The 110,727-nt window shown below is 64.0% G+C and carries 114 protein-coding genes; 49 read left to right on the plus strand and 65 right to left on the minus strand.

Features of this window, described 5'->3' with window-relative positions:
* The first annotated feature begins 880 nt into the window (after positions 1–880).
* The 5 genes from AC5ZFO_RS29135 (at position 881) to AC5ZFO_RS29155 (ending at position 5,087) form a co-directional block, all read left to right on the plus strand.
* A complete protein-coding gene (locus AC5ZFO_RS29135; RefSeq protein WP_282523081.1) occupies positions 881–1,057 on the plus strand; it encodes a hypothetical protein in 177 nt (58 codons plus the stop codon).
* 606 nt (positions 1,058–1,663) lie between these two features.
* Positions 1,664–2,680, plus strand: coding sequence for a glycosyltransferase family 2 protein (locus AC5ZFO_RS29140; RefSeq protein ID WP_282523080.1), 1,017 nt, complete (start codon positions 1,664–1,666; stop codon positions 2,678–2,680).
* 1,199 nt (positions 2,681–3,879) lie between these two features.
* Positions 3,880–4,116, plus strand: a complete 237-nt coding sequence (locus AC5ZFO_RS29145) for a DUF6894 family protein (RefSeq protein ID WP_282523079.1) — start codon at positions 3,880–3,882, stop codon at positions 4,114–4,116.
* A 350-nt stretch (positions 4,117–4,466) separates the two neighbouring features.
* Positions 4,467–4,658 (plus strand): hypothetical protein, encoded by a 192-nt coding sequence (locus AC5ZFO_RS29150; protein ID WP_282523078.1) that lies wholly within the window; start codon positions 4,467–4,469, stop codon positions 4,656–4,658.
* A gap of 261 nt (positions 4,659–4,919) precedes the next feature.
* On the plus strand, positions 4,920–5,087 hold the full coding sequence (locus tag AC5ZFO_RS29155; RefSeq protein WP_282523077.1) for a hypothetical protein: 168 nt from the start codon (positions 4,920–4,922) through the stop codon (positions 5,085–5,087).
* A gap of 834 nt (positions 5,088–5,921) precedes the next feature.
* Here the strand turns inward: AC5ZFO_RS29155 and AC5ZFO_RS29160 are convergent.
* Positions 5,922–6,173 carry a hypothetical protein gene (locus AC5ZFO_RS29160; protein WP_282523076.1) on the minus strand — a complete coding sequence of 84 codons (252 nt, stop codon included), beginning with the start codon at positions 6,171–6,173 and terminating at the stop codon, positions 5,922–5,924.
* Between the two features lie 404 nt (positions 6,174–6,577).
* Between AC5ZFO_RS29160 and AC5ZFO_RS29165 the strand changes: the two genes are divergently transcribed.
* A complete protein-coding gene (locus AC5ZFO_RS29165) occupies positions 6,578–6,817 on the plus strand; it encodes a DUF6894 family protein (protein WP_282523075.1) in 240 nt (79 codons plus the stop codon).
* A gap of 3 nt (positions 6,818–6,820) precedes the next feature.
* Here the strand turns inward: AC5ZFO_RS29165 and AC5ZFO_RS29170 are convergent, their stop codons facing one another.
* Together AC5ZFO_RS29170 and AC5ZFO_RS29175 are read right to left on the minus strand one after the other, a co-directional pair.
* Positions 6,821–7,075: a hypothetical protein gene (locus AC5ZFO_RS29170; RefSeq protein ID WP_014494095.1), complete on the minus strand. Its 255-nt coding sequence runs from the start codon at positions 7,073–7,075 to the stop codon at positions 6,821–6,823.
* A gap of 103 nt (positions 7,076–7,178) precedes the next feature.
* A complete protein-coding gene (locus AC5ZFO_RS29175; protein ID WP_282523074.1) occupies positions 7,179–7,475 on the minus strand; it encodes a hypothetical protein in 297 nt (98 codons plus the stop codon).
* 362 nt (positions 7,476–7,837) lie between these two features.
* On the opposite strand from AC5ZFO_RS29175, the gene AC5ZFO_RS29180 reads away from it, so the two are divergent.
* The gene (locus AC5ZFO_RS29180) at positions 7,838–8,302 is read left to right on the plus strand and encodes a PaaI family thioesterase (protein WP_282523073.1); all 465 of its coding nucleotides are present in this window, start codon (positions 7,838–7,840) and stop codon (positions 8,300–8,302) included.
* A 114-nt stretch (positions 8,303–8,416) separates the two neighbouring features.
* On the opposite strand, the gene AC5ZFO_RS29185 is transcribed toward AC5ZFO_RS29180, so the two are convergent.
* Complete coding sequence (locus AC5ZFO_RS29185) at positions 8,417–8,710, minus strand: HdeA family protein (protein ID WP_014494092.1); 294 nt, start codon at positions 8,708–8,710, stop codon at positions 8,417–8,419.
* A gap of 179 nt (positions 8,711–8,889) precedes the next feature.
* On the opposite strand from AC5ZFO_RS29185, the gene AC5ZFO_RS29190 reads away from it, so the two are divergent.
* Positions 8,890–9,138, plus strand: a complete 249-nt coding sequence (locus AC5ZFO_RS29190) for a PilZ domain-containing protein (protein ID WP_282523072.1) — start codon at positions 8,890–8,892, stop codon at positions 9,136–9,138.
* Positions 9,139–9,184: 46 nt separating this feature from the next.
* On the opposite strand, the gene AC5ZFO_RS29195 is transcribed toward AC5ZFO_RS29190, so the two are convergent.
* Entirely contained in the window at positions 9,185–11,233 is a 2,049-nt protein-coding gene (locus tag AC5ZFO_RS29195; RefSeq protein ID WP_282523071.1) for a pyrroloquinoline quinone-dependent dehydrogenase, read from the minus strand.
* The gene (locus AC5ZFO_RS29200; protein WP_028152662.1) at positions 11,234–11,458 is read right to left on the minus strand and encodes a hypothetical protein; all 225 of its coding nucleotides are present in this window, start codon (positions 11,456–11,458) and stop codon (positions 11,234–11,236) included.
* Positions 11,459–11,609: 151 nt separating this feature from the next.
* Between AC5ZFO_RS29200 and AC5ZFO_RS29205 the strand changes: the two genes are divergently transcribed.
* Positions 11,610–12,014 carry a hypothetical protein gene (locus AC5ZFO_RS29205; RefSeq protein WP_282523070.1) on the plus strand — a complete coding sequence of 135 codons (405 nt, stop codon included), beginning with the start codon at positions 11,610–11,612 and terminating at the stop codon, positions 12,012–12,014.
* Between the two features lie 114 nt (positions 12,015–12,128).
* Positions 12,129–12,458, plus strand: a complete 330-nt coding sequence (locus AC5ZFO_RS29210) for a hypothetical protein (RefSeq protein ID WP_282523069.1) — start codon at positions 12,129–12,131, stop codon at positions 12,456–12,458.
* Between the two features lie 59 nt (positions 12,459–12,517).
* Here AC5ZFO_RS29210 and AC5ZFO_RS29215 read toward each other — a convergent pair whose 3' ends face one another.
* Together AC5ZFO_RS29215 and AC5ZFO_RS29220 are read right to left on the minus strand one after the other, a co-directional pair.
* Positions 12,518–12,985 carry a DUF6691 family protein gene (locus tag AC5ZFO_RS29215; RefSeq protein WP_282523068.1) on the minus strand — a complete coding sequence of 156 codons (468 nt, stop codon included), beginning with the start codon at positions 12,983–12,985 and terminating at the stop codon, positions 12,518–12,520.
* 5 nt (positions 12,986–12,990) lie between these two features.
* Positions 12,991–13,419 carry a YeeE/YedE family protein gene (locus tag AC5ZFO_RS29220; RefSeq protein WP_282523067.1) on the minus strand — a complete coding sequence of 143 codons (429 nt, stop codon included), beginning with the start codon at positions 13,417–13,419 and terminating at the stop codon, positions 12,991–12,993.
* 161 nt (positions 13,420–13,580) lie between these two features.
* Here AC5ZFO_RS29220 and AC5ZFO_RS29225 point away from each other — a divergent pair, with 161 nt between their 5' ends.
* A complete protein-coding gene (locus AC5ZFO_RS29225; RefSeq protein ID WP_282523066.1) occupies positions 13,581–14,750 on the plus strand; it encodes a GNAT family N-acetyltransferase in 1,170 nt (389 codons plus the stop codon).
* A gap of 7 nt (positions 14,751–14,757) precedes the next feature.
* Here AC5ZFO_RS29225 and AC5ZFO_RS29230 read toward each other — a convergent pair whose 3' ends face one another.
* The 12 genes from AC5ZFO_RS29230 to AC5ZFO_RS29285 all read right to left on the minus strand — a co-directional run bounded on the left by AC5ZFO_RS29230 (position 14,758) and on the right by AC5ZFO_RS29285 (position 25,964).
* Positions 14,758–15,423 (minus strand): DsbA family oxidoreductase, encoded by a 666-nt coding sequence (locus AC5ZFO_RS29230; protein ID WP_282523065.1) that lies wholly within the window; start codon positions 15,421–15,423, stop codon positions 14,758–14,760.
* Positions 15,424–15,500: 77 nt separating this feature from the next.
* Positions 15,501–16,322: a helix-turn-helix domain-containing protein gene (locus AC5ZFO_RS29235; protein WP_282523064.1), complete on the minus strand. Its 822-nt coding sequence runs from the start codon at positions 16,320–16,322 to the stop codon at positions 15,501–15,503.
* A 270-nt stretch (positions 16,323–16,592) separates the two neighbouring features.
* Entirely contained in the window at positions 16,593–17,153 is a 561-nt protein-coding gene (locus AC5ZFO_RS29240; protein ID WP_282523063.1) for an NAD(P)/FAD-dependent oxidoreductase, read from the minus strand.
* Between the two features lie 82 nt (positions 17,154–17,235).
* On the minus strand, positions 17,236–17,481 hold the full coding sequence (locus AC5ZFO_RS29245) for a P-loop NTPase family protein (protein WP_282523062.1): 246 nt from the start codon (positions 17,479–17,481) through the stop codon (positions 17,236–17,238).
* Positions 17,482–18,211: 730 nt separating this feature from the next.
* The gene (locus AC5ZFO_RS29250) at positions 18,212–18,958 is read right to left on the minus strand and encodes an SDR family NAD(P)-dependent oxidoreductase (protein WP_282523061.1); all 747 of its coding nucleotides are present in this window, start codon (positions 18,956–18,958) and stop codon (positions 18,212–18,214) included.
* 51 nt (positions 18,959–19,009) lie between these two features.
* Complete coding sequence (locus AC5ZFO_RS29255; protein ID WP_282523060.1) at positions 19,010–19,972, minus strand: carbohydrate kinase family protein; 963 nt, start codon at positions 19,970–19,972, stop codon at positions 19,010–19,012.
* Positions 19,973–20,004: 32 nt separating this feature from the next.
* Positions 20,005–20,697 (minus strand): class II aldolase/adducin family protein, encoded by a 693-nt coding sequence (locus AC5ZFO_RS29260; RefSeq protein WP_282523059.1) that lies wholly within the window; start codon positions 20,695–20,697, stop codon positions 20,005–20,007.
* Between the two features lie 19 nt (positions 20,698–20,716).
* Positions 20,717–21,376, minus strand: a complete 660-nt coding sequence (locus AC5ZFO_RS29265) for a hotdog family protein (protein ID WP_308777020.1) — start codon at positions 21,374–21,376, stop codon at positions 20,717–20,719.
* A 126-nt stretch (positions 21,377–21,502) separates the two neighbouring features.
* Positions 21,503–22,072: a peroxidase-related enzyme gene (locus AC5ZFO_RS29270; protein ID WP_282523057.1), complete on the minus strand. Its 570-nt coding sequence runs from the start codon at positions 22,070–22,072 to the stop codon at positions 21,503–21,505.
* 15 nt (positions 22,073–22,087) lie between these two features.
* The gene (locus AC5ZFO_RS29275) at positions 22,088–24,400 is read right to left on the minus strand and encodes a molybdopterin-dependent oxidoreductase (protein WP_282523056.1); all 2,313 of its coding nucleotides are present in this window, start codon (positions 24,398–24,400) and stop codon (positions 22,088–22,090) included.
* On the minus strand, positions 24,397–25,155 hold the full coding sequence (locus AC5ZFO_RS29280) for a CoA transferase (protein WP_282523055.1): 759 nt from the start codon (positions 25,153–25,155) through the stop codon (positions 24,397–24,399). Before AC5ZFO_RS29280 ends, AC5ZFO_RS29275 begins: the two co-directional genes overlap by 4 nt.
* Positions 25,155–25,964, minus strand: a complete 810-nt coding sequence (locus AC5ZFO_RS29285; RefSeq protein WP_282523196.1) for a CoA transferase subunit A — start codon at positions 25,962–25,964, stop codon at positions 25,155–25,157. Before AC5ZFO_RS29285 ends, AC5ZFO_RS29280 begins: the two co-directional genes overlap by 1 nt.
* 245 nt (positions 25,965–26,209) lie before the next feature.
* Between AC5ZFO_RS29285 and AC5ZFO_RS29290 the strand changes: the two genes are divergently transcribed.
* The 4 genes from AC5ZFO_RS29290 (at position 26,210) to AC5ZFO_RS29305 (ending at position 31,148) form a co-directional block, all read left to right on the plus strand.
* The gene (locus AC5ZFO_RS29290) at positions 26,210–27,364 is read left to right on the plus strand and encodes an ABC transporter ATP-binding protein (protein WP_282523054.1); all 1,155 of its coding nucleotides are present in this window, start codon (positions 26,210–26,212) and stop codon (positions 27,362–27,364) included.
* Positions 27,361–29,151: an ABC transporter permease subunit gene (locus AC5ZFO_RS29295; RefSeq protein ID WP_282523053.1), complete on the plus strand. Its 1,791-nt coding sequence runs from the start codon at positions 27,361–27,363 to the stop codon at positions 29,149–29,151. The genes AC5ZFO_RS29290 and AC5ZFO_RS29295 overlap by 4 nt, the downstream gene beginning before the upstream one ends.
* Before the next feature lie 32 nt (positions 29,152–29,183).
* Positions 29,184–30,278 carry an extracellular solute-binding protein gene (locus AC5ZFO_RS29300; RefSeq protein WP_282523052.1) on the plus strand — a complete coding sequence of 365 codons (1,095 nt, stop codon included), beginning with the start codon at positions 29,184–29,186 and terminating at the stop codon, positions 30,276–30,278.
* A gap of 120 nt (positions 30,279–30,398) precedes the next feature.
* On the plus strand, positions 30,399–31,148 hold the full coding sequence (locus AC5ZFO_RS29305; protein WP_282523051.1) for an IclR family transcriptional regulator: 750 nt from the start codon (positions 30,399–30,401) through the stop codon (positions 31,146–31,148).
* 457 nt (positions 31,149–31,605) lie between these two features.
* Here the strand turns inward: AC5ZFO_RS29305 and AC5ZFO_RS29310 are convergent, their stop codons facing one another.
* A complete protein-coding gene (locus AC5ZFO_RS29310) occupies positions 31,606–32,418 on the minus strand; it encodes an Arm DNA-binding domain-containing protein (protein WP_496122891.1) in 813 nt (270 codons plus the stop codon).
* Positions 32,419–32,449: 31 nt separating this feature from the next.
* Here AC5ZFO_RS29310 and AC5ZFO_RS29315 point away from each other — a divergent pair, with 31 nt between their 5' ends.
* Positions 32,450–32,680: a hypothetical protein gene (locus AC5ZFO_RS29315; protein ID WP_282523049.1), complete on the plus strand. Its 231-nt coding sequence runs from the start codon at positions 32,450–32,452 to the stop codon at positions 32,678–32,680.
* A gap of 36 nt (positions 32,681–32,716) precedes the next feature.
* Complete coding sequence (locus AC5ZFO_RS29320) at positions 32,717–33,115, plus strand: hypothetical protein (protein ID WP_282523048.1); 399 nt, start codon at positions 32,717–32,719, stop codon at positions 33,113–33,115.
* A gap of 158 nt (positions 33,116–33,273) precedes the next feature.
* Here AC5ZFO_RS29320 and AC5ZFO_RS29325 read toward each other — a convergent pair whose 3' ends face one another.
* Complete coding sequence (locus AC5ZFO_RS29325; RefSeq protein WP_282523195.1) at positions 33,274–33,831, minus strand: SET domain-containing protein; 558 nt, start codon at positions 33,829–33,831, stop codon at positions 33,274–33,276.
* Positions 33,832–33,993: 162 nt separating this feature from the next.
* Between AC5ZFO_RS29325 and AC5ZFO_RS29330 the strand changes: the two genes are divergently transcribed.
* Complete coding sequence (locus AC5ZFO_RS29330; RefSeq protein WP_404979825.1) at positions 33,994–34,596, plus strand: hypothetical protein; 603 nt, start codon at positions 33,994–33,996, stop codon at positions 34,594–34,596.
* Between the two features lie 48 nt (positions 34,597–34,644).
* On the opposite strand, the gene AC5ZFO_RS29335 is transcribed toward AC5ZFO_RS29330, so the two are convergent.
* Positions 34,645–35,250: a DUF6321 domain-containing protein gene (locus AC5ZFO_RS29335; protein WP_282523047.1), complete on the minus strand. Its 606-nt coding sequence runs from the start codon at positions 35,248–35,250 to the stop codon at positions 34,645–34,647.
* A 48-nt stretch (positions 35,251–35,298) separates the two neighbouring features.
* Positions 35,299–36,036 carry a TetR/AcrR family transcriptional regulator gene (locus tag AC5ZFO_RS29340; protein ID WP_496122892.1) on the minus strand — a complete coding sequence of 246 codons (738 nt, stop codon included), beginning with the start codon at positions 36,034–36,036 and terminating at the stop codon, positions 35,299–35,301.
* A 106-nt stretch (positions 36,037–36,142) separates the two neighbouring features.
* Between AC5ZFO_RS29340 and AC5ZFO_RS29345 the strand changes: the two genes are divergently transcribed.
* The 7 genes from AC5ZFO_RS29345 to AC5ZFO_RS29375 all read left to right on the plus strand — a co-directional run bounded on the left by AC5ZFO_RS29345 (position 36,143) and on the right by AC5ZFO_RS29375 (position 41,582).
* Positions 36,143–37,540: a carotenoid oxygenase family protein gene (locus AC5ZFO_RS29345; protein ID WP_282523045.1), complete on the plus strand. Its 1,398-nt coding sequence runs from the start codon at positions 36,143–36,145 to the stop codon at positions 37,538–37,540.
* Positions 37,541–37,613: 73 nt separating this feature from the next.
* The gene (locus tag AC5ZFO_RS29350) at positions 37,614–37,877 is read left to right on the plus strand and encodes a hypothetical protein (protein WP_282523044.1); all 264 of its coding nucleotides are present in this window, start codon (positions 37,614–37,616) and stop codon (positions 37,875–37,877) included.
* A gap of 76 nt (positions 37,878–37,953) precedes the next feature.
* Entirely contained in the window at positions 37,954–38,529 is a 576-nt protein-coding gene (locus AC5ZFO_RS29355; protein ID WP_282523043.1) for a hypothetical protein, read from the plus strand.
* Between the two features lie 12 nt (positions 38,530–38,541).
* Positions 38,542–39,096, plus strand: coding sequence for an inner membrane-spanning protein YciB (locus AC5ZFO_RS29360; RefSeq protein ID WP_014494042.1), 555 nt, complete (start codon positions 38,542–38,544; stop codon positions 39,094–39,096).
* Positions 39,097–39,201: 105 nt separating this feature from the next.
* Positions 39,202–39,498, plus strand: a complete 297-nt coding sequence (locus tag AC5ZFO_RS29365) for a hypothetical protein (RefSeq protein ID WP_071912259.1) — start codon at positions 39,202–39,204, stop codon at positions 39,496–39,498.
* 41 nt (positions 39,499–39,539) lie between these two features.
* A complete protein-coding gene (locus tag AC5ZFO_RS29370; protein WP_306664537.1) occupies positions 39,540–40,433 on the plus strand; it encodes an SH3 domain-containing protein in 894 nt (297 codons plus the stop codon).
* A 129-nt stretch (positions 40,434–40,562) separates the two neighbouring features.
* Positions 40,563–41,582 (plus strand): DUF3616 domain-containing protein, encoded by a 1,020-nt coding sequence (locus AC5ZFO_RS29375; RefSeq protein ID WP_282523041.1) that lies wholly within the window; start codon positions 40,563–40,565, stop codon positions 41,580–41,582.
* A gap of 43 nt (positions 41,583–41,625) precedes the next feature.
* Here the strand turns inward: AC5ZFO_RS29375 and AC5ZFO_RS29380 are convergent, their stop codons facing one another.
* Complete coding sequence (locus AC5ZFO_RS29380) at positions 41,626–43,281, minus strand: fumarate hydratase (RefSeq protein ID WP_282523040.1); 1,656 nt, start codon at positions 43,279–43,281, stop codon at positions 41,626–41,628.
* 245 nt (positions 43,282–43,526) lie between these two features.
* Between AC5ZFO_RS29380 and AC5ZFO_RS29385 the strand changes: the two genes are divergently transcribed.
* The 3 genes from AC5ZFO_RS29385 (at position 43,527) to AC5ZFO_RS29395 (ending at position 45,223) form a co-directional block, all read left to right on the plus strand.
* On the plus strand, positions 43,527–44,000 hold the full coding sequence (locus AC5ZFO_RS29385) for a hypothetical protein (protein WP_166342591.1): 474 nt from the start codon (positions 43,527–43,529) through the stop codon (positions 43,998–44,000).
* A gap of 261 nt (positions 44,001–44,261) precedes the next feature.
* Positions 44,262–44,432: a hypothetical protein gene (locus AC5ZFO_RS29390; protein ID WP_282523039.1), complete on the plus strand. Its 171-nt coding sequence runs from the start codon at positions 44,262–44,264 to the stop codon at positions 44,430–44,432.
* Between the two features lie 116 nt (positions 44,433–44,548).
* Positions 44,549–45,223 carry a methyltransferase family protein gene (locus AC5ZFO_RS29395; protein ID WP_282523038.1) on the plus strand — a complete coding sequence of 225 codons (675 nt, stop codon included), beginning with the start codon at positions 44,549–44,551 and terminating at the stop codon, positions 45,221–45,223.
* A 17-nt stretch (positions 45,224–45,240) separates the two neighbouring features.
* On the opposite strand, the gene AC5ZFO_RS29400 is transcribed toward AC5ZFO_RS29395, so the two are convergent.
* Together AC5ZFO_RS29400 and AC5ZFO_RS29405 are read right to left on the minus strand one after the other, a co-directional pair.
* Entirely contained in the window at positions 45,241–45,948 is a 708-nt protein-coding gene (locus AC5ZFO_RS29400; RefSeq protein WP_282523037.1) for a glutathione S-transferase, read from the minus strand.
* 230 nt (positions 45,949–46,178) lie between these two features.
* Entirely contained in the window at positions 46,179–46,853 is a 675-nt protein-coding gene (locus AC5ZFO_RS29405; protein ID WP_282523036.1) for a lectin, read from the minus strand.
* A gap of 323 nt (positions 46,854–47,176) precedes the next feature.
* Between AC5ZFO_RS29405 and AC5ZFO_RS29410 the strand changes: the two genes are divergently transcribed.
* The 4 genes from AC5ZFO_RS29410 (at position 47,177) to AC5ZFO_RS29425 (ending at position 50,693) form a co-directional block, all read left to right on the plus strand.
* Positions 47,177–48,178 (plus strand): NrtA/SsuA/CpmA family ABC transporter substrate-binding protein, encoded by a 1,002-nt coding sequence (locus AC5ZFO_RS29410; RefSeq protein ID WP_282523035.1) that lies wholly within the window; start codon positions 47,177–47,179, stop codon positions 48,176–48,178.
* 14 nt (positions 48,179–48,192) lie between these two features.
* Positions 48,193–49,017 carry an ABC transporter permease gene (locus tag AC5ZFO_RS29415; RefSeq protein WP_282523034.1) on the plus strand — a complete coding sequence of 275 codons (825 nt, stop codon included), beginning with the start codon at positions 48,193–48,195 and terminating at the stop codon, positions 49,015–49,017.
* A gap of 20 nt (positions 49,018–49,037) precedes the next feature.
* Positions 49,038–49,877, plus strand: a complete 840-nt coding sequence (locus AC5ZFO_RS29420; RefSeq protein ID WP_282523033.1) for an ABC transporter ATP-binding protein — start codon at positions 49,038–49,040, stop codon at positions 49,875–49,877.
* A gap of 90 nt (positions 49,878–49,967) precedes the next feature.
* Positions 49,968–50,693, plus strand: a complete 726-nt coding sequence (locus AC5ZFO_RS29425; RefSeq protein WP_166342597.1) for a Crp/Fnr family transcriptional regulator — start codon at positions 49,968–49,970, stop codon at positions 50,691–50,693.
* Between the two features lie 10 nt (positions 50,694–50,703).
* Here AC5ZFO_RS29425 and atzF read toward each other — a convergent pair whose 3' ends face one another.
* From atzF to flgB, 9 genes are all read right to left on the minus strand, one after another.
* On the minus strand, positions 50,704–52,089 hold the full coding sequence (atzF, locus tag AC5ZFO_RS29430; protein ID WP_282523031.1) for an allophanate hydrolase: 1,386 nt from the start codon (positions 52,087–52,089) through the stop codon (positions 50,704–50,706).
* Positions 52,090–52,257: 168 nt separating this feature from the next.
* Entirely contained in the window at positions 52,258–53,274 is a 1,017-nt protein-coding gene (locus tag AC5ZFO_RS29435) for a Tim44 domain-containing protein (RefSeq protein ID WP_496122893.1), read from the minus strand.
* A 223-nt stretch (positions 53,275–53,497) separates the two neighbouring features.
* Entirely contained in the window at positions 53,498–56,080 is a 2,583-nt protein-coding gene (cckA, locus tag AC5ZFO_RS29440) for a cell cycle histidine kinase CckA (protein ID WP_496122894.1), read from the minus strand.
* Between the two features lie 154 nt (positions 56,081–56,234).
* Positions 56,235–57,314, minus strand: a complete 1,080-nt coding sequence (gene flhB, locus AC5ZFO_RS29445) for a flagellar biosynthesis protein FlhB (RefSeq protein WP_282523028.1) — start codon at positions 57,312–57,314, stop codon at positions 56,235–56,237.
* Between the two features lie 7 nt (positions 57,315–57,321).
* The gene (gene fliR / locus AC5ZFO_RS29450; RefSeq protein ID WP_212095509.1) at positions 57,322–58,092 is read right to left on the minus strand and encodes a flagellar biosynthetic protein FliR; all 771 of its coding nucleotides are present in this window, start codon (positions 58,090–58,092) and stop codon (positions 57,322–57,324) included.
* 17 nt (positions 58,093–58,109) lie between these two features.
* The gene (gene fliQ, locus AC5ZFO_RS29455; RefSeq protein WP_014494021.1) at positions 58,110–58,373 is read right to left on the minus strand and encodes a flagellar biosynthesis protein FliQ; all 264 of its coding nucleotides are present in this window, start codon (positions 58,371–58,373) and stop codon (positions 58,110–58,112) included.
* A 176-nt stretch (positions 58,374–58,549) separates the two neighbouring features.
* Positions 58,550–58,858: a flagellar hook-basal body complex protein FliE gene (gene fliE, locus AC5ZFO_RS29460; protein WP_008142413.1), complete on the minus strand. Its 309-nt coding sequence runs from the start codon at positions 58,856–58,858 to the stop codon at positions 58,550–58,552.
* A gap of 16 nt (positions 58,859–58,874) precedes the next feature.
* On the minus strand, positions 58,875–59,300 hold the full coding sequence (flgC, locus tag AC5ZFO_RS29465) for a flagellar basal body rod protein FlgC (protein WP_014494020.1): 426 nt from the start codon (positions 59,298–59,300) through the stop codon (positions 58,875–58,877).
* Positions 59,301–59,394: 94 nt separating this feature from the next.
* On the minus strand, positions 59,395–59,799 hold the full coding sequence (flgB, locus tag AC5ZFO_RS29470) for a flagellar basal body rod protein FlgB (protein WP_014494019.1): 405 nt from the start codon (positions 59,797–59,799) through the stop codon (positions 59,395–59,397).
* Positions 59,800–60,148: 349 nt separating this feature from the next.
* Between flgB and AC5ZFO_RS29475 the strand changes: the two genes are divergently transcribed.
* Complete coding sequence (locus tag AC5ZFO_RS29475; protein ID WP_496122895.1) at positions 60,149–61,132, plus strand: flagellar biosynthetic protein FliO; 984 nt, start codon at positions 60,149–60,151, stop codon at positions 61,130–61,132.
* On the plus strand, positions 61,129–61,884 hold the full coding sequence (gene fliP, locus AC5ZFO_RS29480; protein WP_063982286.1) for a flagellar type III secretion system pore protein FliP: 756 nt from the start codon (positions 61,129–61,131) through the stop codon (positions 61,882–61,884). Before AC5ZFO_RS29475 ends, fliP begins: the two co-directional genes overlap by 4 nt.
* A 161-nt stretch (positions 61,885–62,045) precedes the next feature.
* Here the strand turns inward: fliP and AC5ZFO_RS29485 are convergent, their stop codons facing one another.
* From AC5ZFO_RS29485 to AC5ZFO_RS29505, 5 genes are all read right to left on the minus strand, one after another.
* Entirely contained in the window at positions 62,046–62,282 is a 237-nt protein-coding gene (locus AC5ZFO_RS29485) for a hypothetical protein (RefSeq protein WP_282523741.1), read from the minus strand.
* Positions 62,283–62,363: 81 nt separating this feature from the next.
* The gene (locus AC5ZFO_RS29490) at positions 62,364–66,110 is read right to left on the minus strand and encodes a tetratricopeptide repeat protein (protein WP_282523740.1); all 3,747 of its coding nucleotides are present in this window, start codon (positions 66,108–66,110) and stop codon (positions 62,364–62,366) included.
* 230 nt (positions 66,111–66,340) lie between these two features.
* Positions 66,341–66,535, minus strand: coding sequence for a hypothetical protein (locus tag AC5ZFO_RS29495; protein WP_496122896.1), 195 nt, complete (start codon positions 66,533–66,535; stop codon positions 66,341–66,343).
* Positions 66,536–66,571: 36 nt separating this feature from the next.
* Complete coding sequence (locus AC5ZFO_RS29500; protein WP_496122897.1) at positions 66,572–67,435, minus strand: tetratricopeptide repeat protein; 864 nt, start codon at positions 67,433–67,435, stop codon at positions 66,572–66,574.
* A 54-nt stretch (positions 67,436–67,489) separates the two neighbouring features.
* Positions 67,490–68,182 carry a FecR family protein gene (locus tag AC5ZFO_RS29505; protein ID WP_282523737.1) on the minus strand — a complete coding sequence of 231 codons (693 nt, stop codon included), beginning with the start codon at positions 68,180–68,182 and terminating at the stop codon, positions 67,490–67,492.
* Positions 68,183–68,552: 370 nt separating this feature from the next.
* On the opposite strand from AC5ZFO_RS29505, the gene AC5ZFO_RS29510 reads away from it, so the two are divergent.
* Positions 68,553–72,620, plus strand: a complete 4,068-nt coding sequence (locus AC5ZFO_RS29510) for a VCBS domain-containing protein (RefSeq protein ID WP_496122898.1) — start codon at positions 68,553–68,555, stop codon at positions 72,618–72,620.
* Positions 72,621–72,642: 22 nt separating this feature from the next.
* On the opposite strand, the gene AC5ZFO_RS29515 is transcribed toward AC5ZFO_RS29510, so the two are convergent.
* The 5 genes from AC5ZFO_RS29515 to fliL form a co-directional block, all read right to left on the minus strand.
* Positions 72,643–72,840: a hypothetical protein gene (locus tag AC5ZFO_RS29515; RefSeq protein WP_282523735.1), complete on the minus strand. Its 198-nt coding sequence runs from the start codon at positions 72,838–72,840 to the stop codon at positions 72,643–72,645.
* A gap of 663 nt (positions 72,841–73,503) precedes the next feature.
* The gene (locus AC5ZFO_RS29520; protein ID WP_014494009.1) at positions 73,504–74,265 is read right to left on the minus strand and encodes a MotE family protein; all 762 of its coding nucleotides are present in this window, start codon (positions 74,263–74,265) and stop codon (positions 73,504–73,506) included.
* 9 nt (positions 74,266–74,274) lie between these two features.
* Positions 74,275–74,721, minus strand: a complete 447-nt coding sequence (locus AC5ZFO_RS29525; protein WP_282523734.1) for a DUF6468 domain-containing protein — start codon at positions 74,719–74,721, stop codon at positions 74,275–74,277.
* Positions 74,718–75,920 carry a flagellar motor switch protein FliM gene (fliM, locus tag AC5ZFO_RS29530; protein ID WP_014494007.1) on the minus strand — a complete coding sequence of 401 codons (1,203 nt, stop codon included), beginning with the start codon at positions 75,918–75,920 and terminating at the stop codon, positions 74,718–74,720. The genes AC5ZFO_RS29525 and fliM overlap by 4 nt, the downstream gene beginning before the upstream one ends.
* A 19-nt stretch (positions 75,921–75,939) precedes the next feature.
* The gene (gene fliL, locus AC5ZFO_RS29535) at positions 75,940–76,440 is read right to left on the minus strand and encodes a flagellar basal body-associated protein FliL (RefSeq protein WP_212095498.1); all 501 of its coding nucleotides are present in this window, start codon (positions 76,438–76,440) and stop codon (positions 75,940–75,942) included.
* Between the two features lie 380 nt (positions 76,441–76,820).
* Between fliL and flgF the strand changes: the two genes are divergently transcribed.
* The 4 genes from flgF to flgH are packed head-to-tail and all read left to right on the plus strand — an operon-like array spanning position 76,821 to position 80,305.
* A complete protein-coding gene (flgF, locus tag AC5ZFO_RS29540) occupies positions 76,821–77,582 on the plus strand; it encodes a flagellar basal-body rod protein FlgF (protein ID WP_071912210.1) in 762 nt (253 codons plus the stop codon).
* A gap of 16 nt (positions 77,583–77,598) precedes the next feature.
* A complete protein-coding gene (gene flgG, locus AC5ZFO_RS29545; protein ID WP_028158324.1) occupies positions 77,599–78,387 on the plus strand; it encodes a flagellar basal-body rod protein FlgG in 789 nt (262 codons plus the stop codon).
* Between the two features lie 10 nt (positions 78,388–78,397).
* Positions 78,398–79,537, plus strand: coding sequence for a flagellar basal body P-ring formation chaperone FlgA (flgA, locus tag AC5ZFO_RS29550; RefSeq protein WP_282523733.1), 1,140 nt, complete (start codon positions 78,398–78,400; stop codon positions 79,535–79,537).
* A gap of 3 nt (positions 79,538–79,540) precedes the next feature.
* Positions 79,541–80,305: a flagellar basal body L-ring protein FlgH gene (gene flgH, locus AC5ZFO_RS29555; RefSeq protein ID WP_282523732.1), complete on the plus strand. Its 765-nt coding sequence runs from the start codon at positions 79,541–79,543 to the stop codon at positions 80,303–80,305.
* A 147-nt stretch (positions 80,306–80,452) separates the two neighbouring features.
* Here flgH and AC5ZFO_RS29560 read toward each other — a convergent pair whose 3' ends face one another.
* The gene (locus AC5ZFO_RS29560; protein WP_496122899.1) at positions 80,453–81,232 is read right to left on the minus strand and encodes a 2-keto-4-pentenoate hydratase; all 780 of its coding nucleotides are present in this window, start codon (positions 81,230–81,232) and stop codon (positions 80,453–80,455) included.
* Between the two features lie 107 nt (positions 81,233–81,339).
* Complete coding sequence (locus AC5ZFO_RS29565) at positions 81,340–82,368, minus strand: SDR family oxidoreductase (protein WP_496122900.1); 1,029 nt, start codon at positions 82,366–82,368, stop codon at positions 81,340–81,342.
* 95 nt (positions 82,369–82,463) lie between these two features.
* Between AC5ZFO_RS29565 and AC5ZFO_RS29570 the strand changes: the two genes are divergently transcribed.
* Positions 82,464–82,862, plus strand: a complete 399-nt coding sequence (locus tag AC5ZFO_RS29570; RefSeq protein WP_496122901.1) for a winged helix-turn-helix transcriptional regulator — start codon at positions 82,464–82,466, stop codon at positions 82,860–82,862.
* Positions 82,863–83,176: 314 nt separating this feature from the next.
* On the opposite strand, the gene dksA is transcribed toward AC5ZFO_RS29570, so the two are convergent.
* Both dksA and AC5ZFO_RS29580 read right to left on the minus strand, forming a co-directional pair.
* Complete coding sequence (dksA, locus tag AC5ZFO_RS29575; protein WP_008554760.1) at positions 83,177–83,542, minus strand: RNA polymerase-binding protein DksA; 366 nt, start codon at positions 83,540–83,542, stop codon at positions 83,177–83,179.
* A 213-nt stretch (positions 83,543–83,755) separates the two neighbouring features.
* Positions 83,756–84,367, minus strand: a complete 612-nt coding sequence (locus AC5ZFO_RS29580; RefSeq protein ID WP_496122902.1) for an NAD(P)-dependent oxidoreductase — start codon at positions 84,365–84,367, stop codon at positions 83,756–83,758.
* Between the two features lie 164 nt (positions 84,368–84,531).
* Between AC5ZFO_RS29580 and AC5ZFO_RS29585 the strand changes: the two genes are divergently transcribed.
* Positions 84,532–84,903: a winged helix-turn-helix transcriptional regulator gene (locus AC5ZFO_RS29585; RefSeq protein WP_496122903.1), complete on the plus strand. Its 372-nt coding sequence runs from the start codon at positions 84,532–84,534 to the stop codon at positions 84,901–84,903.
* Positions 84,904–85,070: 167 nt separating this feature from the next.
* Here the strand turns inward: AC5ZFO_RS29585 and AC5ZFO_RS29590 are convergent, their stop codons facing one another.
* The gene (locus tag AC5ZFO_RS29590) at positions 85,071–85,484 is read right to left on the minus strand and encodes a flagellar assembly protein FliX (protein ID WP_496122933.1); all 414 of its coding nucleotides are present in this window, start codon (positions 85,482–85,484) and stop codon (positions 85,071–85,073) included.
* 270 nt (positions 85,485–85,754) lie between these two features.
* Here AC5ZFO_RS29590 and AC5ZFO_RS29595 point away from each other — a divergent pair, with 270 nt between their 5' ends.
* The 4 genes from AC5ZFO_RS29595 to AC5ZFO_RS29610 all read left to right on the plus strand — a co-directional run bounded on the left by AC5ZFO_RS29595 (position 85,755) and on the right by AC5ZFO_RS29610 (position 88,278).
* The gene (locus AC5ZFO_RS29595; RefSeq protein WP_282523727.1) at positions 85,755–86,879 is read left to right on the plus strand and encodes a flagellar basal body P-ring protein FlgI; all 1,125 of its coding nucleotides are present in this window, start codon (positions 85,755–85,757) and stop codon (positions 86,877–86,879) included.
* Complete coding sequence (gene flgJ, locus AC5ZFO_RS29600; RefSeq protein ID WP_028148518.1) at positions 86,879–87,247, plus strand: flagellar assembly peptidoglycan hydrolase FlgJ; 369 nt, start codon at positions 86,879–86,881, stop codon at positions 87,245–87,247. The genes AC5ZFO_RS29595 and flgJ overlap by 1 nt, the downstream gene beginning before the upstream one ends.
* 11 nt (positions 87,248–87,258) lie before the next feature.
* Positions 87,259–87,756: a hypothetical protein gene (locus AC5ZFO_RS29605; protein ID WP_496122904.1), complete on the plus strand. Its 498-nt coding sequence runs from the start codon at positions 87,259–87,261 to the stop codon at positions 87,754–87,756.
* 159 nt (positions 87,757–87,915) lie between these two features.
* A complete protein-coding gene (locus AC5ZFO_RS29610) occupies positions 87,916–88,278 on the plus strand; it encodes a hypothetical protein (RefSeq protein WP_496122905.1) in 363 nt (120 codons plus the stop codon).
* A gap of 53 nt (positions 88,279–88,331) precedes the next feature.
* Here the strand turns inward: AC5ZFO_RS29610 and flaF are convergent, their stop codons facing one another.
* From flaF to AC5ZFO_RS29625, 3 genes are all read right to left on the minus strand, one after another.
* The gene (gene flaF / locus AC5ZFO_RS29615) at positions 88,332–88,700 is read right to left on the minus strand and encodes a flagellar biosynthesis regulator FlaF (protein WP_282523724.1); all 369 of its coding nucleotides are present in this window, start codon (positions 88,698–88,700) and stop codon (positions 88,332–88,334) included.
* Positions 88,701–88,990: 290 nt separating this feature from the next.
* Positions 88,991–90,598, minus strand: coding sequence for a flagellin N-terminal helical domain-containing protein (locus tag AC5ZFO_RS29620; RefSeq protein ID WP_496122906.1), 1,608 nt, complete (start codon positions 90,596–90,598; stop codon positions 88,991–88,993).
* A gap of 250 nt (positions 90,599–90,848) precedes the next feature.
* Complete coding sequence (locus AC5ZFO_RS29625) at positions 90,849–92,462, minus strand: DUF1522 domain-containing protein (RefSeq protein ID WP_282523722.1); 1,614 nt, start codon at positions 92,460–92,462, stop codon at positions 90,849–90,851.
* A gap of 323 nt (positions 92,463–92,785) precedes the next feature.
* Here AC5ZFO_RS29625 and flbT point away from each other — a divergent pair, with 323 nt between their 5' ends.
* On the plus strand, positions 92,786–93,211 hold the full coding sequence (gene flbT / locus AC5ZFO_RS29630) for a flagellar biosynthesis repressor FlbT (RefSeq protein WP_071912194.1): 426 nt from the start codon (positions 92,786–92,788) through the stop codon (positions 93,209–93,211).
* A 79-nt stretch (positions 93,212–93,290) separates the two neighbouring features.
* Here flbT and AC5ZFO_RS29635 read toward each other — a convergent pair whose 3' ends face one another.
* From AC5ZFO_RS29635 to AC5ZFO_RS29675, 9 genes are all read right to left on the minus strand, one after another.
* Entirely contained in the window at positions 93,291–94,790 is a 1,500-nt protein-coding gene (locus AC5ZFO_RS29635; protein WP_496122907.1) for a pyridoxal phosphate-dependent decarboxylase family protein, read from the minus strand.
* On the minus strand, positions 94,787–96,040 hold the full coding sequence (locus AC5ZFO_RS29640) for an ATP-grasp domain-containing protein (RefSeq protein WP_496122908.1): 1,254 nt from the start codon (positions 96,038–96,040) through the stop codon (positions 94,787–94,789). Before AC5ZFO_RS29640 ends, AC5ZFO_RS29635 begins: the two co-directional genes overlap by 4 nt.
* A gap of 1 nt (position 96,041) precedes the next feature.
* Positions 96,042–97,691 (minus strand): hypothetical protein, encoded by a 1,650-nt coding sequence (locus AC5ZFO_RS29645; protein ID WP_496122909.1) that lies wholly within the window; start codon positions 97,689–97,691, stop codon positions 96,042–96,044.
* Positions 97,681–98,463, minus strand: coding sequence for a hypothetical protein (locus AC5ZFO_RS29650; RefSeq protein WP_496122910.1), 783 nt, complete (start codon positions 98,461–98,463; stop codon positions 97,681–97,683). Before AC5ZFO_RS29650 ends, AC5ZFO_RS29645 begins: the two co-directional genes overlap by 11 nt.
* A gap of 71 nt (positions 98,464–98,534) precedes the next feature.
* The gene (locus AC5ZFO_RS29655) at positions 98,535–100,409 is read right to left on the minus strand and encodes a flagellar protein (RefSeq protein ID WP_496122911.1); all 1,875 of its coding nucleotides are present in this window, start codon (positions 100,407–100,409) and stop codon (positions 98,535–98,537) included.
* Positions 100,410–100,429: 20 nt separating this feature from the next.
* Positions 100,430–102,313, minus strand: coding sequence for a flagellar hook-associated protein FlgK (gene flgK / locus AC5ZFO_RS29660; RefSeq protein WP_496122912.1), 1,884 nt, complete (start codon positions 102,311–102,313; stop codon positions 100,430–100,432).
* 34 nt (positions 102,314–102,347) lie between these two features.
* Positions 102,348–104,627: a flagellar hook-basal body complex protein gene (locus AC5ZFO_RS29665; protein ID WP_282523715.1), complete on the minus strand. Its 2,280-nt coding sequence runs from the start codon at positions 104,625–104,627 to the stop codon at positions 102,348–102,350.
* A gap of 291 nt (positions 104,628–104,918) precedes the next feature.
* Positions 104,919–105,431, minus strand: a complete 513-nt coding sequence (gene msrB / locus AC5ZFO_RS29670; protein WP_496122913.1) for a peptide-methionine (R)-S-oxide reductase MsrB — start codon at positions 105,429–105,431, stop codon at positions 104,919–104,921.
* An 86-nt stretch (positions 105,432–105,517) separates the two neighbouring features.
* Positions 105,518–106,975, minus strand: a complete 1,458-nt coding sequence (locus tag AC5ZFO_RS29675; RefSeq protein ID WP_496122914.1) for an NAD(P)/FAD-dependent oxidoreductase — start codon at positions 106,973–106,975, stop codon at positions 105,518–105,520.
* A gap of 93 nt (positions 106,976–107,068) precedes the next feature.
* Here AC5ZFO_RS29675 and AC5ZFO_RS29680 point away from each other — a divergent pair, with 93 nt between their 5' ends.
* Both AC5ZFO_RS29680 and AC5ZFO_RS29685 read left to right on the plus strand, forming a co-directional pair.
* Positions 107,069–107,605: a SixA phosphatase family protein gene (locus AC5ZFO_RS29680; RefSeq protein WP_496122915.1), complete on the plus strand. Its 537-nt coding sequence runs from the start codon at positions 107,069–107,071 to the stop codon at positions 107,603–107,605.
* Positions 107,606–107,664: 59 nt separating this feature from the next.
* Entirely contained in the window at positions 107,665–108,090 is a 426-nt protein-coding gene (locus tag AC5ZFO_RS29685) for a universal stress protein (RefSeq protein WP_028148535.1), read from the plus strand.
* A 151-nt stretch (positions 108,091–108,241) separates the two neighbouring features.
* Here AC5ZFO_RS29685 and AC5ZFO_RS29690 read toward each other — a convergent pair whose 3' ends face one another.
* Entirely contained in the window at positions 108,242–108,478 is a 237-nt protein-coding gene (locus tag AC5ZFO_RS29690; RefSeq protein ID WP_496122916.1) for a DUF1127 domain-containing protein, read from the minus strand.
* 185 nt (positions 108,479–108,663) lie between these two features.
* Between AC5ZFO_RS29690 and AC5ZFO_RS29695 the strand changes: the two genes are divergently transcribed.
* Positions 108,664–110,007: an aminotransferase-like domain-containing protein gene (locus AC5ZFO_RS29695; protein WP_496122917.1), complete on the plus strand. Its 1,344-nt coding sequence runs from the start codon at positions 108,664–108,666 to the stop codon at positions 110,005–110,007.
* 69 nt (positions 110,008–110,076) lie between these two features.
* Here AC5ZFO_RS29695 and AC5ZFO_RS29700 read toward each other — a convergent pair whose 3' ends face one another.
* Positions 110,077–110,676, minus strand: coding sequence for a YdcF family protein (locus AC5ZFO_RS29700; RefSeq protein WP_496122918.1), 600 nt, complete (start codon positions 110,674–110,676; stop codon positions 110,077–110,079).
* Positions 110,677–110,727: the final 51 nt, after the last annotated feature.

The following is a 110,727-nucleotide window of genomic DNA, read 5'->3' on the forward strand; positions in this document are numbered from 1 at the left end:
CCCGCTACGGCGCTATCTGAGGCGCGCGTCCGGGCGGCTTTGCTCTACCGAGCTACACCACCTCTGGGGGCACGACCCTGAGACGGCCTCTCATGTTACTATGAGCAGGCCCTAATCCGTTTGTGGACACTCTATCGGTAGCGGCTTCGCGCCTGATTTCCGATGGGGGTAGCCAGTGCAGAAATTTTTGACGCAATCTGGGTTTCTGCCCGAGCCGCATTGTTGGCACCGGGCCACACAATCTTCGTAGGTTACCCCCGGTCGTGTTCGCTCAATAAGGGCGGGCTCTTTGGCCTTCTGGGCCAATGCTGGACCGACAGCTAACCCAAGGAGAAGCAGTCCGACTACGTACCGCAATGCGATCCCTCCCTGTTGGAGGGCCAATGCTTATGCTGCGGTGTCATATTGCGTTGATCTGCCTCAATGGAAATTAGGACATCGCCAATTTCAACTTAGGACACCGGGGTCAAATACGGACAGCACCAAAATCCGGGCGCTGTCCTGTTTCCGACCTCAGTGGCCTGGTTTGAGATGTGAGTGGCCGGTGCTGTGTACAATTTTGAACAGAACTCGCCGGCTCGAAGTGCGTTAATGGAGCATCACAGACCGGATCGTGGCTTTTATCTGTGATGAGATCGCCTGTCACAGCGCTCCCGCCTTCCTCTCATGGAAAGGAGCGCGCCATGTTCAACCGGCGGCGTGTCAAACAGCAGATCACTCTTCAAGATCGGCTAGCAGCTTGGTCCAAGAAGGTTCAAGAGCAGGCCGGCAAGCTTCCACCGGGTCCGGCGCGAGAGGCCCTGATTAGAAAGGCGCGGCAAGCCGACGTTGCGAACCATCTGGACGATTGGGCGCGATCTCCCGGCTTGCAGCCGCCGAAATGAAGGACTTCCAGGCTTCAATCGAAAAGCTCCGGAAGGACGCGGCAGAGGCCGCCCTGATCCGCGACCTTGCGACTGACAAGGTCAAGCGCGAAATCTACGATAGACTGAATCTACATTTTAGCAGGCTGGCCGATGAGGTTGAGCAAGCCATAAAGTCCAGCGGAGCAAAGTAAGGCGCCTCAGTTGGCGGCCTCCTTCATTGATGTGGTCCCGGCCTGTTTCCGGCCTCACTGGCCCAAATTGAATTTCGAAGTGGCCTGATTTGGTTTGTCTTGGCGTATGGACTGCGCCATGCAACTCCGTCATTTGGATCAAGCCCAGCGTCGCCAAAGGCAAGCGGCGGCATATCGCCGAGCAGGAAGAGCGCATTGCGGACCTTGCGACGTTGGGTCCGACACAGCGAAGCTCGCAAGCTGCCAGACAACTCCTACGCCTCAGGCGCAGCATATCCAACCTAGTGACTGCACCTGAGAGGGGTGGAACAGTAGGACTACAACCTCATCTATTGATCGGTGAGGCCAAGACACAAACTGCACAGCACAAACTGCACGGACGGCAAACTTTCCACGTCGGCCGCTTCGAAACGTCGCGGCCTGCGGGAACAAATCTCATGCGAATGGACGATGACCACGTCGAGATCGTCTCCTTAGCATTCTAGCATTCACGGCGCCTCGTTCGCTGGGTTCGAGAATGCTCAATGTGTTTGCGAACAGGTTCAAGCCCGAGGCGGGTCTGCCACTTCCAGTTCACGACCGCTTCGATGAGTGAGGTACGACGGAATGGATCAACTGCACGCCGAGCGGTTCGATAGCTCCCACAGTTCAGAAGACCGCCCATTCATTTCGGTGGCAATCCCAACCTTCCGCCGACCGGAGATGGTGCGCCGTGCGATTGAAAGCGTGCTGCAGCAGGAGCACGCCGACTGGGAAATGGTGATCAGCGACGACGAAGGACCAGAAGGCACGACTTGGAGCATCCTGTCCGAGCACGCGCGGAGCGATCGGCGCATTCGCGTCATCGAGAACCACCGCGGCCGGGGCCAGGTCGAGAATACCAACAACGCGATGCTCGCATGTCGCGGCCACTGGATCAAAGTGTTGCACGACGACGATTGGCTCGCGCCAGGATCGCTTGCGACTTTCGCGAGAATGGCGAGGACGTACCCTGCAGCTGCATTCATGACCTCTACGTCCCATCTGGTCCAGGACAGCGGCATAAGGTACCGGCGAGGACACCAGATTTATCTGTATTCGGGCCAGCAGTGCCTGGCGGATCTCTATCTGGCGGGCAAGACCCGACGGCTTGGCATTGTACCGTCGACCCTGCTGATCAACGGCAGGGTCATCCAGACCGGTTGCCTGATGCGAAACTACAAGTCGATCAGTTGGGGCGTGGACCAACTGTTCTTTCTCGATCTCGCCTGCCAGGGCGACATGGTGGCGATCGACGACGGTCTTGTGTTCTACGACACGACCAACCACGCGAGCATCACGGCATTGGGATCGTTCCCTCAGATTGACCAGGAGACCATCGAACTCAAACACCTCGCCTGGAGCCTTCTGGAGGATAAGCGCGGACTTCCCGATCCTGAAACGATGGTGCGTGCATTGCGGGTTGCCCGGCTGCGCACACGGATCCTTCAGCAGCCCCTGGGCGCAACGATCCGCGATGCGCTTCAAATCTTGCGCCCCTCGGTTTTGAAGGCGGCCAATTTGGCGATCCGAGCCTGGGTGCGTGCACCGGGCGTGATTGTAAGCTTACCGGGGCTAGCTCATTGCACGTCGGAATTCTTTTGAGCGCCACCGCTGACCCGGCAGCGTCGCGCCGGCATGCGCCAATCGGATCGCTTGCCCTTCACGCCGCCCCGGTTGGCGGCGCATGCGAAGGCGCAGCAGGGTTTGCCGTGGCCAATCGGTCGCGGGAACTTTTGGCAATGCGGCGGACTTGACGGCCGCTCGCCCGCATAGACATCGGGCGCAGTCCAAATGGACCGCTGGCCAATGGGAAGTGCGACGCCCAGGCCGGCGGCTCCAAGGGACGGCTCGGGCCCCGGGCTCAGTCAGTCGTCCGCTGAGCCCTGAAGCTGATGCAGCTGCCGTTCGGCCTGTCCCCCTGTCAGATTGGCTGCAAACTCTGTTTCAATGATCGCCAGGCCCTTGCGCTCTCGGTCGGAGATCCTCCAACCGATGCCACCCAATGAAAAATCTGCTCTGCGAGAGTGCTCGGTCAGGCAAACGCGCACGTCCCCGTCGCCTGCCAATTGGCAGACGATAGGGAAACCGTGCCGCCCTCGAGATGCATTTGCGCATGTGAATGCGGGTCAGGAAAATTTGGCAATTATGTGCTGAAACGAACAGAGGCGCGGTGAGGGTCGACTAAACTCGGATTCGCTTGGTCTTTGCCAAGGGCCAAGCATCCCCAAGCGGCCCCGGCCCTCACCCCTATCAAGCCCCACCGGCCGGGGCCGTCTTTAGGTACGAGACTGTTTCCCGGCCTGTCGCTTGATTTGTGGCGCAGAACACAACTTGACCGCGAATACCTGTGGTAAGATACGAGGTATTGCAACGCCAAGGGTCGTCAGCGCCCGCGTGGGAACCGTATTAGGGATGAGCTGTTGACCCGTTTCATAGATGGGCTCAATTATGATCGACGCTGCTAAATGCGAAGAACTCGCAAATCATTACAAGGCCCTCTCTCAAGCCTCCGGCGTTTCGGTGGAGAGGGCTTTCCTGTTGAAGAACATCGCCCGGAGCCTAACTGGCGTAGCTAGCCAATTGGATAGGCTGGCCGCCCTTACGAGAGACGAAGCAAGGGTCACGCCGCCACAGCTGTAGCTGGACGCAAAGCCGATCGACATCGGCCGACGGGAGCCGACCAAGCCTCGGGGTCGCCTATTGCCTCTTGGGACAGCACCCGCATTGCAGCCACCGAACTAATTAGGAACCGTCCTCTCGAGGCGGGGTTGGCGCCTGTACTCTCACTGAGAGGCGGCGCCATGGTCCGGTACTTTTTCGATATCCGAGACGACACCGGCCTCTACGCCGACGAAGAGGGATTGGAGTTTCGAACCCAGCGCGAAGCAGAGATCGAGGCGACGCAGACATTGAGCGGCCTCGCGCGCGACCTGGCGGCACACGAGGATCGAACGGACGTTGCCATCGAAGTCCGCACCGACGCCGGGCGGGTGTTCCAAGCCGCCCTCATCTTCGAGCCGCCGACGACGAAGCAATAGGCCGCCACAGCTCGCCACATTGGGCGTGCACGTCGCGACGGAGCAAGGCCGCCTCAGTTGGGCGGCCTCCCCGTCTCACCATGCATCGATTTAGTCCCGGGCGCGCTTTGAAGGGTCCCGCCTGATCGGTCCATTCCCCGGAGCGCTCGCCCAACCCCACCTGGGATAAGCGATCCGCTTCACTTTGCCCCCTCCACTTTGCTCCCTCCACTTTGCCCTGTCTCGGTCCGCGTCGAGGGCAACGGTTCGTCGACATGCCTCGGAACGAACTTGAATGTAACGCTACATTGTGTAACGCTCACATTGGTAGCGCTACTTTTCGTACCGTTCGGACAACCTCAGGAGGCATGATGAAGGCAATCCTCAAGATCGTTCTGGCGCTCTCTGTCCTCGCCGGCTCGGTGCCGGCGCAAGCCCAGATATCAGGTGCCGCGACGGCATCGGGCGCCCCGAAGGTCGGCGCAAAGGTGACGAGGAAGTCTCAGTTGCACGACGGCTGCCATAGCCGGCACGCCCAGATGATTGGCAAGCCCTGTCGTTAGAAGCCCTGTCGTTAGAAGCCCTGCCGTGAGAACCCTTGCCGCTACCGGGCTGGGGATTCAAAGATGATGAGAGGCCGCCTCGGTTGGCGGCCTTTTTGATTTTTGCCGATCCTCCGCATTCGTCACCCTTCGATTGAAGATGACGCGCATCAAAGACGCAGCCGCCGCGCGCCGTCATAATTCCGCAATCCTGCGGCATCGAACCTTTCTGCGGTGTCCGGCTTTCTTCGGGATGTGATCGCAACCATGGGGATCTGGAACATGACGGAAGACACGCACCCCAATGCTGTCCGGCGCACGCTCCTCCTGGAGGCGGCGCACGAGGAGATGGTGAAGTTCGAGCGGAAGGAAAACGAGTTTCGCAAGAAGGACCGCGAAGAGCGCGCCGCCGAACTCCGCCTCCCCCTGGGTGAGATCAAGCTCCACTGAGCCTGCCGACGGGCTCCTGATGATCTGACCAAGGCTGGCGCCGCGATGGGCGGGTAGCCGCCCCTGCGCGCCGTTACGCGCAGCAAATGGCAACCAAATGCCTCAACTAAGCCATTGATCGCACAACGAAATCGCGCCACCCCCTACTGTGCATGGGGTTGTTTTCCATATTTTGAAAGGGCGCGGCGGCGTCCTGGGTGCCCACCCAGGATCGAAGCGCCTGCTTTAGCCCGGTCCGGCCTTGGCTGCCGTCCGCCGGTACGCCTTACAGCAGCGCCAGCAGCACGAGGCCGATCACCAGCACGACGAAGCCAGCCGCCGTCGCGGCGGCGAATGACCGCTCTACGTTATCCATGATGCCACCCCGCTGCCGGCGCACCACGTTTCCCCCATGGCGGCGCCGACGATGCGGAATCTCGCCGAGGGGTGTGGCTCCAGTGGTGCGATCGGGTGGCCAAATTGGGACGTGTGCGAGGCCAGTCTGCGGCCTCGCGACGCGGATTCCGGAGCCGCCGTCAGGCACCCGTAAGCCTGGTCTCCTAGTCTGGCTGCGCCCGGTGGACCAACACCGGGCCTCCATACACAGTCGAGGACCCCGCTCCGCCCCGAGCGGGGTTTTCTGTTTGCGGGCGCAGACGCGCGGCAGGTTGAATGCCGATCGGCCGGCCCTGTCAGGCTGTCGTAAGCTCAACCGGCTAGGGTCGTCTGGCTACGGTGTTGCAGCCCAGCACCTCAGCCTCCAATAACCTTTCACCCGCTTGGCTCTCCCCAAGCGGGTTTTTTCATGCGTGCCGGCCACTTCACCGAGCAGCGGGAAAGTTGGCCGGCGTTGGATCAATGCCGCGAATCGGACAGCCGCGCGCGCCGCAGCGCGTCAGTGCAATCGGGCCGGCTCGATAGTCCTTCGAAACGCCAGAACGTGACGACGCTGGTCTCGCCGCACTCTTCGCAGACGAGCGTCTCGTCACCGAGCATGAAGCGCGCGCGCCTGAAGCTCGATGAGGACGCGGGATGCTGGCAATGGGGACAGGTCAGCGAGAAATTCCGTGCACCCCAGCGCAGCACAAGATGTCTCAGCCAGCTCACACCTTCCCCTTCGTGACATCGCGCTCGAACCGTCATTCACAAGCAGAGCATAGATACATGACACGCAAAAGTGGAAATGTATCGACCACACCTGTGCTCGCATTCGTCCGGCTGTTCCGTGGTTCTCCGACCATGAACAGAGTTCCTCTGCGTGGACGGTTGCACGGCAAGACCGGGTGAATTGCCATGCCTTGCCCGAATTCCGTGCACGGTTTTCGGAGCCCAATTTCGTTTGAAGGCGATCGGGCGCAAGACCGCATGAATGAACCAGCCGGGTTCAGCAGCCACGCGCGCCCGCGAGGTGTGGTCCGTAGCGGCCCGGAATTGATCTGTCCCTGGTTTGGGACTGCACTGCGCGCGCCCATGGCCCGGGAGGCGGGACCATCATGTGACCGGTGCCAGTCATGCCGCGCTACTTTTTTCGAATTCGGAACGGCCGCTATTCCGGCTGCGCGGACCAGGCGACGGAATTTGCCGATCGCGATGCCGCCTGGAAGATGATGACCAGCATCTGCGCCGACATGGCCGCCGGCCTCGCGCGCAAGCTCAACGAAAATTCCGAATGGCACATGGAGCTGTTGGACGAGGCCAAGGAGCCCGTGTTCCGGATCCGCATCGTCGCCGAATCCTTCGAGGAGACTTGACGCCTAGTCGGCGCTGGGCAGCCGCCGCATGGTGAATTCGATCTCGCCGCCCGGCAGTTCGCGCCAGGTCTCGACCGCGCTCATATAGCCGGCCTTGGGGTAGCGGGCGAAGAATGCCTCCGCCCTCGCCCGCGCCGCCGGGCGCGGCAGAGTGAAAGTCTCACGCAAGAAGCCATCGCCGCCGCGCTCGCCCGGCTTGCCGCCCATCTTGCGCCGGCGCGCCATCCGCTCGGCGAGATCCCGCGGACGATCAGCCATGCCGTTCCTCCTCAACGCAATACGCTCTCGAAGATGTAGGAAGCAGGCCGGCCGAAGAGGAGTCCCGGCCGGAGGCATCAACCGCCTCCGATCGGGCCGAAGGTCAATTGGCGGTCGTGCCGGACTTCTTCTTGGGCGCGCTGGTTGCGGCCGACGCCTTCGGCGCAGCCGCCTGCTTCGGCGGGTCGGAACGCATGCCGCCCCAGGGATCGTTGGACGCCTTGGAGTCCGGAATCTTCTTCAGCGTTTCCTTGTAGGCCTTGTCACGCTCGGCCTCCGCGGCCTTTTCCTCCGGGGTCTTGCCCGGGCCTTCCTGCAGCAAATTGAGATTGGGCATTTGCGCGTAGGCCGGTCCCGCCAGCACGGCCAGCAGCACCGCCGCCACAGGGAAAAGCTTCATCATTGACTCCTCGATCATTCCTGAAGGGCGGGTCAACCGCGCCTTGTCGTCCTTGTCAACGGCCCGCTCGGGCCGAATGGCGCGCTAGAGCCGGTCCGATCTGCACGATTTCGGCGCCTGCAGCCAGTCGTCCCAAATCGGGCCGCATCTGGTGCACCCGTCCAGCGCGAGACCTAGCGCTATCAACCCAAACACGAGGACACACCGACGCAACATCGCCCACCCATTCCCAAGCCCGGTATCATATCGGGCCAAGTCAGGCATTTTCAAGCCAACAGAGCCGACGGAAGACCGGGTGACTTTGCCGCGCCGATGCGCGCAGAATGGCCGAAATATCCGGCAACACAGGGGGACCGACAGCAATGCCATCGCAGCCAGAAGCCGAGTTCGGCATCGCTGAGGCCAGACGCATACTCGGCGAGGTTTTTGCGCCCTGGGTCCAGGATCTCAACCTCGCCGTCGAACGCATCGAGCACCTCGCGCCGCCGGACGTGCCGGATTGGCAGCCGGGCGCGCTGCTGCGCATGCCATTCTCGGAGCGGTTGTGCCGCAACGGCGGCGTGGTGTGCGGCCAGGCGCTGATGGCGCTCGCCGATACCGCGATGGTGATCGCGAACCTCGCCGCGAATCGCGGCTATCGTCCGATGACGACGGTCGACCAGACCACGCATTTCATGCGTGCGGTCTCCTCGTCGGACGTGCTGGCTGATGCCCGCGTGGTGCGGCTCGGACGCACCATGAGCTTTGGCCGCGTCACGCTGCTCTCGGCCACCGACAACAAACAGGTGGCGATGGTGTCGAGCGCGTTCGCGATGCTGCCGGGCTGAGCAAAAAAAGACGAGAGCCGCGTGAGCGCAAGGCGCACCGCGGCTCTTCATCACGATCGTGTCGAAGCAACAGACCGAAGCGCGATACATCCGCGCTTCGGTCCGCTTCGAAAATTACTTGCCGAGAATTTCGTCAGCCGCGGTGACGACGCTGACGGTCGGATTCTTTCCGCAATAGGCACCGAACTTCTTGGCGTTCTCGATGAACACCTCGGTGTCGATGATCGCGTTGTCCTCGTCGCCCTTGTACCAGCCGTCCATCCAGGTCAGCACGACCGCGATGTTGTCTTCGCCGCTCTCGAGGAACTGCTTGCAGGTCATGGTCGAGAGGTCCCACTTGACGGCGTGGGCGGGCATCGACGACAGCGAGAGCGCTGCGGCGAACAGAAGCGAAAGCGTGGTCTTCATCAATATTCTCCATCGGCGCGTAACGCCATAAAGGAAGGGGTTGTGAGGAAAGTCGGCGGGAAGTGACTCACCGCTCCAACGTCGTAAACGAAGTCTGAAGCGCTGTGCAAGTAGCGCCAGTATTGAGTTTATTTCAACGTAATTTCTATGCACTACTTCACAATCATCGTTATGGATTAATGCCGATGATCGAGAAACGAGCAGCGCAGCGTTACCGTGTTTTCAAGGGTGGAACGATCACCTTTGAAAGCAGCGGCATCGCCTGCACGGTGCGAAACATGTCGGAAGACGGCGCGGCGATCGACCTCGATTCCCCCGTCATATTGCCGCAATCATTCACGCTCTCGATCGCGCGCGACAATTTCGTAAGGAATTGCCGCACCGTATGGCGCAATGATAGGCGCATCGGCCTCGCTTTCGTACGATAGCGTGCGCGATGTGAACAACCGTTCGCATCGCATCCACAACGCAGCATCATGCTTGCTTTATACGACGTCGACGACGCCAGCGCAGGCTCGCGATGATCAGCACGATGATCGCGAGCACAATTGCTGACGACGACACCCAAAATCGTCCGCCCGGACGATCGATGGTGCGCGACCACAGCGACGGCCCTTCACCCGGCCGCGCCAGGCGAAACGCAACGACGCTGTCGCCGATCGAGGTGCCGACCTCGGAGTGACCGCCGGCGCCGATCGCGACATACTGCTCGCCCTTCCAGAGATAGGTCATGGGGTTGGCGACGCCGGGCACCGGCAGCCGGCCTTGCCACAACTCCCGGCCGCTTCGCGCATCGAAGGCGCGCAGATAGGCGTCCATCGCACCGGTGAAGACGAGACCGCCTGCAGTGACCGCGAGCCCGTTGACGAGCGGCGCGCCCCACGGCAGCGGCACGCCGAGCGGCGCAAGGTCTTCCGTGGTGCCGACCGTCGAACGCCAGAGGATCTTGCCGGCCTTCAGATCGACCGCGACCATCTCGCCCCAAGGCGGCTTGTTGCAGAGCAGCCCGAGCGGCGATTTCACCACCGCACGCGACATTGCAAACGGCGCGCCCTTCTGCTGGCCGAAATCATGGCCGGGCGGCGGATCGAATCCAGCGGCCTCCGCACGCGGGATCAGCTTGATGAGATGAACGGCGCGGCCGGTGTTGGCGTAGAGGATCTGGTTGACCGGGTCGAAGGCTGCGCTACCCCAGTTGACGCCGCCGCCGGTGAAGGGAAACTCCGCCGTGCCTTGCGTCGAGGGCGGGGTGAACAACCCCTCGTTACGAGCCTCCGCGAACTGTCTTTCGCAAGCAGAGCCACCCAGGCCAGGGAGGAGCGAGAGCGCGTCCTCAGTCGAGATTCTTTGCGACGTCAGCGGCGGCACATGCGTCGGGAATGGCTGCGTCGGCGACAGTCGTTCACCTTCCGCGCCGCCTTGCGGCACGACGCGCTCTTCCACCGGCCACACCGGCTTGCCGGTATCGCGGTCGAGCACGAAGACAAATCCCTGCTTGGTCGGCTGAATCACGACATCGCGCTGGCCGTCTCCGGTGTCGATACGCGTGAGCGTCGGCTGCGACGCCAGATCGTAATCCCAGACGTCGTGATGCACGGTCTGGAATGCCCACACGACCTCGCCGGTCTCGATGCGCAGCGCGACCACCGAATTGGCGTGCTCGTTATTGCCCGGCCGCTTGCCACCCCAAAAGTCCGGCGACGGCGAGGACGTCGGCAGGAAAACCAGCCCGCGGGCCGCGTCGACCGACATCGGCGCCCAGACATTGGCATGACCGGCTTCGACACCGTCGCGCTTGAGCGGCTCGAAGGTCCAGCGCGGCTGGCCGCTGCGCGCATCGAACGCCCGCACCACGCCGCTCGGCGCGTCGACGCGGCGGTTGTCGCCGATCGCGGAGCCGACCACGACGACACCGCGGCCGACCGCCGGCGGCGAGGTGATCTGGAATTCGCCGGGCCAGTCCAGCTTCATGCCGATATCGGGCCTGACCTCACCGCCGGTGCCGAAACCCGCGCAGGGAATCCCGGTCTTTGCATCCAGCGCGATCAGGCGGACATCGTTCGTGCCCATGAAGATGCGCGACCGGCAGGCGGCATCTGCAGGCGCCTCATCGTCGATCCAATGGGTCACGCCACGGCAGACATAGCGGTTGGCGGGCCGCTGATTGGTCGCGATCTTCGGATCGAAGCGCCATTTCTGCGCGCCCGTGCCGGGATCGAGCGCAATCACCTCGTTGAAGGGCGAGCAGAAAATCAGGCTGTCCTCGACGAACAATGGCGTCGCCTGGAATTTGGTTCGCCGCATCACCTCGGGCGGCCGCGCCGCGAGATCGCCGGTATGGAATTCGAAGGCCCGAACCAGATTGCCGACATTGTCGGGCGTGACCTCCCGCAATGGCGAGAAGCGTGAGCCGCCGGGATCGCCACCCCAGCTCTCCCAGGCGATGCCTGGCCACGACGAAAACAAGAGGAACACGATGACGGCGGCCGAATGACACAGACGGGTCGCCACCGCCCACCTCATTTATTTGGGCTTCTTGGCAGGTTCAGCCGGACGGGCTCCGCTCCACGGGTCGTACTTCTCCTTGGGCTCCGGAATGCGCTCCAGCGCGGCCTTGTAGGCCTTTTCGTCGACCTTGGGCTTGTTGTCCGACTTCGCTTCGTTCGGCTGGCCTCTGCTGCGGCCCTGCGCCTGCGCCGACGCAGCCGTTAGCGCCAGCACTGCGGCCGCGATGACCAAAATCCTCATTGGTGCAATCCCCCCGTCTGGGGCACAAACTAGCCTGCAATCCCATAATAGCAAATGCCGGAGGGGCCGGGGTTTCAGCAAATCTTGATCGGGCGGGACTTTGCTGGATCGTATTCCTGCCTATCTGTTGGCCCGCGGGGGACCTTCACGGATGTTGCGGATTGTTGCTCATGCGGCGCTGCTGGCCGGCGCGCTGGCGCTCGGTTCTTGCGGCTTTGCCGACAGCCGCGCGCCGGTGCCCGAGTTCATGCGCCTGAAGGAAGCCGAGCAGCCGCCCCCGGAAGCGCCCCCTGACGTCAAGCGCGTGGTCCGCGAGCAGATCAACGTGGTTTTCCTCAACACGTCCTATCCGCGCGAGGTGCACGTCGCCCCGCCCCATCGGGAGGTGCGGGGACCGGGCTGGACCGCTTGCGTCCGCGCGCAGCTCACCTCCGCCACCGGCTCCACGCTCGGCACCCAGATTTACATCGTGACGATCTCAGGCGGAAAAGTGGTCGATCGCCGCCGCGCGGAAGCCGACGACATCTGCGGGACGGAAAGCTACGAGCCGATCTAGGAACAAATCTCTCCGACACGCGCTCCGGTTCCGGGAAAAACCCGTAATTCGACCCGGAACGATCACCGCCTCCCCTTCTTGTTACCACCGAGGGCAGTTTCGGAGGAGGACACGATGAGGACATTCACGATCGCACTGCTGGCTGGCGTCGGCGCCCTCGCTGCGGCGAGCGGCGCGAAGGCCGCCGATATCTATACGACCAGCGAATACACCAGCCCGGATCTCATTCAGCAGGTCCGGATGGTCTGCGACGATGCCGGCAATTGCTATCGCACCCGTGGCGGCTCGCGCGTGATCGTGCGCGACTCCTATAACACCATGCCGCGCGATCGCTATTACGAGCGCCGCACCTATCGCGACTGGGACGATGGTCCGCGCGGCGGCGTCGGAATTCGGGCGCCCGGAGTCAGCGTTGGCGTCGGTGTCGGCGGCGACCGCTGGTAGTCACTGAAGCTGTAACAGGACAGGACCGGACGAGATCCACTCGCCCGGTCCTGTCCATGTCAGGTTTCGAGCGGATCGGCGGGCGTGGCGAAGCGCGTTGACGACGGGAGCTGCGCGATGAAGCGGGCGAGCACCATGCCGGCACACATCGCGGCGACGAAGATGAAAGCGGACGCCGAGCCGAATCCGAGCGCGGTGAGCGCGGGGCCCGGACAAAAGCCTGCGAGCCCCCATCCGATTCCGAAGATGGCGGGTCCGACGATAATTCTCGAATCGATGTCCTTTCGCGTCGGAACGTAGAAGCGGTCAGCGAAAAACGGTCGCGCGAGTTTCAAGACACGGCTGAAGCCGATGAAGGTTACCGCGACCGCACCTGCCATCACGAAGGCGAGGCTCGCATCCCACGTTCCGGCGGGAATGCCGGCGACGTCCAAGAAGTTCAGCACCTTGGCCGGATTCGACATGCCGGAGACGATGAGCCCGATACCGAAGACAAGGCCGATCGCGAATTGAATGAGGATTGCCATCGTCGTCATTCCCAGTGCCGCATCACGAAGACAGTGGCGATGCCCGCCGACATGAAGGAGATGGTCGCGACCAGCGAGCGCAGCGACAGCCGCGACAGGCCGCAGACGCCATGGCCGGACGTGCAGCCGCTGCCCCAGACCGCACCGAAGCCCGTGAGCAATCCGGCGACGACCAGCACCGGCGTTCCCGCCGCAATCGTTTGCACCGGCAGGCTTCCGCTGACGATGCGCACCAGGATGGGCGCGGCGACGAGGCCGACGACGAAAGCGAGCCGGCCGGCGAACTCGCGGTCCTCGTAAGGCGGAAACAGCCGCGCCGCGATGCCGCTGACACCGGCGATCCGTCCCGTCGCCCACATCAGGAGCACGGCGGACAGTCCGATTAACGCGCCACCAAGGAGCGACGCCATCGGCGTGAAAGGTGTGGCGATCATTGTGATCCTCCAGCTCGAGAGCTTCTATCATGGCACGCCGCGGCCTGTCGCCCGAATGCTCAATGAGACGTTAATATTACCATTCGAATTGAAGCGGCGTCCCAACGGAATTTTCCAACCTTTGCGCTAAGCCTGACCTTCTGAACGGGGAACGACGGGACGTGGTCGATATCGCGCATCAGGCAGCGATCAATCCGGCATCGGCAAGGGCTGCCGCGGCAACGCGCGCGCGCGTCCCCCTGACGTCCATCGATCCCGGCCAATGGCGCGCGCTCGCGCAGCGCGTGATCGAGCCGAACGGCTATTACCTGCCGGGCTGGGAGCTCGCCGTGAGCGAGGCCGCACGCGGCCGCACGGACGCCTCGGCGCTGCCCGCCTTCGACGGCTCGTCGGCGCGGCTGATCGGGTTGATGCCGGTGGTCTCGCTCTGGCACGCCCTAAAGATCCCCCTGCCCGCGCTGGTGAGCGCGCATCCCTATGGCACCCTGTGCAGCCCGCTGATCGACCGCGATATGCCGATCGAAGCGGCCACGCGGCTGTTGCAGCAGGCGCGCGAGGCCGGAGCGCATGCGCTCGTGCTGAACGACGTTGCGCTCGACGGCGCGGCGATGAGTTCGCTCAAAGACGTTCTCAATCGCGACGGCCTGAGGCCGCGTATCCTCTCCTCCTACATCCGCGCCAGCCTCGACGCGACGCAGGATGGTGAAACGCTGTTGCATGGCGCGCTCGGCGCCAAGAAGCTCAAGGAGCTGCGTCGCCAGCGCCATCGCCTCGAAGAGCACGGGCCCGTCGCGTTCGAGGTCGCGCGCAAGCCCGACGAGATCGGGCCGGCACTCGAAACATTCCTGCAACTCGAGGCCAGTGGCTGGAAAGGCAAGCGCGGCACCGCGCTGATCCAGCATGCGGGCGATGCGACTTTCATTCGCCGCGCGGTTCCCGCGCTGGCGGAGACCGCGCAGTGCGAAGTCATCACGCTGCGCGCCGGCACGACGCCGGTGGCAGCCGGCATCGTGCTGCGCCACCAGGACCGCGCCTTCTTCTTCAAGCTCGGTATCGACGAACGCTTTGCAAGATATTCGCCGGGCGTGCAGCTCACGCTCGACCTTACCCGCCATCTCTGCGCCGATCCGGCCATCGCCAGCGCGGACTCCACGGCGAGCGCCGACCACCCCATGATCAACCCGATCTGGCGCGGGCGCTTTGCCATCGGCGACGTGCTGATTCCGCTGCGGCGTCACGATCCGGTCGTCGCGCTCATTCACGCGGCGCTGGTTGGCCTCAACGTCGCGCACGACGGCGCGCGACGCCTGGTGCGCCTGCTCCGCAAATAGGCGGAAGCTACTCCGCCGCCTGCGCGTTGATCTCCGCCGAGACCTCGCGGATGGCGCGGGCGAGCAGGTTCGGATCCTGCGCGCCGGAGACAGCGTATTTCTGCGCGAACACATAGGTCGGCACGCCGGAGATGCCCTTCTCGGCGGCCTCCTGCGCGTCGGCCGACACGCGCGCGACGTCCTCGTCGGTGGCGAGGCGCTTGCGCACGTCGTCGGCATCGAGGCCGACATCGGCGGCCGCCTGCACCAGCACGTTCACGTCAGTGAGGTCGCCTCCGTCGCGGAAATACAGCTCCATCAGCCGCTGCTTCATCTCGGGCGCCTTGCCGATCGCCTCGGCCCAGAGGATCAGGCGGTGACAGTCGGTCGTGTTGGGCTGGCGCGCGACCAGTTCGGGCTTGTAGACGAGGCCCTCCTCGCTGGCCGCCGCGACGACGCGGCCGGCAATGCCCTTATAAACTTCGACCGAGCCGAACTTGGTGGTGAGATAGTCCTCGCGGCTGATGCCCTCGCGCGGCACCCACGGATTGAGGAAAAAGGGACGGAAATTAAGTTTGACGGGAACGTCGGGCACGAGCGCGAGCGCGCTCTCGATCCGGTGTTTTCCGATATAGCACCAGGGGCACACCACGTCGGAGACGACATCGATCTGGAGCGGTTTCAACGTGCTCATGAGCGCCTCCTTCGGGCGATGCGGGTTTGACCCAAGATAAGCCGAAGATAAGCCGAACCCGCTCCGAGGCAAGGGCGCTAGGTCATAGCTGCTGCCATCTGCTTCAGCCGCTCGGCGGTGCGCTCGTCGGCCGGGAAGAACGTCTCCAGCGCCAGCTCCGACAGCGTGATGTCCACAGGTGTGCCGAACACCATGGTGGTGGAGAAGAAACTTAGTATCTCTCCGCCATGGCGCAGCTTGAAGGGAATCGCGACATTGTCGCTCGACAGCGGCCCCGAGCGCGCCGGGATGGGGTAGCTCTTGAGGTCGTTATAGAGCTTGATCAACTCGGGATCGGCCGTTGCCTCGCATTGGCGGTGCAGCCGCTCCAGCAAATGCCCGCACCATTCTGCGAGATTGACCGTGCGCGGCGCCAGCGCCTCCGGATGAAAGGCAAGCCGCAGCACGTTGAAGGGCTGGCCGAGCAGCCGCGGCGGGATGCCGTCGAGCAGCGGCGCCACCATGCGGTTGGCGGAGACCAGGTTCCAGTGCCGGTCCACCGCGAGCGCGGGATTGGGCTCATGCGCTTTGAGCACGAGGTCGATCGCCTGGCGGGCTGATTTCAACGCGGGATCCTCCAACGGGCGCTGCTGGAACGCCGGCGCATAGCCGGCGGCGACCAGCAGCACGTTGCGCTCGCGCAAGGGCACCTCGAGACGTTCGGCGAGCCTGAGCACCATGTCGCGCGAGGGCGCGGCGCGACCGGTCTCGACGAAGCTCAGATGCCGCGCGGAAATCTCGGCCTCGCCCGCCAGATCGAGCTGGCTCATGCGGCGGCGCTGCCGCCATTCGCGCAAATGGTCGCCGATATGGACGGGCTGGCTGCGTTCGGCCTGTGCCGTGGATGCGTGTGCGTTCATGGTCAAAAACCTAGCATGCGGATTTCAGCCCTTCCATTACCCGCGAGGTAATGGAAATTGGCACATAACAATCTGAAATTGCTTTGCTTTTTCGCGGCGGGTACGCGCGATACCAACAAAAATACCAACATTTCGGAGTCAACGACTGACGGCGAAAAAATTTCGGATGGCTGATTGGTGATCGACCAGCAAAGCCGCTGACGAGCCCTCAACCCAATCAAATTATCTGTCTAGTGATGTTTGTTGAGCCAATGACGCTCGTGAACAAGTCTAAGCAGACCCCGGCTGCTCTGGGCCCGGCTCCGCCTTTGCGAGTGCCGCCGCTGAAAGCACACGGTAGGGGACGCCGTAATCGGCACGAAACCTCTCCGCAACGGCTGCTTCCTGGTCCATTCCGCGCTCAGTTCTATGCAAGACGCGAAATCCGTCGCGACGAACCAGGCTCTCTGCTCCTGCAGCGGCAATGAGGGGAGCGTGTGCCTCTGCAGCTCGAGCGACGAGAGCTGAATGAACCTCCACCGCTTGTCTGTAGCGCGATCCACCGGAGTGCCACCAGTAACTCAGAAGCGGACCAACGTGCGGCCCGAGGTGCCGCAAGCGCCAGTGCACGTCGTTCGTGTTGCCCAGGATGATCTTCCAAAGCGAGCGCAAGTCTCGCGGCATCGCGAACGGCTCAACCGCCTCGCTCTGAATGATTCCTGCGTTGCCAAAACTTGTTGCCCGCCCCGGCGCTTGCCGGTCGATAAGGGCGACCGACCAACCGCGTCTCTGCAGCATGAGAGCGGCTGAAACGCCTGCCATGCCGGCACCAAGCACGAGTGCGTCGGTCATCGGTGGTCCTTCGTACTCTTGCGACTAACTCAATTCGGCCTGAGCAGGTCGCAGACTAGTCAACGCGCCAGGCAATGCAGGATCAGCTGGACATCAGCTTGTCAAAGACCGGTACCGGGTCATCAACCTCGACAAGTCGCTGACCTGTGATGACCCAGATTCGCGTCGCCACGGCTCGGACAAACGCTCGATCATGGCTGACCAAAAGACAAGCCGCGCCATGCTCGACCAACTCGCTTTCCAGCGAGTCCTGCCCGTTGATATCGAGATGATTGGTTGGCTCATCCAAAAGGTAAAAGTTTGGCTGGAGCAAGCGCAGAAGAAGCATTGCGAGCCGCGCTCGCTGCCCCCCGAAAGGCGAGGTATGGGCGCAGTTTGGGCGTCTATGCCGACGCCGGCGCCCGCGAGCAGGGAGCGCGCCTGGTGATCCGGGAGATTGCTCAGGCTCTTGAACGCCTCCTGCGGGGTCTTGAACATCTCGAGCTGTGATAGCGCCTGATTTGAATATCCCAACTTGAGGCTCGTCGCGACACGGATATCCGGATCGGACCCCGCAACAGCCGCCCGCAACCGCTCGATCAGCCTCGTCTTGCCCGTACCGTTTGCTCCTAGGAGCGCAACCCGATCCCCGTTCTCGATCCATTTCGTACCGGTACGGAACAACGGCCTCCCATCCGGTGTGACGATGGCAGTGTCCTTGATCCGTCGATCGCCCTACATCAGATGGATGACGGCACGATCGACAAATCCAGCTCTCCCTCCGTCTCCGGTAATTTTATCCGCAAAACGGGAATATTTCCCGGACAAGGTTGAAGACTTTTCGGCGAGCGCCAGTTCTGTAGAGAACGTCCGGTTCCGCACCGCCGGCTCCGCGACCCGCGTCGGCACGCGGCTCAAATTATCGCTTCAAAGCCCGAATATGGTTTTACACGGAGACATCCAGGGTCGACGCGGCCTCAGCCGCAATGGGCTTCGATTCGCATGCAAGCGTTGCGAATGGTCCGCCAAGGGTCGCTATAGCGCATAGATGGTGCGCTCCTCCCGAGACTATCTGGTTTCTAGCTGTAGAAGATACCTCCGTCCACGTTGAGGGCTTGGCCGGTCACAAACGCAGAATCATCCGATGCAAAAAACGCCACGGGACCTACGACATCTTCCGGCTGCCCCAGCCGATGCAGGTCCGTGACCTTCTCGAAATAGGCGACCCTCTCCGGATCCCGGAGATTGTTGAGCCCCATCTCCGTCACGATGATGCCCGGACATACGGCATTGACGGTAATGCCGTGGCCTCCGAACTCCATTGACGAAACCCGCGTAAAGCCGACTACGGCCGACTTGGATGCAGCGTAGTGCGACTGCCCTGGACCGCCCGTTCGGGCGGCGAGCGAAGCGATGTTCACGATTCGCCCATACCTGCGCTCCTTCATATGCGCGACGACTGCCTGGGTCATTTGGAACACGCCGCGCGTGTTGACGGCGAACGTCTGGTCCCAGGTGTCGGGCGTCAGTTCGTCGATGGTCGCCAGCCTGAGTATCCCCGCATTGTTGACGAGGACGTCGATATGCCCGAGACCTTGCGCGGCTTCGGCCACCGCCCGTCTGCAGTCGCCGATATCGCTGACGTCGCCCAGCACCGGGATGCAGCGGCCGCCAAGCTCCCTGATCTCCGCGACAGTTTCCACAAGGACCTTCTCCTGAGCAGCGATGTCGGTCAGCGCGAGATCGTAGCCGCGCCTGGCAAGGCCAATGGCAATCGCGCGACCAATTCCGCGGCTCGCTCCCGTCACGATTGCATGTCGGGCCATATTGCGTTCTCCCCTGTTGTTTGGATGACGTCTTTTGATTGTGTGGAACGATTACGCGCGAACAGGCTTCCTGACCGGGAGCGTGTTCATGGCAGTGACCGTGTCTTCGAACGATACGAGATTGGCGCCCGAACCCAAACCCGTCGCGACGATCGCGGCGGTCGCGGTCGCAAGCTTCGCACAGTCGAGCAAGTCCCAGTTGCGGACCAGCCCGGCGATGAAGCCTCCGGTGTAGGAATCACCGCATCCCGACGTATCGCGCACCGCGACCTCGAAAGCCGGCAACGTAAATTGACGTCCGTCGCGTGTCATCACGAACGATCCATCGGCCCCAAGAGAGATGGCGCAGGCTCCCGCCCCCTTGTCGATGAAGAACCGCGCACACGCTGCGGGATCGTCGGTTCCGACCATGGCATTGGTCTCGTCGATGCTCGGCATGAAGAAGTCCACATAGGGCAGCAGCGGCTCGACCAGCGCACGCGTTTCACGCCGCGCCTGGATGAGATCGAGCGTCGTCGTGCAACCGGCCGCCTTTGCGTCCCGCAGCAACGCGACGGAAGGCGCTCCGTCCATGGCGAGTAAAGATCCAACTCCGCCGAGATGCAGAATTCTGCTCCGACAGGCGGCCTTTTGCGTTTCGGGTGCGATCCGCCAGCGGGCGGACGCTCCCCTTGCATGCATGACCGGACGCGAGCCGTCGGGCCGGATCGGTAAGATCGTGGCCGACGTCGGACTGTCGGCCATTCGTTCCATCACGGAAGTATCGATGCCTTCGCGTTGCATCGCGCTCAGCATCCAGTCAGCCTTCTCGTCGGAGCCGACCGCGCCCACCGCGAGCGCTTTCAGACCGAGACGCGCACAGGGGACGACCGTTCCGCCGGCGGTTCCGGCGACCGCGAGCCGAATTTCTTCGATCAGCAGCCTGCCGCCACCGGGCGGAATTTCGGTAACCGGCACCCCCAATATATCCAGAATGTACGTACCGCAGACGCTGACGTCGTGAGTGTAAGCCATGAGTTCTCGCAGGACAGTGGTTTGACCGGGATCTAGCTTGACCGCTGGGGACTCTTGGGCGCGCCGTTGCTATCGCGCAGGCCGTACTGCCCCCATCGCCTCAAGATGCTGTCGATCTCCTCGTCCGGCAGGAGCGGAGGAGAGCCGAGTTGAAGACAACCGTGGTACTGCTTGGCGAGCACTTCGACCTCCACCGCGAGCCACATGGCCTTGCGCAGGTTGGGACCTACGGCGATCAGTCCGTGATGCGCGAGCAGGCAGGCGCGCCGAAAGCGAAGCGCGTTCAGGGCCGACTGCGAAAGCTCAGCCGTGCCGTATTGAGCATAGGGTGCACACGGGATGTCGTTACCGCCGGCCGCGGCGATCATGTAGTGAATGGCGGGGATCGCGCGATTCATGATCGCGATGACCGTGCAGAAGATCGGGTGCGCGTGAACGACAGCGCCGACCTCCTGCTTCGATTTCAGGATGTCGAGATGAAAGCGCCATTCTGTTGACGGAACATTACCGGCCGACGCGGTCCATGACCCGTCCCATTTCATGGCCACGATGTCCTCCGGCTTCATACGGTCGTATGGAAGACCGGACGGCGTGAGCAGGATGCCGTCGTCGGTCCGGACGCTGATGTTTCCGGACGTTCCCTGGTTGATGCCTTGCGCTGCCATCTCGCGACAAGCGTCGATGATGGACTGACGAAGTTCGAGGTCCGCTTCGCGGCTGGTCATACGCTGCTCCCACTCACGTTCATGCCATTGCTCCGAGCTGAACCTGCCGATCGACCAGCAGCCACGTGGTTCGTGCGACCGCCAACACCTCCTGATCCGAACTCAGCAACGCGCTCTCCGCAAAGAGCTTGCGACCTTCCCGCCCGGTCGACCAGGCCGCCACCACGCAACGATCCCCGGGACGCGGCCGGCTATCGATCCGTGCAGCCATGCGACCGAGCAGAGCCGTTTCGTTACCGTTCAATCCGAGGTGACGGGCGCCCACGCTACAATAGCCGGTCGGACAGTCGAGAGCGGCCCAGACGAATTCGGACGCGACATGGCCATCTCCGCCGGAAAGATTGCGATGAGGCACCCAGGACGCCGCGAATACGGCCGGCTTCCCCGAGGTCGTCGCCACCTCCAGCGGACCTGCGAAGATCCGAAGACCATCGCCATGGGCACGCGCAGGGCCGCAAACAAAGCATGTCGGGAGGTTGTGGGTCTGCTCGTCGTAGGGTGTTCTGCCGACCGCCGCTTCGGCCGCCTCGTAGCTCACCCCGGGAACATCCGGCACATCAATGCTCGCGACCCGCGCTGTCGCAAGCAGCCTATCGTTCTCGCGTAGTTCGACGTCGCCGTCAGTTCCCGTCAGGATGTCGAGCGGCAGCTCCAGCGGCGATGGCGCGCGCAAGGTCACTTCGACGTCTCCGGCAACGTGCTTTGCGAGACATCCGCAGACATACCCTCCGTTGCCCGAATTAGGCGGGCCCCGGAAGCGACTGTCTATGACAAGCGACACCATTGGATTCTTTGCCCGAAGCGTTCAGCGTCCCATCGCATAGAACTCGTCGTTCGGACGCATGCTGGTGACGTTGGCGAGGCGGTTCGACATGCCGAAGAATGCAGCGATGGCCGCAATGTCCCAGACGTCCTCCTCCGTGAAACCGTGCTCCTTCAGATCCTGGACGTCGGAGTCGTCCACCTCATAGGCTTGTGCCGAGACCTTCATCGCGAAATCGAGCATCGCTCTTTGCCGCGCGGTGATGTCCGCCTTGCGGTAGTTGACGGCCACCTGGTCCGCGATCAGCGGATTCTTCGCCCGCACGCGCAGGATGGCGCCGTGCGCGACGACGCAGTACTGGCATTGATTGGCGCTGCTGGTGGCCACCACGATCATCTCGCGCTCGGCCTTGGTGATCAAGCCGGGCTTGTCCATGAGGGCGTCGTGATAGGCGAAGAACGCCCGAAACTCGTCCGGACGATGCGCGAGCGTCAGGAAAACGTTGGGTACGAAACCGGACTTTTCCTGGACCGCAGCTATCCGCGAGCGAATATCCTCCGGGAGCGTTGCGATGTCGGGGACAGGAAAGCGGCTGACGGCGGGCGCAGACATGTTCTGAAGCTCCTGTTAGATTGCCGCGAGTGCGACGAGCGTTTCTTGATATGCTTCGAACGCATCGCGCCGATCGCGGGCATACGGCTCCACCCTCACAAGGCAGGTGTGCGCCGAACAGCCCTGGCCGAATTGAGACGTTCCGATGTCGAGCGTGAGCACGTTCGGATTGCCGGCGATCTCCAGTCCGCTATTGCCGGTCGGCGTGAACCATGCACCGGTCGGGAGCACCAGCACGCCTTGACGGACCCTGTCGGTGACCTCTGCGGTCGCGAGGCATTCTCCCCGGCCGTTCCAGATGCGTATCGTCTGGCCGTCCTCGACGCAGAGAGCGGCTGCGTCTTCCGGATGAACGCGTGCCTGTTCACGGCCATTGCGCTTCATGGCTCGGCTCGATGCACCCGTTTCGAGCTGGCTGTGAAGACGACCAACCGGTTGGTGCGAGATGAGGTGCATTTGCGTCCGGTCGGCAACGTTGCCAAGCCATTCGGCCGGTTCGATCCACGCGGGATGCGAGCGGCAGTCGGCGTAGTCAAGCTTGGCCAAGGTCTCGCTGCCAAGCACGATCTTTCCGCTTTCGGTCTTGAGCGCATACTCTTCCGGTTTATCGCGGAAGTCGGCCAGGAACGTATGCTCGGCCTGGACCGGGCAGCGGGCGTAGCCCGCTTCCCAGAAAGCATCGAAATCCGGCATCTCGAAGCCGAAGCGCTCCGATGCATCGCGGCGGCAGCCTTCGTAGAGATGCCGGAGCCAGCCCATCTCGTCGCGACCTTCGTTGAAGCGATCGGCCACCCCGAGTTTCCCGGCAATCTCATTGAATATCTCGAAGTCCGAACGGGCTTCACCCAAGGGCTCGATCGCCTGCTTCATCGCCAGGATGAAGTCTGAGCGCTTGTTGCCGGCAAGATCGTTCCGCTCGATCGACGTGCTCGCCGGCAGCACGATGTCGGCCCGCTGAGCGGTCGCGGTGAACATCGGGTCCTGTACGACGATGGTTTCCGGCCTCGTCCAGGCTTCGGACAAGCGATTGAGGTCCTGATGATGATGATAGGGATTGCCGCCCGCCCAATAGACCAGCCTCGTATCCGGATAGGAGCGGATCGCTCCTTCGTAGCTGAATGGCCTGCCGGGATTGAGCAGCATGTCGCTGATCCGGGCCACCGGAATGAAGCTATCTATCGGCCTCGTGAGCTGCGAGACACCCGGAGACTTGCTGACGTTGAACGGGGACCCCACGCCCCCAAGGGAAGCGTAGCCGTAGCCCACCCCGCCGCCGGGCAATCCGATCTGACCAACGATCGATGCGAGTCCGAGCGCAGCCCAGAACGGTTGTTCTCCGTGATGGGCCCGTTGCAGGCTCCAGCTCACGGTCAGCATGCTCCGCGTGTCGACCAGGCGCCCCGCAAGAGCGGCAATCTTGGCCGCCTCGAGTCCGCAGATGCCCGCGGCCCACGCAGCGTCCTTGCGTGCGTCGTCCGTCTCGCCTTCGAGATAGCGAAGGAGGCGATCCGCACCGCTGGTACAGCGCGCGAGGAAGTCCCTGTCGTGCCGGCCTGCCTTCACGATCTCGCCCGCAAGGCCGAGCATCAGCGCAGTGTCGGTGTTCGGGCGGATCGGCCACCACTCCGCGTTGACCCAGTCGGGCAGATCGTCCTTCAGCGGCGAGACATGAATGACCTTGACGCCGCGCTCGACCATCTGTCGGAGATAGGTTTCAAGCCGGTGGCTGCCGATTCCTCCGGCCTCGTTTTGCGCGGTTCGAGGCGACATGGCACCGAACACCACCAGCGTCTCGGTGTGCTGCGCGATGGTGTCGAGCGTGTTGGCTCGGCCGCCGCACGCGTCATCGCTACCCAGGGTGTGCCGCAAGATCACGGGACCTGCCGCGATGGAATATGTGTCGACATGTCTCGTGAAGCCGCCAACCAAGTTGAGCATGCGCTTCAGAAGCGATGAGGCATGGTGCAGGCGGCCCGAGTTTGTCCAACCATAGGAGCCCGCGAATATCGACGCATTGCCGAAGGTGCCGGCCACGCGGCGCACTTCTTCCGCAACCAGCGTCGTTGCCTCGTCCCAGCTGACTGGCACGAACTTTTCCCGCCCGCGTCCCCGGCGATCGCTCTTCTCGCGCTTGTCCAGCCAGCCGGAACGGACCATCGGTCGCAGCACGCGGCGCTCCGGATTCGCCCATTCGGTGATCGAATGGATGATCGGGGAAGGCGCCGGATCGTGCTCGAACGGCTCCACGCCGACAATATGCTGCCCCTCGACGAGGATCGTATACGCACCCCAATGGCTGCAATGCGGTACCCGCTTGATCCTGCTCATGCGTCAACCGTCCCAAGATCGCGCCGCATCTGGGCGGCGAATTCGGGATAGGTCTCGGCGAGCTCGTCGAACACCCGGCCGCGGAGCAGCTCCAGCGTCGATCGATCCGGCAGCGCGGTCTGCCGCGGCTCGGCGTCATGGGCGAACCGAAAGCCGGTCGCTTCCTTGATCTCCGCAAGATCGTGCCCGGGATGAACGCTCTCCAGCTCGAACCCCGGTCGCGTCTTGTCGAACCGAAACAGTCCCTTGCCGGTCAGGAGCGCGATAGGGCCGCCACTCCGGAATACTCCGTCCTCGCTGACACCGGGGGCACTGATGAAGTCCACCTTCTCGACGAAGACGCGCGGCGTATGCTCCTCCCGGAACAGGATGACGCGCGGCACAACGAAATAGAGATAAGCCGACCCGAACGAGCCTGGCCAGCGCACGCTCGAACGCGGATAATCACCGGCGCCGACGAGGTTCACGTTGCCGAAGCCGTCGATCTGGCCGCCACCGAGGAAGAACGCATCGATCCGGCCTTGACCCGCGCAATCGAACAGTTCCGCCGAACCGTTGGTGAAGAAATTGTGCTCGACAGAACCGAGGATCGAGATGCGCGGGCCGATGGCACCGCCCGCTTCCTTCACCGCACGCAGGAGCATCGCGCCGGCGGCGGGAATCGGAGAGGACGCCCCCACGGCGACATGCCTGACACCGTCGAGCAGCCGCGCGATCGTGCAAATCAGCACTTCGCGAGGGAGAACATCGGCCATCACGCGGGCTCCATCTGGGCCTGGGCCATATAGGCGGAGAAGCCGTCGGCTGTTCGCGCGGCTTTCGCATAGCGTGCGATCTCCGCGCTGTCGGCTGGATACTCGCCCCACAGACCATAGGGCCACGCCCCCTTGGGAGCGCGCGCGACCGCCGTGACATAGAGTGCCGGCAGCACGCCGGCTGCGCTGGCCTCATCCGCGAGCAGGTTCTTCTCGACGACTCGCTCCGCCGTGACGAGAACGGTGCGCGAGGCGTAAGCCATTGCGGCAAGCTCGCGGCGCCGCCCGATCCAGACGTTGCCGAAGCGATCAGCCGCCGGCACGTGGAAGATCGTGACGTCGGGCTGGATGGCCGGAATCAGCACGATCGGATCACCTCCGTCCACCAGCGGATTGTCGATGACGCGCCAATCGTCGCGATGACGGAGCAGATCCGTTCCGATCAGCCCCCGAAGCGGCATGAAGGGACTGCCCTTCTGCGCCGCCATCAGGCCGGCATGGATGGCAGGACACGTCGCGTCTATCAGTCGAACCGCGCCTTCCTTGACGGCGGCGTTGAACCGGGGCGCTCCACCCGCTTCGCCCAATGAGACGGCGCTGGTCTCCACCGACCGGACCAGGCCCGCACCGATAAGCTGGTCGACTTGCAATCCGCCGGTCGGCACGCAGACGAGATCGAGATGGCCCGCGCCCTGCTCGATGATCGCCCGCGTCATGGCCATGGAGACGCCGGCGTAGTCGACCGGCAGCGCGACCCGCATGCCCGGCTCGATGTGCTTCGCCAATACGCGAGGCTCGCTCAACACCATCATCCTCCCAATGCGTTCTATATTGTAGAACGCTATTCTAAATTTATGTTAGGCGGATTTGGATGGCACTGTCAATCTGGCTTCGCCGGCGAGACCTTTATTTGCAGAGGTTCACGCTTGCGCAACCGATCGTAGCGGCGCGCCATTGCGCCGCGATCGGTCAACTCGACTTGACAAGACGGCGCGCCGCGCCAACAATAATTGGAATAACGTTCTACAATATAGAACATTTGGGAGGGAGAGAGATGGGTGAGCCCGCGGCTCTGCGCGCAACGCGCTCCGGCGATGCCAGCGTTCGGACGTCGCCGACCGGGCGCCTCCGGGAACGTGACGCCATCGGTTCGAGCATCGCCGTCCGCGAAGCGGTGAAAAGATACGGCAGCTTCCACGCCGTCGACCGGATCAGCATCGACGTCGAGCCAGGCGAATTCATCACGCTTCTTGGCCCGTCCGGCAGCGGAAAGACGACGCTGCTCAACCTCGTGGCCGGATTCCAGAGCCTCGACAGCGGCGAAATCCTCGTCGACGGAAAGCCGGTTCACAACGTGCCCACGCACAAACGCGGCTTCGGCATGGTCTTCCAGAGCTACGCGCTCTTTCCGAACATGACGGTGAGCCAGAACGTCGCTTTTCCGCTTCGCATGGCGGGCGTCGATCGAGCGACTGCGGAGCGACGTGTCGCCGAAACGCTGGAAATCATGCGGCTGACGGAGCACGCGACGAAATCTCCTTCCCAGATGTCGGGTGGGCAGCAGCAGCGCGTCGCGATCGCCCGCGCCATCGTCAGGAGGCCCAAGGTGGTGCTGATGGACGAACCGCTCAGCGCTCTGGACAGGCGATTGCGCGAGTCGATCCAGATCGAGATTCGTGACCTTCACCAGACCATCGGCAGCACGATCCTGTTCGTCACGCATGACCAAGGCGAAGCCCTGACCATGAGCGACCGCATTGCGGTGCTCAACGCCGGCAGGATCGTTCAAATCGGCCGTCCGCTGGACATCTATCGACATCCGACCGATCGCTTCGTCGCCTCGTTCGTCGGCGAGAGCAATCTGATCGAGGCGGAGATTCTGCAGAAGCGTGGATCGACGCTGACGATGAAGAACCGAGCGGGATACGTGTTCAGCGCCGAAAGCCGGGACACGATCGATGTCGGACGCGCGACCGTGCTCGTGCGTCCGGAACGCATTGCCGTGTCGAACGAACCGACTGCGAATTCCACGCCCGTCAGCGTCACGTCCGCGATCTTCCTCGGTGAAATCCTGCGGATCGAGGCGCAAGTGGAAGGCGGAGAACCGCTCCTGATCCGATGTACCGACATGGCCGATCGCCCCCTGCCAGCCGTCGGAGATCGTCTCCACGTGAGTTGGGGCGCCGCGGACTGCTGGGTGCTTTCATGACCTCGGCCTCGATCGGCGTCCATGCGAGCCGGCTTGCGGACCTTGATCTCGTTAGAAGGTTGAAGGATCCGGCGTTTCTGCTCCTGCCCGCGATTGCGTTTCTGGCATTCATCTATCTCCTCCCGCTGATCGATCTCATCCGTATCAGCCTGAGCGGGCCGTCGTGGTCGTCGTATTTTGCGCGGGTGTTCGCTATACCGCTCTATTGGGATTCGCTCGTCCGCACGATGCAGATCTCGGTCACGGTCGCAGGCCTGTGCTTGCTGTTCGGATATCCGACCGCACTGCTCATTCACCGCAGTCGCGGCATTACCCAGGTCATGATCGCGACCGCGATCGTGCTGCCCTACTTCATAGCCATCCTGATCCGGACCTACGCCTGGATGGTCCTGCTCGGACGCAACGGACCGGTCAACAAGCTGCTGGTTTCCCTCGGCATATTGAGCGAGCCCGTGCAGCTTCTCTTCAATCGCGGCACGGTGCTTCTCGGCATGACGGCGGTGCTTCTGCCGCTCATGGTGCTCACGATCTATTCCAGCGTGGCGCGCCTGGATCAAAGCCTGACCCGCGCGGCGCTGGCGAGCGGTGCCGGGCCCATTGCGGCATTCTGGCGCGTGTTGCTTCCGCTGACCTTGCCCGGCATGGGCGCCGGCTTCCTGCTGGTCTTTGTCGCGGCGATCGGCTTCTTCATTACACCGACCTTGCTTGGAGGGCCCGGTGACCAGATGTTCGCCATGCATATCACCCAACAGGCGGACTCGGTCACGTCGGAGGGATTCCTCCAGGCATTGGGCGTTGTGCTGCTGACGATTACGTTGGCAGTGGTCGCGGTGGCCGGACGCTTCCTCGGCTTCGAGTTCATTTGGGGCGGTCGCAAGCTGACGGAGGCAGCGCCAATAGCGACTGACCGTCACGTTGCAGATGTCGGCCGTCGCAGTTTCGGCGCCTCGCTCGCCGACCTGATCGGTTGGCCGCTACTGAGGCTATTCGGGCGTCTGCCCGCGAGTTGCGGAACCTGGACTATTCGTCTCATGGGCGGCCTGGTCATCGCCACTCTCATTCTGCCGATCATCGTGGTGATGATCATTTCCTTCAGCAGCGCAAGCTATCTGACATTCCCGCCGCCGGGCTTTTCACTCCGCTGGTATGAGCAGTTCTTCTCCGATTCCAACTGGATGCGGGCGTTCTGGACGTCATTGATCGTCGCGGCGATGTCGGCCGGTATTGCGATCACGCTTGGCGCGTCGGCGGCCCTCGGTATCGTCAGGAGCACGATTCGCGGCAAATCCGCCATCATGCTGCTTCTCGTGAGCCCGATCATCGTTCCCCCGGTCGTGCTTGGCCTGTCGCTCTACAGCCTGTTCCTGCGCTTCGATCTCGTCGGCTCCGTCTTTGGCCTCGCCGCTGCGCATGCGATCGGCGGCCTTCCCATCGTCGTGGTCATCCTGTCCGCTTCGCTTCAAGGCGTCGACACCAGGCTTGAACAGGCGGCCGCCGTGCACGGCGCATCGTCCTTGACGGTGTTCCGGCTGGTGACGCTCCCGGCCATCATGCCGGGGCTGGCTGCAGCGACGTTCTTCGCCTTCCTGCACTCGTTCGACGAGCTGGTGCTGACGCTGTTCCTGTCGAGCGCGCAGTTGAAGACACTCCCGCTCATGCTGTGGGGCGACATCAATTATCGGCTCAATCCGGTGCTGGCCGTGGTCTCGACGCTGGAGGTGCTGCTGGTGGTCGCAGGGCTCGTCCTTGCGCGCCCCGTTCTCGCTACGTCACGAAAAGCGGCATGACACAGATCAATTTCAGATGGAGGAAAGAGAAAATGCTGGGAATGAAACGCTTACGATTATCGGCTTCCGTACTGGCCTCGGCCCTGTTCGTCGCGATGGGTACGGGTCTCGCCGAGGCGCAGAGCAACGTCGTGATCATGCAGGATCCGGGCGGCGGATACGGCGATGCATTGCGCAAGGTCATGTACGACCCGTTCGAGAAGGAGACCGGCATCAAGGTCGTGACCGTCCAGGAGGCCCGCAGCGGTCCGCGCATCAAGGCTCAGGCCGAAGCCGGAAAGGCGCAATGGGACCTGACGTTCATCTTCGACCAGGAGACGAAGCTCCTGGGCGACTGCTGCCTGGCCGATATCGACTATTCCAAGCTTTCCGACGCGGCGAAGCAGACGCTGGCGGCAATGCCGGACAACCTGAAGCGCAAGAAGGGCGTCGCATTGCAAGTGATCGGCGTCGGCCTCGTCTACAACAAGGATAAGTACAAGGGGGAAAATGTACCGACAAGCTGGGCCGACTTCTGGGACGTGAAGAAATTCCCAGGGCGGCGCTGCATGCCCGCCTGGCCTCGTTTCGTGTTCGAAGCGGCGCTGATGGCTGACGGAGTGGAGAAAAGCAAGCTCTACCCGATCGACATGGAGCGGGCGCTGAAGAAGGTCAAGGAGATCAAGCCCCATATTGCAAAATGGTGGACGACGGCCGCACAGCCGCCACAGCTCCTGCTCGACGGCGAGGCCGACATGTGCATGGCTTACACCGGCTCGATGAGCAAGCTCGCACTGGAAGGCGCCCCGATTGACCTGACCTTCAATCAGGGCTTCGTCTACTATGACTTCTTCTCGATCCCCAAGGGAGCACCGAACTACGACAACGCGCTGAAACTGCTTTCCTGGCGGCTTGACGCCAAGCGCGCGGCGCAGCTCACCTCGACCTTCCCGGTCGCCCTTCCTTCCCCGGTTGTCTTCGAGGCGGCGACCGACAAGAAGCTCGCCCGCTACTGGGCAAACAATCCGGACAACATCTCGAAAGCGATCGAGTGGAGCCCGGACTATTGGGGCGCAACTTCGCCGGCGGGAAACTCCACCAACGAAGAGTACGGGCAGGAGAAGCTCAACGCATTGCTGGCCCAATAGGCAGCTGATTGGCAGGTGGCCCCGTTTCTGAAAGGATTCGGGGTTGCCCCTTCCGCGGGCTATGGCCGATCGCCCGGCCATGCTAGATCCGGTGAAAGATCATTCTATTTTGGTTGTTGGATGGATAAGGCTTTCACCAAGGGACTGCGTCTCCTGGAAACACTTGCTTTGAGCGAGCAACCTCGTGGGGTCACGGACCTCGCGAAGGAGCTGAAGCTCACGAAAAGCAATGTGCATCGGCTGCTGATGACGTTGCAGACCCAAGGGTATGTACGCCAAATACCCCCGCACAGCACGTATGAGCTCACGACCAAGATCTGGGCTCTCGGCAGCCATGTCATCCATCGGATGGATCTCATCAACGTCGCTCGGCCGGCGATGACCAAACTTGCCGAGATAACCGGCGAAACCATTCATCTTTCTGTCCTCGAGGATATCGACGTCGTCTACGTCGACAAGATCGAAAGCGCTCACCATATCCGCGCCCATACGAGCGTGGGCATGCGCGCGCCCGCCTTCACCATGGCGACGGGAAAGGCGATGCTCGCACATATGCCGGACGACTATCTGGAACGATTTCGGCCGCATCTCAGGCGCTACACCGACGCGACGCGAACGACGATCAAGGAGCTCCGCGAAGACATCGAGCTCGCACGCACGCAGGGCTACTCCTCCGTGCTGCATGGCGAATGGCGCGAGGGCATAGCGGCCTGCGCCTGCGCGATCCTTGGACGGTCCGGCGAACTCGTTGGAGCGATCGGCATGTCCGGGCCCGACACACGCATCAAACGCAAACAGATCAAGGAGTACTCGGTTCACGTGATGGAGGCAGCCCGGACGATCGGCTCCGCCCTTGGCTATTCCCGATAGGCCCGCCGCCCGCACCGATCATCGGCGCCTCCACCCTTCTGGTCGATCTCGGCGCCTTCGATGTCGACGCCAAGGGTAAAGATAGTAGAGGATCGCAATCTAGCGAACAGAATCGCGCAAATGGCGGAGAGAGTGGGAGTCAAATCCACGATTTTCGATCATTCCACCTCGAGCAATTGAGAGTGCTCGTTAGCACTCGCCCGCCTCTTCCCCTCGAAATCAGATCCTACACATGCGCTTCATGGCTGCTCACATTGGCTGTGGTGAGATTTCTCTTGATCTCCCTTTGCACACATCGTGCACACGCCGCCTTCTGCCCGACTGAAAAACTTAAACTCTCGCTTCAGTCCATCACTGGACCAGCTTGGCCGACCGAAACAGGGGCGGCTTGATCAACGTTCAAAGGATCCGCGAAAGGTCAGTCACTGGAAAATGATCCTCAAGTTCTTATCCGATTTCACTGGTTCACAATGATCCTCGGCTCTTTCAGCTGCCCTGCAATGCTCGAAGCGTTCTTTGCCTTCACTAGACTGACGAGCGAGCGCCATGAGAACCCTCTTCCTGCGGCCCGGCGAGCAGCCCAGCACTGAGGGGATCCTTCAGCCTGCATCGCCCGAAAGAAGGCAAGCACATCAGGGCGCTTGATGTCCTTCCGGTAGAATCTGCCGAAACGCTTCCTCAAACAACCGGCCCATCTTTCTAGCAGAGCGATGGTCTCGGGATTGCGCACGGTGACCAGCCTGCCGCGCTTGATCTTCTCGGTGTTCTTCTCCGCTAGCCAGTCTTCGATCCACGCGCCGAACGGGCGCTCAACTGCTTGGCGATGCCGTTCGAATTGCTTTTCGATCGAGGGATCGACCGGGGGGTCTTGAGCGAGCAGGGCTTTTGCGGCGTCGCACTTCTGGCAGGCGGTCGCGAGCGAGACGGTGCCGTCGTTGCCGTTGCCGTAAGGCCCGATCGAGTAGGTCTTCTGCCTGCCGCGAAATCGATAAGCCATCCGCCAAAGCCTGGAGCCGGCCTTGCCCGGTCTATTCAGATCCGGCGTGATCAGGAGATAGAGACCACCGCCAGTCGCGTCGGAAATCTTCGTGGCACTCCGGGCCCCGTTCTCAAGCTTCGGTCGAGCGGCGCGGCACTCAACGTCGGTCCTGATCTGCCTGGGGTTGGCGTGTTTGGTTGCGCGCACCTCGCGAACAGCATCGAACACCTTAGGACAGTCGCGAACGGGCGTATTTTTTACCCGCGAGGTAATCGAATTGGTCCCCGCCATGGCGCATCTTCGGTGGCAACAGGAGATGACCATGATCGCGCTGCTGCTCTACCGGACCGTCGCAGACCACCTTGTTCCCTGGGCCGTGACGCTCGCGACCCGCGTGCTGGCACGCAGCCTCAACATGCCCGAGCCGCTGGTGCATTCGACCGGCGACTATGTCGTCGCGCAGGTCACAGCCTTCGAGCACGGCGTCGGCAAGAGCCTCTGCCCGTTCCGCATCGCCCGCCTGTTCCGCGCCTGGTGGCGCGGACGGCACTGAGTTCACCCCAAGCCCAACCCAACCATGGAGACCACGATGATCGACGCATCCACCTTCCTGCGCCGCGCACTTCTCGCCGACGCCATCTTCAGCGGCGTCGCCGCCCTCGGCTTCACCTTCGGTGCCGGCGTATTCGCATCGCTGTTCAACCTGCCTGAAGCGCTGCTGCGCGAGACCGGCCTGTTCCTGATCGTCTACACCGCGCTGGTCGGCTGGCTTGCCTCGCGTGCCTCCGTGGCGAGGCCGCTCGTGCTGCTGGTCGTGGTCGGCAACGCGGCCTGGACGGTCGGCAGCATCGCGCTGCTGTTCTCGGGTGCGGTGTCGCCGAACATCAGCGGCGAGCTCATGGTCGTCGCGCAGGCGATTGCGACCGGCGTGTTTGCCGAGCTGCAATATGTGGGATTGCGGAAGAGCGGGAGTGTGGTGGCGGCGTGAGGTTCGGCTCGACCGGCACACCGCGTCCAGTCGTCGCCCGGCCTGGCCGGGCGACCCAGCATTCCAGAGACAGTAGACGTATGCGGATGGGCTGCGGCGTACTGGATGCCCCGGTCAAGGCCGGGGCATGACAGCGGAGATGGGGGCTCGACCTCGCGCTATGCCCGCGCGCGACCGTTCTTCTTGCCAACGGCATGGCCGTTAAGCTTCTTCTTGCCGGCCTTCGCGCTCGCCTTCTTGGCCTTGGCTTCCGTGCGCGCCTTCACCTTGGTGCGTTCGGCGCGGGCCTCGGCACGCAGCTTCTTGCGCTTTGTCTCGCAGGAAGGGCATTTGCAGCCGATCGGCTTCAGATAGGCTTTGAAGTAGTCGGTGCCGTAATCGTAGTTGATCTCGTCGCCCGGCTCGATGTTCCTGATGGCGCGGATGAAGACCTTGCGCTCGCGCGGACGGACGTCGGACTCGGCGTTCGGGCGGCAGGAATGGTTGATGTAGCGGGCGAGGTTTTTGCGTACCGAGCCGTCGATGGTCCAACGGCCGTTCAGCTCGAACAGGTACTTGTTCTCGATGTCGTCATGCGCGGGGATCCGCGAGTCCAGGATCGGTCCGAAATAGCGGATGATCCGGGTGCCCTTTTTGATCGGCATGGTGGCAAAGAGGCCGAGTCCGGTCTTGGAACGGCCGACACGGTAGGATTTGCTGGAAGCGATGGCTGGCATGATCGAGAGAAATGAGGACGCGAACGAGGCCCGATGCCTCAAGCGAAGCCGCCCTTCTAGAACGATTCCGCGCCGCTGTCAGGTACATCCCGCCCCTGTTTGAACCTTGCCCACAATGAAGACGTCTGATGGAGCGAGTTCCCTCTGCATCAAGGCGTCGTCATGAGGCGTATCGCGTTCCTTTGTCTGACCCTGCTGCTGACTTGCCTGAGCGCGGGTCACGTCGCCGCCCAATCCATGGGCAGCACCTATTCCTCCACAGCGCCAAAAGACTGCCGCCAGATCGGCAAGCCCAGCGAGCTCGACGGCAGCACACGGGTCTGCCCGGGAAAAAACGGCCTGATCGTGCTGATCGCCGAGGATGATCTGCGCGAAATCGTCTCGGTCGGCCGCAATCGCAAGGCCGCAGCGGAGGAACCGGCGGCAAAAGTCTGGTTCGCGCCGTTCAATTCATCGGAGGCCACCGTCGAATGGCGTAGCGCGGGCACGAAGCCGTTTGCCATGATCCAGCGCTGGCACATCGCCGATAGCACCGATCCCGACAAGCAGGGACGGCCGAACACCAAGGCCATGCTCGTCGTGACGCGGCTGCCGCCGGGGCCGGTCTGCCACGTCGCCTATGTCGATGCCATCGCCAACCCCACCGCCAATGAGCTCGCGCGCAAGGCGGCCGACGATTTCGCCCGCAGCTTCACCTGCGGCAAGGACGTAGTGAAGATTGTCGGCACGCGTGGACGCGCGGTCGAACTCGCGACGATTCGCTAGACCTTGGCGCTAGACCTTGGCACTCGGTCTTGGCGCCAGGTTTTGGCGCTAAACCTTCGCCTTGGCGCGCCGGTAGCGCGCCAGAAGCCGCTCGCCCTTCGCGGCAATGCGCCGTGCCGCCGCCACCGTCTTCGGCACGGGCTCGCCCCAGGCATGCGCCGACAACGCGTGCCGGGTCGGTCGTCCGTTGGCATCGACGAGCGGCGGCAATTTCGCGCGGCCATAGAAGCGCACGGCCCAGCTTCCCTTGCGGCGCATCTCCTGCGGCGTCATCTCCGATTCTTTCCTGGTGACGCCGGGCCGCAAGTGAGCCCCCTGCTTGCGCGCAAAAGCCTTACGGCCCGCCGCGGTCAGGCCGCCGCGTGGATCCTTTTCCCGTGCCGATGCAGTGCGCTTGCGCGAGGATTTTGCCGTCTTCTTCTCCGCACGCTTGCGGATTTTCTTTGCGGATCTCTTTTTCGCCGACTTCCTTGCCTTCGAAGTCTTCTTGGCTGCCATGCGCATGTTGTCCACGAGGTTGGGATAGCGGCGCCCGGCCCGGCGGGCGCGCGCCTTCGCCGCCGATTTCTGCGCGGGCGTGAGCTGCTTTGACGCCTTGCCCGCGCGTTTACGCGGGTTGGCGCGTTTCCAGGGTGCGCGGGGTGTTCTTGCCATGCGGCGTCAACGCCCAACGATGGCAAGGGTTGCTCTCGCGCCTGATGATCAGGGGCCGGGCAATTTCCCCGTGATGGGCGCCGTCAGCATCGCCTCGAGCAACTGCTCGGCCGTCGTCCCCTCGGGCAGCCGCCCCAAAATGTCTTCGAGACGGCCGTCGAGCAGCAGCATGGTGAAGCCGTGCACCAACGACCAGGCGCGTGCGATCGCGGCGCCCTGGTTCAGCGTCAGCGAATCTTCGCTGATCTGCTCCTGGCGCATCATGCCGATGGCATTGGCAAGGCCGGCGAAGGAGGCTTCGGCCGCCTCGTGCAGCGAGGGCCTGGAATAGTCGAGCCGTTCGGTGCGGAACATGATGCCGTACATGCCCGGATGGGCCTGCGCATAGGCGACATAGGCCTTCGGCCGCGCCAGCGCGCGCTCCAGCGGCGTGGTGGCGGCGTCGCAGGACGAGGCCATCGCCGCGTTGAACTGGCGGAAGCCGACGGCCGCGAGCTCGCTGAGCAGGCCGGTGAGATCGCCGAAATGATGGGTCGGCGCAGCGTGCGAGACGCCCGCCTCCCGCGCCACCGCGCGCAAGGTCAGGCCGGACAGCCCGTCGCGCTCCAACACCCGTTCAGCGGCCTGGAGCAGCGCCTCGCGCAGAGCGCCGTGATGATACGGTGTCTCCGTCTTCGCTACTGCCGGACGGCGTGCGGAACGCGCCTGCGCGCTCGCGGCCGACGATGTCTTGCTCGGGCTACGCGGCTTGCGCGCAGTTTCGCTGTTGGTGTCGCTTTTGGCCATTTGCAAGCTATATGACGCAATATTGACAGTGTAAAGATTTCACTTGACGAATCCGGCGATCGGCATTATTCGATCTTTACGATGTAAAGATAAGGAGGGATACGCCGTGCAGCACGACGCCGTCATCGAGCGCCGCAACAATATCGCGCCGATTCCATTCGAGGCCGACGCGCCTTTCCTGAAAATCGTCGGGGAATTGCCGCGCGATCTGAATGGCGTGCTCTATCGCAACGGTCCCAATCCGCAGTTCGATGCGCCCGATGCGCACTGGTTCGTCGGCGACGGCATGCTGCACGCCTTCCACCTCGAAAACGGCCGCGCCAGCTACCGCAACCGCTGGGTCCGCACGCCGAAATGGCTGGCCGAGCACGATGCTGGCCGCGCCCTGTTCGGCGGCTTCGGCCGCAAGCTGCCGGATGCCCCGCAAAACCTCACCGACGGCGGCGTCGCCAACACCAACATCATCTTCCACGCCGGCAAGCTCTTGGCGCTCGAAGAAGCGCATCTGCCGACCGAGATCGAGCCGGGCACGCTGGCAACGCGCGGCTATCACAATTATCAGGGTCGCGTCGCCGGCAGCTTCACGGCGCATCCGAAGGTCGACCCGGTCACCGGCGAACTCGTGTTCTTCGGCTACAACGCCGCGGGTCCGCTGACGCCTGCCCTCTCCTACGGATCGATCGAGGTAACAGGCAAGGCGACGCGCTTCGAACGTTTCGAGGCGCCCTATGCCAGCATGGTGCACGACTTCATCGTCACCGAGAACCACGTGCTGTTTCCGATCCTCCCGATCACCGGCAGCATGGAGCGCGCGATGAGCGGACGGCCGCCTTATGCCTGGGAGCCGGACAAGGGCGCCTACGTCGGCGTGATGAAGCGCAACGGCACGGCCAAGGACATCGTCTGGTTCCGCGGTGAAGCCTGCTACGTCTTCCACATCATGAATGCGTGGGAAGACGGCAACCGCATCGTCGCCGACGTCATGCAGTTCGAGGAAGCGCCGCTGTTTCCACATCCCGATGGCCGGCCGACGGATCCGGAGAAATCACGCGCCCGCCATTGCCGCTGGACGTTCGATCTCTCAGGGAAGACCGATCGCTTTCAGCAGACCTACCTCGACGATCTCACGGGCGAATTCCCCCGCATCGACGACCGCCGCGCCGGATTGAAAAGCCATCACGGCTGGTACGCCTGCGCCAATCCGCGGCTGCCGATGTTCGGCGCGCTTTCGGGCGTCGTCCATGTCGACGGCAACGGCAGACGGCTCGGTCACTATCTGCTGCCGGCCGGCGATATCATCTCCGAGCCGGTGTTCGTCGAACGCGCGACGGATGCAGCGGAAGGCGACGGCTGGCTGTTGGCGGTGGTCTGGCGCGCGCGGGAGAACCGCAGCGACCTCGCCGTGTTCAACGCCACCGATGTCGAAGCCGGCCCCGTTGCGCTGGTGCAGCTCGGCCACCGCGTGCCCGACGGCTTTCACGGCAATTGGGTGGGCGCGCAGTAACTCCGGTCATTCCGGGGCGCGACGACGTCGCGAGCCCGGAATGACATCGCGGATATCACCAAAGAGGCCTCGCATGCACATGCCCTCGATCACCGCAGATTGCCTTGCCGTCCTCGCCCTGGCCTGCGCCGCGCTCGCACTCCGGGCGATCCGGCCGCGACGGAGCGGCCATGTCATGTTGAACGGCGGCATCTTGCTCTCGGTCGGCCTCCTGCTCGCCGCCGCGCTGCCGCTTCTGTCACGCCTGCCCTGGGCGGAATTCGCCGACGAGGCGTCCGACCAAGCCATTGCAGCACTTCATTATTTGGAAGTTACTTACGTTATTTTGACACTGTAAAGATTTCGCTTGACCCGGCATCGCTCCTGATTTATTGATCTTTACATCGTAAAGATTAGCCAGATCGAGGCGGCTCATGGCGATTTTCCTGATCCTCGCGCCCTACGGCGCCTACACTTTCCTGATGCTGGTGACCTCAGCCACGATCAGCGTGTTCGCAGCGTCTGCAATCTGCCTCGCCACCATCACGGTCGATGTCGCGCGCGGCCGCTCCGTGAAGATCCTGGCGATGGGCTCGGCGATCATATTCGCCGCAATCGGTCTCTACCTCGCGCTGATCGACCCGAAGCTCGGCACGCTGGGCGTCAAGCTGTCGGTCGACATCGGCATCTTCGTCATCTCGCTCGGCTCGATGCTGGTCCGCCACCCGTTCACGCTGCAATATGCGGTTGAAACGGTCCCGGCCGAGACGGCGGCGATGCCCGGCTTCCTCACCGCCAATTACGTCATTACCGGCGCCTGGACCGCCGCCGCACTGTTGATGATGGCCGCCAACATCGCACTGCTCTACGTCCCCGGCCTGCCGCTCTGGTCGGGCCTTGCGGTCGCCTTCGCCGCCCGCAACAGCGCGATCTACTTCACAAAATGGTATCCCGAGTATCGCCAGATCAAGTACGGTGCGCCGGCCAGCGCAATGCCCAACACCCGCTGAACAGGACAGACGATGAAGGACGTATTCGCCCGCCTCGCCTCCGACTTCCTCTCCGCCATCGTTTTCCTGGTCATCTACCTCATCACCGACAACGTCGTCCTGGCAACGTCGGTGGCGATTGCCGGAGCGATCGCGCAGGTGATCTACGCGCGCGTGAAGGGGCAGCAGCTCAATTACATGACCTATGCGAGCCTCGCGCTCGTCGTCGTGCTGGGCACCGTCACCCTGCTGACCAATGATCCCCGCTTCATGCTGGCAAAGCCCTCGATCGCGCATTTCGCCATCGGCGCCATCATGCTCAAACGTGGCTGGATGCTGCGCTACATGCCGCCGATCGTCGTCGAGACCGTTCCGGAATATGTGACGGCCGCGGGCTATGCCTGGGCGTTGCTGATGTTCGTGATCGGCGCCGGCATGATCGCGGTCGCCTCCACCGGCGATCTGAAGCTATGGGCGTTCTACATCACGGTGGTCGCAGGCGGCGCCAAGATCCTCGCCTTTGCCGTGCAGTATGTCGTGCTTCGCCTCATTGTCACCAGCCGGCGCCGTGCCGCCGCCCGCGCCTAAATGCCTCCAAGGGAGGGTTAGGCAGCTGCTGCGAGTTGCGCTATACGCTCGGCCAGGGACGGGCCGCGGATCGTCGCTGCCCGCCGGGATTTATGGGAGACACGAATGGCCGTGGACGGCAACTGGACTCTGACCATGACGACGCCCATGGGCGAGCGCAAGGCCACGCTGACCTTGCTGAACTCCGGCGGCACACTGACCGGAACGCAGGGCGCCGACGGCAATTCGGCCGAGATCTTCGACGGCACCATCAGCGGCGACGCCGTCAACTGGAAAGTCTCGATCACCAATCCGATGCCGCTGACGCTCGAGTTCATCGGAACGGTCTCTGGCGACAGCATGAGCGGCGAGATGGGCATCGGCCCGATGGGCAGTTTTCCGTTCACGGGTGCGCGCGCATAAACACGTTGCGAACCGCGCGCGTGCTCCGTCTCATCGCGGCAATGATCCTGTGTGTCGCGACACAAGTGGCGCGCGCGGATGACACCGAACCGGCGTGGCGCGCGAGCGCGCTCGCCATGGTGCCGGCGGGCTATGTCGCCGGCACGGCCTACCGGACCGAAGGATCGACCGGCTACCTCGCCGTCTATCCGGCCTCGTCGAACGATCCGAAGACACCGGCAAGCGTGTTCGCTGCGCGCCAGGCCCTCGTCGTCACGCTGACATCGGATGCGACGCGCGCGGGCTCGGCCGAATTGAAGCCGCGCAGCGGGCCGGATCCTGACAACGACGATACCGATTTCGCAAAGCTCCACACCGGTCTCGCCGCCAGGCGCGCCACGCTTCCCGACGGCACGGAGCCCTGCGATCTCGGCGCCTGGTCCATCGACAAGGATCCTGATGGCCTCAACGTGCGCGCCGAGCCTTCGGCAAAAGCGCGCGTGCTCGGCACGCTGCCGCCGCCCTATCGGCTCAAGCTTGGCGGCGCCGAGAACACGCCCGATGGCGGCTGGCTCACCGAATTCCGCATCATCGGCTTCAAGGACGGCTGGTTTCTGATCGAAGGCGCCAAGCCGCCGGGCAAGGATTACGAAGACGAGAAGAGATATCCGCGCAGCGCGCCAAAACCCTATGCGGGGCGCGGCTGGGTCGCGTCCAACAAGGTCGGCGCGTCCTATGCCAACGGCGCCACGCGCATGGGCGGCCTGTTTCAGGCGCCCTTCGTCGATGCCAAATGGATGCCCGCCCAGCGCGAGCTCGGCGGCCCAATCGACACCGACGGCGGCCCAAAGCGCCTGCTCGCCTGCAGCGGCCTCTGGGGCCTCGTCGAGAGCCAGGACGGCATCCACGGCTGGTGGCGCTCGCTGTGCTCCAACCAGGTCACGAATTGCAGCTGACGGTCTGCGGTCATTGGCCACGGGGCCAAGGCGCTCGGGTCGTTGACCACAGCCGGCTTCGCGAGCAGGATACAGCATACAACTAAAGATTTTTATTGATCTCAACACACTTTCAGAAGGGGAATTTGCATGCGCTCCCTCCCCGCTCACAATCGCATCCACCTGTTCCTGGCCACCACCGTCGCCGCACTTGCCGGAGTAGCGCCGGTGAGTGCCGATATGCTCGAGCCGCAGTCGCCGGCGTGGCAACTGAGCGAGCCGTTCAAGAAGAGCGCGGATGCGCGCACCAACATCAGCGGAGCGGCGTGCGCGACCACGTCCCCGCCCCTCAAATCCTGCCTCGTCGTCAACGACGAAAAGAAATACGCGCAGTTCTTTGCGATCGAAGGCACGACGATCAATCCCGGCAAGGTGATCCGCCTGCTGAGCGATCAGGCCAGCGGCGATCCGGATGCCGAGGGCGCCGCTTACGATGACGGTTATTTCTACGTGGTCGGATCGCACGGCCGCAAACGTCATCATCCCGACGACAGCAATCCGACGAGCTATCACGTCTTTCGCTTTCCCGTCGACAAGGTCACGGGCAAGCCGACCTTCCCGATCTCCGAGGACGAGGTGATCGGCGTCGAAGCATCCGTGACGCGCCTGCGCGGTGCAATCAAGGACGCACTGCCGGCGGATTACGACAAGCCCCTGGGCGACAACGGCGCCAACATCGAGGCCATCGCGGTCAAAGGGGACCTGATGTATCTTGGTTTCCGTGGTCCTTCCAAAGACGGCAATGCTTATATTCTCAAGGTCGACGCAAAGGCCGTCTTCACCGAGAACATGCCGCTCAAGGCCACGCTCATCGACCCTCTGCTGCCGCTTGGTACAACGACCGGTATCAGGGACATCGCCGCCGTGTCAGGCGGCTTGCTTCTCCTGACCGGGCCGGTCAACGAACAGCAGATCGCGCCCGCCGTCGTGTTCTACGATACCAGCAGCGGCAAGCTTGGAACGAGCCACACGCTCAACGTCGCCGACAGCACCGCCAAGGCAGAGACCCTGCTGGTGCTCAGCGACATCAGCGGCGAGCCATGGCGCGTGCTCGTGATGTTCGATGGGCCCGAAAACGGCGCGCCGACGCAGTATCTGGTGCCGCGCTAAAGCGCACCATCAGCGACGGGCCGCCGTTCGACTGCTCGGAGCGCTAACCGAGGTTCAGCTCCTTGAAGAAGTCGTTCCCCTTGTCATCGATGATGATGAACGCTGGGAAGTCGACGACTTCGATGCGCCAGATTGCTTCCATGCCGAGCTCGGGATATTCGAGCACCTCGACCTTCTTGATGCAGTGCTCGGCGAGGTTCGCCGCCGCACCGCCGATCGAGCCGAGATAGAAGCCGCCATACTTCTTGCAGGCCTCGCGCACGGCAGGCGCGCGGTTGCCCTTGGCCACCATCACCATCGAACCGCCGGCGGCCTGGAACTGGTCGACGAAGGAATCCATGCGGCCCGCGGTGGTCGGGCCGAACGCGCCGGAGGCGTAGCCCTCCGGCGTCTTGGCGGGACCGGCGTAATAGACCGGGTGGTTCTTGAAATAGTCCGGCAGCGGCTCGCCCCTCTCGAGGCGCTCGCGCAGCTTGGCGTGTGCGCTATCGCGCGCGACGATCATGGTGCCGGTCATCGAGACCCGCGTCTTGGTCGGGTACTTCGAGAACGTCGCCAGGATATCCTTCATCGGCTGGTTGAGGTCGATCTTGACGACCTCGCCGCCGAGCGACTGCTCGACCTGCGGCAGATATTGCGCCGGGTTGTGCTCGAGTTCCTCGAGATAGACACCGTCTTTGGTGATCTTGCCGAGCACTTGGCGGTCGGCCGAGCAGGATACGCCGAGCCCGATCGGCAGCGAGGCGCCGTGGCGCGGCATGCGGATCACGCGCACGTCGTGGCAGAAATACTTTCCGCCGAACTGCGCACCGACGCCGAGCGACTGCGTCATCTTGTGGATTTCCTGCTCCATCTCGACGTCGCGGAAGGCGTTGCCGTCGGGCGAGCCGTGGGTCGGTAGCGCGTCGAGATAGCGGGCGGAGGCGAGCTTCACCGTCTTCATGCACAGCTCGGCCGAGGTGCCGCCGATCACGATGGCGAGGTGATAGGGCGGGCACGCCGCAGTGCCCAGCGTCAGAATCTTCTCCTTCAGGAAGGCGAGCAGCCGGTCCTTGGTCAGCACCGAGGGCGTGGCCTGGAACAGGAAGCTTTTATTGGCGGAGCCGCCACCCTTCGCCATGAACATGAACTTGTAGGCGTCGTCGCCCTCGGCGTAGATCTCGCACTGCGCCGGCATGTTGTTGGCGGTGTTCTTCTCCTCGTACATCGACAAGGGTGCGACCTGCGAGTAGCGCAGATTGCGGCGCAGATACGCATCGCGCGCGCCTTCCGACAGCGCCGCCTCGTCGTCACCGTCGGTGATGACGTTGCAGCCCTTCTTGCCCATGATGATCGCGGTGCCGGTGTCCTGGCACATCGGCAGCACGCCGCCGGCCGCGATGTTGGCATTCTTCAGGAAGTCCAGCGCAACGAACTTGTCGTTCGGGCTCGCCTCGCCGTCCTCCAGGATCGCACGGAGCTGCTTCAGGTGGCCGGGGCGCAGATAGTGGTTGATGTCGCCGAAGGCCGCCTCCGACAGCGCCCGCAGCGCCTCGCGCGACACCACCAGCATGTCCTTCCCCAGGACCTTCTCGACCCTGATACCCTCGGCCGTGATCTTCTTGTAGGGCGTCTCGTCCTTGCCCAGCGGGAACAGCGGGGTGTGCTTGTAGGGCGGAACGGGCTTTGCGGGATCGGGGATGGCGGTGGGAGCGTTCATGGGCAAATCTCGGGGTTTTGGAGCCCTCGCGGGCCTCTAAGCGTAGAAGCGTTCTAAGCTTTTTTGCCGCGAATGGAAGGCGTTCTGGCGCGGCCGGGGCATCCCGATTCGGCGTCGCCACGGCCCTTTCTCGGTTGCCATCGGCCGGACGCAAGGTGTGGATGGTCGTCCCGGCAAGCCTGGGTGCACCCCTTGCGCTCGGCGCGCGACGAAGGTTGAATGCGCGGCCTAAGGGGCTTTTCATCATGATTTTCAAACTGAACGTCCGCGGCGCGATCCTGGTCGCCGCCGCCATCACCGGCCTTGTGACCCTCGCCTCGCCTGCCCGCGCGGATCGCTGCGACGACAGCGCCAAGGAGCTGGCGAACCAGGTCGAGCGCCTGAAGGTGAATTTCCGGGCCGCCAACATCGTCTACCTCTCGCACCCCGCAGCCAAGGAGCTATCCGTGGGTTGCCGCGGCGACAGATATTCCATCGAGCTCTATGCCAAGGGCGATCGCAAGCCGACACCGGAGTTCTTTTCACTGGTGGGGTCGATGGCGGCGATTGTCTTCACCGTCACGAAGGACGACACCACGACGGGCGCGACACGCTGCCTGAAGCGGATGGGACTGTTGCGCGGCGACAAGGTCGTCATGCGCTACCGGCGGCTCAACATGGAATGCACCCGCACCAAGACGGATGCGTCCATCGCGATCACGCGCGGCAAGGACGAATAGGCGGCACTCGCTCTCTCCACACGCTCCGTCATTGCGAGCGCAGCGAAGCAATCCAGAATCCCTCCGCGGTGACAGTCCTGGATTTCTTCGCTGCGCTCGCAATGACGAGGAGAGGTTCGTCCGCTCCCTCGTACAGCGCAAGGAGGCACAGAAAAGGCACATCCCACCGCACCAACTTCCTCGCATTTTAACGATTGGCTTGACGGAAGCTTCGCTCCTCGCAGCGCAAGGTCGATTGTTTCCATGTGTGAGGATTTGTGGATGAGCGTCTCGACCGTTACGCCGCCGCCGATCGCGATCGTGGTGCCGAGCTACGACACGACCAAGCAGCAGGACGACCAGAAGACCAAGGACAACGACCCGACCTACAAGCCGCCGCCGCCCGCGCCGCTGCCGCCGGGTCAGGGCACGCGGATCGATCAGCTCGCCTGATCAGGGTCGGTCAAAGATGAAACGCCCGATCCGGTCGATCGGGCTTTTCGCGTGTCCGGCCGCATCTTCGCCGGATAGCGGGACCAATATCGTGCGCGGCAGACCGGGACCTGCGCATGATCGCAAAACTACTGTTGCAGAACACGATCACCACCGCCGGCATGGGTGCGCTGCTCTTCGCCTGCGCCGGGACGATGCACTGGCCTTCGGCCTGGGTGTTCCTCGCCACCTGCGCCCTGCTCGGCCCGCTCTGCGGCTGGTGGCTTTATCGGGTCGATCCGGCGCTGCTCGCCGAACGCCTGCGGCCGGTCCTGCAAAAGGATCAGCCTGCCGCCGACAAAACCTTCATGATCGTCTTCGTCATTGCGATGCTGGCCTGGCTGGCCGCGATGGGGCTCGACCGGCGCACGCAATCCTCCGACATGCCGGTTGCGTTGCAGGCGCTAGGTCTCGTGCTGTTCGTCCTCTCGACGCTGTTCATCCTGTGGGTGTTCCGCGAGAACTCGTTCGCCGCGCCCGTGGTGAAGCTCCAGGCCGACCGCGCACAACGCGTGGTCTCGACGGGGCCTTACGCGCATGTGCGCCACCCCATGTACAGCGGCATGATCCTGTTCTTCGCCGGCGTGCCGCTGCTGCTGGGCTCGTGGTGGGGCCTCGTGATGGCGCCGGTCATCGTCGTTTTGTTTGCTGTCCGCATCGACATCGAGGAGCGCACGCTGCGCGAGGGCCTGCCGGGCTATTCCAGCTATATGACGCGCGTGCGCTATCGCCTGCTGCCCGGCGTGTGGTGAGCCGCTATCCGGACCGGCTAATTGTCCAATTCCTTGTAGCGGCGGAAGATGCCCAGCTCGTTGAAGGGGATCCGGCGTTCGCTCGCAAGATAGGCCTTGATGTTCGGCCGCGCGGCGATGCGGTCATGCAGGCCGACGAGGCCCGGGATATTTCCCTCGAACGCCTTCATGCGCTTGGGGAAGGCGTAGCGCAGCCCATCGACGATCTGGAACAGCGAGAGATCGGCGTAAGTCAGCCTGCGACCGGTGACATAGGCGCCGCCATTGCCGGCGAGAAGCTCTTCGAAATAGCCGAGATATTTCGGCACGCGCTCGTCCCAAAACTCCGCCGTGCGCTTCTTCGCCGGCACCTTCTGATCTTCATAGTACATCGAAGGCCCGAGCGGGTGATGGGTGTCGTGGATCTCGGTCACGAGGTCGGTGATGGTGAGCTGAAGCTGGTGCACCCAAAGCTTGCCCGCTTCCGTCTTCGGCGCGAGCCCATGACGGGCGCCGAGATAGAGCAGGATGTTGGCGGTCTGGCCGATGACGAGCTTGCCCGCTTTCAGGAACGGCGGCGCGAAGGGCGGCGTGCCGCCATGCGCGTCCATCATCTTCATCATCGCAGCTGTTCCGCGCGCCCCCCGCGCGACGTCGACGTAAGCCGCCCCCGCCTCCTCCAGCGCCAGCCGCACATATTCGCCGCGGCCCTGGATCTCGGGCCAGTAATAGAGCTCGTATTTCATGGGAGAGGTCCGTGAGCGTGGAAGCGGTCGGACCAATGTAACATGCGGCCGAAGGTTCCGTGAGAGCGAGACGGAACGGCGGCACCACATTCTCCGTCATTGCGAACGGCTTGTCCGCCGAAGCTCGAAGAGCGAAGGCGGAAGCGAAGCAATCCAGACTGCTTCCGCGGAGAAAGTCTGGATTGCTTTGTCGCTTCGCTCCTCGCAATGACGGAAGATAGAGCCTCGCCTCAATTCGCCGCGAAACAATACAGCAGGCCGTCGCCGCCGGTGCTCTTCAGATCGGCCTGCGAGCAGCCGCCGTCGGGACCGCGCGAGGGGTGAGAGCTGTTCCAGGACTTTGACGGCTCGTCGTCGCGCAGGCCCTTACGATCGACATGGCCGACGACCGCCGCGCCCTGCGTGCTCGACGTCCAGTTCCTGCAGGTCTTGTCGTCACCCGCGGCAAAAGCGGTGCCGTCCGGTTGCGATCCCGTGAGGATATCGTGCCGGTTCGGCGTGTCGCCGGCGCCGTTGATGACCTCGCCCTTCTCGCTGAGCGCGGTCTGCTTGGTGAGATTATTGGCCGCGCCGTGCAGGTCGGCAACGTCCTTAGCAATCACCGCACCCTTGGCATTCTGCCACGGTCCCTTGCCAATGCGGTCCTTGGCATTGACGGCGGGCTTGCCGTCGGCGGCCTGCGCCGAGAGATAGGCGCGCCAGGTCTTGCCGCCGGCGCCGCCGGCCTGCGCCAGCTTCTGGCACTGCGCATCGGCTCCCTCCAGGCCGCCAAGATCGGCGCCCTTGCCCGGGCCGCTCGAGGTCACGAAGAACGTCATGTCGGCTGACTGCGCCCGCACCGATGGACTTGCGAAGACCGCCAGCGCAACGCCTGCTGGCACGATGACCTTGGCAATAATGCTCATCCTATCCTCCCGATTGTTCCTGCGATTGCGCCTGGCTGGACGGTCTTTGATCCGCTGACATGAACCCGTCACGACAGACATTATTCCAGCGGCCATCCGCCGCACGCGCATCACCTCGAGCGGAGGCGCACGACCGGTCGCCCCGAGCGCCATGTCGATTAATTGCTTCCAGAGACCGTAGCGCCGGGCGAGCATACCAACGTGGGGCCGATCCTCAAGAGATCGCCCAGGAGAGGACGCGGGAGTCTGCTGCGGGGCCGTTCAGGGCGGCATCCGCGATCACATCGGGGCTGCCGCCGGGCGCGGCGCGAGGGGAGATCGTCATGCACTGGAACACCGTCCGCCCAATTGCGGCAATTGCCGGCTATGCCGCGCTTTGCTGCCTCGCCATCAGTCCGGGCTGCGCCGCGGCCGCGGAATTGCTCAAAGCCCGGCTTGCGCAAAACCTCGCGCCGATCTCCGGCCTTGCGATCATCGCCAAATCGAAGGGGATTTTCGGAAAGCACGGACTGGACATCACGGTCTCGAACTTCACGTCCGGCAAGCAATGCCTGGACACCGTGATCGGGGGCGGCGCCGACATCGCGACAACGGCGGAGGCGCCGGTTACCGCTTCGGCGATGGCAAACCAGCCCATCGCCTTTGTCGCCGGCATGGAATATTCCGACCTCAAGACGGTCGTCGCGGCCAAGGCCGGCGTCAAGACCAAGGCAGACCTGCGCGGCAAGCGAATCGGATTCACTGCCGGCACCGGCAGCGAGGTCTACACGGCGACGTTGCTGAAGTCGGCGGGATTGGCTCCCAAGGATGTCACCCTCGTCAATCTGCGGCCGCAGGAGATGCTGCCGGCGCTTGCAGCCGGAAGCATCGACGCGATCGACACCTGGGAACCCCACATCGCCAACGCCAAGAAGGCCCTGGGCGAAGCCGCCGCTGAACTCGATACAAAGGGCACCTACTCCGAAACGTTCAACATCGTTGTCATGAGGACCTATCTGGATGCCAACCCGGCGCTGGTTGAGAAGTTCATCGCCGCGCTGATCGACGCCGAGGTCTGGATGAAGGCACACCAGGATGAAGCGATCACGGTCGTGGCGGACGCGGTCGGCATGAAGCGGGACGAACTCGCTGCGATCTGGGCCGACTATGTTTACCGGGTGCGCCTCGACGATAGGCTGATCGAGATTCTCAAGACCCACTCCGCATGGCGCCTCGAGAGCGGCAACCATCCTCCGGGAGCGGCGATGCCCGACTTCAGCAAGGTCGTCGTCGCCGAGCCACTGAAGAAGGTCGACCCCGCACGCGTCACCCTCTCGTGGAAATAGGCACACGCACAGCCATGCAGGAGGGCACTTCAGCACGACAAGAGATTGCTCTCCGCACCGACGGTCGCGGTCGGCGGCCGGATTCAGCTCGTCTTCGCCGCCTCAATATTCTGGTCGGGGCGCTTTCGCTTCCCCTGTTCATCGGCCTCTGGGAACTGGTCTCCCGTTCCGGGGCCGTCAACATGGTGCTGTTTCCGCCGCCGACGGTGGTTGCTGCAGCGGTCCTCGAGTGGATACGAAGCGGACAGTTCCTTGGCGATCTGCTGGCCAGCCTCTTTCGCGTCACCACGGGGTTCATCGTAGGCGGCCTGCTCGGCATCCTGCTCGGTATCCTCACCGGCCAATTCCCTGTTGTTTCGAGCTTGCTGTCCCCGCTATTCCATATCCTGCGGCCAATTCCGCCGATTGCTTTCGTGCCGATCGTCATCCTCTGGTTCGGCCTGTCGGAGGCGGGAAAACTGTTCCTCGTCGTATGGGGCGTGTTCTTCACGGTTTGGCTTTCGACCCACATCGGCGTGCAGAAGGTCGACCGCGGCCTGATTCGGGCGGCGTTGATGCTCGGCACGCCCCGGCGGCAGATGCTCCAGGAGATCGTGCTGCTGGGTGCGCTTCCCTACATCGTGGTCGGGTTGCGCACCGCCGTCAGTATCTCCTTTTACACGCTTGTCGCCGCCGAACTCGCAGGCGCTTTCGCCGGCATTGTCTACAGGATCGAGATTGCGCAGCAGAATTTGCAAACCGGCCAGGTCATGGGCGGGCTCGCAGCGCTCGGGTTGATTTCGTTCGCTGCCGACCGGCTGTTTTCGGCTCTTGCGGAACGTACTGTCTGGTGGCGTTGATGTCGGGAGCTCGATCGATCATGAAACTGGCTCTGGCAAGTGCGCCAGCCTCCGTCGAATCGGCGCGGAAACAACCGGCCATTCAAGTCTCAAACCTGAGCATCGTTTTTGACACCCGCCGCGGGCAGACCATCGCGGTGGATCGCGTGTCCTTCGACGTGGCACCTGGCGAGTTCATTTGCATCGTTGGGCCCTCCGGCTGTGGCAAGTCGACGGTGCTCAATACGATCGCCGGACTGGAAGTGCCGTTTGAAGGCGACATCCTGGTAGAGGGCTCGCGTGTCTACAGCCCGCGACCCGATGTCGGCATGGTGTTCCAGCAGCCGCATCTTTTCCCCTGGAAGTCTGTCCGCAGGAACATCGCCCACGGCCCCAGGATGCTTGGGAAGTCGAGGACAGAAGCGAATGCCATCGCCGACGATCTGATCGCGATGGTCGGTCTCAAGCGTTTCGCCGACGCCTATCCGAACACGCTGTCCGGGGGCATGCAACAGCGCGTGGCGATCGCGCGAGCCTTGGCCAATCAGCCCCGCGTGCTGCTGATGGACGAGCCCTTCGGGGCCCTCGACGCGCAGACCCGGGCGGTGATGCAAGACAATCTGCTGGAGCTGCGCGACCGGATCAAGGCGACGATCGTGTTCGTCACGCATGATATCGATGAAGCCATCGTGCTGGCCGACCGTGTTCTCATCATGAGCGCGGGACCCGGCCGCATCCTGCGCGAAGTCGCGGTCAAGCTGCCGCGCCCGCGGTCGAATTCTGTCATGGTCGAACCAACCTATCTTTCCCTCAAGAAGGATTGTCTCGACGTCATCCGCGCAGAAGGGTTGCGGGCGTTCAATCAGTCGGACGCGAGCTGATCGCCCAGAACTTGGAAATCGAGAGGCAGCCCGCAGCGCGCTGGCATGGTTCTTGAATAATCGATGCCGGGTCTCACAGGGGAGCCGGCGATGCACAGGGCGAATAGCGCGATAGCGGCAGGCGTGATGCTGGCCGAGTCGGACAATCTCGTCAGGCCGCTGCCCGGCTTGCTGGACGGTCTCAACCGGGCTGATTGCAATCGGTTGCGTGCGATCGGACGCGAGAAGGCCCTGGAAGCCGGCCAACTGGTTTGGTCTCAGGGCGACACACAGGCTGGGATCTACCTGATCAGCGAGGGACGCATACGCAGCTACTATGCGGCGCCGTCGGGGCGTGAGGTCACGCTCGCCTACTGGTTTCCCGGCAACTTCGTCGGTGGCCCCGATATATTCGGAACGGGCCCGCACATGTGGTCATCGGTTGCGGCCGAACCCAGCCTGTTGACGTTCATGCCGGGACTGGCGCTGCGGCGGCTTGCGCTGGAATCGCCGGCGATCGCCGTCGCCTTGCTGGATGCCCTGGCCTTCAAGGCGCGATGCTATTCGGCGATGGCCCAGATGCTCGGGACGCGCTCGGTGACGGAACGGCTACATAGCCTGTTGATCTTCCTGTCGCATGTCTACGGCGTGAAGCGCGACGGCGAGATCGTCATCGGGATGCCGTTTACCCACGGCGATCTCGCCAATCTCATCGGATCCACCCGCCAATGGGTGACAGTACAGCTCGCACGGCTCCAGGAGGAAGGCGTGATCAGGTACGACAGATCCGTGATTTCGATCCTGGATCTTTCGACGCTCGAGCAAGAGATGGAATAATATCCGTCCGTCAGCCACCAGACTTCAATTCGAACGCCGCTCGGCCTGCACTGACCTCGAACCGCCGCGCCAGTCCGATCAGCGCGCGATCATGCCAGGCCGGCGCCAGCAGGGTCACGCCCATGGGCATGCCGTTCGGCAATGTCGCGTTCGGAACCGCCACGCCGCACAGATCGAGCAGATTGGCAAAGTACGAGTAGTAGCCGAGGCGATTGTTGAGGGTGATCGGATCGCGATCCATCTCCTCCAGCGTGAACGGCCGCGGTGCGGTCGGGACCACCAGCGCATCGATACCCGCAAAGATCGCCTCGGCGTCGCGGCGAAGCCGGTGCAGCCGGTGAATGGCACCAAACGTGTCGATCGCCGAATACCCAGCGGCTGAGCCCAGCACGGTCCTCGTGACATCAAGCAGGGAGCCGGAATCGATGTCCATGAGCGAAGCGATGGCCGAGTGCCGCTCCGCGACCCAGGGTCCGCTGAACATCAACTCCCCGGCCTGGCGGAACGGCGCGAAGTCCACCTCGATCGCCGTTCCCCCGATCTGCGTGAAACGCTCGCAGGCGCGCTCATAGAGCTCGCCGCATTCCGGCATGCCGAAGCATTCGAGATCGGCGGACGCGATGCGGCCGAAGCGGAAGGATGGCACCGTCCCTGTGGCGAAAGAAAAGGCCCTGGGCAAGCGGCTGTAGGGATCTTCGAAATCGAACCCTTCGATGATTTCGATGATCGCCTCGCCGTCGCTGACAGTGTTGCAGAACACCGAAACGCAATCGATCGTCGGGCAATTCGGCACCAGCCCGCGTGATGACACCAGCCCAACGGTCGGCTTGATTCCGACGATGTTGTTGAAGCCGGCAGGTATGCGGCCGGACCCGCCGGTATCGGTGCCGAGCGCGAACGCGACGTGCCCGGCCGCCACGGCGACCGCGGACCCGGAACTGGAGCCGCCCGCAATATAGCGCGCATCGGCAACCGACGCGCAGGGGCCATAGGGCGAACGTGCACCGGACAGGCCTGTGGCGAACTGATCGAGATTGGTCTTTCCGAGACAAATTGCGCCGGCCGCGGTGAGGCGTTCGACGCTGTGCGCGGAATGCCAGGGCGTGTAGCTAAATGCCGGGCATGCGGCCGTGGTCGGCATTCCCTCGACATCGATATTGTCCTTCACACCAAAGGGAATGCCGAGCAGTGGAAGATTTTCGCCTGTCCGCGCGCGCGCCACGAGCTTCCGGCATGCTTCGAGCGCCTCCTCCCGCGGGCGGAGATAGATCCAGCAATTGCGGTCTCGCTCGGCCTCGATCCGGTCATACGCCGTTTCGATCGCCTCCAGCGGCAGGGACGAATTCCTGGCAATGGTTTCGTGATTTGTCCTGGAGCGCGCGACAGACTGGCTCACCGAATATCTCCCTCTCGAACCGGCAGGCGCGAAATTGCGGGAGCTCTGCGCGGGCAACAAGCAATTAAGTGCTTCGCGCAATTGGTCGGCCGTATCAGGATATCAGCGGCTCAAAGAAAAAGGGCGCCGTGCCGAAGCACGACGCCCTTGTCTTTAACCTGCGTGCGATCAGTTGGTCTGCTGGATCGCCGACAATTCCCAGCCGTTGCCTGGACGGCGGGCGAAGGTCCAGATCTCGGTCGCCTCGCCCGGCTGCTCGCTGCCGGCGACAACCGCACCGCTGTTGCGGTCCAGCGTCTTGTCGGTGAGGGCGAAGCGCAGCGCCACCGTGGCGTATTCGGTCTCGCCTTCGCGCCAGGCCTCCGCGAGGTCGCCCTGCAACAGCTTGACGTTGGTCACCTTGTTGACAACGTTGCGCGCGCGGTTCTGGCCAAGGTCCTGCTCGAAATAGGAGACCATTTCCGGCGTCGCGAGCGTGTGCAGCTTGGCCACGTCCTCGTTCGACCAGGCGGCCTGGACATCGCCGAGCAGGCGCTCGAACGCCTCATAGTCGTCAGGCTTGATCTCGAGCGGTGCGTTGTTGGCGCCGAAGCCGAAGCCACCAAGTCCACCGCCGAGGCTGCCGCCACCGAGGCCGCTGCGATAGTTCGTCTGCGGTCCCGGACCGCTACCTGCATCAGCATTGGCGTAGACCGCCTGCTGCGTATGGCGGCGCTGCCACCACGACATCGCCAGCCGCACCACCAACACCACGAGCGCGATCTGGATGATCAGGCCAATGATTGACGACAGGCCGCCGAGGCCACCGAACAGGCCGCCGCCGAACAGCATGCCGAGCAGGCCGGCGCCGAGGAAGCCGGCCGCAAGGCCGCCCATGAAGCCACCGGCGCGGCCGAACAGGCCGCCACGCGCGGGTGCGGCGGCAGCCGAATTCATGCCGGCACCCGGCTGGGTATAGGTGCGGTTGAACTGCGAGGTCGAGCCCGGCGCGGTCGTGGTCGAAGGCGGCGCCGAATAGGTGCGCGAACCGCGCGAACCCGACGACATGCCACCACCGACGCGGGCGTCGGCGGACGAAATCACCAGCGCAGTCGGCAGCGCAAGCGCCAGCATGACGGCGAGGGTCTTGAAGAGAGTGAGGGAGCGTTGCGAGAAAGTCATGTGCGTTTCCCAAATCCCCGGCATGGGGACGTGCTCCTAAGATGGGCAGACTTCCCGAAAAGTGAAGCCGGTTTCGGAACTTATGGCTGCGGCCCTCAGTCGCGGGGATGTGGCAAAAGCCCATATTTGGCGGGGGTTTGGCCGGGGAGCCGGAGGAACAGCGGTCGCGGGTTACCGGCGGGCTTACGAGGCGAATTCCGCTTTTCCCCGTCATTGCAATGACGGAGAACGTGACGAGCGCGCGCCGTCACCCCGCCTTTGCCATCGTCTCCTTCACGGCTGCCACGAGCTGGCTGAGCGTGAACGGCTTTGGCAGGAAGTCGAATTGCTGGCCTTCGGGCAGGCTCTTCTCGAAGGCATCCTCGGCGTAGCCGGAGACGAAGATGAACTTGATGTCGGGATTCTTCTCGCGCATCGCCTTCAGCAGCGTCGGGCCGTCCATCTCAGGCATCACGACGTCGGAGACGACGAGATCGATCGCACCGCTCTGCTCCTCCAGGACCTCCATGGCCTCGACGCCGTTCTCGGCCTCGACCACGGTGTAGCCGCGCGAGCGCAGGCCGCGTGCGTTCAGCGCGCGCAGGCCCTCTTCGTCCTCGACGAGAAGGATGGTGCCCTGTCCGGTAAGATCGGTGCGCGGCTTGGCCTCCGCCGCCGCAGGTGCGGTCTCCTTCGCGGCGCCATTGGCCGCGCCGACCACTGCTGCGGGCTGCTCCTGCACCTCGGGCTCGGCGTGATGGCGCGGCAGGAAGATATGGAACGAAGTCCCCTGCCCCGGTTCCGAGTCCACGTAAATGAAGCCACCGGTCTGCTTGACGATGCCGTAGACGGTGGAAAGCCCGAGGCCGGTGCCCTTGCCCACTTCCTTGGTCGAGAAAAACGGCTCGAAAATCTTGTCGCGGATATCGGCGGGGATGCCGGTGCCGGTGTCGGCGACCTCGATCCGCACATAGTCCGCGGGCGGCATGCCCTTGTAGGCAAGCTTGGCTGCTTCCTCAGCGGTGACGTTGGCGGTGCGGATGATCAGCTTGCCGCCATCGGGCATGGCGTCGCGCGCGTTCACCGCGAGGTTGACGATCACCTGCTCGAACTGGGAGACGTCGACCTTCACCGGCCAGAGATCGCGGCCGTGGATGGTCTCCTGCTTGACCTTCTCACCGATCAGCCGTCGCAGCAGCATGGCGAGATCGGAGAGCGCATCGCCGAGGTCGAGCACCTGCGGCCGCAGCGTCTGCCGCCGTGAGAACGCCAGCAACTGCCGCACCAGCGTCGCGGCGCGCGTCGCGTTCTGCTTGATCTGCATGATGTCCTGGAACGACGGATCGGTCGGCTTGTGCGCGTTCAGCAGGAAGTCGTTCGCCATCATGATGGCGGAGAGCACGTTGTTGAAGTCGTGGGCGATGCCGCCGGCGAGCTGGCCGACCGTCTCCATCTTCTGCGACTGGTTGATCTGGTTCTCCAGCGCGCGCCGCTCGGTGGTCTCGAGCATGTGCACGATGGCGGCTTCGGCGTCGTTCTCGGCGGCATCGACCGGCGTGACGAAGAACTGGCCCCAGCGCTCCTTGGTTCCTTCGAGCGCCACCTCGACCGGCGCGACGTCGGCCTGGCCCTCCGCGGCCTGGTTGATGGCCGTGATCAAGAGGTTCCGGTCGCGCGAATTGACCGCGCGGAAGATCGACTTGCTGGCGCTGTCGAGCCCGAGAGCCTGCCCGAGCTTGGCGTAGCGCGCGTTGGCGCGCACGACGTTGCCACCGCGGTCGACGGTCGCGATCGCCATCGGCGTATGGTCGAAGAAGCGCATGAAGCGCACTTCGGCGGCGCGGTCGGGGTCGCTGCGCTCGTCGCGGGCACGGCTGATGACGAGCGTGCGCGACGGCCCCGGTGCACCGTCGGCGCCGAAGGCGAGCTTGTGATAGAGCCGCACCGGCATGGTCTTGCCGGTGCGCATGCGCAGGTCGATGTCGAAGACTTCCGTCTTCACCTCGCCCGGCACCGCCACGATCGCGGTAAGCAGCGAGGCGCCATCGCCGGAGACGATGTCGGTGAGCTTCAGCCCGCCCGAGCCGATCTCGGCGAGGTCGTAGTCGAGCCAGTTGGCCAGCGTCGCGTTGACATAGGCGAGCTCGCCGGCCGGATTGACCGAGAAGAAGCCGCAGGGCGCGTGATCGAGATATTCGATCGCGTGCTGGAGTTCCTGGAACACGTCCTCCTGGCGCTCGCGGTCGCGGGTGATGTCGGCGATCGACCACACCGCGTATTTCGCCTCGCGCTTCCCGGTGCCGAGCGGGCGCACCCGCATGCGCAGCCAGCGGCCCTGGCTGCCGTCATGGCCCGAGATGCGCACCTCTTCCTGCTGCCGTTTTCCTTCGCGCGCGGCCTTGAGCAGGCGGAACACGGCTTCGGAGACGTCGGGGTTGCCGATGAAGACGCGCTCCACGGGCCGCACCTCCTGCGGTCCGCTTGCGCCGGTGAGCGTCAGATAGGCGGCGTTGGAATAGACCACGTGGCCGCGGGGATCGGTCACGGCCAGGCCGTCGAAGGCGTGGTCGGCAATGCGCCCCATCACGGGATCGTCGAGACTGCGGTCGACGAAGCGGATGATGCCGGCGGCGAAGGCGAACAGGTTGAACAGGCCGACCATCGCCAGCACGGCGAGGATGCCGAGGATATAGGGCTGGGCCTGCGCGCGCCCGAGCGTCATCAGCCCGACGGCGACGGCGACGAGGCCGGCGGCCACCAGTAGCACGAGCGCAATGCTGCCCGAGCGCGGCGACGGCTCGTGCGCCGCAACGGGCTCGCGTGTGAGGTCGTGGTCGGTCTCGGCAGTCATTTCAAGCTGGCACAGCCTGTCGGCAGAGAATCAACGCGCTACGGGGCGCGTGGGGTCCTCCCTGCCTGAATCGGACCCGCAGGCGCAAGGGCAGCAAGGGCGAAAGGTACGCTGATTCCCAGATTACGGCCATTTCCGGTACTTTTCGGGTATTTTATCCGCGTCCGGCACCGAATCCGTGCTTCAGCCGCATGACGTAACCGATGACCTCGGCGACCGCATGGTAGTGCTCGGTCGGGATTTCCTGGTCGATTTCGACGGTGGCATAGAGCGCGCGGGCGAGCGGCACGTTCTCGACGATCGGGATGTCGTGCTCTCGGGCGATCTCCCGGATCTTGAAGGCGAGGTTGTCGACGCCCTTGGCGACGCAGATCGGCGCAGACATTCCGCGCTCGTAGGACAGCGCAATCGAATAGTGGGTCGGGTTGGTGATGATCACGGAGGCCTTGGGAACCGCCGCCATCATGCGCTTCTTGGAGCGCTGCTGGCGCAATTGCCGGAGCTTGCCCTTGATGTGCGGGTCGCCTTCGGACTGCTTGAACTCTTCCTTGATCTCCTGGAGCGACATCTTCTGCCGCTGGAACCAGCTGCGATACTGGAAGAAATAGTCGCCAATGGCGATGATCGCGAGCGCCGCGACCACTGCGCCGAGCAGATGAATGGTCAGGCTGGTGCTGGCGCCCAGCATGGCGGCCGGATCGAGCCTGACCATCGCCTCCATGCGATGGCGCTCCGGCCACAGGACCACGGTCATGACCGCGCCGAGCACGATCAGCTTGCCGAGCCCCTTGAGGAAGTTCGCGGCCGCCTGCTTGCCGAAGATGCGCTTGAAGCCCTCGGCCGGCGACAGCTTGCTGAATTTGGGTTTGAGGGATTCGGCCGACCAGACCAGGCGATGCTGGAGCACGTTACCGGCAATCGCCGCCAGCACCAGCATCAGCAGGGGCACGCCGATCGCTGCGAGCACGGCGACCTCGATCTGCTGCATCAGCGCGAGCAGAGCCCTGCCGTCGGTCTTGATCATCCAGGAGTTGGCGAGCAGGTTGCGCATCGGCGTCACCAGCCCGCTGCCCACCGAGCCCGAGAAGGTGGAGACCACGAGCGTGCCGCCCGCGATCATGAACCAGGTGTTGATCTCCTGGCTCTTGGCGACGTCGCCGCGTTCGAGCGCCTCTTCGAGGCGCTTTTGTGTCGGGTCTTCTGTTTGACTGTCGGGATCGTTGTCGTCTGCCATCGATCACCTATCTGAGCGGCATCATCTGGTGCATCACACCGATGAAATAGTCGAGATACGTGCCCATCATCGCGGTGAGCACCACGGCGAGCACCAGGAAGCCCGCGAAGATCGACAGCGGCACGCCGACGAAATAGACCTGCATCTGCGGCATCAGCCGCGCCAGCACGCCGAGCCCGATGTTGAAGACGAGGCCGAACACCAGAAACGGTCCGGAAAGTTGCAAGCCCAGGCTGAACGCGGCGGCAAAGGCGCGCGTCGCCAGCGAAGCGACGTCGCCGCTCGATACGGTCTCTCCCGGCGCGAAGATCGTGTAGCTGTCGTTCAGCGCGGCGATCACCAGGTGATGGCTGTCGGTGGCAAACAGCAGCGTCACCCCGAGCATGGTCAGGAAATTGCCGACCAGCACGCCCTGCTGTCCCTGCGTCGGATCGACCGAAGTGACGAACCCGAGCCCCATCTGCTGCGCAATCACGGCGCCCGCGACCTGAAGCGCCGACAACGTCACGCGCGCGGTCGCCCCCAGCACGATGCCGATCACGATCTCATGCAGCATCATGACCAGCAGCGGCGCGATCGAGCCCATGTCGACGTGGTAGGCGTTGCGATGCAGCGGCAGGATGATCAGCGTGAGCAGCAGCGCGATCGCCAGCTTGATCCGCGTCGGAATGTTGGTCTCGCCCAGCCCCGGCAACAGCATCACCATCGCACCGACCCGGGCGAAGGCGAGCATGAAGGAAGCGGCGAGCGCCGGCAGCAGCGAGACGTCGATGCGCATGTCGGGCGCATTGTGCCTCAGCCGCCGATGATTCGCGACGAGATCCGCATCATGTGGGAATGGAGTGCGTCAGCCATGAACGGCAGCGCCAGCAGCATCGTGGCGAAGATGGCCAGGATCTTCGGCACGTAGATCAGCGTCTGTTCCTGGATCTGCGTCAGCGCCTGGAACAGCGACACGACGACGCCGACAACGAGGCCGACCACCATCAGCGGCGACGACACGATCACGATGGTCCAGATCGCATCACGCGCGACGTCGAGGGTTTCAGGTCCGGTCATGTGCAGAATTCCTTGTTCATTTCTCGCCTCCTCACCCCTGTTCCGAGCGAAGCAAAGGCTTATCCCCGTCTTTGCGAGCGCGCAGCGAAGCAATCCAGACTGTCGCCAGCAAAAAAGATTCTGGATTGCTTCGCTTCGCTCGCAATGACGATTGGGGCGAGCGCGAGCGCCAAAAATCAGATCGGCATCTTCATGATGTCTTCATATGCCGCGATCACGCGGTCGCGGACCGAGACCAGCGTCGACACCGCGACGTCGGTGTCGGCGACCGCCGTTACTACGTCCATCACGTTGGCCTTGCCGGCGGCCATCGCCACCGTCTGCGCGTCGGACTTGCGGCCGGACTCCATGACGCTGCCGACAGCGTCTTTCAGCAGCGACGCGAAAGACTGCCCGCTCGCTTCGCTGCCCTTGCCGGCGCCGCTGTTCTCCAGCACGCGGGCGAGGTTGGCATAAGCATTGGCTGCGATTGTCGGTGATGCCATGGCTCAAATGTCCTGTTCAGCTCTTGAGGATGTCGAGCGTGCGCTGGATCATCCGGCGCGTCGCACTGATGATGTTGAGATTGGCCTCGTAGGACCGCTGCGCGTCGCGCATGTCGGTCATCTCGACCACCGAGTTCACGTTGGGATATTTGACGTTGCCGGTCGCATCAGCCGCCGGATTGTTCGGCTCGTATTTGGTGCGAAAGTTCGACTGGTCCGGCTTGATCCTGCCGAGGGTGACGACCTGCGCGTCGAGCGTGCGGTCGAGCGCGGAGGAGAAGGTCGGCACCTTGCGCCGGTAGGGATCGCCGCCTGATGTCTGCGAGGTCGAATCCGCGTTCGCGATGTTTTCGGAGATCACCCGCATGCGCCCGGCCTGCGCGCGCAGGCCGGAGGTCGCGATCGCCATCGAGCGGGCAAAGTCGCTGCTGTCATTCGCCATGATGCGCTTCCCTTAGCTCTTGAGCATGATCTCCGCGCAAACGCTCCGCGTTTGTCGCGAGGGAAAACCGCCGCACACTTTTCCGGATCATGCTCTAGCCCTTGCCGATCGCGGTCTTGAGCAGACGCAGACTCTTGGAATACAGCGAGGTCACCGCCGCATAGTCCATCTGGTTGCTGGCGGCCTTCATCATCTCTTCCTCGAGATTGACGGCGTTGCCCGCGGGACGGGTCTCGAAACCTGCATTCCTGTTCTGGTCGAACGCCGAGGCAGCACCTGACGGCGTCATGTGGGAGCCGCTGGTGCGGGTGAGCGCCAGGGGGCCCATCGAGCCGGTGACCGCCCCCGCCTTGTCGAGCTTCGGCTCGACCAGGTCGCGCGGCCGGAATTTGGGCGTGTCGGAATTGGAGACGTTCTCGGATAGGACGCGCTGGCGTTCCTGGTGCCACTGCATCTTGGTGCGAAGCGCCGACAGCTCCGGGAGGTCGTTGATGGACATCGTTGCGGCTCCTTCCGCCTCTCGGACCAAAGGCCCGAAGCTAGGCAGAATTTGCCGCGTGTATGGTTAACAGGTGGTTAAAGATGGCGTCGATGCATGTCCCTTGACGGAACACCACTTTGCGCCCCCGTGATTCTACGCATCCAAAAGTGGCATTAACCCAACCGTTTGGCGGGCCTTGCACAGGCCAAGAAGTCGTTTTGGATCGGGCGATTCATAGGTTATTAAGAGCTGGGGACGGCAAAACTTGCCGTGGGACGTTAAGAAATCGCAGTTTGGGGCATCCCACGCCGATGGTCGGCGCGTCTGACCATGGGCACGAGAAAAGCGCCATTTGTCGGGGACAAGTATGCAAGGCAGCCCAATCACCTTCATCGTGGCGTTCATCGTCGTTCTGGCGTTGATCGGCGTCGCCGCATGGTTGGTTCGCCGATTCGCCAGCAGCCGGCTCGGTGCCAACACCCAGCGCGGCCGGATGCCCCGGCTTGCCGTGATCGATGCCGCCGCGGTCGATGGCCGGCGCCGCCTGGTGCTGGTCCGGCGCGACAATGTCGAGCATCTCCTGATGATTGGCGGTCCCACCGACATCGTCGTCGAGCCCAATATCGTGCGCGCCGCGCCCGGCCGCGACCAGCTTCCGCAACGTTCCAATGCCGCCGAGCCGCCGCGCCTTGCCCCGATGCCCGATACCAGCAGCTGGACCGACGAAGCTCCGCGGCCCGAACTGCTCGATCATCCCGAACCGCAAATGCCCGAGCCGCCGCCGCCGCGGCCGCGTCCCTCCTTCGCCGACGAGGTCCGCCGGCCCGCTCCCGCACTGGCCGAGCGCCGCAACGAACCGCCACTGGCCGGCTTTCCGCCCGAGCCGATTCTGCCGCCGCGCCCCGAGCGCGAGGCACGCCCCGAGCCGGTTCCGCCGCGCATCGCCCGCAGCGAGCCTCCGCTGATGCCCCGTCCTCCGCGGCAGAGCGAGCCGGTGAAAGTGCCGCCGGTGCGCGCCGAGCGCGCGGCCGCGCCGCCGCCTCCTCCGCCCGCGCCGCAGGCTCCGCCCGTTCCGCCGCCGGCCCCCGCTCCTGCCGCGCCCTCGAACGCCGAGCAGAATCTCGCCGAGATGGCTCAGCGTCTCGAAGCCGCGCTGCGCCGCCCCGCCGGCGAGACGGTCGCGCCTCCGGTTGCGCCGGAGCCGCCCGCGCCACCCCCGCCCCGCGCCGCACGCAGCGAGCCGCCGGCCCCCCCGGCTCCGCCCGCAAAGCCGGCCGCGGAGAAGACCAGCTTTGAAAATCTCGAAGACGAGATGGCCTCGCTGCTCGGCCGTCCGAAGCCGTCTTCGTGAGGCTGCCGGCCCTCCCGCGTAGAGTTGTTTTTCTTTCTGTCCTGATCGCCGCGGCTTCGCTCGCGATGCCTGCGCATGCGCAGGACATCAGCATCAATCTCGGCGGTCAGGGGGGCGGCGTTACCGAGCGCGCGATCCAGCTCATCGCGCTGCTCACGGTGCTGTCGATCGCGCCGTCGATCCTGATCATGATGACGTCATTCACGCGCATCGTGGTCGTCTTGTCGCTGCTGCGCACCGCGATGGGTACGGCGACCGCGCCGCCGAACTCGGTAATCATCGCGCTCGCGATGTTCCTCACCTTCTTCGTGATGGGACCTGTCCTGCAGAAGTCCTACGACGAGGGCATCCGCCCGCTCGTCGCCAACCAGCTTGGCGTCGAGGACGCACTCCAGCGCGCTTCCGTCCCCTTGCGCGGCTTCATGCAGAAGAACGTGCGCGAGAAGGACCTCAAGCTGTTCCTGGATCTCTCGGGCGAACCACCGCCGGCCACGCCGGACGACCTCGCACTGCGCATCCTCGTTCCCGCCTTCATGATCTCCGAGCTGAAGCGCGCCTTCGAGATCGGCTTCCTGCTGTTTCTCCCGTTCCTGATCATCGACCTCGTCGTCGCCTCCGTGCTGATGTCGATGGGCATGATGATGCTGCCGCCCGCAACGATCTCGCTGCCGTTCAAGCTGATCTTCTTCGTGCTGGTCGATGGCTGGTCGCTGGTGGCGGGAAGCCTGGTGCAGAGTTACGGGGGCGGATAACTGCGGCTCCATCCGCCGTCATGCCTCGGCTTGTCCGGGGCATCCAGTACGCCGCGGCCTTTCGATTTCATCACTGCGGTCTCTGGAATACTGGATCGCCCGATCAAGTCGGGCGATGACACCGAGAACGTGGCGTACAGTGAGACGGCGTCGACAGCGCCCTACCCCTCCACGTCATACTGCTTGCTGAGGTGATCGCCGATCTGCACCAGCATGGCGACGCTTTCGGGGAAGCCCGGCTTATCCGTCGCGGCCTGGTCGGCATCGGCGCGGAATTCCCAGCTGTCGCCGTCGCGGACGATCGAGATGACGAGGTCATCCGGACCATCGGCATGGACCTTCAATTCGGCCCGCGCCATGGCGATGAGTTCGGCTTCGGTCTTGGCAGGCTTGCTCATATCGACGCTCTCCCGGCGTGAAGACGCGCAGGTTGCCGCTTCAACGGGCACCTGTCGAGAGGCCTCGTGGTAGCAGGGTTCCTACCGCGTCATCTTGATCTGCCGCACGACGGGGATCGTGGGCAGCGAGCCGGTGTGGTCGGCCTCGTCCTTGGCTTGCGGCGAGGCCGGCGCGCGGGCGGTTGCGTCGGGGAAGCGCTGCTTCATCTCGCGCAGGAAGCCGTCGAGCGTGTCGACGCTGGCAGCAAGCTTGGCGATCTCGGCGAATTCGGCGCTGGAGGACGCTGCCGGCTTGCTCGCGATGTCGAAGGCGACCCGGTCCGCACTCTCGCTCATCAGCGGCGCATATTTCTCGCGGAAGCGCGACAGGCCGATCGAATCGTCGGCGAGCGCATAGCCGACGGCGGCACGGATGATGTCGCTCTTCTCCACCGCGTTGAGCGGCTTGAAGTCGCGGAAGCGCTCGCCGTAATAGAGCTCGATCTGCTCGGCGGATTCGCGCCAGCGCCGCGCCGCCCAGAAGATGTCGGAGCGCAGGCGGAGCACCTCGCGCCCGGAAACGTTGGAGACGATGTCGAGCGCGAGATCGTGGCGGCCGACGTCGCTCTGTGCGCGCGCCTCCAGCAGCAGCCGCTGCTGCCGCAGCTCGCCGGAGAGATCGCTGATGCGGCTCGCGCGCAGCGCCGAGATCGCCATGTCGGGCTTGCGGTTGGCGAGGTAGATCATGGACAGGCGCGCGGCGACCTGGGCGCGGGCTGCGCCTTCGAGGCGATGGTCGACCTGATACTGCAACAGCTCGGCGGCCTGGTCGAGCAGGTCGATCGAGGCGAGACGGTCGGCGAGACGGCGGATCAGCTCGTCGCCGCGGCGGCCGATCGGCGTCAGCTCGCGGAACTCGTAGAACATCCCGAGCGCTTCGACCGGCGGCAGCTCGTCGCCCTTGGGGCCCAGGAAGATCTGCGTGAATAGGTCGGAGGCGAGGTCCTGCGCCTGACGCGAGGCCTCGGCGTTCGGCTGGAGCCTTGTCGCGGTGCGCGCCGCCCTGAGCGCGTCCCGGTAGCGCCCGTTCTCGGCATAGATCTGGGACAGCATCTGGAGCGTCTTGACCTCGATCGAGTCGCCCCGCCAGGTCATCGACAGCGTCTCGAGCTCGCGCAGCGCGTCTTCCTTGCTGATCTCGTCGCGCTTCTGCCGCAGCGCCACTTCGAGCTGCTTGGCCTCGGCCGCCGCCTGACGATCGTTCGAGGCGACCGCGAATTTGTAGTCGTCGAGCGCGTCCTTGTCGTGGCCGAGCGCCTCGGCGAGCCGGCCGCGCAGCACAGCGAAGCCAGGCGCCGCCTCGGGCGATATGCCGACCACCTCGATCTCGCTGCGGCGCTTGGAGGCGCCGGCATAATCCTTCACCTCGAGCGAGGCGCGCATTGCCTCCATCGTCACGATGCGCTGGATGTCGATCGGCAGCGAGGCGATGGCAAATTCGACGTTCTTGAACTTCTCGCGCGCATCCGCCCACTTGCCCTGGCGCGCATAGGCGAGCGCCTTCCACAGCTGGGAATCGTGGCTGTTACCGATCACGGGATTAGCGAGGTCCTTCAAGCCCTGCGCTGGCCGGCCGATCAAGATGTTCGCGATCGCATGCATGATCAGCGCGCCGCTCTCCTCCTTGTTGAGGGGATCGGCCAGCATCAGGTCGGTCACCGACTTGGCTTCGTGGTACATGGCGCGCGACATGTAGAACTGGGCGAGATCGAGCCGCGGCAGCGAGCGCTGCGCCGGCTCGACGGCCGAGATCGCCGTGATCAGGCTACCCTGGCGCGTCCAGAAATCCTCCGACTGGCCCTTGCGCCAGCCTTCCGGACTGAAGACCGGCCGCACCGCGGTCGGCGCCCGCTCGGCGGAGATATCGACCGGCGACAGCGTCAGTCCGCCCTTCTTGCCGAGAATGACCTTGTCGGATCCGACCTCGACGCCGACCTCGTCGGAGTTCGGCCGGATCGCGATGCCGTGCGCGGATTCCAGCAGCGAGAGATCGACGAGATCCTGCCGCTTGATGAAGCCGCGCACCGGCCGCTGCCCGGTGACGACATAGAGCGTGTCGCCGGCGTCGGGATCGGTCAGCTTGTGCAACAGGCCCGGATTGGCGAACGGGATCGCGATATTGGCGAGCGCGGGGTCGGTGATGTTGCGCGACATCATCAGCGGTAGCGGCGTCGCCTGGATCTTGTCGGCGAGCGTCAGGAGCCAATTGGTCTCCTTGCCGATCTCCTCGCTCGTCAGCGAGTAGACCAGCGGCCGGGTGAGACGGATGCGGACGGCCTGCCCCTTATCGAGCGGCATGCGGCTGACCTCGCCGATCATCGCACCGCCCCGGCTGCGGATCGCCTCGACGTCGATCGGCTTCGGCGTATCGAACACCAGCCACACCGTATCGCCGCGGCGGAACGCCGCCGCAGGCGTTGCCACCTGAAGCGGGAAGATCACGCGCAAGCCATCGCTGTCGCGGCGGACATCGACGCTGGCCACGGTGGGCTGCGGCGCGGCCGGCGCCTCGGCAGGTGCGGCCTTGATGCTGTCCTTGACCGGCTCTTTCGCAGCCTCCTTCACGATCTCCTTGGGCGCTTCGGACACCGCGGGCTTGACGGGCGCGACCACAGCTTCCGTTGTCGGCGCGGCGGGCTTCGACACGTCCTTGGGCGGTTCCGCAGCATGCGGTGCTTCGGCCGCGGGAGCCGGCGCAGGCTTCGGTGCGTCGACCGGCGGCATCGCCGCCGGAGCTTCCGGCTTCACCTCGGGCTTCGCTTCGATCTTGGCTTCGATCTTGGCTTCGCGCGCGATCGTCTCGGACGTCGGCGGCGCGATCTCGCGATGGACCTCCTTCGGCTTCTCGGCCGCCGGCTTTTCCGGAGCCGGTCCATGGCTTTGGGCCACAGGCTTCGCCTGCGCGATCACCGCCTCAGCCGTCGCGGCGGTCTTGCCCTTGTCGGGTTGGAAGGAGATGTCGACGACGTAATTCTTCTCGTCGCGGAAGGAGTGCACGTCCGAATCGCCGATCAGCGCGATCTCGACGCTGGTCTGGTCGATGTCGGACTTCTGCTTGATCGAGGCGACGTTCGGAGGCGCGGCGACGACGGCGTCCGCCAGATCGAAATTGAGTCCGGCATTGAACGCGAGCGTCAGCTTCTGCTCGTTGAGCACGGAGGACACGCCGACGCCGTCGGGCATCTCGAACACGAAGCGCACGAAAGTCGGCTGCACTGAGGCGCGCACGCGGATCTGCGGACGCTTCTTGGTCTCGGCTGCGGCGCGCTGGGCGCGCAAGGCACGTTCCGCGACACGCGCACGCTCGGCCAGTTCCTTGACCACGTCCATGGGCAGGCTTGGCGGCGGCCCCTTCCAGCCCTCCGGCAAGAGATCGATGAAGGTGCGCTCGCCGGCATTCATGGTGTTGACGGTGACACGCCGCGCCAGTGACAGGCGGATGGCGCTGCCGTCGGGATCGCGGCGGGCAGAATTGACGTAGTCGGGCGCACCTTCCGGAACGCGATCGACGGGAACGTCGACCGCCCGGTCGAAGCGAATGATGAGAATGGAGCCGGCCGTCGTCACCTCGGAGGGAACGTCCTCGCCCAGCTTGATCACCAGACGGGCAAAGCCGCCACCGGCCGAGAAAGTCGCCTCGCCCCGGACCACATCGGCGGCGCGGGCGGGCGCACCGAGGCCGATCAGCAGGCAGGCCGCCAGCACGGGTGCCTTGCGGACATGGCGCGACAGCCCTCGCGCCAAAGCGCGGGCTCGCGACATAAATCCAGCGGCAGCCTTCTGCGCCATTGGCGGCGTTTCTTCCAATTCGGCGGTCCATGCCAGCACTGGCGCCGGCGCGTGCCGTCGACTGTAGGTTTTGCCAATTAAGGACTTGTTAATGCTGTAATGACGAATTCACCCGGCACAGTGCGTCGCGACGCCTGCTTGCGGGCTCAGGCATTCGTGCTTCGAAATCTGGAGAGCAAGTGGTTAAGGAGGTGTTAACACCCCTTCGGTCGCCCCGTCAGGAATGCCAATCAACCCCCTCGATTGGCCGGCAAGGCATTCACCTTGCCTCGCGCTTCGCGAATTGACTGCAAGGTCAATCGCTTTTCCGAGATTCGGCTCTCGATGTACTCACGCTCGAGATCGGTCAGCGGTGTGTTCAACAACCGCTGATAGCGGCGAATGCTATCGTCGTGAGCTTGAATGAGCGCGAACCTTGCATCCATATTCACCTCCGATTCGTTCCGCCTCACCGGGCCAACTCAGTCGTAATCGACGCCATAACGCGCGAACTCGTCGCCGATGTTCTTCTGAATTGTCTTCGCAGTCGAAATGTCAGATTTTCCGCCGGTCGCATCGCCTTGCTTCAGCTTGGCAAGCCCGCGGCCAAAGAGCGCGCTCGCCAGTTCCGGGGCGGCTCGCAGGGCAGAATTGTAGTCATCGATCGCCGCACCGAACTCACCCATCTTCAGGTGGATCAGCCCACGCGAGTCGTACACGGCGGCGCTGGTCGATCCCGATTGAAGCGCTCTGTCGCAATCCTCCAGCGCTTCTCGCGAGGCACCAAGAACCGCCCGGGTCCAACATCGTCCGCTCCATGCCGCCCGCGAGGCGGGCTGGAGACGGATTGCCTCGTCGTAATCATGCGCCGCGCGCTGGTGGTCGTTTTTCTTCAGGTAGGCTCCGGCGCGGTTGATGAAGGCAGCGCCATAGCCGGGATCGAGCTTGATCGCATCATCAAAGGCTTCGATCGCGAGCTCATATTCGCGTCTCCTCAAGTGAGCCACGCCGCGGTTGTTGAAGGCCTTTGCGTATGTCGGATTGAGTGCGATCGACTGATCGAAATCGCTGATGGCGCTGTCGTAGTCGCCCTTTGCAGTGTAGGCGTTGCCGCGATTGTTGTACGCGATTGCCAGAGCCGCCGTCGAGTCTGGACGCGCCTGTATGAAAGTCGTGCAGGCACCGATCCGGGCATCGAGCGAGGTGGTACCCGTCCCGTTGCACAGTTCGATATTGCTGAGATAGCTGTCCTTCACCCTGGAGCTTTGGGCCACGACCGGCAAGCCGACCAACATCAGGACGACAAGCGCCAGTCCGCCTTCGGCAACGGAGGATCCTGGTTTCATGTCAGGCTCCCGATCTTCTGAGATCTGGCGATTGCACCGGGTCGGACCAATTCTCTAGCAGCCGCGGCAGATGTTCAGATTGAGCCTTTTCTCGGCCCTTTGCTCGGGTTGGCGTGTCCCCGCAGCACCGGGCTTCTTCGTATATTTGTCCTTGCCCTCTTCGATCAGAGTGGAAAACCTGGTGGTTCCGTCGTCCGAGATTTCGACGTGAGGTGTGGTGCCTCGAATGCCCATCGTCGCGACCGGCGTTTCGATCTTCATGTCTCCGGTCTTCGCAACCTGGCCGGCAACAAAAACGAACGTTCCCTTGGTCAGGTTGAAGGCTGTCGAATTGGACTTTCCACCCGGCTCGTAGACGTATTCGTCCAATGTCATGCGGGCGTTGCTCGACAAGTTGAACGAAGTTCCATCGACGAAGTTGATGCCGACCCGACTGTCGGCACCGGTTCGAACCACATCGCCCAAATAGACGGGATCACCGATCTTCGTCTGGATGGATTCGCCCCCGACGTTTGCCTGGACAATGGCGGCGCCCGCATGCTCGATGATGACCGAGCCATCGGCTGCCACAACTTTCCCGATTGGCTTTGACGACGAGTCCAGCACGGCGCGCCGCGGAGAATCATCCTGCGCCTGAACCGGGCGGGGTGACGAAGCGGCCAGCGCAAGGACGAGACCTGCCACGAGAACAATCGTTGCACGAGTGCCCATGGCTTCCTCCTTTTCGAAGAAATGATCCTCGAGCATCCGAACGGCTCCGACAGCGCCGGCGAAAGCCATCGGGGATAATGGCAGACCAGCCGCAGCAAGCCACGACAGCCAAAATGGTTATTCCGGGGTAATCCGAATGGCTGATCGCCGTGTCCAAAAGAGTCACTATCCGCGCCAGGCAATTTCAAACAGCTTTTGGCGCTGAAAGCGGTGCCTTCGGGCGAAACGACAGCAATTCTGCCGTGATCAGCCTGGGCGGAATTCTCGGAAACGACGACTTTTAGCGGGCATGGCTGAGGTTGCCGGCACAAAATTGTTCCCGATCGCGTGACGCGGCAAGCCGGCCAAGATGCAGCGGCATAGGGCGACGCCTGAGGCCGACCGCTCGGGCAATCGAGGTTGAAAAATGGCCGTCACGTCCACTGGAGAGCACGGGGACGAGCGCGAAGCCGCTGCGGGCCTGCATCGCCGCGTGAAGACGGCGAAGAGCAGTCCTTCTGATGTACCCGCTATTCAATCTCATGAGCGAGCCTCTGCCGGCCGTTTCGGGATGCTGTCGCTCACGGCATTGCTCTTCTCGATGATCAAAGAGGTCAGGGCCGCAGACCCGAACGCAACGTTCCTGGACGACGATACGATTACATACAAGGACTTTGCACACGGCACGTTCGAGCTCACGACCAAGGAACCAATCCCGCGGAACATCATCGTCGAGGACCCCGGACAAACCGTCGTGCTGAGCAAGGTCGGCTCAGGGCTTGCCGTGAATCAGCTCGACAACAGCCCCACGCGCATGGAGGAGCTGCGGGTGGCCCAGCAGGAGGCGCTCGAAAATTTCTCGAAGGGATTTGGCAAGAACGGGTCCGGCACCCCTCCGTTCGTCGAATCTCTGCCGCTGGAGCCGATCAATTTCATCGCGCCCGCGGGGCCGAACGCGCTGCCACCGTTGCAGCCGATCATCGTCACGGTGCCAGACATCATCACGCCCGTGCGGACGGCGCCGATCTTGAATGTGCAGGCGGGCCCGCTTGAACTCGACACGGTCGCGTTCGACGTCTTCACCGCAACAACGGGAACGTTCAGCGCCAGCAGCTCCAGCGCCGCGCTGACTTTCGGCATCAGCGGAGGCGCTACGGGCGCTACCGCGCTGCAGGGAGCGATTTACGACGTATCGAAGACCAGCTCTTTTGGCACGCTTTATCTGAACAGCACGACTGGCGCCTATGCCTTCGTTCCCGACAGTGGCGCGATCAATGCGCTGAAGACGCCGACCACCGATAGCTTTGTGATCACCGTGTCCGACGGGTCGCTTTCGGCTCAACAGACCTTCACGATCAACATCAACGGGGCCGACGACGCGGCGATCATCTCCGGCACGACGACCGGCTCGTCAGTCGAATTCGGCGGCGTCGCCAATGCCGCATTCGCCCCCCCTCTCACGACCGGTCTCACGACCGGCAAGCTTTCGGATGTCGACGTCGACGATCCCGCCAACACTTTCACGGCCGTCAAATCGCCGACGCACAGTGCACACGGCTACGGCAGTTTCACGATGACCGCCGATGGCGTCTGGAGCTACACGCTCGATCAATCCAACAGCGCAGTACAGGCTTTGAACGTCGGCCAGACGCTGACCGACACCTTCACGGTGACCAGCATCGGCGGGACCCCGCAGTTGATTACCATCACGATCAACGGCTCCAACGATGCTGCCGTCATTTCCGGGACGACGACCGGCACCGTGACGGAAGCCGCATGTTGGAAGCCCGGAACTCCAATCGTGACCGGCAAGCTTGCAGATGCGGACGTCGACAATACTCCCGACAGCTTCACGCCGGTGACCTCGCCGAGGGCGAGCGACCACGGTTACGGCTGCTTCCGGATGACCGCTGACGGCGTCTGGACCTACACGCTCGATAATACCAATTGCGTCGTGCAGGCGCTGAACGCCTACGACACCCTGACCGACACTTTCACCGTGACTACCATCGACGGCACCGCGCAGGTGGTGACGATCACCATCCAGGGCACGAACGATCCGGCCATCATCCACGGCTGCATCACGGGCTCGGTGACCGAGCCCGATTGCAGGGAACACGGCAAGCCGACGGCGAGCGGCAGACTGACTGACACCGACGTCGACAACGCGCCGAACACATTCACGCCGGTCACTTGTGCGACACGGAGCGCGGGCGGCTACGGCAGTTTCACGATGACCGCCGATGGCGTCTGGAGCTACACGCTCGATCAATCCAACAGCGCAGTACAGGCTTTGAACGTCGGCCAGACGCTGACCGACACCTTCACGGTGACCAGCATCGGCGGGACCCCGCAGTTGATTACCATCACGATCAACGGCTCCAACGATGCTGCCGTCATTTCCGGGACGACGACCGGCACCGTGACGGAAGCCGCATGTTGGAAGCCCGGAACTCCAATCGTGACCGGCAAGCTTGCAGATGCGGACGTCGACAATACTCCCGACAGCTTCACGCCGGTGACCTCGCCGAGGGCGAGCGACCACGGTTACGGCTGCTTCCGGATGACCGCTGACGGCGTCTGGACCTACACGCTCGATAATACCAATTGCGTCGTGCAGGCGCTGAACGCCTACGACACCCTGACCGACACTTTCACCGTGACTACCATCGACGGCACCGCGCAGGTGGTGACGATCACCATCCAGGGCACGAACGATCCGGCCATCATCCACGGCTGCATCACGGGCTCGGTGACCGAGCCCGATTGCAGGGAACACGGCAAGCCGACGGCGAGCGGCAGACTGACTGACACCGACGTCGACAACGCGCCGAACACATTCACGCCGGTCACTTGTGCGACACGGAGCGCGGGCGGCTACGGCAGTTTCACGATGACCGCCGCCGGTGTGTGGACCTACACGCTCGACACCACCAACTGTGCCGTGCAGGCGCTTCCTTCCTGCGAGACTTTGACCGACACCTTCACGGTCACGACCATCGATGGGACGGAACAGACCATAGCCATCACAATCCACGGCGCCGACGATCGCGACCATTTCGGCCACGCGGCAGCGCTCGATGCCGCCGATCCGCCCCACGCCGCCGCGCCCCCCGAAGACAATGCGGCTGCGCGAGCTTTTGCCGCCGGTCCGACGGTGGCCGCGAGCGCCCTTGACGCGAACACGGATGGCATCGGTGTCTCCGGCGAAAGTCCGGATCATGGCAAGATCGGCACAAACGACAATTGCGACACCTGTCACGACGGGCACGAACAGACCCTTCTTGCCGGCGGCTCCAGAGACGATCATTTCGTCTTTGCTTCGACGTCGAATTCCAGTGCAGCGCGACCTGATATCATCTCTGGTTTCAAGGCAGACTCTGAGCGGAGCGACGTGATAGCGCTCGGCGCGCTCACCCTCTCCGTTCTGGCACTCGACCACTCCAGCACGGTGCTGCCCGCACATACGATCGCCTGGCTCTACGACAGCTCGGCGAACCAGACCATCGTGTACGTCAATGCGACGGATCAAAGCCTGAGCATCGGCAATTCCAGTCTGGTGGAAATCCATCTCGATGGCTTCTCCACCGTCCAGACGTCGGATTTCATGCTCGCGCTGGAAACGTCGGGTCATGCGATGGCAGCCGAGCCGGCCAATCTGGAAGCGAGCGCGGACAACGACGCGACCGGTAGCCCGACGACGGCGACCAGCCTCTCATCAGGCGAAACCGTCCATGAGCGAGCCGCCCTGATCGACGGAGACGGGCCCGGGCAAGCCGTGAAGGCGCGCGGGTGCAGGTTCGATGCCGATTGCGACCGGATTGCCCTCGTCAGCAACACCCAGTTCGTTCAGCCCGACGATACGAACACGCGATCGGACGCGTCCAGCAGCGAGAGCGTGGCCGCCGCGGTGAGCCACGTGCAGCCCGTCAACCAGCTTCATTCCACGGCAGTTGCGGAGAATAGGTTCGTATTCGACAAGCTGACACCGTTCGACAACGGCAAGGAGATCGCGCCCGCTTGGGAGCGCGTGGCCGCCAAGGACAGCGGCCCGGTCACACCGTCCACGGTCGACCCGAGCATCGAGTCCGGCCCCGATTCCATCGAGACGTCACACCACGAAAATCACTTCCGCGAGCATCATCATGGCGACCCGATAGCCGAGGACGGCCTTCCTCGAGGTGCTTGGGTCCACCTCGGGGACTCATTTCATTTCAAGCAACACGGCTCTGACGGTTCGGGTGACATTGCGCCCCTGCCCTGGCACGCGGCAGTCGAACCCTACGCCACCAGGGATGGCGCTTTGCATGGCCACCGTTCAGAGCTCAGCGCAGGATGGGACGATCCTTCGGACCCGTCCGGTCATCACGAGCATGCTGGCGTCGTCCACGGATCCAGGCCGGCGTCGATGCCTGAACCGTCCCCGCCGCATATTGATCCGGCTCACGGGGCGGGCTCAGCTCACGCCCACGTGCCGCACGATCTGATCGTGTGAAGTCCGCAGGGCGACTGGATCTTCAGTGCTGTTTTCCCGTGCCATCCGACGCCGAGGAGCTGTCCAGCTCGGGACAAGCATCGTCAGTGTCGCCATCCTCTTCTTGCGGCGGCAATGCATGCTGATGGTCAAGCGCGGATGTCCAGGCCAACGTCATCGCCGCGATGAGCAGTCGATTGACGGCTTCGATTGCGCGTTCTGCTACGGACGAGTAATTCATGGCTTCCGCCCGCGCGGCTGATTGCCGATGGCGGGAGCCTAGGACGAACTCTCCAGCACCACTGTACTCCAGTTCACAGTTGCACGCGTCAACTCATCGCAGCCTCAGAAGATGCCGCCTGCTTTAGCTGCATCTGCAACGCGAGCCGACGTGCTTCGTGCGGCGAGGACGTCAAGCTCGCGGCGATCACCCCACTCCCCGGCGCGTTTGATCTGCGTACTTGGTTGCTAAGTAGGCTCGCACAACCTCAGAGGTGTTGCGGTCCATCAACGACTCTGAATCAAATGTGATCATTGCGATGCGAATGCGATTGGTCAACTTTTTTGGGGGAGCAATCAATGAGCGGAGAAGCCAACTGCATTGTATGTAGCCAGGCAAGAGCGGTCGTAGCCGTCTTTCCAATCGCGCGGGGCTATGCACTAAAGGTATACGAGTGCTCCTGCTGCCACAGCACCCTTCATCTCGTGACTCGCACGACGAAGGCTGCGCTGATCAGGCAGCACTGCGAGACCCTCCTTCCCGTCGACAAGCCGCTGAGCGCGACGGGGCCCAGGGTTCAACAGCGGTTCGCGCACTAGACGCGCAAGGCGTCTAGCCGCGTACAGGCCGAACGACCGCGCGATTGCGCGCAGGCTGCCGCAGCGCGCCGCGCCTCCGGAGCCTTCAATTCGGCTTTTGCGTCGGCTTGCCGTCGATCTTGGGGAGATCACCGGCCGCGGCCGATTGATCGCCGCCGCCATTGGCCCGGCGGGCCATCTCGACCGTCAGCCGCTCGGCGGCCTCCGGCGACATCACTCCCATGATGTCCGACATCTTTCGCGGCGCGATCTGCGAGGCGATCTCGATCAGCACGCCCATCTCGAGCCGGTCGAACACCCGTGCGGCGTCCTTGGGCTTCATGCCCTCATACATGGTCACGAGGCCCTTCATGCGCTGGGCTTCGGCGGCCTTCTGCTCGGCCTGGGTCGCGGAGATGCGGGATTCCACCGCCTTCATCTCCTCGACCTTGTTTTCGATGCGCTTCTCGGCCGACTTGAGCAGGCTCTCGCGGATGTCGATCTCGCGCTGGCGGGACTCGATCTCCTGGCGGCGTGCCTGCAAGCGCTCCAGGATCGCGCGCTCGGATGCCGAGACCTGCGGCTGGGCCTCGTCCATCTTGACCACGGTGCCCTCGGGCTTGGTCTCGGGCGCGGCGGGCTTCGGCGCCTCTTTCGGCGCGCCATGGGTAGATCCCGTGATATCGGGGTCTTCCCGCCCCGTCGGAAAGTTCAGATTCTCCTGCGCCCAGGATTTTTTGATCTGGCTCGGCTGGTAGTCGAAGACATAGCCGCCATTGATCACGAGGCCCACGACCTTGAGCGTGGCGAGCCCTGCGACGGCGACCAGGACGACCGGAATGACGCGGATGTTACGAAAGGATTTCATACCCTGACTTTATGCCGCGAGGCCGTTGGACCGTCGGCGCTCGGAGAAGGCTTCGGCCGCAGCCGCCACCGCTTTCGCCGATGAGGGCTTGGCCGCGGGCACCTCGGCCGTTTCCGGGCTCGTCGCGGGGCGCGCCGCGATCGCGATCTTGGACAGGCGCCGCACCACGTTGTCGGCTTCGCCGAGCTGCTTGTAGAGCTGGTCCGACATCTGTGTCGCCGCCGCCAGCTGGCTGCCGAGGTTCTCGTTGACGTCGCGCACCGCGAGCTTCAGCCCGCCGATCGCGCGCTCGGCGATCTCGGTGGCGGTGATCAGCTCGCCGATGACCGCCTTCAGCGAATGCTCGTCCGCCTTCAGTCGCGTCAGCCGCTTGTTGAGCATGACACAGTAGACGATGGTCAGCATCAGCAGGATAGCCACCAGCGTCTCGATCGCCATTCCCAGGGAGTGGTTCATGGGGCCTCCATCATCTTGTTCTGCTCGTCGACCTTCTCGAACATCGCAAGTGTCGTACTTGGCTTGCGCAGGGGTTTCGTCACCCGTATCGCGACGCGGTCGCCGACCCGGCCCATCCGCCCCTCGGTCAGGGTGACGTCGCCGCAACGCACGGTCACGTTGGCATCCGCGCGCATGTCGAGCGGCAGGGTGTCGCCGACCTTGAGCCGCATCAGCTGCTTGAGCGGGATTTCGGCCTCGTAGAGCACGGCGTCGACCGCGATCTCGGCCTGGTTGATCTCGGTGGCGAAATGGCCCTCCCAGATCGTGTCGCGGCCGAATTTTTCGCCCATGAACATCTGGAGCAGGACGCCCCGGATCGGCTCGATGGTCGCGTAAGGCAGCAGCAGCTCGATGTTGCCGCCGCGATCTTCCATGTCGATGCGCAGGCGCACCAGGATCGCGGCGTTGGCGGGACGGCTGATCGCGGCGAAACGCGGATTGGTCTCGAGCCGATCGATCGTGAAGGTCACCGGCGACAGCGGCCGGAACGCCTGCTCGGCGTCGGCCAGCACCACCTCGACCAGCCGCTTGACCAGCTCGGTCTCGATCGTGGTGTAGGGCCGGCCCTCGATGCGGAGCTGGCTCGCGCCGCGCCGGCCGCCGAGCAGCACGTCGATCATCGAATAGATCAGGCTGGAATCGACCACCGCCATGCCGAAATTTTCCCACTCCTCGGCCTTGAACACCGAGAGAACGGCCGGCAGCGGGATCGAGTTCATGTAGTCGCCGAAGCGCACCGAGGTGATGCGGTCGAGCGAGACTTCGACGTTGTCGGAGGTGAAATTGCGCAAGGAGGTCGTCAGCAACCGCACCAGGCGGTCGAAGACGATTTCGAGCATCGGCAGACGCTCGTAGGAGACCATCGCTGAATCGATGATCGCGCGAATGCCGGAATGGTCGTCGAGCGTGACGTCGCCAACCGCGAAGCCGAGAAGATTGTCGATCTCCTCCTGCGACAGCACCCGCTCGCCGGAATTCTTGCCGGCGCCGAGATCGCGGCTGCCGTCCTCGACCATGGCCGCCCATTGCAGGGCCATAGTCTCGGATAGTTCGTTTTCGGCAGCAGCCTTCGCGGCCTCCGCCGGATCCTCGGAATCAAGCGAGGCCTCCCATTGGGCGGCAATTGCATCCTGGTCTGGTTGGTCGGTGCCTGCCATGATCCCTAGCCCGTCATGCTCACTGGATCACGACTTCCTTGAACAGCACCGCGCTGACCTGGATCGGGGCGACCGCCGCGTTGACGCGCTTGGTCAGCTCTTCCTTGAGGCGGAAGACGCCGGCGGATCCGTTGAGGTCGGAGGAGCGCAGCTCGCGCACATAGGTCTGGAAGATGTCGGTCACGCGCGGCATCGTCGGCTTGATCGCCTCGATCTGCTTCTCTTCCTTCAGCTCCAGCACGATCTTGAGCTTGAGATATTGCACGCGCTCTCCGGGCGCGCCGGCGAGGTTGACCATGATGTCGGGCACGTCGACGAAGGCCGGCGGCTTCGGCGGCGGCGCCGCCTCGGCGTGATGCTCGTCGTCGCCATGACGGAAGAAGAAGAACCAGGTCGCGGCACCGCCGCCGAGGACGGCGAGCAGGCCGACGGCCATGATGATGAGCTTGAGCTTGTTCTTCGGCGGAGCGGCTTCCGCGCCTTCGGCGGCTGCGCCGCCTTCCGCTTCATTGTCTGCCATGGTCGATAGGCTCGCTCATCTCATAAGGGGTCGAAAGAGCGAAGCCTCCTGGCAGACAGTGACGCGATACAAATGCCCCAGCGCAGTGCGCTCCTCTTACACGCAAACGCTACGGTAATAATGGTTAACGGTTTCTTTCGATTGGGCCTCCACTAGGAAAAATCTGCCGGGCAAACATGGCTAACAGAACCTTTCTGCCGCCTCCCGCGCCCCTTCGAAATCGACAAGATATTGAAATTACGAGTCTTTTTGAGTTGGCACGGCTTTCGCTGAGAAAGGACCGAGGCCGGAGGGTTTGGGAGAACCTGGCGGTCTCGTTCACGGGTCGGCCAAGGCGCTTGGGAGAGCGAGGTGGCAGGCTCACTCAGGGGAGATTTCCGATGCAGAACGCGCTTCTGATCGGCTTGTCACGGCAGATGACGTTGGAACGGCAGATGGATGTCATCGCCAACAACGTCGCCAATGCCAACACCAACGGCTTCAAGGCCGACCATTCGCTGTTCGAGGAGTTTCTCAACTCGAACGCGCGTGAGGATAATTTCATCGCGTCCGACCGCCGGGTCTCCTATGTGCAGGACCGCGGCACCTTCCGCGACGTCGGCCAGGGGCCGATGGAGCCGACCAACAACCCGCTCGACATGGCGATCGACGGCAACGCGTTCTTCGCGGTGCAGGCCAATGGCGGCGAACGCTACACCCGCGACGGCAAGTTCTCGCTCAACAGCACCGGCCAGCTCGTCACCTCCGACGGCAACCTCGTGCTCGGCACCGGCGGCCCGATCACCTTCCAGCCCACCGACCACGACATCAACGTCGCGCCCGACGGCACCGTCACGGTGCTCGAGGGCACCGCCAAGACCGACTCGATCCGCGGCAAGATCCGCATGGCTGCGTTCGACGATCCGGCGAAACTGACCAAGCTCGGCGCCAACCTCTACGACGTCGGCTCCGCGACCCCGCAGGCCATCACCAAGTCGACCGTGCGCCAGGGCTACATCGAGAAGTCCAACGTGAACTCGGTCGGCGAGATGAGCCGCATGGTCGAGGTCATGCGCAGCTACACCGCCATCGCCAATCTGCTCCAGCAGCAGAGCGACCTCCACAAATCGGCGATCGAGAAGCTCGCCGACGTTCCGGCCTGATTAGGGGATCACTGACATGCAAGCGCTCCACACCGCTGCGACCGGAATGGCGGCCCAGGAACTCAACGTCCAGGTCATCTCCAACAACATCGCCAACCTACGCACCACCGGTTTCAAGAAGCAGACGGCGGCGTTCCAGGACCTGATCTACGAGCACGTCCGCCGCGTCGGCGCGCAGGCCTCGGACCAGGGCACCATCGTGCCTGTCGGCGTCGACATCGGCGGCGGCGTCAAGACCGTCGGCACGCCGCGCAGCATGACGCAGGGCACGCTGTCGCAGACCGGCAACGACCTCGACCTCGCGATCTCGGGCGAAGGCTTCTTCAAGATCCTGATGCCCGACGGCACCTTCCAGTACACCCGCGACGGCACCTTCCAGATGGACAACCAGGGCCGCGTCGTCACCGCGCAGGGCAACCCGGTGCAGCCGACCATCACCATCCCGAACAACGCCTCCGGCCTCGCCGTCAACGAGCAGGGCCAGGTCTCGGTGACGCTGCCGGGTTCGTCGACGTCGGCCGTTCAGGGCCAGATCGGCGTGACCCGCTTCATCAACAAGGCGGGCCTCCAGCCCGTCGGCAACAATCAGTTCGTCGAGACGCCCTCTTCCGGCCCGCCGCAGGACGGCACCGCGAACACCGAAGGCTACGGCAAGGTCACGCAGGGCAGCCTGGAGCAGGCCAATGTCGACGTCGTCTCGGAGATGAGCGACCTGATCGCCGCGCAGCGCGCCTACGAGATGAACGCCAAGGTCATCAGCGCCGCCGACCAGATGATGCAATCGACCACGGCGTTGTTCCGCTGAGGTGATGACGATGATCCGCACCACCCTCGCCACGATCTCCGCTTTCCTGCTGCTGGCGCTGCCGGCGCAGGCCGCCGACGATTTCATCGCAGCGCCGACGCTGCGCGCGAGCGTCACCGTGACCTCGGACGTGGTGCGGGTCGGCGATCTCATCGACAATGCCGGCTCGGCCGCGCTGATCCCGGTCTACCGCTCGCCCGATCTCGGCACCACCGGCGCGCTGCCAGTCGCGCATGTGCTGTCGGTGCTACGCGCAAAGCAGGTGATCGGCGTGATGACCGGCGACATCAAGGAAGTCCAGGTCACCCGCCTCGCCCGCACGCTCGCCAACAAGGACCTCGAGACCGCGGTGGCCTCGGCGCTCGAGCGCCGCTTCGGCCTTGGCGAAGCCGCCAACATCGCCGTCACGTTCGACCGCGGCGTCGCCGACATGCGGCTCGATGCCTCCAACACCGGCGCGCTTCAGCCGGTCGCAACCCGCTATGACGCCCGCAACGGCCGTTTCGACATCGCCTTCGAGATCAACAACGACAGCAATTCGACGCCGACCAAGCTGCGTTTCACCGGCACCGCGATCGAGACGGTGGAAGTGGCCGTGCTGACGCGCGACATCGACCGCGCCGATCTCCTGAAGTCCTCCGACATCGCGCTGGAGCGCCGGCCCAAGGCCGAGGTCACCGGTGAGGCCGCCTCGCGCGATCGCACGCTCGGCATGCAGCTGCGCCGGCCGATGCGGGCGGGTATGCCGATCCGCGTCGCCGACATCGTCAAGCCCGACTTCGTGCAGCGCGATCAGAGCGTCACCGTCATCTACCAGGTCCCCGGGATCTACCTCACCACGCGCGGCAAGGCGCTCGAGAGCGGCGCCGAGGGCGACACCGTGAGCGTGCTCAACCTGCAGACCAAGCGCACGCTGAGCGGCATGGTCACCGGCCGCGGCCAGGTGACGATCCAGGGCGCGAGCCAGTCCGCGCCGATGGCGCCTGCGGTCGAGCAGACCTCGTCGCTGAAGCGGGACGAAGCGCCCGCACCCGTCGACACTGCAGCTTTGGTCCGAAACCTGGTCCAGGCCCCCGCATCGCAGGCTCAAATCGCCCAAGCCCAGATTCCGCAAGTTCGCGTCCCGCAAGCTCCAGCCAAGTCAGAGTAAGTCATGTCCACGTTCAGTTCGGCTTCCCGCCTTCGTCGCGTCGCGATCTCTGGTCTGCTGCTGGCGGTTTGCGCGCTGGCGAGCGGCTGCTCCTCGATCGACCGCCTGTCGCAGATCGGCGAGCAACCGAAATTGTCGGCGATCGACAATCCGACGACGCAGCCCGGCTACAAGCCGGTGCAGATGCCGATGCCGAAGCCGGAAGTCGCCTCCTACAATCCGAACTCGCTGTGGCGCAACGGCAGCCGGGCCTTCTTCAAGGATCAGCGCGCGACCCATGTCGGCGACCTCCTCACCGTGACCGTGAACATCACCGACAAGGCCAACATCGCCAACGAGACCCAGCGCAGCCGAACCGCCAAGGAGGATTCGGGGATTACCAATTTCATCGGCAGCCAGACGGTCACGCAGCCGCTCAAGATCCTGCCCGGCCGCCTTCTCACCACGGACTCGACATCCTCCGCCGACGGCAAGGGCTCGGTCAACCGCACGGAAGCCCTGCAGACCAACGTCGCCGCGGTGGTCACCCAGGTGCTGCCGAACGGCAACCTCGTGGTCGAAGGCAAGCAGGAGATCCGCGTCAACTACGAGATCCGCGAGCTCGTGGTCGCCGGCATCGTCCGCCCCGAAGACATCCAGAGCGACAACACCATCGATTCCAGCAAGATCGCGCAGGCCCGCATCGCCTACGGCGGCCGCGGCCAGATCACGGACGTGCAGCAGCCGCGCTACGGCCAGCAAGTCATGGACGTGCTGCTGCCCTTCTAAGTCTCTCCCGAGCTCCCACATCGTGTTCGCGAACCTAGGCGCGAACGACGATGTACTACGCGGCCCTCGCTAGCTCCCCTGGCGAGGGCCGCATGTATTTTGTAAAGGCAATTGGGACGACTGACGGCGGGGAATGCCTTAGCAGCCTCACTTGAACTCCGCCTCCACCACGCCCAGCCCGTCCAGCTCCATCCGCACCTTGTCGCCGGCCTTCAGCCACAGCGTCTTCACCAGGCTGCCCGTCAGCACGAGTTGCCCCGCATGCAGCCCCTTGCCCTCGGCGGCGAGGTGGTTGGCGAGCCAGGCGAGTGCGTTGTGGGGATGGCCGAGCACGTCGGCGCCGGTTCCGTGGCTGACCTCTTCGCCATTGACGATGGCGCGGCCCTTGACCGCCTTCAGATCCGGCACCGACGAGCGCGGCACCGCCTCACCCAGCACGCAGCCGGCGGCGAAGAAATCGTCGGCGATCAACGTCGGCGCACCCATCGTTTCCCACTTCACATAGCGGTCGTCGACGATCTCGATCGCGGGATGATAGGCCTCGACGGCCTCGCCGACCCATTCGGCCGTGAACGGCGCCTCGCCGGCGGCGAGGTCGCGCTTCAATCGCACCGCGATCTCGCACTCGACGCCGACACGGACATAGTCGGCAGCTGAGAGCTTGGCCCCGCTCTCGTGCACGCCCTTCTGGAACACGCTGCCGCCGCAGGGATGCGGGATGCCGATATAGTCCTGCATCACCTGGCTGGTGCAGCCGATCTTGTAGCCGACCAGCGGCCCGACATGCGGCAGCAGCAGATCGTGCAGCGCGCGCTGGACCTGATAGCCCTCGGCTTCATCGGCCGGCGGATGGTCGAGGGCCGCGAGCGGCGCGCGGTTACGGCGCGCGAGCGCTATCGCCTTTGCGGCTTTGAGAATCTTGTCCATCGGCGCCGGCTCCCACGCTACGCAATTGAGGTCGGCACTTCAGCATCCCCGCCGCGGCGTGACAAGCGCGGGCCAAAGGACGGCCCAAAGGACTCCTAAGGGCGACCTCAGCCCTTGACGAGACCGAGCCGGATCAGGCTTTCGGCCGTCGCGAGGATCGCCTCGTCGTTGGAACGGGCCTGCCAGCCGAGCAGCGACCTCGCCTTGGCGCTGGTGGAATGCCGAACCCTTCCAAGCATCGGTACGACCGCGCGCAGCAGCGGAATCCGGTTCGCGGCCAGCCGCACCAGCCAGTCCGGGGCCTGGAGCCGTGGAACCCGGCGCGCCCTGGGTCCGAGTTCCCGCCGCAGCACCCTGGCGATATCGAGGATCGACATCGTCTCACCGGAGACCGCGATGAAGCGCTCGCCTTTCGCTTCGGGCGCCGTCATCGCACGCAGGTGCAAATCGGCCACGTCGCGCACGTCGACCACGCCGAAATAGACCCGCGGCACCGCCGGCATGGCGCCGTCGAGCAGCGATTTGACGATCTCGATCGAGCCGGAGAAGTCGGGCCCCAGCACCGGGCCGAAAATGCCGGTGGGATTGACGACCGATAATTCAAGCCCGCCGCCCTCGCGCGCGATGAAATCCCAGGCCGCCCGCTCGGCCAGCGTCTTGGATTTGATGTAGGGCTGCACGTCGGCGCCGCCGAGATTGGTCCAGTCGGTCTCGTCGAACGGTTTTTCGCGCGGCGGATGGCCATAACCGATCGCGCCCAACGACGAGGTAATTACAACCCGTTTGACGCCGGACTCGCGCGCGGCGCGCAGCACCCGCAGCGTGCCGTCGCGGGCCGGGATGATCATCTCGTTCTCGTCCTTGGGAACACTGGTCGACAATGGCGAGGCGACATGGAGCACGTAATCGCAGCCGGCGACGGCCTCGCGCCAGCCGTCGTCCGCGGTGAGATCGGCGGTGAAAAAGGACAGGCTTTCCGGCGACGCAGCTCCACCCTCGCGCAACATCGCCAGCACGTCGGCCTGCCGGTCCGGACGGCGCACCGTGGTCCGCACCTGATGGCCGGCGGCCAGAAGTTGCAGGACGACATGGATGCCGACGAAGCCGGATCCGCCGGTGACCAGAACAATGCTCATTGCCGAACTCCCCTCACTGCGCAGGCTGGGCGAATTGGTTCCGCCACCCTGCTCAAGGCCGCATCTGGTCACTATCTCCCCGGGGAACAAGTAGAATGGATTTCGAGACCGGTATGGAAAACCTGACCAGTGTTTGCGACAGCGACTGCGATTGCAGCCCCGACCCTGCCCTGCTCGCCGACTTCAAGCGCGCCATCCATGCGCTTGGCGGCAAGTGGAAATTGGAGATCCTGTTTGCGCTGATGAACGGCGCCGTCCGTTTCGGCGCGTTGCGGCGATCAATCGGCGGCATCACCCAGCACATGCTGACCACGCAGCTGCGCGAGCTCGAGCAGGATGGCCTGGTGTCGCGAGCCGTCTTCGCGGAGAAACCCTTGAGAGTCGAGTACGAGCTGACGGACGCGGCCTACGGCCTGTTGCCGGCGTTTAAGGAAATGTTGAGCTGGTCCAGGCTTTATGGCGATGCGCGCCTTGTGGCGTCGCAGCAAGCCTGATTGCAGCCAAGCCCGATTGCAGCCAAGCCTGATTGCAGCGATGTGTGAAGCTGCCGGATCGGTGCCTCAGCATTCGAGTCGATCTCGTTGATGCGACTCGCAAAACCTCCCGCACCTGAAGTGAAGGCTGTTTCTCATCCGAACTTACGTGAGCTCGGAGGAAGTGACTCCAGCCCATTGATCGTGATTCACTTTTCGCGATCGCGCCCTGCGCTAATGCGCATCACGGCAAGCGGCAGACAAAATGCTGATCACGGCGCTCAAGCGGCACCGTGAGTCCAAAAACAAAGAGCCGCATCGCTGCGGCTCGGACTCTATTCGTCGCGGTAGACCTTCTCGCGTTTCTCGTGGCGCTCCTGCGCTTCCACCGAGAGCGTTGCGATGGGCCGGGCTTCGAGCCGCTTCAAAGAGATCGGCTCGCCGGTGTCCTCGCAATAGCCGTAAGTGTTGTCCTCGATACGCTGGAGCGCGGCGTCGATCTTGGCGATCAACTTGCGCTGGCGGTCGCGGGCGCGGAGTTCGATGGCGCGGTCGGTTTCGGACGATGCCCGATCGGCGAGATCGGGGTGGTTCACGTTCTCCTCCTGCAGAGCCTGCAGCGTGAGCTTGGACTCTTTGAGGATCTCATCCTTCCAGGCGAGGAGCTTCAAACGGAAGTACTCCTTCTGCCGGTCGTTCATGAAAGGCTCTTTTTCGGTCGGTCGGTAGTTTTTCAACTTTTCCAAGGGCGGCCTATCTGTCTAAGCAACGACTCGCAACGGAAACGGGTCCGTTAAGCCGGGCTTATATAGTGGCCTCATGTGACAGACAATATTTCCCTGATCGTTCGGTTAGCGCCCCCAAGCCCTTGCACAGGAAGGTTTATCCTGGAGAGCCCGGGGGCGGCCGAAGGCCTAGTAACCGACCGTGAAACGCTGCTTCGGATGGGCCGGCCGCTCGATCTCGTCGGCGAGCGCAATGGCGTAATCGGCGAAGCTGATCCAGCTTTTCCCGTTCGCATCTGCGAGAAGCTGATCGGTGCCGAGCCGGAACTTGCCGGTTCGCTCGCCTTCGATGAAGAGGGCCGACGGCGAGATGAAGGTCCAGTTCAGGTCCTTTTCCTGTCGCAGCAGGTCAAGGAAAGCCCCGCCCGCCTCCGCTTCGGCCTTGTATTGGGCGGGAAAACCGGGGGTTGTAACCAGTTTGACGCCGGGAGCGACTTCCAGGCTGCCGGCACCGCCGACAACGAGGTAGCGACCGACGCCGGACGCCTTCGCCGCGCCGATTAGCTTGAGCGGATCGCTGGCCAGGAAGTGCACGGAACTCACGGCGACGTCATGCCCGGCCCACAGCCTGGCAAGGCCGGCTTGGTCGAGCACGTCGCCCTTGGTGGACGTGACGTTCGGCAGGGTCGCGATCTTCTCAGGGTTCCGGGCGATCGCCGTGACCGCATGGCCGCGCCGCGACAGTTCCTTGGTGATCTCCGACCCGGCCCGGCCCGAGGCGCCGACGACTGCGATTTTCATGGAAGGCTCCTTTGCTTCTTTTGGTAACTAACGGTTACTAGATATCGCAAAGGATGCTGGTGTTAAGAGAGCACTTTGTGCTTACCTGATTACGCAAGGGTAACCGGGACCCGTCACCGGCGCGCGAGCCGGCAAGGGGCCAAACGGATCGCGAGGAGTTGACGATGAAGCCAGACGTCTATGCAGCGAACTGCCCCACGCGCCAGATCCTCGACCGCGTCGGCGACAAATGGGCGGTGCTGATCCTGCTGCTGCTGCGCGAGGAGCCGATGCGCTTCAATCAGTTGCGCCGAACGATTGAAGGCATTTCGCAGAAGATGTTGAGCCAGGTTCTCAAGTCGCTCGAGCGCGACGGCCTGATCAAGCGTCACGCCATCGCAACCGTACCGGTGACGGTGGAATATTCGATCACGCAGCTCGGGCTGACGCTCGCGGCCGCCGTCGATCCCCTGCGCGATTGGGCCGAGCAGAACCTGAAGGACGTGCTCGCCGCCCAGCGCCGCTACGACGCGCAGTTGAAGGACGAAGCGGCGTGAATGGCAAAGTCTGGAGCAAGCTGTTCGCACGCCGCTCCAAACTCCGCTGTCATGCCCCGGCTTGACCGGAGCATCCAGTACGCCGCGGCCTCTCGATTCAACAATGACTGTCTCTGGAATACTGGCTCGCCCGGTCAAGCCGGGCGACGACAGCCTGCTAAACCTGACTAAGCCTGCCCGGCCTTGGCCAGCTCGACCTCGACGCGCAGCTCGATCTCGGACAGCACGGAATCCAAACCAGGATCGCCCGAGGACGATTTCAAGTTCGCCGCGGCATCGCGCAGCCGCATCACGGTCGAGGCGTCGAGATTGCCGGACAGTAGTCCCATCTTGAGATCGTCGAGCACGTCGAGCGCGGTCCTGCCGCGGGCGACCGAGCGCTTGCGGCGTTCGACCGGATCTTCCTCGATGCCCTGCAGCGCGAGCAGCCCGTCGATGTTCGCGGCGGCCTTCGGTGCGGCAGCGCCCCGCGTCTCCTGCGCCGACGAGGTGTCGGGCAGCACGAAGGTGCCGGAGCTCGTCCGCTTGGCCAGGCTGGCCGGCGTACCAAGCGTGGTGCCGTTCGGTCCGTAGATGCGCATCGCGGGAATCCGGGTGATCGATGCCGTCACCTTCGCCGTCTTATGGTTAACGGCGCGTAAACGGCCCGGCAAAATCTGCCGACAGGCGGCAGTTTCGCTCCTCAGGGAGAACGCTCCCTGACACCGGTGGAAACAGGTTTATTCAACCTATTCAATCACGTAACCCCGCTGCCCCGCGTTGGCACAGCACTCGCAAGGAAAGCGTCGGACCAGCTCGTCATGGGAGTGTCGTGGAGGGTCCGAGATTTGAGGAGCCTCGGGGAGCAGAGGATGCCAGGCGTTCGTTGGGTGAGGATTGTTGGGGTGGCCTGCGCCGCGCTGTCAGCGCTGGCGCTCTCGGTCACGTCTGCAAGCGCGACATCGCGCATCAAGGACCTCGCCAATATCGAGGGCGTGCGGCAGAACCAGCTCATCGGCTACGGCCTCGTCGTCGGCCTCAACGGCACCGGCGACACGCTCAACAACATCCCTTTCACCAAGCAGTCGCTGCAAGCGATGCTCGAACGCATGGGCGTCAACATCCGCGGCGCCACCATCCGCACCGGCAACGTCGCCGCCGTGATGGTCACGGGCAATCTGCCGGCCTTCGCCACCCAGGGCACGCGCATGGACGTCACCGTCTCCGCGCTGGGCGACGCCAAGGATCTGCGCGGCGGCACCCTGCTGGTCACGCCCCTGCTCGGCGCCGACGGCAATGTCTACGCGGTCGGACAGGGCTCGCTCGCGATCTCCGGTTTCCAGGCCGAAGGCGAAGCAGCGAAAATCGTGCGCGGCGTTCCGACCGTCGGCCGCATCGCCAACGGCGCCATCATCGAGCGCGAGATCGAGTTCGCGCTCAATCGGCTACCGAACGTGCGGCTCGCGCTGCGCAACGCCGACTTCACCACAGCCAAGCGGATCGCGGCCGCGATCAACGACTATCTCGGCGTCAAGAGCGCCGAACCGATCGATCCCTCGACGGTGCAGCTTTCGATCCCGCCGGAGTTCAAGGGCAACGTCGTCGCCTTCCTCACCGAGATCGAGCAGCTCCAGGTCGATCCTGATCTCGCCGCCAAGATCGTCATCGACGAACGCAGCGGCATCATCGTGATGGGCCGCGACGTTCGCGTCGCCACCGTCGCGGTGGCGCAAGGCAACCTCACCGTCACCATCTCCGAGAGCCCCCAGGTCAGCCAGCCCAACCCGCTGTCACGGGGGCGCACCGTGGTCACGCCGCGCACCGGCGTCAGCGTCGTCGAGGACGGCAAGAAGTTCGCCGTCGTCAAGGACGGCGTCTCGCTTCAGCAGCTCGTCGACGGGCTCAACGGCCTCGGCATCGGCCCGCGCGACCTCATCAGCATCCTCCAGGCGATCAAGGCCGCCGGCGCGATCGAAGCCGACATCGAGGTGATGTGATGCAGACCAGCATGATCAACACCCCGCACGTCGTCACCTCCTCGGCCTTCTCGGTGGAGAGCCGCAACGGCCGGCCCGACTTCGAGCTCGCCGCCGCGTTGCAGAAGGTCTCGCCGCAGCAGCAGTCGAAGGCGCAGAAGACCGCCACCGATTTCGAGGCGATGTTCCTCAACAGCATGTTCTCACAGATGACCTCGGGCCTGAAGGGCGAAGGCCCGTTCGGCGACACCCCGGGCACCGGCGTATGGCGTTCGATGCTGACCGAGCAATATTCCAAGAACTTCGCCAAGGCCGGCGGCGTCGGTGTCGCCACCGAAGTCTACCGCACCCTCATCATGCAGCAGGCGAAAACGATCCGCACGGCATAAGGTCAACCGAGATGAACCACTTCAACGCCTCACGTCAGTCGGTGCAAGCGCAGCGCCCGAACACCGCACCCGGCAACGCCGAGGCGCGCAAGGTCGCCGAGCAGCTGATGGATGCGATGAACGCCCTGCTCGGACTGGTCGAGCGCGAGACCGAGCTCGTCCGCGCCGGCCAGGTCCGCGAAGCGATGACGCTCGAGAGCAAGAAGCTGGAGCTGTCGCGAAACTATGTCAGCGCCGTCAGCGAGTTGAAGACGAACCAGGCCCAGCTCGCGAAATCCGCACCTGAGCTGCTCTCGACGCTGCATCGGCACCACGATGCGTTCCGCGCGATGCTCCAGGTCAATCTCACCGTGCTCGCGACCGCACACGCGGTCTCCGAGAGCGTGGTGCGCGGCGTAAACGCCGAGATCCAGAAGCGCAACGTGCCCAACACCTATACGGCGGCGGGACGCCGCGCGGCTCCGGGCCCACGCCACATCACCCCGCTCGCGGTCAGCCGCTCGCTCTGAGCGCGCGCGAAAACTCCCTGCAATTTTACGAAAAACCGCGCGGCGATTTCGTCGCGCGGTTAGGCACGTTTGCTTACCCGGTCTTCAATCCTGGTGTTCAATGGTTGCGTATTGAGAGGGGTTGGGATTTGACTCAGACGAGGCAACCAGGAGGCTGCCATGAGTACAGATTTCAGCATCAGGCCGGTGGGGATACCGGCCCCCGTGCAGATCATAACGACGTCCAATGCGGCGGCGAACGAGGCCGTGCAAACTGATTTGCCGGTGAGCCAGACGGTCGCCGCGAGCAATACCAGCGCAGCTGCGCGCAATGATTTGCAGAACACCAGCGATAGCGTTTCACGCCAGGTCGTTTTCAACCAGCCCGCCGCGTCCTTCGTGTTCCAGGTCGTGAACGAACGGACCGATGCGGTTGTCGATCAGTTTCCGGACGAAGCGATGCTGCGGCGCCGGGCCTATTTCCACGCACTGGACATGAAGTCCGAGCCCCCGCGTCCACTCAGCACTGATCGCAGCGCCTGACATTCACGCCACGGGTCGCGACGGCCGTATCGAGGTCGTTCGAACCGGTCGCGTTACGATCGTCCCGAAAGACCGGCGGCGATATTGCGATTGATCTCGATCAGTGGGCGGAAGTGATCGAGCTGCGGGCTCATCAGCAGCGCTGCAGTCTGGCTCAGCACGAACACGCTGATGTTGGCGATCTTCTGCCGAACGTCGAGCGGCTGCGGATTGGTGTCGCGCATCGCCTCGCTCAGGAAGATGGTCCAGAGCTTGCGGTTGAACATCAACGCCTGCGTCGTCTGCTCGTTGAAGGGATCGGCGCTGTTGATGGCGTCCTGCAGCTTGTTCGCGGCCTTCAGGAGCGTCTGCGCCTCGATATCGCGAGGAGACGCAGTGGTCGTGGCTACACGCGCGTAGGCCGAAGCAGCAGAACTCGACATCGATCACCCTGGAGGTTTCCTCGCCCGTTGTACAGGCTTAAGGATTTCTTTCCCAACCCTAGGCAGCACCGCTTAAGATTTGCTTACGTGAGAGTGCCGACGATCTCCGGACAATTACTGGTCGCGGCATCCACCTTCACCTCAAGGCTAAATCCGAGTGCGCGCACTGTAAACGATTGCAGCCATCATGCGCTGATCTGAGCTAATCGACAGTTAGCGATCTCGCTCAAAACAACGACGAAGCCTAGGCTTCGCCGTTGAATGATTCATCGTGTACGTCAGCGTCGCGCTTAGCGGAGGAGCTGAAGCACGCTCTGCTGCGACTGGTTGGCGAGCGACAGCGCGGAGACTGCGATCGACTGGCGCGTCGAGAGCGCCTGGCTGTTGGCCGCTTCCTCGTTGGTGTCCGCAAGCGTCAGGCTCGACGAGCCGGTCTGCAGCACGTTGATCAGGTTCTTGCTGAAGTCCTGACGGATCTGCACGATCGACAGGTTCGAACCGAGCGTCGACGCCTCGGCACGCAGCGTGGTGCTGGCCGAGTTGAGCGAAGTCAGAATGGCGTTCGCCGATTTCGAGTCCAGGAAATCAACGCCCTGGTTCAAGGGCGCAAGGCTGAGGCCGGCGTCGTTGAGCGTCACGCCTTGAATTGTCAGCGTCGAACGTCCCGTTTCGTTGAACACGAGCTTGAGCGTATCGCCGTTCAGCAGGTTCACGCCGTTGAAGGAGGAGTCTTGCGCGGTGGTGTTGATTTGCGCGAGCACGTTGTTGTACTGCGCGACGAGATTGGCGCGCGTCGACTGCGAATTCGGGTCCGCGGTGGGCGCCTGCGCGATCAGACCATAGAAGGGCTGGCCGCTCGCCGCGGCCGTGCCGCCGATTGCGCCGATCGTCAAGGAAGCCGCATCGTTGGAGGTCACGATATTGAGATGACCCGTCGGGTCGATCGTCGCTTGCAGATTGTTCGACGCCAGCGCCGCATTGAGCTGATTGAGCGTGGAAACCTGCCCGACGCCGAAGCCGAAGGTGACGCTGGTCTGGGTGCCGCCGCCGGTCGCGCCGATCGTCAGCGTCTTGCCGCTGAGTGGGGGCGGAACGCGGGCGGTGGTGCCGGCAGTGAGGCCGAGCGCCGTGAGCACGTTGCCCGAGCCGGAGATCGCCAGATCCTGGCTCGTACCGGTGCTGAGCACGAGCTGACCGCCGGAAACGGTCGAGGCCGTCGCGGCTCCGGTGATGCCGTCGATTGCACTCAGCACAGTCTGCACCGTGAGGTTGCTGCCGGCGCCGATGCCGATCGTGACGTTGCCGAACGAGTCGGTGGTCGAGGTGGTCTGCGCGGTCGAGAAGGTGATCGTCTTGCCGTCGACGGTCAGGACCGAGCCGTTGGTGATGGCAGTACCCAGATCATTGGATCCTGCGCCGGCGGTGCCGACCAGCTTGGTCGCGCCGGTGATCGGCGCCGCGCCGCCGGTGTCGTCATTGTTGACGAGGCTGCCCGTGACCGTGTTGTTGGTGAAGGCGGTGCCCAGCAGGTTGTTGGCGGTCGCACCAGGGACCGCGGCCGCCGTCACGTTGGATTTGGGCGAGTACCCCGTCGGGCTCTGCAGCACCTGGCTGGCGATCGATTTGGCGCTGTCGACCAGCTTTTGCAGCGAGGTGATGCCGGTGTTGGCGGCCTGCAGCACCTGCACGCCGTTGCTGATGCCATCCAGGAGATTGCTGATGTCGCTGGCGCGATTGTCGAGCCCCTGTGCGGTGAAGAAGTTGGTGGGGTTATCAAGCGCCGTGTTCACCTTCTTGCCGGTCGAAAGGCGTCCTTGCGTGGTGGCCAGCAGGTCGGCCGTCGACTGCAGTGACAACAGGTTCTGGCGAACTGATGCCGAGAGAACGATGTTGGACATTGGCGGATCTTCCTCTTGAAGCGCGACGCTGTACGAATCAGTCCAGGCCGATCTGGCAGATGAGCTTTTGTCCAGTTTTAGAGCCTGTCCTTTAAGTTAAGGTTAATGGCGCTTTAAGCCGTTAGGTTAATGAAGCGTTAATCCGCCGGGCTGCCCGGGAACGCCGCACCGGAAGCATGTCACCCGACAAAGAAAAGCGGCGGGGCAAGAGCCCCGCCGCGATGCCTTGTTTGACGATTTTCGCCGCGTATCAGCGCAGGAGCTGCAACACGCTCTGCTGCGACTGGTTGGCCAGCGACAACGCCGAGACCGCGATCGACTGGCGGGTCGACAGCGCCTGGCTGTTGGCCGCTTCCTCGTTGGTGTCGGCCAGCGTCAGGTTGGACGAACCGGTCTGCAGGACGTTGATCAGGTTCTTGTTGAAGTCCTGGCGGATCTGCACGACCGACAGGTTCGAACCCAGCGTCGATGCTTCCGAACGCAGCGTGCTGCTGGCGGCATTGAGCGTGGTCAGGACCTTGTTGGCCGAGGCGTTGTCCAGGAAGTCGGTGCCCGAGGCGAGGGTCGAGATGTTGAGACCCGCGGTATTGAAGGTCACACCGGTGATGCTCAGCGTCGACTTGCCGGTTTCGTTGAACGTCAGCTTCAGCGTGTCGCCGTTGAGCAGGTTGACGCCGTTGAAGGAGGCATCCTGCGCGGTCGTGTTGATCTGCGCGAGCACGTTGTTGTACTGCGCAACCAGGCCTGCACGCTGGGTCTGCGAGGTCGGATCGGCAACCGGAGCCCCGACGGCAACGCTGTGGAACGGACCGGTGGCGGTAAAGGCCGAGCCGCCGAGCGTGCCGATCGTCGAGGAGGCCGCGTCGTTCGTCGTCGTGATGGAGATCACGCCGGTCGAGTCAATCGAGGCCTGCAGGTTGTTGGCCGCCAGCGCCGAATTGAGCCCGTTCAGCGTGTTGACCTGGCCAGCGCCGGTGCCGAAGGTGATGCTGCTCGCGGTGCCGCCACCGGTGGCGGCGATCGTCAGCGTCTGGCCCGAGATGGCGGGGGGGACGCGGGCGGTCGTGCCGGCGGTGAGACCGAGCGCGGCCAGCACGTTGCCCGAACCCGCAATCGTGAGATCCGAGGTCGTGCCGGTGCTCAGCGTGAGCTTACCAGCCGCGACGGTCGAAGCGGTGCCGGTGCCGGTGATGCTGTCGATCGCGGAGAGCACAGTGCCCACCGTCAAGGTGCTGCCGCCAACGCCCGTCTTGATGCCGATGGTGAAGTTACCGGCGGCGTCCTTGGTCGAGGTGGTCACGGTGTTGTCGAACGTGATGGTCTTGCCGTTGATCGTCAGGACCGAGCCGGTGGTGATGGCGGTGCTGAGGTCGTCGGACGTCGCGCCCGCGGTGCCAACCAGCTGGGTGGAAGCGGTGATGTTGGCCGCAGTGCCGGTGTTGTCGTTCTGGATGACGGAGCCGGCGACGGTGCTGTTGGTGTAACCGGTGCCGAGCAGGTTGTTGGCGGTCGCGCCGGTGATGGCGGTCGAGGTCACGGTCGACTTGGTGGAGTAGCCCGTCGGGCTCTGCAGCACCTGGTTGGCGATCGACTTAGCGCTGTCCACCAGCTTCTGCAGCGAGGTGATGCCGGTGTTGGCTGCCTGGAGAACCTGAACGCCGTTGCCGATGCCATCGAGCAGATTGCCGATGTCGCTGGCGCGGTTATCAAGGCCCTGGGCGGTGAAGAAGTTGGTGGGATTATCCAGAGCCGAGTTCACCTTGCGGCCAGTCGACAGACGGGACTGGGTGGTGGCGAGGAGGTCGGCGGTGGACTGGAGGGAGAGCAGGTTCTGGCGAACCGATGCGGAGAGAACGACGGACATACTGTTACCTTTCTGGTAGCTACGCGTCCTATCTGACCATAATTGATCAGACGACCGCCGGACCGTGCGTCCAAGCCTCTAACAATCCGTGAAATGAAACCCGCACTTTTTCCGCCGCGACGCTGAAAGCCCCCTTCGAGGCCGCGGCAGACGCCTGGAAATGCCGCTACCGGCCTTGAAATTGTTGCATTTTCCGTCCCCGACCCCGTCGTTTACGACCTGTTAACCATGTTGCGCAAGGATCGGCTCCAAATCACGAACGATCGCCCTCATCGCACGAACGCCGCGACGGATCGTTGTAAAAGGGTTGATGGAGAACAGGCATGGCTCTCAAGGTTGAGCTCAAACCGCACGAACGCATCATCGTCGGCAATTCGGTGATCACCAACACCGACCAGCGCGCCCGCCTCCTGATCGACGGCGACAACGTGCCCATCCTGCGCGAGCGCGACATCCTCACGCCGGAGACCGCCGACACGCCGGCCAAGCTCGTCTATCTCGCCGTCCAGCTGATGTACATCTCGCCGGATCCGCAGAGCCAGCACGGCACCTACTTCAACCTGGTGCGCGACATCGTCACCGCGGTGCCGAGCGCCTGGCCGATCATCGAAAGCATCAACAACAACATCATGAGCGGCGATCTCTACCGGGCGCTGAAGGATGCCCGCAAGCTGATCGCCTATGAAGAGAAGCTGAGGGACCAGTACCAAGCGACGCATCCCAAGGGCGACGTCAGCTCGGCCGCCTGATCGGCACGCATCAGCCTGCCCAAATGACAACGGCCCCGGATCATCTCCGGGGCCGTTGTCGTTTCGATTGCATTCCTGGTCACGGCGCCGCCAGCGGCGGCGCCTCGATCTCGATCAGACCGTCGCCGGCGCGCCGCGCGCCGAACTCGAGCACCGCAGCCACAAGCGCGTCGATGTCCGTCTCGTCGGTACGGTGATTGACGATGGCAGCGCGGATCGCGAACCTGCCGTCCAGCGTCGTGCTCGAGGGCGCCGCGACGCCGGACTCCTGGACATCGGCGACGATCTCGCGATTGACTGCATCGTCGGCGCGGTAGCGGAAGCAGACGATGTTAAGGTTCACCGGCGCCAGCAATTCCAGCCGCGGCTCGGCCAGCACGCGCGTCTCCAGATATTTCGCCAGCGCGCAGCTTCGCGCGATCACCGCGCCCAGCCTGTCGGTGCCGAACGTCTTCAGCGTGAACCAGGTCTTCAGCGCGCGGAAGCCGCGCGACAGGTCGGGTCCGAGATCGCAGGGCCAGACCGCGCCCGCCGCAAGCCCCCTCGCCTCGCGGCGCAGATAGGCCGCCGGCTGCGCAAAGGCCTGCCGGTGCTGCTCGCCGTCGCGCACCAGCAGGAAGCCGGCGTCGTAGGGCACCTGCCCCCATTTGTGGAAGTCGAGCGCAATGGAATCGGCGAGCTCGATGCCGCCGAGCATGGGCACGAGCTCGGGCGAGAAGATCGCGAGCGCTCCGAAGGCACCATCGACGTGAAACCAGATTCCTTCCTCGCCGCACAGCGCAGCGATCGCCTCGAGATCGTCGATCGCGCCGATATCGACCGTGCCGGCGGATGCGACGACGAGAAACGGCTTGAAGCCGACCTCGCGATCGATCGCGATCTGTGCGCGCAGCGCGGCGACGTCGATACGATGATCGGCGTCGACGCCGATCTTGCGCAGCGCATCGGTGCCGAGCCCGGCAATGTCCATCGCCCTGGCGACACAGCCATGCGCAGCCTGCGATGTGTAGGCCGTGAGCAGCGCGCCGTCATTGCCGATGCCGTGCTGCCGCGCCAGCATCCCGAGCGCAGCGGTGCGCGCCACCAGCACCGCCATCAAATTGGCCATCGACGTGCCCGTGACGAAGATGCCGCTCGCACTCTCCGGGAAATCCAACAGGCGCCGCATCCACGCGACGATCTGGCGCTCGACTTCGATCGGCATGTGATCGCGTCCGCCGAGATTGGCATTGAGGCCGGCTGCGAGCATCTCCGCGAGCATGCCGACCGCGGTGCCGCCGCCATGCACCCAGCCCATGAACCCGGGATGGACGTTACCGGTCGCATAGGGCGCGACATGCTCGGCAAATTCGCGATAGACATCGGCAAGGTCGCTCGCCTCGCGCGGCACGTCGGCCTTCAATGCCGCGCGAATGCCATCGGGAATCGGCTGCCACACCGGCCGCGCGCGGACATTGGCGATGCCGTCGATCGCCTCGTCCAGCATGCGATGGGCGAGGGTGCGAAATTCGCCCCAGTCCTGCGGATCGAGCGAAGCATGCGCGACGGAGCTTTGTGCGTTGCGGATGATCTCGTTCATGCTGCGCTCGCCTTGCTCTCTCCTGCGTGCCGCGACAGCATCGCCGTGAACGCGGCAAATATCTTGCGCATCTGCGGCGGCTTGTACGGAAACACGACCGGCGAATCCATGTTGTGCACGACGGCGGTGTTGTCGGCTTCGAAGACCAGCAGCTCACGGTTCTGGTTCTCGGCGCAATCGACGATGAAATAATCGAGGCCGACGCGCCGGCTCATCTCGTCGAGCGCGGCCTTGTGGCGCGCGGCGAAGGCGTGGTCGAAGTCCAGCATGAAGACGGCCTCTTCAGCCCGCTTCTCCTCGCTGAACGCCATGTAGGCGTTGAGATACCAGATGTCCCAACGATCGGCGATCGCCATGTGGCAGGCGTAGGGCTTGCCGTCGACCATCGCGAGACGATATTTGCGGTAGAGCCCGTCGGGGCTCACATAATCGACGAAGCGCGCGACGAAGAAATCCTGCTCCTCGCGCTCGGCGAGATAGGCCGCGAGTGCCGGCGCATCGTCGAGTTTCGCGAGCCCGACACCGGCATGCGTGCCGCGCGGCCGCGCGATCATCGGAAAGCATAATTCGCCGGCGATGTCCTCGCAAGCGATCCGGCCCTGCGCGAGATCCGTCAATTGCGCGCGCGTGGCGTGGATGGTCGATGGGATCTCGAGACCAGGGATGCCCGCCAGCAGCCGATACAGCTTGTCGCGATCGAGGTTGCCGATGAGATCGGGGCGATTGAGCAGCGGACGCGGCCAATGCGGCGCGGCCTTTTCGATCAGGGCCAGCGTTTCCCGGCATTCCTCGGAATCGGATGCTACCACGATGGCAACGTCGTGATCGGGCAACGTCTCAGGCAAGCCGACATCCTTGGTCACATAGAGCGTCAACAGCTCGAAATCGGAGCCTTCGAGCAGGAATTCGATCGGCGTGTTGCCGCCCATGTCGATGTCGGCCGCTAGCGCGAGCACGCGCAAGCCGGCCTTCGGAGCCGCAGCGGGCGTGCGAAACAATTGATGGAAGGTCAGCACCTCCGACTGGATCGCGAGCCCCGCCGCCTTGTCGCCGAGAAGCTGGACGATCAGCGATAGGTCGAGGCCTTCGCCCGCGTGCGCTGCTCCTTCCGTGATCCGCGTGACGAGCTGATCGCGCAGTGGCTGCAGATCGACACCTTCGAAGGCCTGGCGCGTCAGCTGCGCAAAGCCGATGCGGTCGGCATAGTTCGGCACGGTCACGCCGATCGGCGCGGAAACTGGATGCTGCATCTCATACCTCGAGCGCGGATCTTTCCGGCGCGGTTGCGGCTGCGCCGCGGTCAAGCAGCAGCTCGATCTTCACCAGGACATGGGCGATACGATCGAGCAGGTGCTGCACATTGCGTTGTGCCTGCGCCATATCCGGCGACCAGGCCTCGGTCACGAGCCGCGCGCCGACGCAAAGGCGCAGCACGGCCTGCGGCGCGTCGTCCTGCCGTTCCAGCCGGACCGGCTGGCCGATCAGGCTGCGCTGGACGGCGACCTGCCGGTCCGCCGCGCTGCCGCTGATCTCGTCGTTCATGTCACGCCGCAGCGCCCGATGGACGGCGCCGGTCTCGGCAATCGAGACCGGCTTGCCGTCGCGCAGCAGCATGAACGGAAAGATCGTGGCGTGCGCGAACTCCTCGTCGTCCCCGGCAGTCTTCGCGGTCGCCGTTGCAACGGGTTGAAGCGACGGCGACAGCGCGATCATGCTGTCGATGCCGGCGGCAAGCTCGGCCAGCGCCCTGACGCGGAAGGCTCCAGGCACGGCGTAGTAGCTGCCGATCTCCGCGAGCGCCGCCTCCCAGCGCAGCCATTGTCCGAAATTCGGCCGGCGCTCGAAGCGTGAGCGCAGCGCCGTCCAGGCCATCGGCCAATCGCAGCGGCCGGCATAGTCGAAGAAGCCCGGCGCAATCCCCTCAATCCGGTCGAGCGACCGCGACAGCCCTTTCGGCACCAGAAGCGCGCCGCTGAAGGCAGGGCCGCCGAAGAATTTCGAGCCGGTGATCAGCACCATATAGCCGCGGTCGAGATAGGAGCGCAGCCGGCGGCGGCCGAGCCGCGCCTGACAGGCGTCGACGACGACCTGAACCTTGCGCGGCCAGCGCCGCGCGATCTCGTCGAGACAGGCCGCGCTCGGCGCGCGCCAGCCGAGCTTCGAGGAATCCATGATCTGAAGCAGCACGGGCGCGCCTTGCGCGATCGTCGCTTCGATCGCACCCAGCACCGCGGCATCGGTGTCGGCGCGCATTGCGATCCCGGGCCCGGCCCGAAGCAGCGGCAACGGCACGCTGGCGCCGGCGAGTCCGGCAACCGCGCCGTCCTTGCGCACCGCAAAGCCGCTCGCCGTCATGGAACTGAAATGGTGACCGCGCGCGGTATGGGCCGTGCCGCTACCGGTCTGGTCGGCGCCGACCACGATCGTCACTGGCGGCGCGCCGAGCACCGCACGCGCCAGGAACAGGGCGTGAAGCTGGGAATCGGTGCCAGACGGCGAGAACACGACGTCGACGCGCGGCGAGAGCTGGAGATGGCCGCGCAGCTCCTCGCGCATGCCCTCGCAGCGCGCATCGAAGGCGATCTCGACCTCGTCGAACAGGCACCTGTGCATCAGCTCTTCGCGCGCCAGCGCGGCGCGGTCATAGGCAAATTGCGAGATCGTCGATGCCGTCGAGGAGGCGAAATTCCAGATCTCCGGTTCCGGCGAGGCTGCACAGCCATAGGCGTTGACGCGATCCCCAGCGTCGAGCGCCAGCCGCGGATCTCCGCCGGAGACGAGAAGCGTGTCCAGCGGTGTGAAGAGATCGCGCAGGCGGTAGCGCGAGCCGCCGTCGAATGTGCGCTCGGGGACTGACAGACCGGATGCGCCGGCGCTCATCCCGGAAGGCTCACGCCGCATCGGCAGCTGCCGCGGGCGCGGCTGCGAATTGCGAGGCGATGTCGCCGTGGAACACCGACGGCCCGACGTGATCCAGCGAGCTCTCGATGTCGGCCCAGATCTCGCCGCCGATGTCGGTCCAGCGCTTGCAGAAGGCGAAGTCCTCGGAAAGGTAGGTGCCGGTCGTCGGATCGATCATGCATTCGAACAGCGCGAAGCGGTTCTGGCTCGCTGCCAGCGTGTCGTGCGAATGCTCGCGGAAGAATTGCAGGCCGGCATAGTTGGGGTGGCGGCACATCGCCTCCAGCACGTGGCGGCGGATCATCAGGAAGCCGGTGCCGGCGTAGCGCACGCGGGTAAAACCGTTGACCACCACGATGCGGTCGGGATCCTCGATCTCGAGCACATAATCGAGCGCGGCTGCCGGCACATCCGCGCGGCCGGACTCGATCGCGCGCTTCGCCTTGTCCCAGTTGACCCGCTTGATCGGATAGCAGCCGGCGACGACATCCGCGCCGCATTCGATCAGCCGGAACACCTGCTCGGGCTTGAAGCCGATGTCGGCGTCGACGAACAGGAAATGGGTCGCTTTTGGATCGTCGAGGAACATCGCGGCCAGATTGGCCCGCGCGCGCGTGATCAGCGCATCGCCGTCGCGCAAGAGCACCTTGAGCTCGAGATTGGACATGCCGTGCACGGCGCGCTGGAGCGCGAAGATCGAGCTCGCATAAATGCTCGAGACCTGCCCGCCGAAGCACGGCGTGGCCACCATCAGCTGCATCTTGTCCGACATCGACGGCCCTGCCCCGCTCAACTCCTCACCAAAACGTAAAGAGGCATGGTTAACGGCGTCTTAATGCGCCGCTACAGGAACTTGACGAGCGAGAGCTGTGCGAGCTTCGAGGTAACCTGGTAGGACGCCTGAAGCGCGTTCTGGAGCGACAGGAGCTCGCTCGCCACCTGGTCCGGCGAGGCCGATTCCGCCTGGTCGATGATGGACTGGAGCTGCGCCTTGGCCTGGGTCTGGCGCGTGCCTACGTCCTTCATCGTGTTCTGGGCCATCGCGAGGTCCGTCTGGATGTCCTCGAGGTGCTGCTGGCCGGGCTGCTTCGTCAGCGACTGCGTCACCCGCAGGCTCAGCGCGGAGACCTGCCCGCCCGCATACTGGCTGGTCGGCGAGGTCGAGAACGTACCGAACACCGCGATCGCCTGCAATTGCTGGCGGATCGCGTCCTCGTTGGCCTGCGCGCCATATTGCACCGTGACTGAATCATCGACCCGCGCCATCGCCGTGGAGCGCGGCGAGCCGGGCCCGTCATTGCCGGTGTACCATTTCACGGTATTGGCCGAGCCGTTGACGAGCGTCGTCGCCGAACTCGCCGGTGAAGAACCGACGCGCAATGGCGGCTGCGTCGCGGTGACCGGCGTCGAGCCGAAACCGAGCGCGCCGAGTGCGCTCGTGTTCGAGGTCGTGATGTTGAGGCTCGCCGCGTCGTCCGTGTTGATTGTGATCGAGCCGCCATGCACGGTCGAAGGCTTCGACGTGCCCGTGATCTGGTCGATCTTGCTCATCAGCGTCTGGATGCTGTCGCCGACATTGAGCTGGTTGCCGGTCGCGCCCGAATTGACGAAGGTCAGCGTGGTGCCGTTCACGGTGATGGTGTCACCGGCGACGAAGCCTGGCGAGATCGAGTTCGAGGGGCTCGCGCCGGACAGCGCCGTTGCTCCGCTGACCGGCGCCGGCGGCGCAGCCTGGTTGTTGACGGGCGTACCGATCGCGGAGCTTGCGGTGTTGAAGAAATTGTCGCCGGCCGTGATCGCGGATGCCGCGACAAGCGAGGTGTTGGCGAGCTTCGTGATCGCGGTGTTCAATGCCGTATTGAGGTTCGCGGACGTGTTGGCCGGGGTCGTCGCGTCGATCGCGAAGCTGCCCAGCGGCGTCGGCGTGGCCGTCGAGGCGGTCAGGGCGATCTGCTCGGTCGAGCCGTCCGGCAGCGTGAACTGAACGCTCAGCTTGTCGCCGTTGTTCGGGTTGACGCCGTTGAGATCGACCGAGAACGCGACAGGCGAGCCGCTCGGACCGGTCACGGTCGCGCCGGTCAGCGTCGAGGACACCGCCTTGATCTTGAGCCCGAACGGCGATCCCGCGACGTCTTCCGACACCTTGACCGAGCTCGGCGTCGGCTGCGTTTGCACCAGCCGTCCCATGCCGTTGGCGCCGAGGTCGGCGGCCTGGCGTTCCGCCATGACGGTCTTGAAGCCCGCCTGCGTGGTCGTACCGTTGATGATGTCGGCGGCATTGGCAACCGACTGCGTGTTGAACGCCGTCCCGGAGAACAGATAGCGGTTGCCCGACTGCGTGTTGAGAACGCCGACCATCGAGCCGAACTGCGAAGCGGCCGTGTTCTGCGCGACGGTCTGTCCGTTGACGTTGAGATCCTGCGCGGTGCTTGCGGAGCCGGTCTGCACCGTGTTGCGGATCGTCGTGAGCGACTGCAGCGCGGTATTGGCGAGGTTGATGTTGACGTTCACGTTCGTGATCGTGTCGGTATAGGCGGCGATGTTCGAGAGCTGCGAGCGCCCGGCGATCGCAAAGCCCTCGTTGGTGCCCATCCCGGAATAGTTCTGCGACAGCTTGCCGGTCGCGAGCTGCGTCGACAGGTCGGTGAGCTGCTGATTGATATTGCGGATCTGCGCGCCGAGGACCGACGAGGCGTAGTTGATGCTGCTGATCGACATGTTTCAGAGCCCTGTACTGGTTACGCTTGAGCTTGGAGCAACGTGTTCATCATGCTCTGCACCACCGACATCACGTGGGCGTTGGCGGCATAGGCATTCTGGAGCTGGATCAGGTTCGACATCTCCGAGTCCAGGTTGACGCTGGAGGTCGAGTCGAACTTGGCCTGGAGCGTCGAGACCACGACGCTCTGGCCCTGCTGGAGCTGGGTGGCCTGGGTCGAGGCGTTGGCCTGGATGCTCAGGAACTGCTGGAGGTAGTTCGAGACGCTGCCGGTGAACGGCTGGTTCGCCGAGCCGAGGCCGGTCGTCGGCGAATAGGAAAACACCGCATTGGTGAGCTGCGAATAGAGATAGTCCGAGCGCGTGGTATCGCCGGCGGGCGTCACCGGCGAGGTGTTGTAGACCGACAGCCGCGTGGGATCGCTGACCAGCTGCGTGTTCACGGCGATACGCCCGGCAAGGCCGGTCATCTGCGAGCCCGAGGCGGTGATCGCACCGGTGTAGAGCGCCTGCCCGCCGTCGGTGAACACCGCCAACTGCGGGCTGCCCGAGGTCAGCGACGAGATCGTCCTGGTGGTCGAGGCCGAATTGACCTTGGCAAGGCCGGTATTGTCATCGGTCACCCGCAGCGTCGTGGCCGTCGCCGGCGACGGAGCGGCGGAGAACGTCAGATGCGAGCCTGAGAGCGCGGTGTTGAGCGCAGCGGCGATCGCACTCATGCCGCCGGAGAAATCGACGCCCACCCGCATCGGGTTGGCATTGGTGGCGTTCTGGAGCGGCAGCGCCGCCGGGTCGGTCACGTTGACGAGCGTAATCTGGCGCTGGGTGTTGGTCGCCGTGTCCTTGTAGGTGATGTTGACCGTATTGCCCGGCTGCGCACCGGCAAGGTCGAGATCGAATCCGGCCGGCGGGCCCGAGACCGTGCTGCCGGCGGTGGTCTTGTCGGACAGCGCGCTCGACATCGTGGCGGCGAGCTGGTCGATCTGGTTCTGCGCCTGCACCAGCGTCTGGTCGCGCAGCTTCAGGTCGGCCGCGATCTGGCCGGAGGAGACCACGTTGTTGGCGACGACGTCGAGCTGCGAGCCGTTCGGCAGCTTGATGTTGAGCGCACCGACGCCGGACTTGGCCGGATCGATGTTGTAGAGCGAGGTCGCCGAAAGGGCGCCGGCAGAAGCAAAGGTGAATTGCGAGGCGAGCCCGGCGCCGACGAGCTGGATGCCTGTGGTGGTGTAGATGTTGGCCTGGTTCGAACCGTCGGTGGTGACGCGAACGTCGACGAATTTCGACAGCGTGTTGATGGCCTGATCGCGCTGGTCCATCAGCGTCGCGGCCGAGGGATCGTTGGCCGACAAGCCCTGAAGCTTGGTGTTGATGTCGGCGACCTTCTGCATCGCCGCGTTGGCCTGCTGTGCCGAGGTGCCGAGGTCCTGCTCGACATTGGAGCGCAGCGACTGGATGCCCTTGGTGGTCACGTTGAGCTGCTGGGCCAGGGCCTGCGCCGCGCCGAGGGCAACCGTCTGCGCCGACGACGAGCCGGAGCTCGTCGACAGCGCCTGCAACGCCGTGGTGAATTTGTTCAGCGCGGTTTCGAGCGTGCCGCTGTTGCCGGGCGTGCCGTAGACACTCTGAAGCTGCTTCAGGATGTTGGCCATCTGGTCGGCGTAACCGCTGCCGCCGGTCTCGGTGCGCAGCTGGTTCTGCACAAAGGTGTCGAGCTCCCGGCTGACGCCGGTCGTCATCGCCGTCGAGCCGAAATCGCCGGTGGTGACCTCGATCTGGTTCGGCCTCTGGACGACGTAACCCGGCGTCTGCGAGTTGGCGACGTTCGAGGAGACGATCGAGAGCGCGGCCTGGTTGGCACGCAGACCGCTCATCGCACTGGCGAGGGCTGAACTCAAACCCATATCACTGGCCGCCTTTGGTTACGTCACGCGCCGATCAGCGCAACACGTTCAAGAGATCCTGCACCATCGAATTCGCCGTCGTGATCACCTTGGTGTTGGCCGAATAGGCCTGCTGGGTCACGATCAGCTTGGTGAATTCGTCGGCGATGTCGGTGTTCGAGCCTTCCAGCGACGAGCCGCTGATGCTGCCCGACGCGCCGTCGATCGCTGTGCCCGACTGTTCGGTCGCGGCGTAGGCGCCGCCGTCGAGGGCCTTGAGGTAATTGGTGCCGTTGAAGTGCGACAGCGTCACCTGGGCGAGGTTGAGGTTCTGGCCGTTGGAGAAGGTGCCGACCACGAGGCCGCTGTTGTTGACGGCGACCGAGCGGAGCTGACCGGCGGCGTAGCCGTTCTGCGTGATGGTGTTGATCGTCACCGCGCCACTGGTGCTGGCATATTGCGTCAGCCCGCCCGAGGACATGTTGAAGGCGACCGAGCCGAGCGACTGGCCGCCGACGCTGACGTTGTTGATGGTGATGCCCGATCCGCTCGGCGAGGTCAGCGAGCCGTCGCTGGCAAAGGTGAAGGCCTGCCCGGTGTTGACCCAGCCGACCGTCGTGCCGGTCGCATTCGGATCGGTCTGGTAGAACAGGTTCCAGGTGTCGGAATGGCCGGTACCCAGCGAGGCACTGTCGGTCTTGGCCCAACGCAGCTGCAGGTTCACCGGCGTGCCCGCGGCGTTGTAGGCGGTGACCGCACCGCCGCTGATCGATTCCTTGGTGAACGTGGCGATGTCGTTGCCGATCACGCCGCCGGTGCCGGCCGTGCCGCCACCGCCGCGGTTCTTGGAGATGGACGACGTGAAGCCGAGCGCGGCGAAGGCGCTGCTGTTGTTGGGGCTCGTCACCGTCAAGGTGGGATTGGCGATACCGGTATTCAGGGTGATCACGCCGTTGCTGATCGAAGAACCGCTCGCACCGCTGAGCGTGTCGATCTGGCTGAGCAGAGTCGCTATGGAGTCGGTGATGTTGATCTGGTTCGGAGGGGTAGCGCCGGAAGCCACGAAGGTGATCGTATTGGCAGCTCCCGTGCCGTTGACCTGGATCGTGTTGCCAACCACGAAGGGCGTCGAGAGGACTTCCGCCCCGCCGGGCTGCGCGGTGCCGCCGAGCTGTGTACCACTCGTAATTGCGGGAGTGGACAGCACGTTACCGCCGCGCGTCACGCTGCTGACGCCGAGCAATCCTGCCGCAGTGCCGCCAATCGTCACGTCGGCCGTGGTGCTGGTCGTGATCTGGATGTTGCCGCTGGCATTCAAAGTCACGCTGGAGGCGGGAACGCCGGCTCCAGACGCGATCGCGCTGAGGACATCCGACATCAGTGCGCTGGTGGGCGACTTCAGACCAATCGTAGTGACGACAGGGGGGCCTGCAGCCGTCGAAGCGCCCGAGACGGTGTTGTCGAAGTTGATTGTTCGGCCGTTGACCGTCAACGACTTGCCGGCCAGGTTGGTGAGAAGGCTGGTGTTGAGATGCGTGCCCAAGCCGGCATCGAGAGATGTGCTGCCAGTTGCCACCGCCGAAGCGCTATCCAGCAGTGCCACCGTGCCGGTCGCGGTCGTCGCCGTATAGGCCGAGCGCAGATTGCCGGTAGCGGCTGCGCCGGAGACCGTCGCATTCGAATAGGGCGGCGGCGGCGTGCCGACGATCAGCGGGTTGGCGGCAAAATCGGACGGATTCAGGCCGCCGGCCGCCAGCAGCGTGCCGCTCGCCGCGGTCGAGCTCGCCCCCGTGTTCGGCACGCTCGGCAGGTTCGCGGCGTACTGAATCGAGGTTGTCGCCTGTGCCGGGATGAAGTTGTTCTGGAATTTCAGGACGGATGACACATTGCCGGTCGGGTTGCCGGTCTTGGGATCGACCGTGACGCCCATCAGATAGTAGCCGGCGCCGTTGACGAGATTGCCGTTGGAATTGAGCTGGAAGTCGCCGCGACGGGTGTAATAGGTGACGCCGCTGAACACCGGCACGTTATCCACGACGCCGGTCGCCTTCTGGATCGAGAAGAAGCCGTCGCCGGTGATCGCCATGTTGGTGGCAACGCTGGAGCCCGAGATTGTGCCCTGCGTCGTGATGGTGGCCTTGGCGTTGGCCGTCACGCCGCCCGCGACCTGCTTGCTCGGCACCGAGGCGTCGGGAATGAGATCGACGAAGCTGGTCCCGATGCCCTTGTAACCGGTGGTGGATGAGTTCGCGATGTTGCCGGAAATGTTCTGCAGCGCGTAGGACTGCGCCTGCAGGCCACCCACCGAGGTGTTCATTGCATCGAAGATACCCATAACTTTGTCTCCAGATCCGATCTCGGCGGCCGGTCGACCATGGCCGCAGTCGGAGGAGACAGTCGCAAGGGCTATGCCAATGCGGGTATTCTCAGGAAATCAATGACTTGAGTGGGCAGGCCCCGGTCCGATGACCGGGGCACAATTGCCGGGGCGGCAACAATTGCCGGGGCATCGGGGCATTCAGGCGCGGTCCGCAGGACCGAACTCTGGTGCGCAATTGCGCACCTGAGAATCTTGAGATTTCGGATTCGATGCTCGCGCATCGCTCCGGAATGACTCCAGCGAGACCTACGTTGCAGACGCGGCGGCGGGGTGGAAGACCAACCCGAAACCGTCGATGCAATAGCGCAATCCGGACGGCTTCGGACCGTCGTCGAAGACGTGGCCGAGATGGCCGCCGCAGCGCCGGCAATGCACTTCGGTGCGCACCATGCCGAAGGTGCGGTCCTCGGTCTTGCCGACATTGCCTTCGATCGGCTGATAGAAGCTCGGCCAACCCGTGCCGCTCTCGAACTTGGTCTCGGACGCGAACAGCGGCAGGTCGCAGCCAGCGCAGGCGAAGATGCCCTTGCGGTGTTCCTTGAGCAGCGGGCTGGAGCCTGGCCTCTCGGTGCCCTCCTTGCGGAGGATTTCATATTGCTGCGGCGTGAGCTGGGCGCGCCACTCGGCGTCGGTCTTCTCGATCTCGAATTTTTGCGTGGCCTTCTCTCCCGCCTCGGCAGGCGTTCCTCTCAACCAGCGGAAGGCCGAAAGGCCGAACAGGCCGGCAACAGTCGTCAACAGGATGCGGCGGTCAAACATCTGATTCTCCGTGCGCGGGGAGTCCACGCCCTGAGATACGGGCTTTACCGCCAGACGTTACACGTCCGGGCGGGGTTTTTCTCAACTTATTGCGAGACGATGTCGCCGTGCGGAACCGGTTCCACGTCCTCAGCCGCAGGTTTCGGCGGAGGGGCCGGCCGCGGCCGGACGCCAGGCGGCGGACGGCGCGGACCGGTGCCGGCGGCCCGGTTGGCTTCGGCGAGGCGCGCCTCGCGTTCCCGGTCCTTGACCCGGGCACGCTCACGGTAGCGGGCGAGCGAACCTGCGGCGGCGGAACTCGCCCTGCCCCAGACTCCCACCACTTGGCCTGCGACCCGTCCGGTCGTGCCGCCCGCCCAGACCAGCTCGAACGGCGAGAACAGCTTCCAGCGCTCGTCGCCCCACAAAATGCTGCGCGCGATCAGCTGCCCGGCCATGGCCGAGGTGTTCATGCCCTGGCGGCCGAACCCGCTCGCCACCCACAGGCCTTTGCGCAACTGGCCGATCTGCGGCATGCCGTGCACGGTCTGGCCGGTGACACCGCCGAACATCTCGGTGATCTCGACATCGCCGAACTGGGGAAAAATCGATCTGATCCGCCGCCTGACCGCGCCCGCAAAGCGCTGCGGACGCGCGGCCCAGGTGGTCTCGGGGCTTTCCCACATCAGGCGGTCGCCGTCGACGACACGGAAATGGTCGACCCCGTCGGAATCCATCACCGATCCCTTGAACGCCACGATCTCGTGCACGCGCTCGCCGAGCGGCGCGGTAATTCCGGCATAGCGCCAGACCGGCAGCAGCGTCTCCGACAGGCGTCTCAAGGGCGCGCCGAGGTGGATGTTGCCGGCGAGCACGATGTGGGTGGCACGCAACCGCGCCGAGGGCGTGACGATGCGCTTGCGGATGCCGGAATGATCGATGCTGACGACCGGCGTATCCTCGAAGATGCGCGCTCCCGCCCGCCGCGCCAGCGCTGCGAGGCCATGCACATATTTGCGGCCGTCGAGCTGGAACGCCCGGGGATAATAGACGCCGTGGAAGTAACGGTCGGTCTTCAGCGCCTCGCGGACGCGATCCACCTGCCAGCCCTCGACCTCCGTGTCGAAATCCTCGTGGAGCATCTGCAACCGGCTGATCAGCCGGTCGCCGGCATCGACGTTGGAGACCTCCAGCACGCCGTCGCTTGGGCCGATGCCGGGCATGTTCTCTTCGGTGGCGTTGGCCCGGACGAACTCGGCGCCCCCCCTCGCCAGCGTCCACAATTCGCGCGCGTCCTCGAAGCCGATGCGCTCGATCAAATCGGCGAGCGGCAGCGCAAAGCCCGGCATCACGGTGCCAAGCTGGTGTCCGGAGGCGTTCCAGCCGATATGGCGTCCCTCGAGCACCGCGACGCTGGCCCCAAGCCGGGCTGCCTCCAGCGCGATGGAGAGCCCGGCAAGCCCGGCCCCGATCACGCAGATGTCGGCGTCGAGATCAAACGACAGTCGCGTGCGTTCACGAAAGCCGGCTTCTTCCTGGGACTCGCTTGTGAAAGTCTCGCTCATGTCGTTTTCTTAAAGGACCGATCGGGCCCTTGTCACCTTGTCCTCAACCGGCGCCTGTAGATTATTCTGGACGCGTAACGATTCGAGAATGCCATGCGCCGTTTGATGCTGCTGCGTCACGCCAAGACCGAGACCGACGCGCCGAGCGGCCGTGACCAGGATCGTCGCCTCGACGACCGCGGCCACAAGGACGCCGCGCAGATCGGGGATTGGCTCGCCACCCATCCCCCCTTCCCCAAGGCCGTGCTGGTGTCGCACGCCGTCCGGGCCCGGCAGACCTGGGACATTGCCTGGGAGACGATGAAGGACCGCGTCGCAGCGCCGCAGGTGGAGGTCCTGCCCGAACTCTACGGCGCCGATCCCGCCCAGATCCTGGAATCCATTCGCACTGCAACCGTTCCGGCCAACCCGAAGCAGTTGCTGCTGGTGGGCCACAATCCCGGCATGCACGAGGCCGCGCTGATGCTGATGGGCGGCGGCGATCCGGCCGGCGCCAAGTCGCTCGCCCACAATCTGCCCACGTCGGGGCTTGCGATCTTCGACTTTGACGTCAAGGATTGGGGTGACGTGGCCTACCGCCGCGGCAAACTGGTGCTGTTCGTCAGCCCCAAGCTGCTTCGATCGGGCTGAGACGCGCGGGGCGCGCCGTCTCGACCGGTTGAGCCAGCTTGGTCAATTGGGAGGCGCAGATGTTCAAGTCCATCCTCGTGCCCATCGACCTCGCCGACACCGATCTGGCCAAGCCGGCGCTCGCGACCGCGGTAACGCTGTCGCAGACCTGGAGCGGATCGATACGGCTGCTCAACGTGCTGCCGATGACGCCGGTGATGCTCGCCGAATACGTGCCGGCCGATTTCGACGAGCAGCAGCGCCAGACCTCCGAGGAAGCGCTCGCCATCGTCGCACGGGAGTCAGGCATCGAGACGGGGCGCATTTCCAGCGTGGTGCGCCAGGGCGGCATCTACCACGAGATCCTGGAGGAAGCCGTGCACATGAAGGCCGACCTGATCGTGATGACCTCGCACCGGCCGGCGATGCGCACCTATTTCCTCGGCTCCAACGCCGGGCACGTCGTGCGCTACGCCAAGTGCTCGGTGCTGGTGGTCAGGCATTGATCGCCACAACAAATGCCGTCATTGCGAGCGCAGCGAGGCAATCCAGCGTCTTTCCGCGTTGGCAGTCTGGATTGCTTCGCTCCGCTCGCAATGACGACGCGGAGGCATTGTCACCACGCCCGGACTCACCGGGCGTGGCGGCCGAATGAACTCACAGATACCGCGTCAGCTCGGCCTTGAACTGCCCGTAGACGGCGTCCTCGATCTGGCTGCGCGTGATCCCGATGTCGCGCAAGGCGAGGTCGTCGAGCTCATTCAGCGTCTTGACGGCAGAGCGGCGCTCCAGGCGATCGAACAGCGCATGGGCGACGTTGGCGAGCGTGCTGAAAAATCCGCCCGACGAGGATGGGCTTAAACTCCGCCCGGCAGTTTGCGAGATCGTGGTCATTTTTCTTCTCCGGCCTATTGTCCGCGCAGCGAAGCAGGTGCCGTTGGCGCGGACGCTATGAGCGCCTGCACCTCATTTGCCATCGGATTGCTCTCGCTCTCCTCGGCTCAATCGCGGAACTTGATGGAACTTAAATGCTCCAGTACACTACTCGGAGCAAGTAAAACATTGCTCTCGGTGCAATAATGTCCAAGTTCGAATACGTGAAGCTTGCCGATGCCATTGCGGCCGATATCACTAAAGGCACGTTAAGGCCCGGCGACCGGCTGCCGCCACAGCGCAACTTTGCCTATGACCGCGGCATCGCGGTCTCGACCGCGAGCCGGGTTTATACGGAGCTGCTTCGCCGCGGGCTCGTCGTCGGCGAGGTCGGCCGCGGCACCTTCATCTCCGGCGACATCAAGCGCGAGGTCGAGGCGTTAAGCGAGCCGCGCGACGCGCGGATCGATTTCGAAGTCAATTATCCGTTATTGCCGCAGCAATGGGCGATGATCGCCAAGAGCCTTGCCGGGCTCGAGCGCGTCGATGCGCTCGAATCCGCCCTGCGCGTCTCGACCAGCACCGGCACCAAGAGCGCGCGCAATGCGGCCGTCGCCTATCTCGCGCGCAAGGATTTTACGCCGCAGGCCGAGCAGATCGTCTTCACGGCCAACGGCAAACAGTCGCTCGCCGCCGCGCTCGCCGCCCTCGTTCCCACCGGCGGCCGCTGCGGTGTCGAGGCGCTGACCTACCCTTACGTCAAGAGCATCGCGGCGCGGCTCGGCGTGACGCTGGTCCCGATTCCGATGGACGAATACGGCGCGCGTCCCGATGCGATCCAGAAGGCGCATCGCGAAGCGCATCTGTCGGCGCTGTATCTCCAGCCCATCATCCAGAACCCGCTCGGCGTCACCATGAACGCGACGCGGCGCGCCGACATCATGCGCGTCGCCGAGAAGCTCGATCTCACCATCATCGAGGACGCCGTCTACGGCTTCCTCGCCGACGACACGCCGCTGGCAGCGCTCGGGCCGGACCGTTGCATCGTGATCGACAGCCTGTCCAAGAAGGTTGCACCGGGCCTCGCGCTCGGCATCCTCGTCACCCCGCCGCATCTGCGCGAGAGCGTGATGAGCGCGGTCCGGACCGGCGGCTGGATCGCCTCGGGCCACGCGCTCGCGTCCGGGCAGCGGCTGATGGCCGACGGCACCGTTGCCGAGCTGACGCGGCTGAAACGGATCGACGCCGGACGCCGGCAGCAGACCGCGACCAGGCTGCTCGCCGGCTATCAGCACGCGGCCGACCCGCGCTCCTATCATCTCTGGCTGACGCTGCCGCCACACTGGCGCTCGCAGACCTTCGTCGCCGCAGCAGCCCGGCGCGGCATCGCACTGACGCCATCCTCGACGTTTGCAATTGCGCACGGACATGCACCGAACGCGGTGCGGCTCGCGCTCGCCCCGCCCTCGCTCGAGCAGCTCGATTCCGGCCTGCGCACGCTCGTGTCGCTGCTCGGCACCAAGGAAGAGGATTTCGACTCGACGGAGTAACCGGAGCGTTGCGAGCGAAGTGATACCGGTTCGAAAACACGTCACGACAAAGATCCGGCCCTTCGCTGCTCAGGCCGCCGGCCATTCCGCGATGAAGCCCCTCGCCTTGTACGGCTCGATCTTGTCCCATTCGTGCAGGACACGTCGGCGAAACTCGACATCGGTGTGCCAGAGTGCGCGCGGCGTCGCAAAGCTGTCGACGGTGAGCAGCATCTTCTCGACTTCAGGCCAGTGCCGGTGCAGCGTCATCGGATAGCGGCGCGCCGTCCAGGTGTTGCCGAGGCAGATCACGCTCCGGAGGTCTTGCAGTCCAAGCGCCGCATCAATGATCGGCAGCGAGAAGATCACGTTCTCGCCGGTGTTCATCGCGCGATGTTCCTCGAGGATGAGGTCCGCCGGAATGCCGGCCGCGACCATCGCGGCCTTGATGACGGTGCACTCAGATTGCTCCGAGCCCGGCGTCACGCCACCGCTGACAATCGACCAGCGGAACAGGCCCTCGCGCCACAGCCTCGCGGCGGTGTCGGCACGCAAGCCAACGTCCTCGCGGGTGCCGAACATGAACAACAGATCGGCCGGCCGGAGCGACGTATCGATCAGATGCGTCCGGTTGATCTCGGCGATCTCATCCGCCGTAAGCGGGCGCGTGGCACGATGCATGTCTGACATGGCCGCACGATGCGACACCGGCGCAGGAGCACGAAGTCACGTTTGATTGCG

This window comes from Bradyrhizobium sp. Unk1, from assembly GCF_059512345.1.

Bases quoted from the DNA above. Each gene is read 5' to 3' on its own strand.
- AC5ZFO_RS29580 (WP_496122902.1), bottom strand. From the start codon at position 84,367: ATGAAAATCGCAGTCGTCGGCGCCTCGGGCCGGGCCGGGTCGGAGATC.
- flaF (WP_282523724.1), bottom strand. From the start codon at position 88,700: ATGTCGAGTTCTGCTGCTTCGGCCTACGCGCGTGTAGCCACGACCACT.
- AC5ZFO_RS29585 (WP_496122903.1), top strand. From the start codon at position 84,532: ATGAAGCCAGACGTCTATGCAGCGAACTGCCCCACGCGCCAGATCCTC.
- AC5ZFO_RS29640 (WP_496122908.1), bottom strand. From the start codon at position 96,040: ATGCAGCATCCAGTTTCCGCGCCGATCGGCGTGACCGTGCCGAACTAT.
- flgG (WP_028158324.1), top strand. From the start codon at position 77,599: ATGCAAGCGCTCCACACCGCTGCGACCGGAATGGCGGCCCAGGAACTC.
- AC5ZFO_RS29395 (WP_282523038.1), top strand. From the start codon at position 44,549: ATGATCGCAAAACTACTGTTGCAGAACACGATCACCACCGCCGGCATG.
- AC5ZFO_RS29665 (WP_282523715.1), bottom strand. From the start codon at position 104,627: ATGGGTATCTTCGATGCAATGAACACCTCGGTGGGTGGCCTGCAGGCG.
- AC5ZFO_RS29145 (WP_282523079.1), top strand. From the start codon at position 3,880: ATGGTCCGGTACTTTTTCGATATCCGAGACGACACCGGCCTCTACGCC.
- AC5ZFO_RS29235 (WP_282523064.1), bottom strand. From the start codon at position 16,322: ATGAACGCACACGCATCCACGGCACAGGCCGAACGCAGCCAGCCCGTC.
- AC5ZFO_RS29325 (WP_282523195.1), bottom strand. From the start codon at position 33,831: ATGCCAGCCATCGCTTCCAGCAAATCCTACCGTGTCGGCCGTTCCAAG.
- AC5ZFO_RS29285 (WP_282523196.1), bottom strand. From the start codon at position 25,964: ATGGTGTTGAGCGAGCCTCGCGTATTGGCGAAGCACATCGAGCCGGGC.
- flgJ (WP_028148518.1), top strand. From the start codon at position 86,879: ATGCAGACCAGCATGATCAACACCCCGCACGTCGTCACCTCCTCGGCC.
- AC5ZFO_RS29625 (WP_282523722.1), bottom strand. From the start codon at position 92,462: ATGTCCGTCGTTCTCTCCGCATCGGTTCGCCAGAACCTGCTCTCCCTC.
- AC5ZFO_RS29695 (WP_496122917.1), top strand. From the start codon at position 108,664: ATGTCCAAGTTCGAATACGTGAAGCTTGCCGATGCCATTGCGGCCGAT.
- AC5ZFO_RS29655 (WP_496122911.1), bottom strand. From the start codon at position 100,409: ATGTCGATCAGCAGCATCAACTACGCCTCGTCGGTCCTCGGCGCGCAG.
- AC5ZFO_RS29355 (WP_282523043.1), top strand. From the start codon at position 37,954: ATGGCGATTTTCCTGATCCTCGCGCCCTACGGCGCCTACACTTTCCTG.
- AC5ZFO_RS29595 (WP_282523727.1), top strand. From the start codon at position 85,755: ATGCCAGGCGTTCGTTGGGTGAGGATTGTTGGGGTGGCCTGCGCCGCG.
- AC5ZFO_RS29230 (WP_282523065.1), bottom strand. From the start codon at position 15,423: ATGAGCACGTTGAAACCGCTCCAGATCGATGTCGTCTCCGACGTGGTG.
- AC5ZFO_RS29375 (WP_282523041.1), top strand. From the start codon at position 40,563: ATGCGCTCCCTCCCCGCTCACAATCGCATCCACCTGTTCCTGGCCACC.
- AC5ZFO_RS29290 (WP_282523054.1), top strand. From the start codon at position 26,210: ATGGGTGAGCCCGCGGCTCTGCGCGCAACGCGCTCCGGCGATGCCAGC.
- AC5ZFO_RS29485 (WP_282523741.1), bottom strand. From the start codon at position 62,282: ATGAGCAAGCCTGCCAAGACCGAAGCCGAACTCATCGCCATGGCGCGG.
- AC5ZFO_RS29500 (WP_496122897.1), bottom strand. From the start codon at position 67,435: ATGAAACCAGGATCCTCCGTTGCCGAAGGCGGACTGGCGCTTGTCGTC.
- AC5ZFO_RS29405 (WP_282523036.1), bottom strand. From the start codon at position 46,853: ATGAGCATTATTGCCAAGGTCATCGTGCCAGCAGGCGTTGCGCTGGCG.
- fliQ (WP_014494021.1), bottom strand. From the start codon at position 58,373: ATGACCGGACCTGAAACCCTCGACGTCGCGCGTGATGCGATCTGGACC.
- flgB (WP_014494019.1), bottom strand. From the start codon at position 59,799: ATGTCCATCAACGACCTCCCGGAGCTGTCGGCGCTTCGCACCAAGATG.
- AC5ZFO_RS29195 (WP_282523071.1), bottom strand. From the start codon at position 11,233: ATGAGGTGGGCGGTGGCGACCCGTCTGTGTCATTCGGCCGCCGTCATC.
- AC5ZFO_RS29565 (WP_496122900.1), bottom strand. From the start codon at position 82,368: ATGAGCATTGTTCTGGTCACCGGCGGATCCGGCTTCGTCGGCATCCAT.
- AC5ZFO_RS29165 (WP_282523075.1), top strand. From the start codon at position 6,578: ATGCCGCGCTACTTTTTTCGAATTCGGAACGGCCGCTATTCCGGCTGC.
- AC5ZFO_RS29155 (WP_282523077.1), top strand. From the start codon at position 4,920: ATGACGGAAGACACGCACCCCAATGCTGTCCGGCGCACGCTCCTCCTG.
- AC5ZFO_RS29605 (WP_496122904.1), top strand. From the start codon at position 87,259: ATGAACCACTTCAACGCCTCACGTCAGTCGGTGCAAGCGCAGCGCCCG.
- AC5ZFO_RS29320 (WP_282523048.1), top strand. From the start codon at position 32,717: ATGATCGACGCATCCACCTTCCTGCGCCGCGCACTTCTCGCCGACGCC.
- AC5ZFO_RS29245 (WP_282523062.1), bottom strand. From the start codon at position 17,481: ATGCTTCTTCTGCGCTTGCTCCAGCCAAACTTTTACCTTTTGGATGAG.
- AC5ZFO_RS29495 (WP_496122896.1), bottom strand. From the start codon at position 66,535: ATGGATGCAAGGTTCGCGCTCATTCAAGCTCACGACGATAGCATTCGC.
- AC5ZFO_RS29350 (WP_282523044.1), top strand. From the start codon at position 37,614: ATGCACATGCCCTCGATCACCGCAGATTGCCTTGCCGTCCTCGCCCTG.
- AC5ZFO_RS29520 (WP_014494009.1), bottom strand. From the start codon at position 74,265: ATGAAATCCTTTCGTAACATCCGCGTCATTCCGGTCGTCCTGGTCGCC.
- AC5ZFO_RS29410 (WP_282523035.1), top strand. From the start codon at position 47,177: ATGCACTGGAACACCGTCCGCCCAATTGCGGCAATTGCCGGCTATGCC.
- AC5ZFO_RS29215 (WP_282523068.1), bottom strand. From the start codon at position 12,985: ATGGCAATCCTCATTCAATTCGCGATCGGCCTTGTCTTCGGTATCGGG.
- AC5ZFO_RS29200 (WP_028152662.1), bottom strand. From the start codon at position 11,458: ATGAGGATTTTGGTCATCGCGGCCGCAGTGCTGGCGCTAACGGCTGCG.
- AC5ZFO_RS29525 (WP_282523734.1), bottom strand. From the start codon at position 74,721: ATGAACCACTCCCTGGGAATGGCGATCGAGACGCTGGTGGCTATCCTG.
- AC5ZFO_RS29275 (WP_282523056.1), bottom strand. From the start codon at position 24,400: ATGAGCAGGATCAAGCGGGTACCGCATTGCAGCCATTGGGGTGCGTAT.
- AC5ZFO_RS29295 (WP_282523053.1), top strand. From the start codon at position 27,361: ATGACCTCGGCCTCGATCGGCGTCCATGCGAGCCGGCTTGCGGACCTT.
- AC5ZFO_RS29685 (WP_028148535.1), top strand. From the start codon at position 107,665: ATGTTCAAGTCCATCCTCGTGCCCATCGACCTCGCCGACACCGATCTG.
- AC5ZFO_RS29650 (WP_496122910.1), bottom strand. From the start codon at position 98,463: ATGTCGGACAAGATGCAGCTGATGGTGGCCACGCCGTGCTTCGGCGGG.
- AC5ZFO_RS29335 (WP_282523047.1), bottom strand. From the start codon at position 35,250: ATGGCAAGAACACCCCGCGCACCCTGGAAACGCGCCAACCCGCGTAAA.
- fliM (WP_014494007.1), bottom strand. From the start codon at position 75,920: ATGGCAGGCACCGACCAACCAGACCAGGATGCAATTGCCGCCCAATGG.
- AC5ZFO_RS29570 (WP_496122901.1), top strand. From the start codon at position 82,464: ATGGATTTCGAGACCGGTATGGAAAACCTGACCAGTGTTTGCGACAGC.
- AC5ZFO_RS29205 (WP_282523070.1), top strand. From the start codon at position 11,610: ATGTTGCGGATTGTTGCTCATGCGGCGCTGCTGGCCGGCGCGCTGGCG.
- AC5ZFO_RS29280 (WP_282523055.1), bottom strand. From the start codon at position 25,155: ATGGCCGATGTTCTCCCTCGCGAAGTGCTGATTTGCACGATCGCGCGG.
- AC5ZFO_RS29135 (WP_282523081.1), top strand. From the start codon at position 881: ATGAAGGACTTCCAGGCTTCAATCGAAAAGCTCCGGAAGGACGCGGCA.
- dksA (WP_008554760.1), bottom strand. From the start codon at position 83,542: ATGAACGACCGGCAGAAGGAGTACTTCCGTTTGAAGCTCCTCGCCTGG.
- AC5ZFO_RS29210 (WP_282523069.1), top strand. From the start codon at position 12,129: ATGAGGACATTCACGATCGCACTGCTGGCTGGCGTCGGCGCCCTCGCT.
- AC5ZFO_RS29425 (WP_166342597.1), top strand. From the start codon at position 49,968: ATGCACAGGGCGAATAGCGCGATAGCGGCAGGCGTGATGCTGGCCGAG.
- AC5ZFO_RS29435 (WP_496122893.1), bottom strand. From the start codon at position 53,274: ATGCCGGGGATTTGGGAAACGCACATGACTTTCTCGCAACGCTCCCTC.
- AC5ZFO_RS29185 (WP_014494092.1), bottom strand. From the start codon at position 8,710: ATGAAGACCACGCTTTCGCTTCTGTTCGCCGCAGCGCTCTCGCTGTCG.
- AC5ZFO_RS29365 (WP_071912259.1), top strand. From the start codon at position 39,202: ATGGCCGTGGACGGCAACTGGACTCTGACCATGACGACGCCCATGGGC.
- cckA (WP_496122894.1), bottom strand. From the start codon at position 56,080: ATGACTGCCGAGACCGACCACGACCTCACACGCGAGCCCGTTGCGGCG.
- flgH (WP_282523732.1), top strand. From the start codon at position 79,541: ATGTCCACGTTCAGTTCGGCTTCCCGCCTTCGTCGCGTCGCGATCTCT.
- AC5ZFO_RS29175 (WP_282523074.1), bottom strand. From the start codon at position 7,475: ATGAAGCTTTTCCCTGTGGCGGCGGTGCTGCTGGCCGTGCTGGCGGGA.
- AC5ZFO_RS29635 (WP_496122907.1), bottom strand. From the start codon at position 94,790: ATGAACGAGATCATCCGCAACGCACAAAGCTCCGTCGCGCATGCTTCG.
- AC5ZFO_RS29690 (WP_496122916.1), bottom strand. From the start codon at position 108,478: ATGACCACGATCTCGCAAACTGCCGGGCGGAGTTTAAGCCCATCCTCG.
- flbT (WP_071912194.1), top strand. From the start codon at position 92,786: ATGGCTCTCAAGGTTGAGCTCAAACCGCACGAACGCATCATCGTCGGC.
- AC5ZFO_RS29150 (WP_282523078.1), top strand. From the start codon at position 4,467: ATGAAGGCAATCCTCAAGATCGTTCTGGCGCTCTCTGTCCTCGCCGGC.
- AC5ZFO_RS29255 (WP_282523060.1), bottom strand. From the start codon at position 19,972: ATGGCTTACACTCACGACGTCAGCGTCTGCGGTACGTACATTCTGGAT.
- AC5ZFO_RS29505 (WP_282523737.1), bottom strand. From the start codon at position 68,182: ATGCTCGAGGATCATTTCTTCGAAAAGGAGGAAGCCATGGGCACTCGT.
- AC5ZFO_RS29475 (WP_496122895.1), top strand. From the start codon at position 60,149: ATGCAAGGCAGCCCAATCACCTTCATCGTGGCGTTCATCGTCGTTCTG.
- AC5ZFO_RS29310 (WP_496122891.1), bottom strand. From the start codon at position 32,418: ATGGCGGGGACCAATTCGATTACCTCGCGGGTAAAAAATACGCCCGTT.
- AC5ZFO_RS29490 (WP_282523740.1), bottom strand. From the start codon at position 66,110: ATGGCGCAGAAGGCTGCCGCTGGATTTATGTCGCGAGCCCGCGCTTTG.
- flhB (WP_282523028.1), bottom strand. From the start codon at position 57,314: ATGGCAGACGACAACGATCCCGACAGTCAAACAGAAGACCCGACACAA.
- AC5ZFO_RS29415 (WP_282523034.1), top strand. From the start codon at position 48,193: ATGCAGGAGGGCACTTCAGCACGACAAGAGATTGCTCTCCGCACCGAC.
- AC5ZFO_RS29420 (WP_282523033.1), top strand. From the start codon at position 49,038: ATGAAACTGGCTCTGGCAAGTGCGCCAGCCTCCGTCGAATCGGCGCGG.
- AC5ZFO_RS29220 (WP_282523067.1), bottom strand. From the start codon at position 13,419: ATGATCGCCACACCTTTCACGCCGATGGCGTCGCTCCTTGGTGGCGCG.
- AC5ZFO_RS29510 (WP_496122898.1), top strand. From the start codon at position 68,553: ATGGCCGTCACGTCCACTGGAGAGCACGGGGACGAGCGCGAAGCCGCT.
- AC5ZFO_RS29140 (WP_282523080.1), top strand. From the start codon at position 1,664: ATGGATCAACTGCACGCCGAGCGGTTCGATAGCTCCCACAGTTCAGAA.
- AC5ZFO_RS29515 (WP_282523735.1), bottom strand. From the start codon at position 72,840: ATGAATTACTCGTCCGTAGCAGAACGCGCAATCGAAGCCGTCAATCGA.
- AC5ZFO_RS29390 (WP_282523039.1), top strand. From the start codon at position 44,262: ATGAGCGTCTCGACCGTTACGCCGCCGCCGATCGCGATCGTGGTGCCG.
- AC5ZFO_RS29240 (WP_282523063.1), bottom strand. From the start codon at position 17,153: ATGACCGACGCACTCGTGCTTGGTGCCGGCATGGCAGGCGTTTCAGCC.
- AC5ZFO_RS29260 (WP_282523059.1), bottom strand. From the start codon at position 20,697: ATGACCAGCCGCGAAGCGGACCTCGAACTTCGTCAGTCCATCATCGAC.
- AC5ZFO_RS29330 (WP_404979825.1), top strand. From the start codon at position 33,994: ATGAGGCGTATCGCGTTCCTTTGTCTGACCCTGCTGCTGACTTGCCTG.
- AC5ZFO_RS29270 (WP_282523057.1), bottom strand. From the start codon at position 22,072: ATGTCTGCGCCCGCCGTCAGCCGCTTTCCTGTCCCCGACATCGCAACG.
- fliL (WP_212095498.1), bottom strand. From the start codon at position 76,440: ATGGCAGACAATGAAGCGGAAGGCGGCGCAGCCGCCGAAGGCGCGGAA.
- flgF (WP_071912210.1), top strand. From the start codon at position 76,821: ATGCAGAACGCGCTTCTGATCGGCTTGTCACGGCAGATGACGTTGGAA.
- AC5ZFO_RS29385 (WP_166342591.1), top strand. From the start codon at position 43,527: ATGATTTTCAAACTGAACGTCCGCGGCGCGATCCTGGTCGCCGCCGCC.
- AC5ZFO_RS29610 (WP_496122905.1), top strand. From the start codon at position 87,916: ATGAGTACAGATTTCAGCATCAGGCCGGTGGGGATACCGGCCCCCGTG.
- AC5ZFO_RS29340 (WP_496122892.1), bottom strand. From the start codon at position 36,036: ATGGCCAAAAGCGACACCAACAGCGAAACTGCGCGCAAGCCGCGTAGC.
- AC5ZFO_RS29170 (WP_014494095.1), bottom strand. From the start codon at position 7,075: ATGGCTGATCGTCCGCGGGATCTCGCCGAGCGGATGGCGCGCCGGCGC.
- AC5ZFO_RS29560 (WP_496122899.1), bottom strand. From the start codon at position 81,232: ATGGACAAGATTCTCAAAGCCGCAAAGGCGATAGCGCTCGCGCGCCGT.
- AC5ZFO_RS29700 (WP_496122918.1), bottom strand. From the start codon at position 110,676: ATGTCAGACATGCATCGTGCCACGCGCCCGCTTACGGCGGATGAGATC.
- AC5ZFO_RS29680 (WP_496122915.1), top strand. From the start codon at position 107,069: ATGCGCCGTTTGATGCTGCTGCGTCACGCCAAGACCGAGACCGACGCG.
- AC5ZFO_RS29370 (WP_306664537.1), top strand. From the start codon at position 39,540: ATGATCCTGTGTGTCGCGACACAAGTGGCGCGCGCGGATGACACCGAA.
- fliR (WP_212095509.1), bottom strand. From the start codon at position 58,092: ATGCGCATCGACGTCTCGCTGCTGCCGGCGCTCGCCGCTTCCTTCATG.
- AC5ZFO_RS29305 (WP_282523051.1), top strand. From the start codon at position 30,399: ATGGATAAGGCTTTCACCAAGGGACTGCGTCTCCTGGAAACACTTGCT.
- AC5ZFO_RS29315 (WP_282523049.1), top strand. From the start codon at position 32,450: ATGATCGCGCTGCTGCTCTACCGGACCGTCGCAGACCACCTTGTTCCC.
- AC5ZFO_RS29620 (WP_496122906.1), bottom strand. From the start codon at position 90,598: ATGTCCAACATCGTTCTCTCGGCATCAGTTCGCCAGAACCTGTTGTCA.
- AC5ZFO_RS29360 (WP_014494042.1), top strand. From the start codon at position 38,542: ATGAAGGACGTATTCGCCCGCCTCGCCTCCGACTTCCTCTCCGCCATC.
- msrB (WP_496122913.1), bottom strand. From the start codon at position 105,431: ATGTTTGACCGCCGCATCCTGTTGACGACTGTTGCCGGCCTGTTCGGC.
- AC5ZFO_RS29190 (WP_282523072.1), top strand. From the start codon at position 8,890: ATGCCGATGATCGAGAAACGAGCAGCGCAGCGTTACCGTGTTTTCAAG.
- flgA (WP_282523733.1), top strand. From the start codon at position 78,398: ATGATCCGCACCACCCTCGCCACGATCTCCGCTTTCCTGCTGCTGGCG.
- flgK (WP_496122912.1), bottom strand. From the start codon at position 102,313: ATGGGTTTGAGTTCAGCCCTCGCCAGTGCGATGAGCGGTCTGCGTGCC.
- AC5ZFO_RS29380 (WP_282523040.1), bottom strand. From the start codon at position 43,281: ATGAACGCTCCCACCGCCATCCCCGATCCCGCAAAGCCCGTTCCGCCC.
- AC5ZFO_RS29645 (WP_496122909.1), bottom strand. From the start codon at position 97,691: ATGCGGCGTGAGCCTTCCGGGATGAGCGCCGGCGCATCCGGTCTGTCA.
- AC5ZFO_RS29180 (WP_282523073.1), top strand. From the start codon at position 7,838: ATGCCATCGCAGCCAGAAGCCGAGTTCGGCATCGCTGAGGCCAGACGC.
- AC5ZFO_RS29250 (WP_282523061.1), bottom strand. From the start codon at position 18,958: ATGGCCCGACATGCAATCGTGACGGGAGCGAGCCGCGGAATTGGTCGC.
- AC5ZFO_RS29300 (WP_282523052.1), top strand. From the start codon at position 29,184: ATGCTGGGAATGAAACGCTTACGATTATCGGCTTCCGTACTGGCCTCG.
- AC5ZFO_RS29590 (WP_496122933.1), bottom strand. From the start codon at position 85,484: ATGCGCATCTACGGACCGAACGGCACCACGCTTGGTACGCCGGCCAGC.
- AC5ZFO_RS29675 (WP_496122914.1), bottom strand. From the start codon at position 106,975: ATGAGCGAGACTTTCACAAGCGAGTCCCAGGAAGAAGCCGGCTTTCGT.
- fliE (WP_008142413.1), bottom strand. From the start codon at position 58,858: ATGGCATCACCGACAATCGCAGCCAATGCTTATGCCAACCTCGCCCGC.
- AC5ZFO_RS29400 (WP_282523037.1), bottom strand. From the start codon at position 45,948: ATGAAATACGAGCTCTATTACTGGCCCGAGATCCAGGGCCGCGGCGAA.
- flgC (WP_014494020.1), bottom strand. From the start codon at position 59,300: ATGGCGAATGACAGCAGCGACTTTGCCCGCTCGATGGCGATCGCGACC.